The sequence below is a fragment of the Azospirillum sp. TSO35-2 genome, from assembly GCF_003116095.1.
Taxonomy (GTDB): domain Bacteria; phylum Pseudomonadota; class Alphaproteobacteria; order Azospirillales; family Azospirillaceae; genus Azospirillum.
Genome location: NZ_LGRA01000021.1, coordinates 1,555,986 through 1,670,148 on the forward strand (window position 1 = coordinate 1,555,986; position 114,163 = coordinate 1,670,148).

Annotated in this window: 97 protein-coding genes, 1 tRNA gene and 4 pseudogenes (1 of these 102 running past the window's edge); 43 read left to right on the forward strand and 59 right to left on the reverse strand. The window is 68.8% G+C overall.

The features are described 5' to 3' along the window. Positions 1–64: 64 nt before the first annotated feature. Positions 65–1,942 carry a right-handed parallel beta-helix repeat-containing protein gene (locus TSO352_RS23170; RefSeq protein WP_109109540.1) on the reverse strand — a complete coding sequence of 626 codons (1,878 nt, stop codon included), beginning with the start codon at positions 1,940–1,942 and terminating at the stop codon, positions 65–67. Positions 1,943–2,363: 421 nt separating this feature from the next. Here TSO352_RS23170 and TSO352_RS23175 point away from each other — a divergent pair, with 421 nt between their 5' ends. Then, positions 2,364–2,987, forward strand: a complete 624-nt coding sequence (locus TSO352_RS23175) for a cold shock domain-containing protein (protein ID WP_247872334.1) — start codon at positions 2,364–2,366, stop codon at positions 2,985–2,987. A gap of 356 nt (positions 2,988–3,343) precedes the next feature. Here the strand turns inward: TSO352_RS23175 and TSO352_RS23185 are convergent, their stop codons facing one another. Then, positions 3,344–5,491 carry an adenylate/guanylate cyclase domain-containing protein gene (locus TSO352_RS23185; RefSeq protein ID WP_109109541.1) on the reverse strand — a complete coding sequence of 716 codons (2,148 nt, stop codon included), beginning with the start codon at positions 5,489–5,491 and terminating at the stop codon, positions 3,344–3,346. 35 nt (positions 5,492–5,526) lie between these two features. Further along, complete coding sequence (locus TSO352_RS23190; protein WP_109110823.1) at positions 5,527–6,231, reverse strand: hypothetical protein; 705 nt, start codon at positions 6,229–6,231, stop codon at positions 5,527–5,529. Positions 6,232–6,543: 312 nt separating this feature from the next. On the opposite strand from TSO352_RS23190, the gene phoU reads away from it, so the two are divergent. Further along, positions 6,544–7,335 (forward strand): phosphate signaling complex protein PhoU, encoded by a 792-nt coding sequence (gene phoU, locus TSO352_RS23195; RefSeq protein ID WP_109109542.1) that lies wholly within the window; start codon positions 6,544–6,546, stop codon positions 7,333–7,335. A gap of 22 nt (positions 7,336–7,357) precedes the next feature. Here phoU and TSO352_RS23200 read toward each other — a convergent pair whose 3' ends face one another. Further along, positions 7,358–9,067 (reverse strand): hypothetical protein, encoded by a 1,710-nt coding sequence (locus tag TSO352_RS23200; protein ID WP_146210788.1) that lies wholly within the window; start codon positions 9,065–9,067, stop codon positions 7,358–7,360. A gap of 274 nt (positions 9,068–9,341) precedes the next feature. Between TSO352_RS23200 and TSO352_RS23210 the strand changes: the two genes are divergently transcribed. Together TSO352_RS23210 and TSO352_RS23215 are read left to right on the forward strand one after the other, a co-directional pair. After that, complete coding sequence (locus tag TSO352_RS23210; RefSeq protein WP_109109545.1) at positions 9,342–10,520, forward strand: ATP phosphoribosyltransferase regulatory subunit; 1,179 nt, start codon at positions 9,342–9,344, stop codon at positions 10,518–10,520. An 84-nt stretch (positions 10,521–10,604) separates the two neighbouring features. Beyond that, the gene (locus tag TSO352_RS23215; protein WP_109109546.1) at positions 10,605–11,897 is read left to right on the forward strand and encodes an adenylosuccinate synthase; all 1,293 of its coding nucleotides are present in this window, start codon (positions 10,605–10,607) and stop codon (positions 11,895–11,897) included. A 205-nt stretch (positions 11,898–12,102) separates the two neighbouring features. Here the strand turns inward: TSO352_RS23215 and TSO352_RS23220 are convergent, their stop codons facing one another. Next, a complete protein-coding gene (locus TSO352_RS23220; RefSeq protein ID WP_109109547.1) occupies positions 12,103–12,555 on the reverse strand; it encodes an Rrf2 family transcriptional regulator in 453 nt (150 codons plus the stop codon). 244 nt (positions 12,556–12,799) lie between these two features. Here TSO352_RS23220 and TSO352_RS23225 point away from each other — a divergent pair, with 244 nt between their 5' ends. Continuing rightward, entirely contained in the window at positions 12,800–13,432 is a 633-nt protein-coding gene (locus TSO352_RS23225) for an MBL fold metallo-hydrolase (protein ID WP_109109548.1), read from the forward strand. A 40-nt stretch (positions 13,433–13,472) separates the two neighbouring features. On the opposite strand, the gene TSO352_RS23230 is transcribed toward TSO352_RS23225, so the two are convergent. Next, the gene (locus tag TSO352_RS23230; RefSeq protein WP_109109549.1) at positions 13,473–14,297 is read right to left on the reverse strand and encodes a ParB/RepB/Spo0J family partition protein; all 825 of its coding nucleotides are present in this window, start codon (positions 14,295–14,297) and stop codon (positions 13,473–13,475) included. Positions 14,298–14,710: 413 nt separating this feature from the next. Here TSO352_RS23230 and TSO352_RS23235 point away from each other — a divergent pair, with 413 nt between their 5' ends. Together TSO352_RS23235 and TSO352_RS23240 are read left to right on the forward strand one after the other, a co-directional pair. Further along, positions 14,711–15,187, forward strand: a complete 477-nt coding sequence (locus TSO352_RS23235) for a ribose ABC transporter permease (RefSeq protein ID WP_109109550.1) — start codon at positions 14,711–14,713, stop codon at positions 15,185–15,187. A 27-nt stretch (positions 15,188–15,214) separates the two neighbouring features. Continuing rightward, entirely contained in the window at positions 15,215–16,564 is a 1,350-nt protein-coding gene (locus tag TSO352_RS23240; RefSeq protein ID WP_109109551.1) for a class I SAM-dependent methyltransferase, read from the forward strand. Between the two features lie 91 nt (positions 16,565–16,655). On the opposite strand, the gene TSO352_RS23245 is transcribed toward TSO352_RS23240, so the two are convergent. Beyond that, positions 16,656–18,821, reverse strand: a complete 2,166-nt coding sequence (locus TSO352_RS23245) for a malate synthase G (protein ID WP_109109552.1) — start codon at positions 18,819–18,821, stop codon at positions 16,656–16,658. A gap of 146 nt (positions 18,822–18,967) precedes the next feature. Continuing rightward, the gene (locus TSO352_RS33625) at positions 18,968–20,146 is read right to left on the reverse strand and encodes a hypothetical protein (RefSeq protein ID WP_247872335.1); all 1,179 of its coding nucleotides are present in this window, start codon (positions 20,144–20,146) and stop codon (positions 18,968–18,970) included. A 207-nt stretch (positions 20,147–20,353) separates the two neighbouring features. Here TSO352_RS33625 and TSO352_RS23255 point away from each other — a divergent pair, with 207 nt between their 5' ends. From TSO352_RS23255 to TSO352_RS23305, 11 genes are all read left to right on the forward strand, one after another. After that, positions 20,354–21,406, forward strand: a complete 1,053-nt coding sequence (locus TSO352_RS23255; RefSeq protein ID WP_109109553.1) for a hypothetical protein — start codon at positions 20,354–20,356, stop codon at positions 21,404–21,406. Next, complete coding sequence (locus tag TSO352_RS23260) at positions 21,403–21,828, forward strand: phage holin family protein (RefSeq protein WP_109109554.1); 426 nt, start codon at positions 21,403–21,405, stop codon at positions 21,826–21,828. The genes TSO352_RS23255 and TSO352_RS23260 overlap by 4 nt, the downstream gene beginning before the upstream one ends. 9 nt (positions 21,829–21,837) lie before the next feature. Next, complete coding sequence (locus TSO352_RS23265) at positions 21,838–22,839, forward strand: hypothetical protein (protein ID WP_109109555.1); 1,002 nt, start codon at positions 21,838–21,840, stop codon at positions 22,837–22,839. A gap of 347 nt (positions 22,840–23,186) precedes the next feature. Then, positions 23,187–23,666 carry an SUF system Fe-S cluster assembly regulator gene (locus TSO352_RS23270; RefSeq protein WP_109109556.1) on the forward strand — a complete coding sequence of 160 codons (480 nt, stop codon included), beginning with the start codon at positions 23,187–23,189 and terminating at the stop codon, positions 23,664–23,666. Between the two features lie 31 nt (positions 23,667–23,697). Beyond that, positions 23,698–25,182: a Fe-S cluster assembly protein SufB gene (sufB, locus tag TSO352_RS23275; RefSeq protein ID WP_109109557.1), complete on the forward strand. Its 1,485-nt coding sequence runs from the start codon at positions 23,698–23,700 to the stop codon at positions 25,180–25,182. A gap of 69 nt (positions 25,183–25,251) precedes the next feature. After that, complete coding sequence (gene sufC, locus TSO352_RS23280) at positions 25,252–26,004, forward strand: Fe-S cluster assembly ATPase SufC (RefSeq protein ID WP_109109558.1); 753 nt, start codon at positions 25,252–25,254, stop codon at positions 26,002–26,004. Beyond that, positions 26,004–27,359, forward strand: a complete 1,356-nt coding sequence (gene sufD / locus TSO352_RS23285) for a Fe-S cluster assembly protein SufD (RefSeq protein ID WP_247872336.1) — start codon at positions 26,004–26,006, stop codon at positions 27,357–27,359. Before sufC ends, sufD begins: the two co-directional genes overlap by 1 nt. A gap of 1 nt (position 27,360) precedes the next feature. Then, complete coding sequence (locus tag TSO352_RS23290) at positions 27,361–28,623, forward strand: cysteine desulfurase (RefSeq protein ID WP_109109560.1); 1,263 nt, start codon at positions 27,361–27,363, stop codon at positions 28,621–28,623. Then, positions 28,620–29,087, forward strand: a complete 468-nt coding sequence (gene sufU, locus TSO352_RS23295; protein ID WP_109109561.1) for a Fe-S cluster assembly sulfur transfer protein SufU — start codon at positions 28,620–28,622, stop codon at positions 29,085–29,087. The genes TSO352_RS23290 and sufU overlap by 4 nt, the downstream gene beginning before the upstream one ends. Before the next feature lie 15 nt (positions 29,088–29,102). Continuing rightward, positions 29,103–29,531, forward strand: coding sequence for an iron-sulfur cluster assembly protein (locus TSO352_RS23300; protein ID WP_247872337.1), 429 nt, complete (start codon positions 29,103–29,105; stop codon positions 29,529–29,531). A gap of 20 nt (positions 29,532–29,551) precedes the next feature. After that, on the forward strand, positions 29,552–29,896 hold the full coding sequence (locus TSO352_RS23305; RefSeq protein ID WP_109109562.1) for an iron-sulfur cluster assembly accessory protein: 345 nt from the start codon (positions 29,552–29,554) through the stop codon (positions 29,894–29,896). Between the two features lie 101 nt (positions 29,897–29,997). Here the strand turns inward: TSO352_RS23305 and TSO352_RS23310 are convergent, their stop codons facing one another. Continuing rightward, the gene (locus TSO352_RS23310) at positions 29,998–30,321 is read right to left on the reverse strand and encodes an antibiotic biosynthesis monooxygenase (protein WP_109109563.1); all 324 of its coding nucleotides are present in this window, start codon (positions 30,319–30,321) and stop codon (positions 29,998–30,000) included. Between the two features lie 240 nt (positions 30,322–30,561). On the opposite strand from TSO352_RS23310, the gene TSO352_RS23315 reads away from it, so the two are divergent. Then, complete coding sequence (locus TSO352_RS23315; protein ID WP_109109564.1) at positions 30,562–33,564, forward strand: MASE3 domain-containing protein; 3,003 nt, start codon at positions 30,562–30,564, stop codon at positions 33,562–33,564. A 43-nt stretch (positions 33,565–33,607) separates the two neighbouring features. Here the strand turns inward: TSO352_RS23315 and TSO352_RS23320 are convergent, their stop codons facing one another. The 7 genes from TSO352_RS23320 to TSO352_RS23350 form a co-directional block, all read right to left on the reverse strand. Next, the gene (locus TSO352_RS23320; RefSeq protein ID WP_109109565.1) at positions 33,608–34,717 is read right to left on the reverse strand and encodes an ABC transporter substrate-binding protein; all 1,110 of its coding nucleotides are present in this window, start codon (positions 34,715–34,717) and stop codon (positions 33,608–33,610) included. A gap of 169 nt (positions 34,718–34,886) precedes the next feature. After that, positions 34,887–36,008 carry a serine hydrolase domain-containing protein gene (locus TSO352_RS23325; protein ID WP_247872338.1) on the reverse strand — a complete coding sequence of 374 codons (1,122 nt, stop codon included), beginning with the start codon at positions 36,006–36,008 and terminating at the stop codon, positions 34,887–34,889. Positions 36,009–36,099: 91 nt separating this feature from the next. Next, positions 36,100–37,248, reverse strand: a complete 1,149-nt coding sequence (locus tag TSO352_RS23330) for a glycosyltransferase 87 family protein (protein ID WP_247872340.1) — start codon at positions 37,246–37,248, stop codon at positions 36,100–36,102. Between the two features lie 208 nt (positions 37,249–37,456). Then, positions 37,457–38,029: a hypothetical protein gene (locus tag TSO352_RS23335; RefSeq protein WP_109109567.1), complete on the reverse strand. Its 573-nt coding sequence runs from the start codon at positions 38,027–38,029 to the stop codon at positions 37,457–37,459. 308 nt (positions 38,030–38,337) lie between these two features. After that, positions 38,338–41,241, reverse strand: a complete 2,904-nt coding sequence (gene polA, locus TSO352_RS23340) for a DNA polymerase I (protein ID WP_109109568.1) — start codon at positions 41,239–41,241, stop codon at positions 38,338–38,340. A gap of 111 nt (positions 41,242–41,352) precedes the next feature. Further along, positions 41,353–42,108: a response regulator transcription factor gene (locus tag TSO352_RS23345; RefSeq protein ID WP_109109569.1), complete on the reverse strand. Its 756-nt coding sequence runs from the start codon at positions 42,106–42,108 to the stop codon at positions 41,353–41,355. A 122-nt stretch (positions 42,109–42,230) separates the two neighbouring features. Next, entirely contained in the window at positions 42,231–43,085 is an 855-nt protein-coding gene (locus tag TSO352_RS23350) for a transporter substrate-binding domain-containing protein (RefSeq protein ID WP_109109570.1), read from the reverse strand. 453 nt (positions 43,086–43,538) lie between these two features. Here TSO352_RS23350 and TSO352_RS23355 point away from each other — a divergent pair, with 453 nt between their 5' ends. The 5 genes from TSO352_RS23355 to TSO352_RS23375 are packed head-to-tail and all read left to right on the forward strand — an operon-like array spanning position 43,539 to position 47,829. Then, positions 43,539–45,209 carry a SpoIIE family protein phosphatase gene (locus TSO352_RS23355; RefSeq protein WP_109109571.1) on the forward strand — a complete coding sequence of 557 codons (1,671 nt, stop codon included), beginning with the start codon at positions 43,539–43,541 and terminating at the stop codon, positions 45,207–45,209. A gap of 14 nt (positions 45,210–45,223) precedes the next feature. Continuing rightward, complete coding sequence (locus TSO352_RS23360) at positions 45,224–45,769, forward strand: SiaB family protein kinase (RefSeq protein ID WP_109109572.1); 546 nt, start codon at positions 45,224–45,226, stop codon at positions 45,767–45,769. A gap of 19 nt (positions 45,770–45,788) precedes the next feature. Further along, the gene (gene siaC, locus TSO352_RS23365; protein ID WP_109109573.1) at positions 45,789–46,163 is read left to right on the forward strand and encodes a biofilm regulation phosphoprotein SiaC; all 375 of its coding nucleotides are present in this window, start codon (positions 45,789–45,791) and stop codon (positions 46,161–46,163) included. A 14-nt stretch (positions 46,164–46,177) separates the two neighbouring features. Further along, positions 46,178–47,089: a HAMP domain-containing sensor histidine kinase gene (locus TSO352_RS23370; protein WP_109109574.1), complete on the forward strand. Its 912-nt coding sequence runs from the start codon at positions 46,178–46,180 to the stop codon at positions 47,087–47,089. Then, positions 47,086–47,829 carry a diguanylate cyclase gene (locus TSO352_RS23375; protein WP_109109575.1) on the forward strand — a complete coding sequence of 248 codons (744 nt, stop codon included), beginning with the start codon at positions 47,086–47,088 and terminating at the stop codon, positions 47,827–47,829. The genes TSO352_RS23370 and TSO352_RS23375 overlap by 4 nt, the downstream gene beginning before the upstream one ends. A gap of 37 nt (positions 47,830–47,866) precedes the next feature. Here TSO352_RS23375 and TSO352_RS23380 read toward each other — a convergent pair whose 3' ends face one another. Then, on the reverse strand, positions 47,867–48,466 hold the full coding sequence (locus tag TSO352_RS23380) for an Hsp20/alpha crystallin family protein (RefSeq protein WP_199231700.1): 600 nt from the start codon (positions 48,464–48,466) through the stop codon (positions 47,867–47,869). Positions 48,467–49,053: 587 nt separating this feature from the next. On the opposite strand from TSO352_RS23380, the gene TSO352_RS23385 reads away from it, so the two are divergent. Further along, positions 49,054–49,875 (forward strand): formate/nitrite transporter family protein, encoded by an 822-nt coding sequence (locus TSO352_RS23385; protein ID WP_109109576.1) that lies wholly within the window; start codon positions 49,054–49,056, stop codon positions 49,873–49,875. Positions 49,876–50,024: 149 nt separating this feature from the next. Further along, positions 50,025–50,727, forward strand: a pseudogene (locus TSO352_RS23390) (integrase core domain-containing protein); the annotation flags it as partial. A gap of 47 nt (positions 50,728–50,774) precedes the next feature. Here TSO352_RS23390 and TSO352_RS23395 read toward each other — a convergent pair. Genes TSO352_RS23395 through TSO352_RS23410 form a run of 4 tightly spaced genes read right to left on the reverse strand, consistent with a single transcriptional unit; the run spans position 50,775 to position 57,749 of the window. Further along, positions 50,775–52,040 carry an MFS transporter gene (locus TSO352_RS23395; protein ID WP_109110827.1) on the reverse strand — a complete coding sequence of 422 codons (1,266 nt, stop codon included), beginning with the start codon at positions 52,038–52,040 and terminating at the stop codon, positions 50,775–50,777. A gap of 28 nt (positions 52,041–52,068) precedes the next feature. Beyond that, positions 52,069–53,466, reverse strand: a complete 1,398-nt coding sequence (locus TSO352_RS23400; RefSeq protein ID WP_109109577.1) for an efflux transporter outer membrane subunit — start codon at positions 53,464–53,466, stop codon at positions 52,069–52,071. 2 nt (positions 53,467–53,468) lie between these two features. After that, positions 53,469–56,594, reverse strand: a complete 3,126-nt coding sequence (locus TSO352_RS23405; RefSeq protein ID WP_109109578.1) for a multidrug efflux RND transporter permease subunit — start codon at positions 56,592–56,594, stop codon at positions 53,469–53,471. 15 nt (positions 56,595–56,609) lie between these two features. Beyond that, entirely contained in the window at positions 56,610–57,749 is a 1,140-nt protein-coding gene (locus TSO352_RS23410; RefSeq protein WP_109109579.1) for an efflux RND transporter periplasmic adaptor subunit, read from the reverse strand. Positions 57,750–57,898: 149 nt separating this feature from the next. Here TSO352_RS23410 and TSO352_RS23415 point away from each other — a divergent pair, with 149 nt between their 5' ends. Together TSO352_RS23415 and TSO352_RS23420 are read left to right on the forward strand one after the other, a co-directional pair. Next, positions 57,899–58,591 (forward strand): response regulator, encoded by a 693-nt coding sequence (locus TSO352_RS23415; protein WP_109109580.1) that lies wholly within the window; start codon positions 57,899–57,901, stop codon positions 58,589–58,591. After that, positions 58,588–59,676 (forward strand): ATP-binding protein, encoded by a 1,089-nt coding sequence (locus TSO352_RS23420; protein ID WP_109109581.1) that lies wholly within the window; start codon positions 58,588–58,590, stop codon positions 59,674–59,676. Before TSO352_RS23415 ends, TSO352_RS23420 begins: the two co-directional genes overlap by 4 nt. Before the next feature lie 75 nt (positions 59,677–59,751). On the opposite strand, the gene TSO352_RS23425 is transcribed toward TSO352_RS23420, so the two are convergent. The 6 genes from TSO352_RS23425 to TSO352_RS23450 all read right to left on the reverse strand — a co-directional run bounded on the left by TSO352_RS23425 (position 59,752) and on the right by TSO352_RS23450 (position 65,962). After that, complete coding sequence (locus TSO352_RS23425) at positions 59,752–60,837, reverse strand: ATP-binding protein (protein WP_109109582.1); 1,086 nt, start codon at positions 60,835–60,837, stop codon at positions 59,752–59,754. Then, positions 60,834–61,523, reverse strand: coding sequence for a response regulator (locus TSO352_RS23430; RefSeq protein ID WP_109109583.1), 690 nt, complete (start codon positions 61,521–61,523; stop codon positions 60,834–60,836). The genes TSO352_RS23425 and TSO352_RS23430 overlap by 4 nt, the downstream gene beginning before the upstream one ends. 92 nt (positions 61,524–61,615) lie before the next feature. Next, positions 61,616–63,085 carry an efflux transporter outer membrane subunit gene (locus TSO352_RS23435; RefSeq protein WP_109109584.1) on the reverse strand — a complete coding sequence of 490 codons (1,470 nt, stop codon included), beginning with the start codon at positions 63,083–63,085 and terminating at the stop codon, positions 61,616–61,618. Beyond that, on the reverse strand, positions 63,082–64,053 hold the full coding sequence (locus TSO352_RS23440; RefSeq protein WP_247872522.1) for an HlyD family efflux transporter periplasmic adaptor subunit: 972 nt from the start codon (positions 64,051–64,053) through the stop codon (positions 63,082–63,084). The genes TSO352_RS23435 and TSO352_RS23440 overlap by 4 nt, the downstream gene beginning before the upstream one ends. A 22-nt stretch (positions 64,054–64,075) precedes the next feature. Continuing rightward, the gene (locus TSO352_RS23445) at positions 64,076–64,747 is read right to left on the reverse strand and encodes an ABC transporter ATP-binding protein (RefSeq protein ID WP_247872341.1); all 672 of its coding nucleotides are present in this window, start codon (positions 64,745–64,747) and stop codon (positions 64,076–64,078) included. 87 nt (positions 64,748–64,834) lie between these two features. Continuing rightward, on the reverse strand, positions 64,835–65,962 hold the full coding sequence (locus TSO352_RS23450) for an ABC transporter permease (protein ID WP_109109586.1): 1,128 nt from the start codon (positions 65,960–65,962) through the stop codon (positions 64,835–64,837). Positions 65,963–66,212: 250 nt separating this feature from the next. On the opposite strand from TSO352_RS23450, the gene TSO352_RS23455 reads away from it, so the two are divergent. The 3 genes and pseudogenes from TSO352_RS23455 to TSO352_RS34090 all read left to right on the forward strand — a co-directional run. Beyond that, entirely contained in the window at positions 66,213–67,367 is a 1,155-nt protein-coding gene (locus TSO352_RS23455; RefSeq protein ID WP_109109587.1) for an SDR family oxidoreductase, read from the forward strand. Continuing rightward, positions 67,364–67,705: a multidrug efflux SMR transporter gene (locus TSO352_RS23460; protein WP_109109588.1), complete on the forward strand. Its 342-nt coding sequence runs from the start codon at positions 67,364–67,366 to the stop codon at positions 67,703–67,705. Before TSO352_RS23455 ends, TSO352_RS23460 begins: the two co-directional genes overlap by 4 nt. A gap of 120 nt (positions 67,706–67,825) precedes the next feature. Next, positions 67,826–68,719, forward strand: a pseudogene (locus TSO352_RS34090) (glycosyltransferase family 87 protein); the annotation flags it as partial. A gap of 369 nt (positions 68,720–69,088) precedes the next feature. Here TSO352_RS34090 and TSO352_RS23470 read toward each other — a convergent pair. From TSO352_RS23470 to TSO352_RS23485, 4 genes and pseudogenes are all read right to left on the reverse strand, one after another. Then, a pseudogene (locus tag TSO352_RS23470) lies at positions 69,089–69,891 on the reverse strand (IS3 family transposase); the annotation flags it as partial. 83 nt (positions 69,892–69,974) lie between these two features. Beyond that, on the reverse strand, positions 69,975–71,294 hold the full coding sequence (locus TSO352_RS23475; protein WP_247872342.1) for a lactonase family protein: 1,320 nt from the start codon (positions 71,292–71,294) through the stop codon (positions 69,975–69,977). A 268-nt stretch (positions 71,295–71,562) separates the two neighbouring features. Then, positions 71,563–74,184: an aconitate hydratase AcnA gene (gene acnA, locus TSO352_RS23480; protein WP_109109590.1), complete on the reverse strand. Its 2,622-nt coding sequence runs from the start codon at positions 74,182–74,184 to the stop codon at positions 71,563–71,565. A gap of 62 nt (positions 74,185–74,246) precedes the next feature. Continuing rightward, positions 74,247–75,497, reverse strand: coding sequence for an MFS transporter (locus TSO352_RS23485; RefSeq protein WP_211100392.1), 1,251 nt, complete (start codon positions 75,495–75,497; stop codon positions 74,247–74,249). A 390-nt stretch (positions 75,498–75,887) separates the two neighbouring features. On the opposite strand from TSO352_RS23485, the gene TSO352_RS23490 reads away from it, so the two are divergent. Next, entirely contained in the window at positions 75,888–76,787 is a 900-nt protein-coding gene (locus TSO352_RS23490; RefSeq protein ID WP_109109591.1) for a LysR substrate-binding domain-containing protein, read from the forward strand. Between the two features lie 143 nt (positions 76,788–76,930). Further along, positions 76,931–77,244: pseudogene (locus TSO352_RS34095) on the forward strand (DDE-type integrase/transposase/recombinase); the annotation flags it as partial. A gap of 321 nt (positions 77,245–77,565) precedes the next feature. Here TSO352_RS34095 and TSO352_RS23500 read toward each other — a convergent pair. The 4 genes from TSO352_RS23500 to pgl all read right to left on the reverse strand — a co-directional run bounded on the left by TSO352_RS23500 (position 77,566) and on the right by pgl (position 80,557). Further along, a tRNA-Arg gene (locus TSO352_RS23500) sits at positions 77,566–77,642 on the reverse strand. A 151-nt stretch (positions 77,643–77,793) separates the two neighbouring features. Then, entirely contained in the window at positions 77,794–78,813 is a 1,020-nt protein-coding gene (locus tag TSO352_RS23505) for an oxidoreductase (protein ID WP_109109593.1), read from the reverse strand. 19 nt (positions 78,814–78,832) lie between these two features. Continuing rightward, complete coding sequence (gene glk, locus TSO352_RS23510) at positions 78,833–79,837, reverse strand: glucokinase (protein WP_109109594.1); 1,005 nt, start codon at positions 79,835–79,837, stop codon at positions 78,833–78,835. Positions 79,838–79,867: 30 nt separating this feature from the next. Beyond that, a complete protein-coding gene (gene pgl / locus TSO352_RS23515; RefSeq protein ID WP_109109595.1) occupies positions 79,868–80,557 on the reverse strand; it encodes a 6-phosphogluconolactonase in 690 nt (229 codons plus the stop codon). 313 nt (positions 80,558–80,870) lie between these two features. Between pgl and TSO352_RS23520 the strand changes: the two genes are divergently transcribed. The 3 genes from TSO352_RS23520 to ugpC are packed head-to-tail and all read left to right on the forward strand — an operon-like array spanning position 80,871 to position 83,928. After that, positions 80,871–81,920: a sugar ABC transporter permease gene (locus TSO352_RS23520; RefSeq protein ID WP_247872344.1), complete on the forward strand. Its 1,050-nt coding sequence runs from the start codon at positions 80,871–80,873 to the stop codon at positions 81,918–81,920. 1 nt (position 81,921) lies between these two features. After that, the gene (locus TSO352_RS23525) at positions 81,922–82,803 is read left to right on the forward strand and encodes a carbohydrate ABC transporter permease (RefSeq protein WP_247872523.1); all 882 of its coding nucleotides are present in this window, start codon (positions 81,922–81,924) and stop codon (positions 82,801–82,803) included. Positions 82,804–82,809: 6 nt separating this feature from the next. Then, positions 82,810–83,928, forward strand: coding sequence for a sn-glycerol-3-phosphate ABC transporter ATP-binding protein UgpC (gene ugpC, locus TSO352_RS23530; RefSeq protein ID WP_109109597.1), 1,119 nt, complete (start codon positions 82,810–82,812; stop codon positions 83,926–83,928). A gap of 80 nt (positions 83,929–84,008) precedes the next feature. On the opposite strand, the gene TSO352_RS23535 is transcribed toward ugpC, so the two are convergent. Beyond that, positions 84,009–85,469: an ATP-binding protein gene (locus tag TSO352_RS23535; RefSeq protein ID WP_247872346.1), complete on the reverse strand. Its 1,461-nt coding sequence runs from the start codon at positions 85,467–85,469 to the stop codon at positions 84,009–84,011. 15 nt (positions 85,470–85,484) lie between these two features. After that, complete coding sequence (locus tag TSO352_RS23540; protein WP_109110833.1) at positions 85,485–86,234, reverse strand: response regulator; 750 nt, start codon at positions 86,232–86,234, stop codon at positions 85,485–85,487. Between the two features lie 274 nt (positions 86,235–86,508). Here TSO352_RS23540 and TSO352_RS23545 point away from each other — a divergent pair, with 274 nt between their 5' ends. Then, positions 86,509–87,792 (forward strand): ABC transporter substrate-binding protein, encoded by a 1,284-nt coding sequence (locus tag TSO352_RS23545; protein WP_109109598.1) that lies wholly within the window; start codon positions 86,509–86,511, stop codon positions 87,790–87,792. Between the two features lie 67 nt (positions 87,793–87,859). On the opposite strand, the gene TSO352_RS23550 is transcribed toward TSO352_RS23545, so the two are convergent. The 8 genes from TSO352_RS23550 to mdcA all read right to left on the reverse strand — a co-directional run bounded on the left by TSO352_RS23550 (position 87,860) and on the right by mdcA (position 95,098). After that, the gene (locus TSO352_RS23550; protein WP_109109599.1) at positions 87,860–88,936 is read right to left on the reverse strand and encodes an NAD(P)-dependent alcohol dehydrogenase; all 1,077 of its coding nucleotides are present in this window, start codon (positions 88,934–88,936) and stop codon (positions 87,860–87,862) included. 138 nt (positions 88,937–89,074) lie between these two features. After that, positions 89,075–89,992, reverse strand: a complete 918-nt coding sequence (locus TSO352_RS23555; protein ID WP_109109600.1) for an acyltransferase domain-containing protein — start codon at positions 89,990–89,992, stop codon at positions 89,075–89,077. A gap of 25 nt (positions 89,993–90,017) precedes the next feature. After that, positions 90,018–90,872: a triphosphoribosyl-dephospho-CoA synthase MdcB gene (gene mdcB, locus TSO352_RS23560; protein WP_109109601.1), complete on the reverse strand. Its 855-nt coding sequence runs from the start codon at positions 90,870–90,872 to the stop codon at positions 90,018–90,020. Between the two features lie 5 nt (positions 90,873–90,877). Beyond that, complete coding sequence (mdcG, locus tag TSO352_RS23565; RefSeq protein WP_109109602.1) at positions 90,878–91,534, reverse strand: malonate decarboxylase holo-[acyl-carrier-protein] synthase; 657 nt, start codon at positions 91,532–91,534, stop codon at positions 90,878–90,880. Beyond that, the gene (gene mdcE / locus TSO352_RS23570; protein WP_109109603.1) at positions 91,521–92,228 is read right to left on the reverse strand and encodes a biotin-independent malonate decarboxylase subunit gamma; all 708 of its coding nucleotides are present in this window, start codon (positions 92,226–92,228) and stop codon (positions 91,521–91,523) included. Before mdcE ends, mdcG begins: the two co-directional genes overlap by 14 nt. A 3-nt stretch (positions 92,229–92,231) precedes the next feature. Beyond that, positions 92,232–93,122, reverse strand: a complete 891-nt coding sequence (locus TSO352_RS23575) for a biotin-independent malonate decarboxylase subunit beta (protein WP_109109604.1) — start codon at positions 93,120–93,122, stop codon at positions 92,232–92,234. Then, complete coding sequence (gene mdcC / locus TSO352_RS23580; RefSeq protein WP_109109605.1) at positions 93,119–93,436, reverse strand: malonate decarboxylase acyl carrier protein; 318 nt, start codon at positions 93,434–93,436, stop codon at positions 93,119–93,121. Before mdcC ends, TSO352_RS23575 begins: the two co-directional genes overlap by 4 nt. Positions 93,437–93,454: 18 nt before the next feature. Next, positions 93,455–95,098 (reverse strand): malonate decarboxylase subunit alpha, encoded by a 1,644-nt coding sequence (gene mdcA / locus TSO352_RS23585; protein ID WP_109109606.1) that lies wholly within the window; start codon positions 95,096–95,098, stop codon positions 93,455–93,457. A gap of 377 nt (positions 95,099–95,475) precedes the next feature. Between mdcA and madL the strand changes: the two genes are divergently transcribed. The 3 genes from madL to TSO352_RS23600 all read left to right on the forward strand — a co-directional run bounded on the left by madL (position 95,476) and on the right by TSO352_RS23600 (position 97,456). Beyond that, complete coding sequence (madL, locus tag TSO352_RS23590) at positions 95,476–95,898, forward strand: malonate transporter subunit MadL (protein WP_109109607.1); 423 nt, start codon at positions 95,476–95,478, stop codon at positions 95,896–95,898. Continuing rightward, on the forward strand, positions 95,895–96,668 hold the full coding sequence (gene madM, locus TSO352_RS23595) for a malonate transporter subunit MadM (RefSeq protein ID WP_199231702.1): 774 nt from the start codon (positions 95,895–95,897) through the stop codon (positions 96,666–96,668). The genes madL and madM overlap by 4 nt, the downstream gene beginning before the upstream one ends. A gap of 83 nt (positions 96,669–96,751) precedes the next feature. Continuing rightward, positions 96,752–97,456: a GntR family transcriptional regulator gene (locus TSO352_RS23600; protein WP_109109608.1), complete on the forward strand. Its 705-nt coding sequence runs from the start codon at positions 96,752–96,754 to the stop codon at positions 97,454–97,456. A gap of 12 nt (positions 97,457–97,468) precedes the next feature. On the opposite strand, the gene TSO352_RS23605 is transcribed toward TSO352_RS23600, so the two are convergent. From TSO352_RS23605 to TSO352_RS23655, 11 genes are all read right to left on the reverse strand, one after another. Continuing rightward, on the reverse strand, positions 97,469–98,308 hold the full coding sequence (locus tag TSO352_RS23605) for an alpha/beta hydrolase (RefSeq protein ID WP_109109609.1): 840 nt from the start codon (positions 98,306–98,308) through the stop codon (positions 97,469–97,471). Between the two features lie 29 nt (positions 98,309–98,337). Beyond that, positions 98,338–98,880 (reverse strand): MarR family transcriptional regulator, encoded by a 543-nt coding sequence (locus tag TSO352_RS23610; protein ID WP_247872348.1) that lies wholly within the window; start codon positions 98,878–98,880, stop codon positions 98,338–98,340. 70 nt (positions 98,881–98,950) lie between these two features. Next, on the reverse strand, positions 98,951–99,802 hold the full coding sequence (gene kynA, locus TSO352_RS23615; protein WP_109109610.1) for a tryptophan 2,3-dioxygenase: 852 nt from the start codon (positions 99,800–99,802) through the stop codon (positions 98,951–98,953). Then, the gene (gene kynU, locus TSO352_RS23620; protein WP_109109611.1) at positions 99,799–100,992 is read right to left on the reverse strand and encodes a kynureninase; all 1,194 of its coding nucleotides are present in this window, start codon (positions 100,990–100,992) and stop codon (positions 99,799–99,801) included. The genes kynA and kynU overlap by 4 nt, the downstream gene beginning before the upstream one ends. 3 nt (positions 100,993–100,995) lie before the next feature. Next, entirely contained in the window at positions 100,996–102,615 is a 1,620-nt protein-coding gene (locus TSO352_RS23625) for a benzoate-CoA ligase family protein (RefSeq protein WP_109109612.1), read from the reverse strand. A gap of 116 nt (positions 102,616–102,731) precedes the next feature. After that, on the reverse strand, positions 102,732–103,127 hold the full coding sequence (locus TSO352_RS23630; protein ID WP_109109613.1) for a RidA family protein: 396 nt from the start codon (positions 103,125–103,127) through the stop codon (positions 102,732–102,734). Next, positions 103,105–103,554, reverse strand: coding sequence for a thioesterase family protein (locus tag TSO352_RS23635; RefSeq protein ID WP_109109614.1), 450 nt, complete (start codon positions 103,552–103,554; stop codon positions 103,105–103,107). Before TSO352_RS23635 ends, TSO352_RS23630 begins: the two co-directional genes overlap by 23 nt. Next, a complete protein-coding gene (locus TSO352_RS23640; RefSeq protein ID WP_247872350.1) occupies positions 103,554–104,756 on the reverse strand; it encodes an acyl-CoA dehydrogenase family protein in 1,203 nt (400 codons plus the stop codon). Before TSO352_RS23640 ends, TSO352_RS23635 begins: the two co-directional genes overlap by 1 nt. Before the next feature lie 4 nt (positions 104,757–104,760). After that, the gene (locus tag TSO352_RS23645) at positions 104,761–105,585 is read right to left on the reverse strand and encodes an enoyl-CoA hydratase family protein (protein WP_109109615.1); all 825 of its coding nucleotides are present in this window, start codon (positions 105,583–105,585) and stop codon (positions 104,761–104,763) included. Positions 105,586–105,618: 33 nt separating this feature from the next. Beyond that, a complete protein-coding gene (locus TSO352_RS23650) occupies positions 105,619–106,425 on the reverse strand; it encodes an SDR family NAD(P)-dependent oxidoreductase (protein WP_109109616.1) in 807 nt (268 codons plus the stop codon). Positions 106,426–106,427: 2 nt separating this feature from the next. After that, positions 106,428–108,764, reverse strand: coding sequence for a bifunctional salicylyl-CoA 5-hydroxylase/oxidoreductase (locus TSO352_RS23655; RefSeq protein ID WP_109109617.1), 2,337 nt, complete (start codon positions 108,762–108,764; stop codon positions 106,428–106,430). Between the two features lie 234 nt (positions 108,765–108,998). On the opposite strand from TSO352_RS23655, the gene TSO352_RS23660 reads away from it, so the two are divergent. Continuing rightward, on the forward strand, positions 108,999–110,171 hold the full coding sequence (locus tag TSO352_RS23660) for an amino acid aminotransferase (RefSeq protein ID WP_109109618.1): 1,173 nt from the start codon (positions 108,999–109,001) through the stop codon (positions 110,169–110,171). A 15-nt stretch (positions 110,172–110,186) separates the two neighbouring features. Further along, the gene (locus tag TSO352_RS23665) at positions 110,187–110,846 is read left to right on the forward strand and encodes a YitT family protein (RefSeq protein WP_109109619.1); all 660 of its coding nucleotides are present in this window, start codon (positions 110,187–110,189) and stop codon (positions 110,844–110,846) included. A gap of 16 nt (positions 110,847–110,862) precedes the next feature. Here TSO352_RS23665 and TSO352_RS23670 read toward each other — a convergent pair whose 3' ends face one another. Further along, positions 110,863–111,789 (reverse strand): NAD-dependent epimerase/dehydratase family protein, encoded by a 927-nt coding sequence (locus TSO352_RS23670; RefSeq protein WP_109109620.1) that lies wholly within the window; start codon positions 111,787–111,789, stop codon positions 110,863–110,865. 40 nt (positions 111,790–111,829) lie between these two features. After that, positions 111,830–112,123 carry a response regulator gene (locus tag TSO352_RS23675; RefSeq protein ID WP_109109621.1) on the reverse strand — a complete coding sequence of 98 codons (294 nt, stop codon included), beginning with the start codon at positions 112,121–112,123 and terminating at the stop codon, positions 111,830–111,832. 309 nt (positions 112,124–112,432) lie between these two features. Here TSO352_RS23675 and TSO352_RS23680 point away from each other — a divergent pair, with 309 nt between their 5' ends. After that, the gene (locus tag TSO352_RS23680; protein WP_109109622.1) at positions 112,433–113,056 is read left to right on the forward strand and encodes a glutathione S-transferase family protein; all 624 of its coding nucleotides are present in this window, start codon (positions 112,433–112,435) and stop codon (positions 113,054–113,056) included. 119 nt (positions 113,057–113,175) lie between these two features. Here TSO352_RS23680 and TSO352_RS23685 read toward each other — a convergent pair whose 3' ends face one another. Then, positions 113,176–114,163, reverse strand: partial view of an AMP-binding protein gene (locus tag TSO352_RS23685; protein ID WP_109109623.1) — the 3' portion only. It continues 242 nt past the right edge of the window; the window shows 988 of its 1,230 coding nt (coding positions 243–1,230); its start codon lies beyond the right edge, outside the window — the gene reads right to left on this strand; the stop codon is at positions 113,176–113,178.

Consider the following 114,163-nt stretch of genomic DNA (forward strand, 5'->3'; position numbering starts at 1 on the left):
CACCCCGTGTGAACTTTTTTCGGAGGGGCCATCCCGCAGGACGGCCCCCCTGCCCTACGGGCGGTCAGGCGGCGTGGTCCCAGAACTCCGGCAGGCTGGCGACGGAATGGTAGCCGCTCACCCCCATCGACGACCAGCTGAGGTCATGGATGCCGACCGACAACGCTGCAGCGTGGTCCTTCAGCGAATAGTCGCCGTGGGCGGAATCGGTGAAGCCCGGATTGAACACCGCGTCGTGGGCACCGTAGCCGCGACCGTTGGCGGCGAGATTGCCGTCCATCGTCAGCGCGCCGGGGCTGAGCAGCTTCCAATACTGGCTGATCGTCGTTTCGCCGGCGGCCAGATTGTGGATGACGGTGTTGTCCTGTGGCCGCGCCTCGGCACCGGCCTTCGGCACCCATTCGAGGCGGATGAAGGCATCGCTGGCATTGCTGGCCACGCCGAAGTTGTTTTCCAGCAGATTATCGTCGCCGCCGTGGACGTAGATGCCACCCCAGGAGAAACCCTTCACGAAGTTGTCGCGCACGACCACGCCGCTGGTGAGGTCGTCGAGCGAGATGCCCCAGCCCTTGTGATCGCTCAGCCAAGCCCCCTTGCCATCGGTGGCGAGGCCGCCGGTGTCGATCACCTCGTTGCCCCGGATGACCGAGCCCATGGCCTTGCCGGATCGGCCGAGCATCTCGATGCCGCCGCCATCGGCGGTTTCCTGCCCGACATGATGGATGCGGTTGAACTCGACGATGTTGTTGCGGTTCAACTGGCCGTCGTCCCACTCCTTCATCGACACGCCGTAGCGGGGGGCGTCGGTGATGTCGTTGTGGCTGATGACGGTGTTGCTGCTGCCGATGCCGCCGATCCCGGCGCCGCCCTTGGAGATCTCGCCGATGTGCGTCATGGAGTTGGCGTAGATGCGGTTGCCGTCGGCGGCGTGGATCATCGACACGCCGTTGGCGCCGAGATGCTCCATACGGTTGCCAGCGATCCGGCTGTCGTCGGTGCCGTCGAGCGACACCGCGGTGCCGACATTGACGAAATGGTTGCCGCCGATCGCGTTGCCGTGCCCGCCCTGCATCGACAGTGCCGACCCGTCGTAGCGCGCGTCGCTGAAGGTCAGGCCCTCGAACGTCAGGTTGCTGGCGTTGGTCGTCTTGATCAGCGTGCCGAGCCGGGCGACCACGACGCCGTCGGACTGGAAGCTGTCGGCGTGCACCGGCTTCACCACCAGCTTGCCGTCGCTGGCGCGCCAGCCGAACTCTCCGGCGTCGCGGATCAGCGAGGCGTCGTTCATCACCCGGTAGGTGCCGCCGGACCGCAGGGCGTAGGAGGCCGCGTCGTCGAGCGTGACGGTGTGATGATACTGGTCGATCGTCTTGACCGACGAGATGTCGTCCTTCAGCCGTTCGGTGTCGAAGGTCTGGACGACCAGCGCGTCGTGCGCCTTCAGCGTCGACGGGATGTCGCCCGACGAGAAGTTGAAGCTGGTCTTGCTGGCCCCGCTGGTGCCGGCCTTCAGGGCGTGCCAGCCGCTGGTCGCCGGGTCGGCCGGGTTGAAGTCGCCGGTCTGCGCCGCGTGCTGGCGGACGCCGCCGATCGACAGGTCCAGGCCGTTGGCCGAGGACAGCTTGGCGGAATAGAGGCCGTTGGCTTCCTTGGTGAAGCCCTGCACCCGCTCGCCGCCGCTCAGCACCGGCGTCTCGCTCTTGTAAGCGGCGAAGCTGTGCCCGTTGTCGCGGGAGTCGAGGGTCAGCGTGTGGTCCAGGCGATAGGTGCCGCCGCGGACGTAGGTGGTATCGATGTCGCTCGCGCGCATCGCGTCCCGCGCCTTGTCGAGGCTGGCGAAGGGTCCGTCGGTGCCGTCGGCGTTGGGAGCGGCGAGCCGCCCGGACCAGCTGTCCTTGCCCTTGGTGGACACGTAGAAGGCGGTCTGGTCGGTGGTCGTCATCAGTAAATCCTCCGTTCTGATGGAGGGATAAGTCCAATTTTAAGGTTAATTTTTCCTTTCCGCGCTAAGTACCTCTGATGGACAGGTCACCTTCGTCCGTGCGGCATCATTTATCCTGATACCGCACCCAAAGTGAGGCGGTTTCAGAAACAATCTCGATTGAACGCTTTCTGTGGCGGTCGGATCGATTGCTGCAACAGCCAAGCCCGCGTCCTGCCTTCGCCCCATTCCCCCGACACGGATACGGAAGCGACGCGCATTCTGGTCTTGCGGGGCGCCCGCCACGACCCATCTGGTCATTTTCTGGAATTTTATGATAAGCTTCCGACCGCCGGGGTCTTTTCGTGTTCGAACAGCGGTGCCGCGCCCAATTCGGGAAGAGCCGCCGCCCCCGGTCTACAGGACGTGAAAGGGACCTGTCTTGAGCGAAGAGTTGAAGAACGTCACCGCGACGAACGTCACCGCGACCGTCAAGTGGTTCAAGCCGGAAAAGGGTTTTGGGTTCGTCCGCCTCGCCGACGGTTCGGGCGAGGCCTTCTTGCACGCTTCGGTCCTCGCCGCCGCCTCCCTCCCCAACCCGGTCGAAGGCACGACGGTCGTCTGCGATCTGGCCCAGGGGGCCAAGGGACCGCAGGTGGTCGCCATTCACTCCGCCACCCCGCCGGAAACCCCGCCGGCGCCGCGTGCCCGCAACCAGCGCCCGCCGCGGCCCACCGCGTCGGTGTCGCAACCGGGTGCGGCCCAGCCGCATCTGGATGACGGCGAAGGCTTCGCGCCCCGCGCGCCCAAGCCGCCGCGCGAACGGCGGGAACGGCCGGCGGAACCGGCTGGCCCGGCCACCATGGCCTACGGCACCGTGCGCTGGTACAATCTCGACAGCCAGTCCGGCCTGATCGAACCGTGGGAAGACGGCGCCACCGTCTATTTCGACCGCGCCACCCTGCGCCAGTCCGGGCTGGAGATCGTCGCCGATGGCGAGGACGTCCGCTATCTGGCCGTCGGGTCGGACGACGCGCCGGTCGCCCAGCGGGTCGAGTTGATCTGACGTTTCATCGCTGACGGACGGGCTTTGTCGCGCGGAGAGGCCGGGTCGCCTCTCCGCGTGACGAGGTTCAGCCGGTCCGTGGCGGTCTCCTGAATCACGACATTGCCGACATACCCCTCCACCACCTGGAGGCGGGCGACGCCGTTGCGGATGCGCCGGGTCGGGACGATGGCCTGGGGCAGCCCATAGCCGTCGTTGCGGTGGCGCGCGGTGATGGTGCCACAGAGCGGACAGGCTGTCGGTGTCGTAGACGGTGTTGCCGTCGATCCGCACCGCGTTCAGCGTCAGGGTGATGCGCTCGGCGTCCTTCGGCGGCGCCGCGCAGACGCGGGAAGGAACGGCGCATGGCGGGGCGGCTACTTCTCGGTGAGGGCGGTCACACCGGCCCAGCCCGGTTCGAGTTCGGTGCCGACGCGCGTTTCCGCCTTGCGCAGCAGGACCAGCGCGGCGCTGTCCACCGCGGCGAGCGCGCGGAAGCCGGCGGCGGCCTCGGCAAAGCGCCCGGCGCGCCAGTGGTCGAGCGCCGCGGCGTAGGCGGCGCGCCGGGCGCGGTCCTCCGGATCGGTGCGGCGGAAGGCTGACAGCGGCTCGAACACCGCGACCGGTTCGCTGCGGCCGACCACCTGGACGGTGTCGAGCGGGCGGAAGGCCGCCGGGTCGCCATGATGGGCCACCGTCTCGCCGCTGACCATCAGGGCGGTGCTGTAATATTTGTTGGCACCTTCCAGGCGCGAGGCCAGATTCACCGTGTCGCCCATCACCGTGTAGTTGAAGCGGCGTGGCGAGCCGATGTTGCCGATCAGCGCCGGGCCGGTGGCGATGCCGGTGCGGTTCGATCCGCGCCCGCTGGCCGTCGCCAGCAGCGTCGGGTCGTCCTCCATCGCCTGGGCCATCGCCAGCGCCGCCGCCACCGCGGCGCGGGCGTGGTTGTCGGTGGCGTAGGGCGCGCCGAACACCGCCAGCACGGCATCGCCGATGTATTTGTCGACGAAGCCGCCATGCGCCTCGATGATGTCGGTCATCACGGTGAAGTAGCGGTTCAGCACCAGGACCAGCGCCTCCGGCTCCATGCCCTCCGACATCCGGGTGAAGCCGGCGATGTCGCAGAACAGGATCGACAGGTCGCGCTCCTCGCCGCCCAGGCTGGGCGACTGGCCCGACGCGATCATGTCGTCGATCAGCGATCCCGGCAGGTAGAGCTTGAAGGCGTTGCGGATGCGCCGCTGGTCGCGGTCCAGCACGGCGAAGCGGAAGCCCAGCGCCAGCGGGAAGACCAGCACGGCGGCCAGGGCCGCCTGCAGGTAGGGCAGCACCAGCCCGCCCTGGAAGACCTCGACCGCCACGCCGCTCCAGGCGGCCAGCAGGACCAGCAGGCCGGCCGCCGCCACCGGTGGGCGGGTCGCCAGCGTCACCACCGCCGCCAGCCCGGCGAGCAGCAGCACCAACGCCACCGCGGCCGGGTGGCCGACCTCGGCCAGCGCGTCGCGGTTCATCAGGTTGGAAATGGCGGCGGCGTGGATGTAGACGCCGGGGACGCTGTCGCGGGTTCGGCCGGCGACATACAGCTCGCCCATCACCGGCAGGGCGCAGCGGTCGGGTTGGTTCAGTCCCTCCGGCTTGGTCACCCAGCGGTTGGAGGACAGCTTGCGGTCCTCCACGTCCAGCACGGTGCCGACCATCACCGCCTTGCCCTGGAAATGCTTGGCGAAATAGTCGGTCCGGCCCGCCTCGGCGCAGGCGAACAGGTCGGCCAGCGAGTAGGTCGGGATCGCCCCGGCCGCCGTCGCGTGGTTGACCAGCAGCGGGGCGCCGCCGCCCGGCAGCCGGTAGCCGGCGAGCGCGGCCGATCCGTCGGGCGCCAGTTCCAGCGGCGCCTTCAGCGCGCGCGACGCCACCTCCACCGCCATGCCGGGTTCCGGGTGCGGCGTGCCGTTGGCATCGCCGACCGGCCCGGCCACGGTCAGCGTCACCGGCACGCGGCGCAGCACACCGTCGGGATCCTCCACCAGATTGACCGAACGGACGTTGTTCACCCCGGCGGCAATCATGTAGCCGCGATAGGGCATCAGCGGATCGCTCTGGTGCTGCACCTTGGCCAGCACCAGCCGCCCCTCCTTGCCACCGCGCCGCAGCGTCAGCAGATAGTCGCGCTCGAAACCGGGGATCAGCGCCTCGACGGAGGTCGGGTGAACAAGGTCGAGCCCGATGGCCGCCACCCCGCCGTCCAGCAGCGCCGCCAGCACCTTGCTCAGCCGCGGCCCCCACAACGCCTGCGGCGTGCCGGCGAAGGGCGGACGGCGGTAGGTTTCCTCGTCGATGCCGACCACCACGACCGGCGACGGCTCGGGCGCCGGCCGGGGTCCGTGCAGCGCCTCGCGCAGGCGGTAGAGGCTGTCGATCGACGGGCCCTGCAACGACGGCGAGGCCGCCAGCGTCAGGGCCGCCGCGACGGCCGGCGCCAGCGCGCCGAGCAGGATCAGCCGGACGCGCCGGGGCAGCCTCATGACCGCGACCTCACCACGCTCCCCCGGCCGGCGGCTCAGAAGCGGATCAGCCGGCCCAGCGCCGGGCCGCCGTCGCCGGTGGCCTTGGGATCGACCTTGACGACGAAGGACCTCTTGCCGTCGGTGACCTTGTACAGGCCGCCCGGCTCCAGCGCCGGTCCCTGCCTGGCGGTGTCCAGCGTGGTGCCGGGCACGTTGATGGTGTTCAGCGCGATGCCCGACACGTCCAGCCGGTCGATGGTGACCGGGCCGGGCGCGGTCAGCACCAGCACCGGGTGGGTCTTGAACAGGGTCAGGTCCGGCTTCGGCTGCGGGGCGGGCGTTCCCGGCAGGGCGATCGGCGCGCTGCGGAACACCGTCACCCCGGCCTTGCCGGCCTCGTTGGCGGCCAGCAGCAGTTGGCCGCCGTCGCAGGGCAGCGTGTGGCGGGCGGTCTGGCCACCCTCCACCGTCGATTCACGGGCGCCCACCGTGACGGTGCCGCCGGTGATCGTCTCGTTCACGCAGGATTCCAGATAGCTCAGCGTCAGGGTCTGGCCCGCTTTCAGCACCACGCTGCGGCCGGCCGACAGGTAGTCCATCGGCTGCACGCCGCCGACGCCATCCGACACGTCCTCGACCAGCGCGGTCGGGGCCGAAGCGGGGGTGGGATCGGCCGCCCGCGCGGCAGGCGCGGCGGCGAGCAGAAGCAGGGCGCTGACGGCGAGAGCGCGCGCGGGCGTCTGGAACGCGACGGACATGGAATCGGCCTCCCGGTCGGTGCGGCGGCGACCCACCCGTACGGACGGATGCAACACCGCATTGCTCCCTTTACCGAAGTTACCGAGCCACTTCAAATCCAATGCGTCGGTTGTGGTTTCTTGTCGCCAACGGCAACCGGCCAGCAATCGGACCGGCCGCCGGTCCGGCAATCCGGCCGCGATTGTCAAAAATCCGCAATAAACCCGCAACGTCGACGTCATCGCCATCGACTAATGTACGCGTCCCGCGCGCAGGCGGCCCACCGGGCTTGCGGCGCCATGGCTGACTCATTCGAGGCGTCGCGACGGATCATGGGTACCGAACACATCGTCCGCTCCTTCGCGCAGGAACTGCAACGCCTGTCGAACCTCGTCACCCAGATGGGCGGCGTCGCCGAAGCGCAGGTCGAGGCCGCGGTGAAGGCGGTGACGCGCCGCGACGTCGGTCTGGCGGCGCAGGTGATGCAGGCCGACGCCCGGCTCGACGCCTACGAACGCGACATCGACGCCGAGGCGGTGCGGCTGCTGGCCCTGCGCCAGCCGATGGCCCAGGACCTGCGCGAGATCGTGTCGGCGCTGAAGGTCTCCGCCGACCTGGAGCGCATCGGCGACTACGCCGCCAACATCGCCAAGCGGTCGCTGGCGCTTGCCCAGGTGCCGGTGGTGCGCCCGGCGGCCGGCATCCCACGGATGGGCCGGCTGGTCGAGGCGATCATGAAGGACGTGCTCGACGCCTACATCGAGCGCGACGTCGACAAGGCCATCGCCGCCTGGGAACGCGACGAGGAGTTGGACGACCTCTACACCAGCCTGTTCCGCGAGGTCCTGACCTATATGATGGAGGATCCGCGCAACATCACGCCCTGCACCCACCTGCTGTTCATGGCGAAGAACCTGGAACGCATCGGCGATCACGCCACCAACATCGCCGAGATCATCCATTTCCTGGTCGTCGGCTCGCCGCTGACCGTGCTGCGCCCCAAGAACGACGGCAGCAGCTTCGCCGTGGTGAGCCCGGCGGACGACCCGGCCGCAACCAACCTCCGCGAGGCGCCGGTTGTCGACATGCCGGATGACGAGAACGGCCCCTCCGACGCCGGCTGACCGCTCTCGGCACGTCGCTTCCTCACACCAGCCCGGCCTGCCCCAGCAGCCGGTGGAACTCACGCAGCGCCGACTGGCGCAGCGCCGGGTCGGTCAGGTCGGCGACGTATTTCTCCTCGAACTGCGGCTGGCGCAGATGGCCGATCACCCGCTGGCGCACCACCGACAGCGCCTTGCCGCTGCGCAGCGTGCCGGGGGCGCAGAGCTGCATCAGCCGGTTGGCACGGTGGCGCAGCGGGTCGGCCGGGTTGTCCAGCCGCTCCACCACGTGGCTTTCGTGGATGTAGGCGACCAGCAGGGTGTCGATGTTGTCAGCCAGCCGCGCCTTGACCAGTTCCGGCGCCGCCGAGTCGACGACCTGCTGGTACAGCGTCGTCAACCGTTCCAGGTTGCTCTTGATCGGGTCGGTCCGCCTGATGAAGCGCGGGAAGTCCCGCGCGTCGCCGGTGGCGCGGTCGAGCAGCCGGACCACGTCGTCGGCCTGCTGCCGCCCCAGCTCCGACTGGGCCAGCGCCAGCAGGAAACGCACGCCGTCGCCGGCGTCGGCGATCAGCCCGACGACTTCCTCCATCGCCTTGCGCCGCCCGGTCGCCCCGCCCGCCTCCAGGAAGCGGAGGTAGCGCAGCACCAGCGCCTCCGCCATCCCCGGCCCGCCGACCAGCCCGACCCCCGCGGCCATCGAGCGCGCCAGCACCTCGGCGAAGGCGTCGCGCTCGCGCGTCGGATCGGGCCGGTAGAGCGGCTGGTTGCCCTTCAACTGCCGCTGCACCAGATCGAGCACGACGCGGCGCGCGTCGGTCAGGTCGTGGAAGGCGAACAGCTCGTTCATCTGGACAGCGCGGTCGTCCTCTGGCCTCCGGGCGACGTCCAGCCGGCCGCGCGACAGGTCGATCAGGTTGCACAGCGCCTCCGCCATGCTGCCCTGCGGCCCCAGCAGTTCCTGCGCCACCGATGGCGCCCCCATCACGTCGGCGATCACCCCGTCGACCAGCGCCAGCGGCGCCGCGGGCAACCCGCCGCCCTGCCGCACCAGCTCGCCCAGGAAATCCAGCTTGGCCAGCCAGTTGCGCATCGCGACCAGTTCCCGCGACAACAGGACGCGGCCGAGGAAGCCGCACTCCTCCGGCGCCTCGCAGGCGGCCAGCGCGTCGATGGCGTGGGCGAAACCGGCCGGGCCCAGCGGCGGCAACGCCTTGCCCGCCGCCGCCCGCGCCCGCTCGGTGACGCCGCTCAGCAGGCCGTACAGCTCGTCCCGCCGGGCGCGGCCGTCGATCTTCGCCCGCTCGGCCTGCAGCGCCGCCACCCGGCCGACCGCGGAGGCGAACAGATTGTCCTTGTCCTGCAGGCGCTTCAGTTCGGCGTGGTTGTGCAGCAGCTCGGTCGGCGTCACCACCACGCGGTCGACGTAGTTGCGCAGCAGCCGGTTGATGACCATCCGCCCTTCCACCGCGAAGACGTCCTCCGCCCGGTGGCACAGCGGCGGCGGCTCGTCGATCGGGGCGATCAGGATGGCGTTGGACTGGCTGCGGAATTCCTGGTGCAGTTCGGTTTCGACATGGCGGCCGTCGGGCCGGGCCCAGTCGCGCACCACCCGGATCCCCTCGATCCGGCCGCCGGCCAGGATGCGCTTGCCATAGGCGCGCGCCTCCGCCTCGCTCTCGAAGCAGCGGTCGAGGACCCAATGGTCCGCTTGGTAGACCTGGACTTCGTAGCTGTTGCCCGGCAGAGCCATCAGCCGCACACCCCCTGTTTCGAGTGCGAGCAGTTCAGGATTCGAACATCTTTGCAACGAATTCAATGAAATTTTGCACGCCGATTCCGCCGATTGCTTGCGCGGACAATGGTGACGCGTCAAAGCCCCGCCGGCCCGCGCAGAGGAGATACCGGCGGCTTGCGGGGCTTTTCCGTTTGCATGCGGCGCGGGGGTCGGGTATTAGCCCGCCCCGTGTGCCCGACATCCGCCGCGGCACCACCCTGGTCCTTGCCTGAACGAGACGACGCTGGTCATGCCCGCCGACGCCCTGAGTTCCGCCCTGCTTCCCGCCGGACTGCACGACGTGCTGCCGTCCGAAGCGGCGCATGAAGCGGCCGCCGTCGAACGCCTGCTGGCGGAATTCGCCGCGCAAGGCTACCGCCGTGTCGACCCGCCGCTGGTCGAATTCGAAGAGAATCTGCTCTCCGGCCCCGGCGCGGCGATGGCCAAGCAGACCTTCCGGCTGATGGACCCGCATTCGCAGCGGATGATGGCGGTCCGCGCCGACATCACCCCGCAGATCGCCCGCATCGCCACCACCCGCCTGAAGAACGAGGCACGGCCGCTGCGCCTGTGCTACGCCGGGCAGGTGCTGCGGGTGAAGGGGTCGCAACTGCGCCCCGAGCGTCAGTTCACCCAGGTTGGTGTCGAGCTGATCGGCCCGCTGGAGGCCGAGGCCGACGCCGAGGTGGTGCTGCTCGCCGTGCAGGCGCTCACCGCCATCGGCGTGCCGCACCTGTCGGTCGACCTCTGCGTGCCGACCATGGTGTCGCGCATCTGCGCCGGGCTCGGCCTGGGCGAGGATGAGATCCGCCGGCTGCGCGCCGCGCTCGACCGCAAGGACGCCGCCGGCGTGGCGGCTGTGGGCGGCCCGGCCGCGGCGCTGCTCGAATCGCTGATGAGCGCGTCCGGTCCGGCCGACCGCGCCATGCAGGCTCTGGCGACGCTGCCGCTGCCCGAAGGGGCGGAGAAGGACCGCCGCCGGCTGACCGACACGCTGGCGCTGCTGCGCGCGGCGATGCCCGGCCTGACGGTCACCGTTGATCTGGTCGAGCACCGCGGCTTCGAATACCAGACCGGGCTCAGCTTCACGCTGTTCTCGCGCGAGGCCGGCGAACTCGGCCAGGGCGGGCGCTACCGCGCTGGCGCCCAGGGCGAGGCCCAGGGCTCGGCCAAGGGCGACCATCCGGGTGAGCCGGCGACCGGCTTCACGCTCTACATGGACACGCTGCTGCGCGCGGTGCCGGCGGCCAAGGCCCCGGGCCGCGTGTATGTGCCGCATGGCACCGGGTGGGACACGGCGCGCAAGCTGCGGGCCGAGGGTTGGGTGACGGTGGCCGGGCTCGCCCCGGTGCCCGATGCGGCCGCGGAAGCCAGACGGCTCCAGTGCGGCCATGTGCTGGCGGACACGGGCGTCCAGCCGGTCGGTTGATCGGACGCCCGTCCCCCACGGGCGGTTCCGTGGGGTGGAGCGGGCGGCTTAGCGGTTCCTTTTGCAGTTTTGCGGAGACGAGAGATGGCCAACGTGGCGGTGGTCGGCGCCCAGTGGGGCGACGAAGGCAAGGGCAAGATCGTCGACTGGCTGTCCAGCCGGGCCGATGTCGTGGTGCGCTTCCAGGGCGGTCACAACGCCGGCCACACGCTGGTGATCAACGGCGTCGAATACAAGCTGAGCCTGCTGCCGTCCGGCGTGGTGCGCCAGAACAAGCTGTCGGTCATCGGCAACGGCGTCGTCTTCGACCCGTGGGCCTTCATCCGCGAAGTCAACGCGATCAAGGACAAGGGCGTCTCCGTCACGCCGGAAAACCTGATCGTCGCCGAGAATGTGCCGCTGATCCTGCCGGTGCACAGCGCGCTGGACAAGGCGCGGGAAGAGGCCAAGGGCGCCGGCAAGATCGGCACCACCGGCCGCGGCATCGGCCCGGCCTATGAGGACAAGGTCGCCCGCCGCGCCATCCGCCTGTGCGACCTGACCGACGACGCCGTGCTGGTCGAGAAGGTCGACGCCCTGCTGGCCCACCACAACGCCCTGTTCCGCGCGCTCGGCGCGCCGGAGATGACCCCGGCCGAGATCCTGGAGCCGCTGCGCCAGATCGCGCCGCAGGTGCTGCCCTTCGCCGCCGTCGTCTGGAAGCAGCTCGACGAGCTGCGCCGCGCCGGCAAGCGCATCCTGTTCGAAGGCGCCCAGGGCACGATGCTGGACATCGACCACGGCACCTACCCCTACGTCACCTCGTCCAACACCGTCGCCGGCAACGCCGCCGCCGGCTGCGGCATGGGCCCGCGCTCCATCGGCTACGTGCTGGGCATCTGCAAGGCCTACACCACCCGCGTCGGCTCCGGCCCGTTCCCGACCGAGCTGACGGACGAGATCGGCGAGCTGATCGGCCAGAAGGGCAAGGAGTTCGGCGTCGTCACCGGGCGCAAGCGCCGCTGCGGCTGGTTCGACGCCGTCATGGTCCGCCAGGCGGTCAAGACCGGCGGCATCGACGGCATCGCGCTGACCAAGCTGGACGTGCTGGACGGCTTCGACGAGATCAAGGTCTGCGTCGGCTACAAGCTGGACGGCAAGGAGATCGACTACTACCCGTCCAACGCCGGCGCCCAGGCCCGCGTCGAGCCAATCTACGAGACCTTCGAAGGCTGGAAGGACACCACCCGCGGCGCCCGTTCGTGGGCGGAGCTGCCGGCCCAGGCGGTCAAGTATGTCCGCCACATCGAGGAGCTGATCCAGGCCCCCGTCGCCCTGCTCTCCACCAGCCCGGAGCGCGACGACACCATCCTGATGACCGACCCGTTCGCCGACTGAGCGGCGGGGATCGCGAAACGACGAAGGGCCGGCGTTTGCCGGCCCTTTTTCGTTTGGCATCTCGACGGCGTTCGGGGGAACTCATACCAGCGACGGCGGCCCCGCGGGCCCATGCCCGCGAAGCCAAGGCCCGCGGACGCGGGCCACCCGGCGTTTGAGGGGCCGGAAAGTGCCGACCGCAGGTCGGAACTTTCCGGAAAAGGCATCAAATATCGAAGTTGGCCGCCAGCCCGCCCATCGACTGGCGGTGGCGCAGGGCGTCGGCCAGGGTGCGGTTGTCCAGCACGTTGGCGGTCGCGTCGCGCACCTGCACCATCAGCCAGCGGACCGAACAGGTTTCCGTATCGATGCAGTCCTCGCACGGCTTGAAGGACGCCTTGCTGGCGCAGGGGATCGGCGCCAGGTGGCCGTCGATCAGGCGGATGATCTCGCCGAAGGAAATCTGCGCCGCCGGACGGGCCAGCCGGTAACCGCCGCTCTTGCCGCGCTTGGCGAACAGCAGGCCCTCCTTGCGCAGTTCCACCAGGATGGCTTCCAGGAACTTGCGCGGGATGTTTTCGCGCTCGGCGATGTCGGCGATCAGGATCAGTTCGCCGTCATCCTTCTCCGCCAGCATGATCAGGGCGCGCAGCGCGTATTTGGCTTTTTGCGACAGCATTCCGGCGGAATCCGTTTCTTTGCGGCGGCGGTCGATGGGACCACCCCGGTCTAATGCTTCGGTGGTTAACATTTCGTACCGGCCCAACCGTTTCACCCAAAGGTGGGAGCCGGGCCGAACGTTCGGACAGTAACCAGTTTCCGCGCGGGTTGCGAGGGCGGAAGCGGCGGCTTGCCCAGCCTTCCGCCGCCGCGCTAAGGTCGCCCATCTCCTCCATGTTTCCCGCAACCGCGAAGGACAGGACATGCAGTACGCCATCGTGCCGGTCACCCCGTTCCAGCAGAACTGCACGGTGCTCTGGTGCCCTGAGACGATGAAGGGGGCGGCCGTCGATCCCGGCGGCGATCTCGACCTTATCCTGGCCGCGGCCAAGGCGAAGGGCGTGACCCTGGAGAAGATCCTGGTCACCCACGGCCACATCGACCACGCCGGGGCGGTCGCCGACCTGGCCGACAAACTGTCGCTGCCGATCGAGGGGCCGCACCGCGACGACCAGTTCTGGATCGACGGCATGCCGATGCAGAGCCAGATGTTCGGCTTTCCGCCGGTGCGTTCCTTCACCCCCGACCGCTGGCTGGAGGAGGGCGACACCGTCACGGTCGGCAACGCGACGCTGGAGGTCCGCCATACCCCCGGCCACACCCCCGGCCACGTCGTCTTCGTGCACCGCCCAAGCAAGCTCGCCATCGTCGGCGACGTGCTGTTCCAGGGCTCGATTGGCCGGACCGATTTCCCCAAGGGCAATTACGCCGACCTGATCGCCTCGATCCGCGACAAGCTGTTCCCCTACGGCGACGACGTCGCCTTCATCCCCGGCCACGGCCCGATGTCCACCTTCGGCGACGAGCGGCTGTACAACCCGTTCCTGACCGACTGACGGCGGGTTGGAGAGGGGGACCGACGGCGTCCCCTTCCCCTCAATCCACCATCGGGTCCTCGCCCAGCAGCAGGTCGATGCGCCGGCGCAGGCTGATCAGTTCGCGGCGCTGGATGTCGTCGACATAGGCGCGGTGTTCGCGCGGGTCGCCCAGCTTGGCGGTCGCCCGGCGCAGCACCTCCAGGAAACGGCCGACCGCCGACTGGGTGCGCAGCGCCGGTTCCTTGGCGGCGTCCTTGCGGTCGCGCGCCGCCTGGACGGTGCCGTCGCCGGTCTTCACCTGCTCCCACAGGGCCATCTGCTCCGCCAGATCCTTCATCCAGGCGATCTCGATCAGGGTGGAGCGCGACACGTCGTCGCGGTGGGCGGCGGCGTACTCCAACTTGATCGCCTCGGGCAGGCTGTTCAGGCGCAGGGTGTGGCTGATGTTGCTCTGGCTCTTGCCGATGATGCGGCCGAGCTGCTCCTGGGTGTAGCCGTAGCGCTCGATCAGGCGGGCCAGCGCCTCCGCCAGTTCCAGGGCGTCGAGGTCGACGCGCTGCACATTTTCCACCAGCGCCAGCTCGTCCGGGTTGCCCGAGGTGACCAGCGCGTAGATGGTCGCCAGCCCCAGCATCTCGTGGGCCCGCAGCCGCCGTTCGCCGGCGACCAGCCGATGGCCGCCGACCGTCTCCTGCACCAGGATCGGCTGCTTCAGCCCGTAATGCGCGATCGAATCCGCCAGCCCCTGCATCTCCTCCACGTCAAAACGGCGGCGCGGCTGGTGCGGGTTGCGGATGATCCGGGCGACGTCGAGTTCCAGCAGCCGGGGCGGCTTGCCCGCATCGTCGAACAGGTCCGAATGATCGGGTGCGAGCGTCGGCATGGCGTGTCCTGGTCCCCTGTTCACCATTCCTTCCGGTTCCGCAACCGTGCCCCGCCACTCACGGCCATGTCAACGGTGCAGTGGGAAGAAAAGGAGAACAGCGCCGCCGGACCCATCCTGGACCGGGTGGATCGGTCCGACGCCGCACAATGGGCCGCACAATGGAGCGCAAGACATGCACCACCTCACTGGCGTTGCGCTTTTGTTAAACGATCGTTCAAAATCCATTCGGCTGGCGCAATGAAACACAACTGGGTAGAAATGGTTGAAGCAGAGCCGAGGGGTTGATCCGGCATCTGGTGGGAGGTCGGTCGATGTCACTTGCTGAACGCAAGCTTTTTGTCGAGCGTTGGATTCGCTCACCCTTGAAAGTCGCCTCGGTAACTCCGAGCGGTCCTGAATTGTGCCGGGCGATGGCCAAGGCGGCGCAGTGCGGTCCCGACCGGCGCGTGGTGGAGTTGGGGCCGGGCACCGGCCCGGTGACCGCAGCGCTGTGCGCGCACGGCGTCACCCCCGACAACCTGCTGATGATCGAACTCGACCCGGCCTTCGCCGACCATCTGGCGGTGCTGCATCCCGACGCGACGGTGGTGCGCGGCGACGCCACCCGCATGCACCGGATCGTCCAGGCGCACGGCTGGCCGACCTGCGACGCCGTGGTGTCGGGCCTGCCGCTGATCGCCATGCCGCTGTCGGTCCAGGCGCGAATCGTCCGCGGCGCCTTTTCGGTGCTGGCGCCCGACGGGGTTTTCGTGCAATTCACCTACGGTCCCTTCGCCCCGGTCAACCCGGAACTGATTCGGCGGCTGCGGCTGAAGCCGCGGCGCCACGCCTGGATCGCCCGGAACCTGCCGCCGGCGTCGGTCTGGACCTTCCGCCGGCTGCCATGACGGCAGCGCTTGCCCCAACGAGCGATTTTGACCGCCACCACCGCTTGTAGCCACACCGCCTACGCCGAGGCGCGCGCCCTGATCGACGCGCGCCGTTACCGCGCCGCCCTGCGCCTGCTGCGCGATGGCGCCGGCATGCCGGACGGGGTCGAGCGTCATCGGCTGCTCGGGCTGGCCCATCTCGGCCACCGCGACGCCCCGGCCGCCATCGCCCATCTGCGCCGCGTGCTGGCCGACCGGCCGGACGACGCCGACCGGCTGGCCGCGCTGGCCAGGGCCCATCAGGCCGACAACGCCCCCTTCCCCGCCACCCGCTGGTTCGAGCGCGCCACCCGCGTGGCGCCGGATCGGCCCGCGCTGACCGCAGCGCTGGCCGGCGCGTGGCGCCGCGACGCCCGCTACGGCGACGCCCTGGCGCTGGCGCGCGCCGCGCTGGCCGCCGGCCACGGGTCTGCCGGGCTGCACGCCGACCTGCGCTACGAGGCGGCGATGGCCGCCGCCTATCTCGGCCGCGACGACGAGGCGCTGGCCCATTTCGACGCGCTGCTCGCCGACGACCCGGAGCACGCCGCCGCCTGGTTCGGCAGCCATGCCCAGGCGCTGCACCGGCACGGCCCCGACAAGGCGCTGCGCCGCCTGCGCCGCGCGACGCGTTGCGGCGGGGCCAACGGCAAATACTGGGGCTACCTCGCCGCCACCCTGCGTCTGCTCGGCCGCACTGCGGAGGCGGACGCCGTCGAGGCGACGGAGGTCGGCGACAACCCGAAGCGCCGCCCCCTGCCGGACGGCGCCCGGGCGCTGCTGCCGCGTCTGGCGGCGGATTTCCGGCTGTTCGGCAGCAGCGGCCGCCTGCTGCGCCACGCGCTGGCCTGCGCCACGACGCCCGGTCTGGTGCTGGAGTTCGGCGTGCGCCGCGGCACCTCGCTGGACCACCTCGCCGACGCCGCCGGACAGGAGGTCCACGGCTTCGATTCGTTCGAGGGGCTGCCGGAGGGCTGGGTCAACTCCCCGCGCGGCGTACTGACCACCGGCCGGCAACTACCAGCGGTGCGCGCCAACGCCCGGCTGCATGTGGGCTGGTTCGACGACAGCCTGCCGCCCTTCCTCGCCGCTCACGCCGGGCCGGTGCGCTTCGTCAACGTCGACAGCGACATCTACGCCTCGGCCCGCACGGTGCTGACCGCCCTGGCGGATCGGGTGCGCCCGGGCAGCGTCATCGTGTTCGACGAGTATATCGGCAACCGGAGCTGGAAGGACGACGAATACCGGGCCTTCCAGGAATTCGCCGCGGAGAACGCGGTGGAGTACGAGTATTTCGCGGCGAGCCCCTACACCAAGCAGGTGGCGGTGCGGGTTTTGAGGGTTGGTGGGGAGTAGTTAAGGGGCGAAGTCAGACCCCCACCTTAATCCTCCCCCGCCCAGCGGGGGAGGATTAAGGTGGGGGTCTAACGCCGCCTACACCGCCGCCTTACACGCCAGCTGCCGCCTTCACCTGACGCCGCCGCGCGTGCAGCACCGGTTCGGTGTAGCCGTTCGGCTGGACCCGGCCCTTGAACACCAGATCGCAGGCGGCCTGGAAGGCGATGCTGCCGTCGAAGTTGCCGGCCATCGGCCGGTACAGCGGGTCGCCGGCGTTCTGCTTGTCGACGACGGCGGCCATCCGCTTCATGACCTCCATCACCTGGGCCTCGGTGCAGACGCCGTGGTGCAGCCAGTTGGCGATGTGCTGGCTGGAGATGCGCAGGGTGGCGCGGTCTTCCATCAGCCCGACGTCGTGGATGTCCGGCACCTTGGAGCAGCCGACGCCCTGGTCGACCCAGCGCACGACGTAGCCCAGGATGCCCTGGGCGTTGTTCTCCAGCTCCTGCCGGACCTCGTCCTCCGACCAGTTGGGGCGGTCGGCGAGCGGGATGGTCAGGATGTCGGACAGGGCGGCGGCCTGACGCTTGGCCAGCTGGTCCTGCACCGCGGCCACGTTGACGGCGTGGTAGTGGGTGGCGTGCAGCGTGGCGGCGGTCGGCGACGGCACCCAGGCGGTGTTGGCGCCGGCCTTCGGGTGGCCGATCTTGGCGACCAGCATGTCGGCCATCAGGTCGGGCATCGCCCACATGCCCTTGCCGATCTGGGCGCGGCCCTTCAGCCCGGCGCGCAGGCCGACGTCGACGTTGTTGTCCTCATAGGCCGAGATCCACTTGGTGGCCTTCATCGCCGCCTTGCGGACGACCGGGCCGGCCTCCATCGAGGTGTGGATCTCGTCGCCGGTGCGGTCGAGGAAGCCGGTGTTGATGAACACCACGCGGTCCTTGGCGGCCCGGATGCATTCCTTGAGGTTGACGCTGGTCCGCCGCTCCTCGTCCATGATGCCGACCTTGAGGGTGTTGCGGGCCATGCCCAGCAGATCCTCGACGCGGCCGAACAGCTCGTCGGTGAAGGCGACCTCTTCGGGACCGTGCATCTTCGGCTTCACGATGTAGACCGAGCCGGCGCGGCTGTTGCGCAAGGCACCGGTGCCCTTCAGGTCGTGCAGCGCGATCAGCGAGGTGAAGACGCCGTCCAGGATGCCTTCCGGCGCCTCGCTGCCGTCGGACAGCTTGACCATGTCGATGGTCATCAGGTGGCCGACGTTGCGGACCAGCAGCAGGCTGCGGCCGTGCAGGGTCAGCGTGCCGGCCGGCGTGGTGTAGGTGCGGTCGGGGTTCAGCTTGCGGACGACGGTCTTGCTGCCCTTGGGGAAGCTGGCCTCCAGCGTGCCGTTCATCAGGCCCAGCCAGTTGCGGTAGGCGCCGACCTTGTCCTCGGCATCCACGGCGGCGACGGAATCCTCGCAGTCCTGGATGGTCGACAGCGCCGCTTCCAGCACGACGTCGGCGACGCCGGCCGGGTCGTCCTTGCCGATCACGCTGCTGCGGTCGATGCGGATTTCGATGTGGGTGCCGTTCTGGACCAGCAGGACCGCCGTCGGCACCGCCGCGTCGCCCTGCCAGCCGGCAAAGGCGCCCGCGTCCTTCAGGCCGACCTTGCGGCCGTCCTTCAGCGTCACCGCCAGCGCGTCGCCTTCGACCGCGTAGGCGGTGGCATCGCCGTGGCTGCCCTCGGCCAGCGGGACGCTGTCGTCGAGGAACTTGCGGGCCCAGGCGATCACCTGCGCGCCGCGGGCGGCGTCGTAGCCGCCGGTCGCCGGGGTGCCGGGGATGGCGTCGGTGCCGTACAGCGCGTCGTACAGGCTGCCCCAGCGCGCGTTGGCGGCGTTCAGCGCGTAGCGCGCGTTGGTGATCGGCACCACGAGCTGCGGACCGGCGAGATAGGCGATCTCCGGATCGACGTTCTGCGTGCCGATGGCGAAATCGCCACCCGCGGGCACCAGATAGCCGATCTCGCGCAGGAAGGACTCATACTCGGCCTGATCGAAGATCGTGCCGCGGCGCGCGGTGTGCCAGGCATCGATCTGCGCCTGCAGCTGGTCGCGCTTGTCGAGCAGCGCCTTGTTGCGCGGCGCCAGCTCGTGCAGCAGCGTGTCGAGCCCGGTCCAGAGACGGTCGGCGTCGACACCGGTCCCGGGCAGCGCTTCGTCGTTGATGAAGTCGTAGAGGGGTTTGGCGATCTCGAGGCCGCCGCGGCGGATCCAGTTGCTCATCTCGTTGCGTGTCCCATTCTCTTGCGCTCGGTTCGCAGACTCCTCTTTGGGAGTCTTGATCATGGGTTATCGCGTCATCCGATTGAGCCGGTCAACACAATGTCGCAGCGCAGCGTGTGGAGAATTGGTAGCAGGCGGCCAGCCGGTCAGGCCAGCATGTTCACCACCGGCGCGGCCTGAAGCGAAGCCTGGGCCGCCGGCGGTGCCGAGACCGTCGTGTCCACCGCGTCGCCGGCGGTCGTCAGCCCGCCCGCTCCCTCGCCGGTCGCGCCATCCGCCCCGTCCAGCAGCCCCGCGGCGCCAAGCTCCGCGCTGGAGCCGAAGGCGGCGCTGCGCAACGCGTTGACCTCCTTCTGCGCGGCATCAACCATCTTGTCGTCGGCCTTGAAGCCCTCGCGCCGTTCGCGCCGCCGCTTTTCCGACGAGTCCAGCATGTTGGCGGCTTTCGCTTCGCCGATGATGCTCTTGGAGGTGGCCAGGACGCCCTCCACCCGCTGGCCGAAGCTGTCGGCCTCGCGGTAGCGCGACATCTTCAGGCCGTTGTCGGCCATGATCCGCTGGATCATCGTCGGACCGCCCGACGACGCGGTGCCGTGCTCGGCCCCGCCGCCGGTCAGCCCACCGCGACCCAAGCCGGCCAGAACGCCATCGACCAGCTTGGCGATCTCCGGCGGCAGGTCGCCGTCCATCGCGTCGTCCCCGCCGGCCGGCGCGTCCGCCTCCGCCCCGGCGGTCGCCGCCATCCGGTCGGCGGAGGCGGAGGCGGATTCCGCCGAAGCGCCCTCCCCCGTCGTAATGCCGATGGTCAGCGTCACCTCGGTCTGCTGCAGGGTCAGGCTGGTGGTGGTCCGGGTGATCGTCGTCTCGCTCGACCCGACAGCGCCCGTCGCGGCGCTGCTGTCGCCGGGCAGGCCCAGTTCCGCCGCGGCGGTCATGCCGGCACCGTATTCCTTGGCGGCCCGGCCCGCCTCGCGCGCCAGCAGCGCCGCCTCCCGCGCCAGGGACGCCAGCTTCTGCGCATCGCCGTGGGCGAAGCGCATCGCCAGCTTCAACTCTTCGATCCGGCGTTCGACCTGCTCCAGCCGGGCGGCGGCCGCAGCCTTCGGGCCGCTGACCCGGCGCGCCTCCTCCAGCGCCGCGCGGGCGGAGGCGTGGTCGCTCTGCCATTTGGCCGAGGGCTGCGTCAGGGCCTGCGCGCGCTCCGCCTTCTGGGCGAGCTGGCCCTGGGCGTCCTTCGCCTCCAGCTCCTTCTCCCAGGGCTTTTTCGCCTGCTGCATCCGGAACAGCCCCGACTGGGCGTCGGACACCACGCTGAAGACGCTCATGCCGTCACCCTCCGGTTCGGCCCGACCGAGACTTTCGCGGCAAAGTTTAGCACATCCGCGCCGCCTGTCCATTTCGCGCAGGACCGGCCGTGGAACCCCCAGGCTTGGCTGGTGTTTCCCTGTCCGACACCCGATTCCGCACTGGGCGGTTTGATGCCGCAGACGCGGAGCCGCGGAATACCGGAATCCCCGAGGAGGAAAGAAACAATGCCGAACCGCGACATGACCGGCACCGGCGGACCGAACCCGACCAGCACCACCAACAAGGGTCCTTCGGAATCGCAGACCCGCAACCAGAGCAGCAGCCCCGCCGGCGGCATGTCCGGCCAGTCCGGTGGCCAATCCGTTGGGCGCGACAGCGTCGACGACGTGAAGAAGACCGTGAACCGCGCCGCCGGCGACGCCATGAGCGCCGGGCGCGACACGTTGGACAGCGCCCAGGGCCGCATCCGTTCCCTGCTGGAACAGCAGACCGACCGCGCGGCCGACCAGCTGGGCGGCGTCGCCAACGCCCTGCACAAGGCCGCCGAGCAGTTGAACGCCGAGAACAACGGCGTCGTCGCCGACTACGCGGTGCAGGCCGCCGACCGGGTGGAGCGTGTCGCCGACATGCTGCGCGACGCCAGCCTCGACGACATCGTCGGTGAGGTCGAGGGCTTCGCCCGCCGCCAGCCGGAGGTGTTCATCGGCGCCGCCTTCGCCGTCGGCTTCCTGGCCGCCCGCTTCATCAAAAGCTCGGGCGAGCGTCGGATGCACCGGAGCACCACCGCGCTCCGCTCGTCCCGCGCCACCGGCGGCTACGGCGCGCGCGGCGGTCAGGCGACCCGTCACGACACGGGCCGGGACGACATGAACCGGGGTCCGAGCCGCGGCATGGCCGGCGGCATCGGCGAGTCGGTCGGTCGTGCATCCGTCCAACCCGCCGACCTGCCGACCAGCACCGGCGACCGCATGGGTGAGCCGAAGCCGGCCGCCGCCCGCATCGGCATGCCGCTGTCCTCGGCCCCGGCGTCCACGGTCACCGGCCGCACGACGCCGTCGTCCGCCGACACCGCGCTCGGCACCAGCACCGTCGGGACCGGCACCATCGGCGCCTCCCCCGGCAACGCCGGCAGCACCATGAACGCCGGCACCACCGGCGTCAGCGGAGCGGGCATCGGCGGTGCGGGCTCCAGCGGAAGCGCCGGCGGCACCAGCGGGACGCAGGGCGCCGCGGCCGGCACCACCTCCACCTCCAAGCCGCAGGGGCAACGTCCATGAGCGCAGCCGAGAACCGCTACGACGATCCGCGGGATCCGCGTCAGGACCGGCCGCTGGCCGGCCTGTTCGCCGATCTGGCGCGTGAATCCGCCAACCTCGCCCGATCCGAGATCGCGTTGGCGAAGGCCGAACTCACCGACAAGGCCGTCGAGGCCGCGGGCGGTGCGGCTTTCATCGCCGTCGGCGGCCTGGTCGCCTTTGCCGGCGTCCTGGTGTTGCTGGCGGCGGCGGTTCTCGGCCTGTCCAACGTGGTGGCCCCCTGGCTGGCCGCGGTGATCGTCGGCGTCGTGGTGCTGGCGGTCGGAGGCATCCTGGCGTACGTCGGCAAGAACCGGCTGACGCCCGCCAACCTCCGCCCGCGCCGCACCATGAACACGCTGGACGAGGACAAGCGCTGGGCGCGATCCCAGCTCGCCCGCTAGGGAACGCCAATGACGGACGACGACCGCCAGCCGCAGACCCTCGACGCCCTCGAGGGGGACATCCGCGCCAGCCGCGCGCGCATCGACGGCACCGTCGAGGCGCTGCGCGACCGCACCGCGCAGTTGCGCGACCGTCTGGCGCGATGGACCCCCAAATCCCTGATGGAGCACACGATGAAGCACACCTACACGCCGGCGACGCCGGACACCCCGGCCCAGCGCGCCGCCCAGAACCAGGGGACCCACAACCAGGGGCCGGACCGCTACGACAGCGGCCAGACCATGCGCCACGGCGGCGGGCGGTCCCGGTCGTCCGGCTCGATGATGGACAACATCACCAGCAGCCCGATCCCGCTCGCCATGGTCGGCATCGGCCTGGGCTGGCTGGCCCTGTCCAGCACCGGCTACGACCGCCGCATCGTCCGCTCGCGCGCCATGACCTCCGCCCGCCATCGGCTGGGCGACGCCGCCGAGTATGCCCGCGAGTCGCTCAGCGGCGCCGGCGAGAGCGTGCGGAATGCCGCCAGCTCCGCCTATGACAGCGCGTCCGGCACCGTCAGCGGCGCCTATGACAGCGTCAGCGGCATGATGGGCAGCGGTCACGACGACGAGACCCACCGTACGGCCGGCCGCAACACCGGCCACAGCACCGGCGGTACCTCGCGCATGGCGTCGATGGTGCCATCGCGCGACGACATGCGCCACCGGATGCACAGCGTGTCGAGCGGCTTCTGGGACATGGTGGAAGACCACCCGATCGTTGCCGGCGCCATGGGCGTCGCGCTGGGGGCCGCCATCGGCGCCGCCCTGCCCGGCACCCGCTATGAGAACCAGTGGGTCGGCGACTACGCCGACGAGGCGACCGAGCGCGCCAAGGGTCTGGCGAAGGAAGCGCTGGATCGTGGCACCCGCGCCGCCCAGGCCGCTGTCGAGTCGGCCCGGGACGAGGTCCGCGACGCCGTGACCGCGGCCACCGACGCCGCGCGCGAGGAGGCGAAGAAGCCGAGCTGACCGCTCTGCCTTCCGCTTCCCGGACGCAAGCCGGGGAGCAGCGGACCGACCCCGCGCCCGACCGGCGCGGGGTTTTCCGTGTCCGGATAACGGTTTGAAAGCTTGCGGCGGATCGTCGCACCCGGCTGAGCGGCGGGCGTCCGACCGGCAGCGGGACAGCCTTGGCCACCGTCATAACCAAGCCGATTCAACGGTTATTCGCTTCCGGCATGCCAGCCCCTCATCCGGACACGCCTCCGATGGCACGCCAACGCCATGGTTCCGCTTGACAAAGGGTGGAAGGACGCCACCTAATCAGGACTAATTTGGTCCTGTATTCAGGGCCCGGGGCGAAACGGGGTACGGTCATGATCCGGCTGAGCAAGCTCACCGACTACGCCATCGTCGTGTTGAGCGAGATGGCGCGCCATGCGGGCACGGTCCACACCGTCGCCCTGCTGGCCGACCGCACCGGCGTGCCTGCCCCGACCGTCGCCAAGCTGATGAAGGCGATGACCCCGGCGGGGCTCACCACCTCGCAACGCGGCGCGTCTGGTGGTTATGCGCTCAGCCGGCCCGCCGATGCAATCTCGATCGCAGAGATCATCACGGCGCTGGACGGTCCGATCGCGCTGACCGCCTGCGTCGACGGTGCCGACAGCCAATGCGGGGTGGAGCAACTTTGCCCCATGCGCGGCGGTTGGGAAAAGGTCAACCGCGCGATCCGCGGCGCGTTGGAGCAGGTGACGCTGGCCGACATGATGGCCCCCATCACCTTCCCGGCGGCACCGCCGAGATCGGTCGCCGCGGCTTCCGCCGCCACGCCGCCGGCCCGCCCGGCGTACTGAACAGAATTTTCGAGAAGGACGAGGCAAAGCCATGGCCGCCCAACCGGAAACCGTCGAGCAGGTCCGCGCCGTCACGGAGCAGAAGTACAAGTACGGCTTCACGACCGACATCGAATCCGACGTCGCGCCAAAGGGCCTCAACGAGGACATCGTCCGCTTCATCTCCGCCAAGAAGAACGAGCCGGAATGGCTGTTGGACTGGCGCCTGAAGGCCTTCCGCGTCTGGCAGACGATGGAGGAGCCGCAATGGGCCGCCGTCAGCTTCCCGCCGATCGACTATCAGGACGCGCATTACTACGCCGCGCCGAAGAAGAAGGACGGCCCGAAGTCGCTGGACGAGGTCGATCCGGAGCTGCTGGCGACCTACGCCAAGCTGGGCATCCCGCTGCGTGAGCAGGAGATCCTGGCCGGCGTCGAAGGGTCGGAGGGCAAGAGCCCGGCGATCGCCGTCGACGCCGTGTTCGACAGCGTGTCGGTCGCCACCACCTTCAAGGCGAAGCTGGAGGAGATGGGCATCATCTTCTGCGCGATCTCCGAGGCGGTGCAGAAGCATCCGGATCTGGTGAAGAAGTATCTCGGCTCGGTCGTGCCCTACACCGACAACTTCTACGCCACGCTGAACTGCGCGGTCTTCACCGACGGCAGCTTCGTCTACATCCCCAAGGGCGTCCGCTGCCCGATGGAGCTGTCGACCTATTTCCGCATCAACCAGGCCAACACCGGCCAGTTCGAGCGCACGCTGATCATCGCCGACGCCGGCTCCTACGTCAGCTATCTGGAAGGCTGCACGGCGCCCCAGCGCGACGAGAACCAGCTCCACGCCGCGGTGGTCGAGCTGGTGGCGATGGACGACGCGACGATCAAGTATTCCACCGTCCAGAACTGGTACCCCGGCAACGCCGAGGGTGTCGGCGGCATCTACAACTTCGTGACCAAGCGCGGCGCCTGCCGCGGCCGGAATTCCAAGATTTCCTGGACGCAGGTGGAGACCGGCTCCGCCATCACCTGGAAGTACCCGAGCTGCATCCTGCAGGGCGACAACTCGGTGGGCGAGTTCTATTCGGTCGCCATCACCAACAACTTCCAGCAGGCCGACACCGGCACCAAGATGATCCACATCGGCAAGAACACCCGCTCGACCATCGTGTCGAAGGGCATCTCGGCCGGCAAGGCGCAGCAGACCTACCGCGGCTTGGTCAAGATCCTGCCCAAGGCCGAAGGCGCGCGCAACCACACCCAGTGCGACAGCCTGCTGATCGGCGACCAGTGCGGCGCCCACACCGTGCCCTACATCGAGAGCCGCAACCGCTCTGCCCGCGTCGAGCACGAGGCGACCACCGCCAAGATCAGCGAGGACCAGCTGTTCTACTGCCGCCAGCGCGGCATCGCGGAAGAGGACGCGGTGTCCCTGATCGTCAACGGCTTCTGCAAGGAGGTCCTGAAGGAGCTCCCCATGGAATTCGCCGTGGAGGCGCAGAAGCTGGTCGGCATCAGCCTGGAAGGCAGCGTGGGCTAAGGCGCCCCTGAGGAACGTGAAGACCGGACGGCGTGCCGGCGGCCTGAAGACGACAACGAGGCGAAGACGATGATCGAGATCAAGAACCTGCACGCCACCGTGGACGGCAAGGAAATCCTCAAGGGCGTCGACCTGACGATCCGCCCCGGCGAGGTCCACGCCATCATGGGGCCGAACGGCGCCGGCAAGAGCACCATGTCCTACGTGCTGGCCGGCCGCGACGGCTATGAGGTCACCGAGGGCTCGGTCACCTACTACGGCAAGGACCTGCTGGCGCTTGAGCCGGAAGAGCGCGCCGCCGAGGGTGTGTTCCTGGCCTTCCAGTACCCGGTGGAAATCCCCGGCGTCGCCAACACCACCTTCCTCAAGACCGCGGCCAACGCCATCCGCAAGCATCGCGGCGAGAAGGAGCTGGACGCGATGCAGTTCCTGAAGCTGCTTCGCGAGAAGACCAAGGCGCTGAACATGACCGACGACATGCTGAAGCGCGCCGTCAATGTCGGCTTCTCCGGTGGCGAGAAGAAGCGGAACGAGACGCTGCAGATGGCGGTGCTGGAGCCGAAATTCGCCATCCTCGACGAGACGGACAGCGGCCTCGACATCGACGCGCTGAAAATCGTCGCGGAGGGCGTCAACGCGCTGCGCTCGCCGGAGCGGTCGATGCTGGTCATCACCCATTACCAGCGCCTGCTCGACTACATCGTCCCCGACTACGTCCATGTGCTGTCGGCCGGCCGCATCGTGAAGTCGGGCGGCAAGGAACTGGCGCTGGAGCTGGAAAAGAACGGCTACCGCGACTTCGGCGCGAGCGAGGCGGCGTGATGACAGCCCTGCACCCGATGACCTATTCGACCCGCGGCGCCGACCCGACGACCGCGCCGGCCCTGCTGGCGCCGCTCGACCGGGTGGCGGGCGACCTGCCGGGCGCCGGCCTGTCCTGGCTGCGCGACCTGCGCGCCCAGGGCCGCGAGCGCTTCGCCGCCGTCGGCTTGCCGACCATCAAGAACGAGAGCTGGCGCTACACCAACCTGCGCGATCTGGCCAAGCTGTCCTTCCAGCCGGCCGGCGCCGCCCAATCCTCCTTCGACCTGCTGCCGACGGTGCGGCCGGAGGGTGAGGACGGGCCGCGGCTGGTGTTCGTCGACGGCCGCTTCCGCGCCGACCTGTCCTCCACCGACGGGCTGCCGCCGGGGGTGGAACTGCTGAGCCTCGCCGCCGCCCTCACCAGCCACGGCGACCTGCTGGCCGAGCATCTCGGCCGCCTCGCCGCCGCCGACGACCGGCCGCTGGTCGCGCTGAACAGCGCCTACCTCGCCGACGGTCCGTTCCTGCGCGTGCCGGCCGGTGTGCAGGTCGAGCGGCCGGTCGAGCTGGTCTTCGCCTCGGTCGGCAGCGACGCCGCCGCGACCGCCTTCCACCCGCGCACGCTGATCCTCGTGGAGGCCGGGGCGAAGGCGGTGGTGGTCGAACACCATGTCGGCCGCGGCGCCGGCACCACGCTCGCCAACCACGTCGCCGAGATCGTCGTCGGCGAGGGCGCCACGCTGCACCATTACAAGTCGCAGCGCGAGGCGCGCGGCGCCATCCACCTGTCGCACATCGCGGCGACGGTGGCGACCGGCGGCCACTACGACAACTTCATCCTGACGACCGGCGCCCGGCTGTCGCGCAACGAGGTGGTCAGCCGGCTGGACGGGACCGAGGCGCGGACCCACGTCAGCGGCGGCTATCTGGCGCGTGGCAACCAGCACGCCGACACCACCACGCTGATCGTCCACGCCCAGCCCAACGGCACCAGCCGCGAGGTCTACAAGGGCGTCATCGACGACACGGCGCGCGCGGTGTTCCAGGGCAAGATCACCGTCTGCCCCGGCGCGCAGAAGACCGACGGCTACCAGTTGAACCGCGCCCTGCTGCTGTCCGACAGCGCCGAGATCGACAGCAAGCCGGAGCTGGAAATCCACGCCGACGACGTCAAGTGCAGCCACGGCTGCACCGCCGGCGAGTTGGACGACAACGCCCTGTTCTACCTCCGCGCCCGCGGCATCGACCTGGAGACGGCGCGCGGCCTGCTGATCGGCGCCTTCCTGGCTGAATCGCTGGAGGAGATCGCCGAGCCTTCCATCCGCGACGCCTTCCAGGGGATCGTCGCCGGCTGGCTTGAGGAGCAACGCTGACATGCCCGACGCCATCCTGAACCAAGCCTACGACGTGCAGCGGGTGCGGGACGACTTCCCGATCCTGGCCCGCAGCGTCCACGCCAGGAAGGGAAAGCCCGGCAAGCCTCTGGTCTATCTGGACAGCGGCGCCTCCGCGCAGAAGCCGCGTCAGGTCATCCAGGCGATGACGCGCTTCCTGGAGGAGGACTACTCCAACATCCACCGCGGCGTTCATTTCCTGTCGCAGACCGCCACCGACCAGTTCGAGGCGGTGCGGACCAAGGTCGCGCGCTTCCTGAACGCGCCGAACGACCGCTGCATCGTCTTCACCCGCAGCTCGACCGAAGCGATCAACCTCGTGGCGGCCAGCTATGGCCGGACCTTCCTGCGGGAAGGCGACGAGGTCATCCTGTCGATCATGGAGCACCACGCCAACATCGTGCCGTGGCAGTTGCTCCAGGCCGAGAAGAAGATCGTCATCAAGGTCGTGCCCTGCGACGACGACGGCGTCTTCGACCTCAACGCCTACAAGGATCTGCTGTCCGACCGCACGAAGCTGGTGGCGGTGACCCACTGCTCCAACGTGCTGGGCACCGTCACCCCCGCCAAGGCGATCGCCACGCTGGCGCACGAGCGCGGCATTCCGGTGCTGTTCGACGGCAGCCAGGCGGTGGTGCACGGCACGGTCGACGTGCAGGACATCGACGCCGACTTCTACGTCTTCACCGCGCACAAGCTCTACGGCCCGACCGGTCTCGGCGTGCTGTACGGCAAGTACGACCTCCTGAAGCGCATGCCGCCCTACCAGGGCGGCGGCGACATGATCGAGAGCGTCAGCTTCGACGGCACCACCTTCAAGGCGCCGCCGTCGCGTTTCGAGGCCGGCACGCCGCCGATCACGGAGGTGATCGGGCTGGGCGCCGCCATCGACTATGTCGAGGCGCTGGGCCGCGACGCCATCGCCGCGCACGAACACGACCTGCTGCACTACGCGACGCAGCAGCTGTCGCAGGTCGACGGCCTGCGCATCATCGGCACGGCGCCGGGCAAGGGGCCGATCATCTCCTTCGCGCTGGAGGGCGTGCACCCGCACGACGTCGGCACCATCGTCGACCAGTATGGCGTCGCCGTGCGCGTCGGCCGCCATTGCGCCGAGCCGCTGGCCGAGCGGTTCGACGTCGGACCGACCGTCCGCGCCTCCTTCGGCCTCTACAACACCCGCGAGGAAGCCGACGCGCTCGTCGCTTCCGTCCAGGCGGTCAAGGAGTTCTTCGGAGCATGATGGACGATCTGCGCGAGCTGTATCAGGAAGTGATCCTGGACCACGGCAAGCACCCCCGCAACTTCCGCCATCCCGACGATTCCAACCGCGAGGCGAAGGGCGAGAACCCGATGTGCGGCGACCGCTTCATGGTCTATCTGACCCTGAAGGACGGGGTGGTGGAGGATGTGGCCTTCCAGGGCCGCGGCTGCGCCATCTCCACCGCCAGCGCGTCGATGATGACCGAGCTGGTGCGCGGCCGGACGGCGGAAGAGGCGGAAAAGCTGTTCCACGTCTTCCACGAGCTGTGCACCAAGGACGACCCGGAACCCCACGGCGACATCGACGACGAGACGATGGAAAAGCTGATGGTGATGTCCGGCGTCCGCCAGTTCCCGGTGCGGGTGAAGTGCGCGACGCTGGCGTGGCACGCCATGGACGCCGCGCTGCATGGCGAGGCCACGGCCTCCAGCGACCAGTTTTGACCGAGGGGGATCGAGATGCCCGATGAAGCCCTGACCTCGTCCGAGACGACGACGCCGACGAACGGCCCGACGGACATCCAGGTGACGGACAGCAAGCCGCAAGGCACGATGCCCGGCCCGCCGGAAGGCTACGACCCGCGCGAAGAGCTGATGGACCGTGTCGTTGCGGCGATCAAGACCTGCTACGACCCGGAAATCCCGGTCGACATCTGGGAACTGGGCCTGGTCTACCGCGTGGACATGGATGCCAACCGGAATGTCGAGATTGATATGACGCTGACCAGCCCCATGTGTCCGGTGGCCGGCGAACTGCCGGAGCAGGTGCGCCAGGCCGTGCTGGGCGTCGAGGACGTCAACGACGTCAAGCTCGAACTGGTGTGGGAGCCGCCCTGGCACCAGGGGATGATGTCCGAGGTCGCCCGCCTGCAACTGGATATGTTCTGAGCCGTTAGGAGACGATCACCATGGCCCGCGCCCTTCCCAAGGCGATCACCATCACCGACGCCGCCGCGGAGCGCGTCAAGGCGCTGATGTCCAAGGCGACCGACGAGATCGTCGGCCTGCGCATCGGCGTGAAGGCGCGCGGCTGCTCCGGCCTCAGCTACGACGTGCAGTACGCCAAGGAAAAGCTGAAGTTCGACGAGGTGGTGGAGGACAAGGGCGTCACCGTCCTGATCGACCCCGCCGCCGTGATGTTCCTGATCGGCAGCGAGATGGACTATGTCGACGACAAATTCCAGACCGGCTTCGTCTTCAAGAACCCGAACGAAAAGGGCCGCTGCGGCTGCGGCGAGAGCTTCCACGTCTGATCGTCTCTTCGCCTGATCCCCGGGCCGGAGGGCATCCGCCGCCTTGCCCTTGTTGGCGAGCGCCGACCTCCCCGTCGTCGGCGCCGCCGGCGGTCCCGACCTCAGCCTTCCTTGCGGGGGACGGTCTGGATCACTTCGAAGCCTTCGAACTCCGGCGGGCCGACATACAGCGGCTTGCGCGCGCCGGCGTTGCCGTGGGCGGCGCGGAACACCTCCGACCGGGTCCAGCCGACGAACGCCTCCTCCGACTCCCAGACGGTGTGGGAGGCGTAGAGCCGGTGCTCCTCGCGGTCGGGGCCGCGCAGCATGTGGAACTCGACGAAACCCGGCACCGTGTGGAGATGAACCTCGCGGTTCAGCCAGACCTCCTCGAAATCCCCCTCCGATCCGTGGCGGACCTTGAAGCGGTTCATCGCGATGTACATGCGCCCTGTCTCCCCGGCGTGGTCACGGATTAACGAGCGGTGAGGATAACGGCAACGGCGGCCGGTGCACAACCGGCCCGCCCGACACCACGCCTGCGGACCACCGCCGGGAAGGCCCCCGGACGTCTCCATTCCGTCGGGGTGGTTACTTCGCGTTAACTCAAGCCTGCTCTAATACGCGCAAAAGACGTGACATGCCGCGTGCCGGATTTCGGCGGAAGGCCGACCGGGGAGGAGACGATGACCGAGACACCCGTGCCGCCGCCGGCACCGGATGACCAGAAATCGCAGCCGCTCGGGGTCTTCAGATCCCTGGTCGCGCTGACGGTTCCGTTCCTGCTCGTCCTGTACGCGTCCGGCCTGCCGGGTTCGGTCGAACTGGCGCAATATCTGCCGCTCCACACCTTTTTCGAAACCTTCGCCATCGCGGTCGCCGCGCTGATCTTCGCGATCGGCTGGAACGCCTACGCGGAGGAAAACACACCGGCGCTGCTGGCGCTGTCCACCGGCTTCCTCGGCGTGGCGCTGCTCGATTTCGGCCATCTCCTCTCCTACGCCGGGATGCCGGCCTTCGTGACGCCGTCCGGTCCGGAAAAGGCCATCGTCTTCTGGCTGGCGGCGCGGCTTATGGCCGCACTGGCCCTGCTGGCGGCGGCCCTGCTGCCCTGGGACGCGGGGTCGTCCCGCTTGCGACGTCCGCTGCTCGGCATCGTCCTGCTGACGACCGCGGCGGTCTACTGGGCGGCGCTGTGGCACCCCGACCACCTGCCGCGCACCTTCATCGAGGGGCAGGGCCTGACGACCACGAAGCTGGTCGCCGAATACATCCTGGTGCTGCTCTACGCCGCCGCCGCGCTGACCCTGCACCGGCGCAGCCGGCGCCCGACCACGCTCGACGTCGGCCGGCTGATCGTCGCCGCCGTGGCCATCGCCATCGGCGAACTGTGCTTCACCCTGTATTTCAGCGTCTACGACCTGTCGAACGTCGCCGGCCACGTCTACAAGGTGATCGGCTACTGGTACCTGTACCGCGCCGTGTTCGTGACCTCGGTGCATCGCCCCTACGACGCGCTGCACCGCTCGCAACGCGATCTGTGGCGGGAGAAGGAACGGGCACGGGTGACGCTGCTGTCGATCGGCGACGGGCTGATCGCCACCGACACCGCCGGCCGGGTGACGCTGATGAACCCGGTCGCCGAACGGCTGACCGGCTGGAATTCCGCCGAGGCGGCCGGCCGGCCGGTCGCCGACGTCTTCCTGATCGAGAACGCCGAAAGCGGGGAGCGGGTGGAGGTGCCGGTCCGCCAGGTGCTGCTGCATGGCGAACTGGTCGGGCTGGCGAACCACACCGTGCTGGTGGCGCGCGACGGCCGCCGCAGCCACATCGCCGACATGGCCACCCCGATCCGCGACCACGACGGCCGGCTGCATGGCGTCGTGCTGGTCTTCCAGGACGTGACGGAAACCTACAACAGCCGCGAGGCGCTGAAGGAAAGCCTGTCGCTCAACAAGGGCATCCTGGAAAGCGCCGCCTGCGGCATCATCGCCACCACGCTGGACGGCGCGTTGCGCGTGTTCAACCGCGAGGCCGAGCGGATCTTCGGTTACAGCGCGGCGGAAACGCTGGGCCGGCCCATCCTGCCGCAGCTCCACGACGCCGACGAACTCCGCGTCCATGCCGGCCGTCTGACGGTCGAACTGGGCCGCCCGGTCCAGTCCGGCTTCGACGCCCTGGTCGCCCGTACCCGCGACAGCGGCGAGCCCGATCACCGCGAATGGACCGGGATCCGCAAGGACGGAACCCGCATCGCCGTGTCGATGGTGATCAGCGTGCTGCGCGACAGCGGCGGCGCGGTGCGCGGCTATCTGGCCGTCGTGATGGACATCACCGAGCGCAAGCGCGCCGAACGGCAGATCGAGACGCTCGCCTATTATGACCCGCTGACCAACCTGCCCAACCGCCGCCTGCTGCTGGAAACGCTGGGCCGCCATCTGCGCGAGGCGCAGCGGGCCGGGTGCTGGGGGGCGCTGATGTGCCTCGGGCTCGACGACTTCAAGCGGCTGAACGACGCCCGCGGCCACGCCGCCGGCGACATCCTGCTGCGCGAACTGGCCGACCGGCTGACCGGCACCCTGCGACCGGGCGACATGGCCGGCCGGTTGAGCGGCGACCAGTTCGTGATCCTGCTGCCCGACCTCGGCACCGACCGGGCGGAGGCCCAGGCGACCGCCCGGCGGACGGCGGAGACGATCCGGCGGGCGGTCGCCCAGCCCTTCCACCTCGACCGCTGGGAGCACAGCATCTTCGCCAGCATCGGCGTGACCGTCTTCCCCAAGACGGCGACCGAGACGGTGGAGGATCTGCTGAAGCAGGCGGACACCGCCATGTACGCGGCCAAGGACGCCGGCCGGAACACGATCTGCCCCTACGACCCCGCCATGCTGGTCGACGCCGAATCCCGCCTGCGCCTGCAACAGGATTTGCGCAAGGCGGTGCAGGCCGGGGAATTCACGCTGTTCCTCCAGCCGCAGACCCGCGCCGACGGCACCCTGGTCGCGGCCGAGGCGCTGGTGCGCTGGATGCACCCGCAGCGCGGACTGGTGGCGCCGGGCGCCTTCATCGCGGTGGCGGAGGAGTCGGGGCTGATCCTGCCGCTGGGCGACTGGGTCCTGACGGAGGCCTGCCATGTGCTGCGGCGGCTGGCCGACAGCGGCATCGGCTGCAAACTGTCGGTCAACATCAGCCCGCGCCAGTTCCGGCAGCCGGGCTTCTGCGCCGACGTGATCGCCGCGGTGGAGGCGACGGGGATCGACCCCCGGCGCCTGACGCTGGAGATCACCGAAGGCATCGCGATCGAGGACTGCGCCACCACCGTCGCCAAGATGGCCACGCTGTCGGCGTTCGGGATCTCCTTCTCGCTCGACGATTTCGGCACCGGGTTCTCGTCGCTGTCCTACCTGCAGCAGCTTCCGGTCACGGAGATCAAGATCGACCGTTCCTTCGTCCAGGACGTCGCCGGCAACAGCCACAACGCGGCGCTGGTCGAGATGATCTTGTCGATCGCCGGCCGGCTGGGCCTCGAAACCGTGGCGGAGGGGGTGGAGACGGCGGCGGAGCGCGACTTCCTGCACGATCGCGGCTGCGCGATCTTCCAGGGCTATTACTTCGACCGGCCGATGCCCGTCGACGACTTCGTCGGCAAATACGTGGCCCCGGCGGACCGCCTGCCGACCTCGGTATGATGGAGGGGCCGGCGACGGCCCCTCCGCAGCGCCTGACCGATGCCTACTTCTGGGCAACCGTCTCCGGCTGGCCGTTGTGCCAGGTGTACATGACGTAGTTGGGCTTGGTGATGTCGCCCTTCTTGTCGAACTCCACCGCGCCGACAACGGTGTCGAAGCTGTTGGCGTGCAGGGCGGTGCTCAGCTTCCTGGTGTCGGTGCCGCCGGCCTTCTGCAGGCCCTGGGCGATCACCTGGACCGCGGCGTAGCTGTAGAAGGCGAAGTTGCCCGGCTCGGGCAGGCCGGCCTTCTTGAAGGAGGCGATCAGCTCCTTGGCGTTGGGGTCGCTGGCGGCCGACGGGCTGTCGGTGTAGAGCGTGCCCTCGCCGGCCGGGCCGGTGATCGCCCAGTATTCCTGGTTGTTCAGGCCGTCGCCGGCAATGAACTGCGGCTTCAGCCCCTGTTCGTGCGACTGGCGGACGAGCAGGCCGAGTTCGGGGTGGTAGCCGCCGTAATAGACCGCATCGATCCGCTTGTCCTTCAGGCTGGTGACCAGGGACGAGAAGTCGCGCTCGCCCGCGGTGACCGACCCGCGGTAGGCGACCTTGCCCCCCGCCTTCTCCAGCGTCTCGACGACGACGTCGGCCAAGCCCTTGCCGTAGGCCTGCTTGTCGTCCAGAACGGCGATGTTCTTGCCCTGGAACGCCTTGGCGAGGTAGTTGCCCGCCACCACGCCCTGCTGGTCGTCGCGACCGCAGACGCGGAAGATGGTGGGATAGCCCTTGGCCGTCAGCAGCGGGTTGGTGGCGGTCGGGGTGACCATCACCACGCCTTCCTCCTGGTAGACGTCTGAGGCCGGGATCGAGGCGCCGGAGCAGAGATGGCCGACGACCGCCGTGACCTTGTCGCGCACGAACTGGTTGGCGACCGCCACCGCCTGACGCGGATCGCAGGCGTCGTCGCCCACCTTCAGGACCAGCTTCTGACCCAGCACGCCGCCCTTGGCGTTGATGTCCTCGATCGCCTGCTTGGCGCCGTACACCGACTGCTCGCCCAGCGCGGCCACCGGGCCGGTGGTCGCGGTGCCGAGACCGATGACGATGTCGGCCTGCGCCGACCCGATGCCGGCGAGCAGCGCGACCACGCTGACGAGGGGAATTGCGGTGACACGCATGGTGCTTCTCCCAGGATTATCCGTGGCGCCGGGCCATTCCGACCGGCCACGGCGCGTCCCCTTTTTTGACCGAACCGGCAAGTTTTTGAAAGGGCGATCCCGTATATCCGCGTCCATATGTCCCGCTTCCAGCCGATCGGGTCATTATCCGCCCCGCCGCGACGCCCCGCTACTCCCGGAACAGCTCCGCCGCGACGGCGTCGAGGACGCTGTCGTCGCTCCGCTGGTTGCCGTTGGTCAGGACGATCAGGGCGGTGCGGCGGCCGGGGTAATAGCGGACGTCGGCCTCGAACCCGTCATAGCGGCCGTCATGGCCGACGCTGCGGCCCCAACGGTCCTTGGCCAGCGCCAGCCCGAGCCCCTGCCCGGCCTCCTGCTCCGATGGCACCTGCATGCGCGCCACCAGCGACGGGCCGAGCAGGCGGCCGTCGCGGAACAGCGCGAAGATGAAGCGTTCCAGATCGCCCGCGGTGGTGACCAGCGGCCCGTCGCCGGTGGTGGCGGCCCAGGACCGGCGGCTGACGTCGCCCTCGTCGGTGTAGCCATGGGCCAGCCGGCGGTCGCGCGGGTCGGCACCGACCGTGGTCGCGCCCATACCGGCGCGCGCCAGCACCCGGCGCTCCAGCACCCGCGGGAAGGGGGCGCCGTCGCGCACCGCGGCGATGTGGCCGAGCAGGACATAGTTGCTGTTGGAATACTCGTACTGGCCGCCGACCGGGCCGGCCGCCGGCTCGCCATGGGCGTAGGCCAGCAGCGAGGCGCCGCGCGGCAGGTCGGGCCTCGCCTGCTCGTCCGCCTCATAGGCGTCGGTGACGTAATCGGGAATGCCCGAGCTGTGGTCGAGCAGATGGACCAGCCGCGCCCGGTTGGCGTTGGCCAGCCGCCCCAGCGGCAGATCCCCGACCAGTTCGCGCACCGGCTGGTCGAGCGCGATCAACCCCTCCTCCACCTGCTGGAGCACGGCAACCGCCGTCGCCATCTTGCCGACCGAGGCGACGTAGAACCGCGTGTCCTCGGTCACCGGCGTCCCGCCCCGCCGGTCGGCGACCCCGGACACGACGACCCGCCGCCCCGTCGGCCCCGACACCAGCAGCACGCCACCGTCCAGCTCCTCCGCCTCGAGGAAGCGGTCGAGCATCCGTTGCAGGCGGTCGCCCCCGGCGGCGGCTGGGTTGGGTATGACCAGAGCCACCATCGCCAGCAGGGCCGTCGCGGCGAGCGCCCGACCGACGATGGTTCCGAATTGCCGGGGAAGAGCGCGGTTCCGCCCGCCCGGTCCGTGGTCCTGCATGCCATCCCCCTGCGCTGGCCCGGATGCCGCCGATCCCGGCCCTCCCCCGAAAGGGTAGGTCGAGCAACCGGGAAAGGGCAAGGACAGCCGGTCAGCCGGCCGGGGTCGCCTGCGGATGGTCGGCGTGGGGCCGGTCGGCCGCGCCGGTCACACGGAGAGGCAGCAGGCTGCGGCGGGTGGCGACGAGCCAGACCGGGTAGCCCAGCAGGGCGAGGGTCAAGGCCTGCTTCAGCCACATCTGCGTCGGCCGGTAGAACCAGCCGCCATAGACATGCAATCCCAACCCGACCACGGCGAGCCCCAGCAGCATCGGCAACGCCCCGGCGCGCGGCCGGCGATGCTCCACCACCGCGGCCAGCGTGGTGAGAACCGCGATGCTGAGGTAGGAGCCCTCCTCCGTCCGCGGGTTGAACAGCACCAGATACCAGGCGCCGAGCATCAGCGTGACCATCACCCCAGTCGCATGGTCCAGCCGCCGCACCCCGGCCCAGGCGATCCCGGCCACCAGCAGCGCCCCGGCGATCCTGAGCCCGGTCATGGTGGCGTAGGCGGGCTGCACCCCGGCCTCCGCCAGCAGGCGGGTCAGGTCGAACCAGCGGCCGCTGTCGGGGGCGGCGGCGATGGCGAGCTTGCCGATCATCGCCGCATACTGTCCGGCGACATAGCCGGGGTCCGGGTGCAGGAAGGGCGCCAGCAGCGCCACCAGCAGCCCGAGCGCCAGCGGCCGCCGCACCCCCGGCCGCACCCCCGCGAACAGCAGCGCCGGCACCAGCGCCAGTGGCTTCAACGCCACCGCGAGCGCCAGCATCCGCCCGCCCCGCCGGTCATGCCCGCGCGCCAGATCGACCGCGGCGTGCAGGACGACCGACATCATGATCAGCTCGCACTGGCCGCGCAGGATGTTGATCGACGCGGTGGGGATCGCCGCCACCAGCACCCAGGCGGCGAGCGTCCGCCCCATGTTCGGGTGCAGCAACGCCGCCACCCGGTACACCGCTCCGGAGAAGACCGCCACCATCACCAGCCGCCACAGCTGGTCCCCAACCTCCAACGGCAACGCCGCCAGCGGCCCGAGCAGCACGGCGCTGGATGGGAAATAGAGAAAGCCGTGAATGCCCTCGGTGTAGACCGGCACCGACGACCACCAGTCCAGCACCGCATCCCGATAGATGTGCGTGATCGGCCGCCCCGGCCGGACGATGGCCATCACCGCCATCGCCACCACGAACAGGCACCACACCCCAACCGCCCACGCACTGGCGCCGACACGGCGCGCGTTTCCGCCGCGCGAAACGCGCGACAGAACAGTTCCATTCGAGTTCATGAAATTACCGGACCCCAAGCCCACGCCCGGAGCGGTTCAATAATGGAGATCGGAACGGTCAGGTAATTAAATGATTTTCATTATAGAGACTGAACTGTTCCGCTTTCGAGTTCCGCCATAACCTTCAGGTGAAGTTGTCGGAGAGCCCGAGATTTTTCAGATCGAAGCCAGCGTCCTTGCAGGTCTGCCGGATCTGACGGACGGCAACCAGCAGTTCCTTGCTCTGGCTGAGCGTCGGCGGCGTCCGCAGGATCTGCGCGAAGAGTTCCTGGTTCATTTCGAAGGCCATCGGGTTCGAAGGATCGCCCTGGAGATACAGGGTGAGCATGTCGTCAAAGATGTTGCTGTCGACGGTACGTGACTTCGACGTCTTCACCCGCTTGAACCAGCTCATGCTTTTCGCCAGCTTGGAGTTCTGTTCGACCGTCTTCATCTCTCGGGCGAGCTTGGCGTAGGCTTTGCTGTCGTCGTCCTTGTCGCGCAGGAACATCTTGAAGATGCACAGAGCCTTGGTCTTGGTTGGCTCACCCCGGAAGTCCAGCACCATCCATGGGAACAGCACACGCTTGAGTCGGTCGGTCGAGGCTTGAACAGAATCTCCCACGCTGCTCGACGCGATGCGCGACAAGGCGGCGTAAACAAGCGCCCGGCGAACGTCCAGCGGGGCAAAGGCGATGGTGTGGGCAACCGTCTTCACGCCAACCCCTCCTCGATTAAGGATATTTTCGTTCCGTCCGGGTTAGCACACATAATGATGCAGGCTCAATATATTGCGGACCGGTCCGGGCTGGCCGATCCGCCTAGCCGGTGGGAGGTTGGATGCCCGCTTCCAATCCTGCCGGCGTCATCCCCGCGGACGCGGGAATCCTGGTTTTTCCGCAGGAAGATCAATGGGAAAGCTGGATTCCCGCCTCCGCACGGATGACGGGAATCCATTGATTGGGATCGTCTCGTTCCGAAGCGGCGGCCCTGCAGTTCCAGCGGGGCCGCTCCGCTCGCGGCGCCTCAATGCGCCTCTTCCCAATTGTCGCCGATCCCCGCCTCGGCCACCAGCGGCACGCCCAGGTGGGCCGCGCCCTCCATCACCCCACGCACGATCTTCGCAGCCTCTTCCGCCTCCGCTTCCGGCACCTCGAACAGCAGTTCGTCGTGCACTTGCAGCAGCATGCGGGCGTTGCTGCCGGCGGCGGCCAGGGCGGCGGGCATGCGGTTCATCGCGCGCTTCATGATGTCGGCCGCCGTCCCCTGGATCGGGGCGTTGATGGCCTGACGCTCGGCGAAGGCGCGGCGGGCGGCGTTCTTGTCCTGGATGCCGGGCATGTAGCAGCGGCGGCCGAACAGGGTCACGACATGGCCGTGCTGCCGGGCGAAGGCCTTGGTCGCCTCCATCCACACCTTCAGCTCGTGGAAGCGCTCCAGATAGGCCTTGATGAAGGTGTTGGCCTCGCCGGGGGTGATGCCGAGCTGGCGGCTGAGGCCGAAGCCGGAGATGCCGTAGATGATGCCGAAGTTGATCGCCTTGGCCTTGCGGCGGATGTCGGACGTCATCTGGTCGAGCGGGATGCCGAACACCTGGGCGGCGGTGGCGGCGTGAATGTCCAGACCGTCGCGGAAGGCATCCTTCAGCGCCTGGATGTTCGCCATCTCCGCCACCAGACGCAGCTCGATCTGTGAATAGTCGACGCTCAGCAGCTTGCAGCCGGGGGAGGCGACGAAGGCGCGGCGGATCTTCTTGCCCTCCTCCGTCCGCACCGGGATGTTCTGCAGGTTGGGGTCGGTCGAGGACAGGCGGCCGGTGTTGGTCGCCGCCAGGGCGAAGGCGGTGTGGACGCGGCCGGTGACCGGGGAGATCTTCTCCTGCAGGGCGTCGGTGTAGGTGCTCTTCAGCTTGGCAAGCTGGCGCCAGTCCAGCACGCGCTGGGCGATGGTGTGGCCCTGCTCCGCCAACTCCTCCAGCACGCTGCTGTCGGTGGAATAGGCGCCGGTCTTGCCCTTCTTGCCGGTGCCGAGCTTCAGCCCGTCGAACAGGATCTCGCCGAGCTGCTTGGGCGAGCCGATGTTGAAGCTCTGGCCGGCCAGCGCGTGGACATCCTTCTCGATCTCGACGAGGCGGACCGAGAGATCCTGCGACAGGCGGGCCAGCGCGCCCTGGTCGATGCGCACGCCGGCGCGCTCCATGTCGGCCACCACCGGGACCAGCGGGCGGTCGAGCGTCTCATAGACGGTGACCATGCGCTCGTCGACCAGCCGGGGCTTCAGCAGGGTCCACAGCCGCAGGGTGATGTCGGCGTCCTCCGCCGCGTAGGCCAGCGCCTTGTCCAGTGGCACGCGGTCGAAGGTGATCTGGTTCTTGCCGGTGCCGCAGACCTCCTTGAAGGGGATCGGGGTGTAGGCGAGGTGCAGTTCGGCCAGCTCGTCCATGCCGTGGCCGTGCGCCCCGCCCTCCAGCACGTAGGAAATCAGCATGCTGTCGTCGATCGGCGCCACCTGGACGCCGTTGCGGGCGAAGAGCTGGTGGTCGAACTTGAAGTTGTGGCCGATCTTCAGGACCGCCGGGTCCTCCAGCACGTCCTTCAGGATCGCCATCGCCTCGGCGGTCGGGATCTGCACCGGCGGCGGCGGGGCGTCGAAGTCGAGCTGGCCGGCGGCGGTGGCGGCCGTGCCATGGGCGAGCGGGATGTAGCAGGCCAGCCCCGGCGCGGTCGACAGCGACACGCCGACCAGCGTCGCGGTGGCCGGGGTCAGGCTGTCGGTCTCGGTGTCCACCGCCAGCACGCCGGTCTCGCGGGCGCGGTCGACCCAGGCGCGCAGCGCATCGGCGTCCTGCACCAGTTCGTAACGGACCTCCGGCACGTTCAGCACCGCCTTGCGGGCTGGGCGCGCCTCCGCCGGGGCCTCGGCCGTCGCCGGGGTGGCGGACGCCGTGGGAGTCGCGGTGGCGGCCCCGGAAACGGAGGATGCGGCGGCGCCATCGGCGATGCGACCGTCCTTCTGCATCTCCATCTCGACGCGCGAGACGATGGTGCGGAAGCCCTGCGCCTTCAGGAAGTCGATCAGCTTCTGGTGGTCGGGCTCGCGGACCCGCAGTTCCTCCAGCGGCTTGGGCGGCGGGGCGTGGTCATCGAGCAGGACGAGGCGGCGGGAAACGCGGGCCTGGTCGGCGAACTCGATCAGCTTCTGGCGGCGGGCCGGCTGCTTGATCTTCTCCGCGTTGGCCAGGAGCGATTCCAGGTCGCCGTACTCGGTGATCAACTGGGCGGCGGTCTTGATGCCGATGCCCGGCACGCCCGGCACATTGTCGACGCTGTCGCCGGCCAGCGCCTGGACGTCGACCACCTTGTCCGGCGCGACGCCGAACTTCTCGAACACCTCGTCGGGGCCGATGGTCTTGTTCTTCATCGGGTCGAACATGCCGATGCCGGGGCCGACCAGCTGCATCAGATCCTTGTCCGACGACACGATGGTGACGGGCCGGCCGGCGTCGCGGGCCAGACGGGCGTAGGTGGCGATCAGGTCGTCGGCCTCGTAGCCCTCCAGTTCCAGGCAGGGCAGGCAGAACGCCTCCGTCGCCTCGCGGATCAGGGCGAACTGCGGCTTCAGCTCCTCCGGCGGCTCGGGGCGGTGGGCCTTGTAATCGGGGTAGAACTCGTTGCGGAAGTTCAGGCGCTTGCTGTCGAACACCACCGCGACCGCCTCCGCCTTGATGTCGGCCAGCAGCTTCAGCAGCATGTTGGAAAAGCCGAGCACCGCGTTGACCGGCGTGCCGTCCGGCCGCGTCAGCATCGGCAGCGCGTGGAAGGCGCGGAAGATGAAGCCGGAGCCGTCGACCAGATACAGGCCGCTGCGGTCGCCGGTGGGATCGACCGTGGCGGATTGGGCCGTGGTGAGGTCAGCGCTGGCGTCGGTCATGGTGCTCTCGTGTCCCTTCCTTGCGGGCGCTACCATCGCCGAAGGAGGGCCGGGAGTCGAGAGGGCAGACCCGCCATCATGGCCCGGAACCGCAGCCCCGGCCGGGGTGCCTCAACCGGCGGCGCCATCCTCCACCGCGCTGCTGACGACGGTGCCGACGAAGGCGTAGCCGACGCCGTGCACCGCCTGCACCGGCAGGGCGCAGCCGCTGCGCTCCTCCACCTTGATGCGCAGGCGGCGGACCAGCGAATCGATGGAGCGGCTGTAGGGGTCCCAATCGCGGCCGGTCAGGGCCACCGAGATGTCCTGGCGGCTGACCGGCTCGCCGGGGGCGGTGACCAGCAGCGACAGGAACTTGTACTCGGTCGCGGTCAGCGGCACGGCGGACCCGGTCGGCGGCTGGATGCGCCATTCGATGTCGTCGAACACCCAGGACTTGCGCGACTCCGCGCCCCCGGGCGCCGCGCCGGACGCGGTCTCCGCCGGGGCCGGGGTGGCGGCCGCCTTCTGCATCCGGCGCAGCAGCGCCTTGATCTGCGCCTCCACCTCGCGGAAATCGACCGGCTTGACCAGATAGACGTCGGCGCCCAGCTCCAGCCCGATCACCCGGTCGATCAGCCCCGACCGCGCCGTCAGCATGATGATCGCGGCGGACGACGAGGCGCGGATCCGCCGGGCGACGGAGAACCCGTCCTCATCCGGCAAGTTGATGTCCAGCACGATCACATCGGCCGGGCCATCCTCCAGCAGCCGATCCAATTCCGAACCGCGCGAGGCCCCCCGGACATCGAAGGCGCAACGGTCCAGATATTCGACGAGATCATCGCGCAGGTCGGTTTCGTCTTCGACCACTATGATGCTGGCCACGACGCCTTACGCCCCCCGTTCACAGTCGTACAGGTTCAGACTCATACACCGGTATACTAAACGCCCCAACGGGTTACGCCAACCGAATCCAGCCGGCCTGTCGCAATCCGCATCCCGACCGGCTACCGGTTCGACAGGTACCGGTCACCGACCGTTGCGGCGTAGCGCGCCACCGCGGCGCGGTCGATCGCGTCGACCCGGCCGCTGGCCTTCAGTTCGGCGAAGCAGCGGTCGAACTCGGCGCGCAGGCCATGGTCGCGGAACACCATGCTGTAGGGGGTCGGCGGGAAGATGGCGGTGAACACCACCTCCTGCCCGGCGTCGAAGGGCAGCCCGGCACCGGCCTTGCCCTTCTCCATCAATTGACGGTTGTACTCGGCGAAGATCAGGCCGTCGGCCAGCACCGCGTCCACCCGGCCGGCGAACAGCAGGTTGGAATGGACCATCTGGTCGGCCCGCTCGCGGAAATCGCCGAAGCTGGGGATCGCGGCGCGCAGGCCGGGCAGCACGTCGGGGGCGCCGGCGAAGGTGATCACCCGCTTGCCGGCCAGATCGGCCAGCGATCCGACGCGCAGGCCGCTGCTCTTCAGCACCGAGGCGCCGTTCTGATACAGGATGTAGGGGACGGAGCGCTCGCCCGGCAGGTCCACCCCAGCGGGAACGGTGCTCACCGCGTCGGCCGGCGCCCCGTCGCGGAAGTCGGCCCAATGGCGGCCGAACGGCACGACCTTGAACCGCACCTGATGGCCGCAGGCGGCGAAGGCCTCACCGATGATCGACGCCTCGCGCCCGGTGCCGTCGGACGCCACCATCGGCGGCAGTTCCGGCGCCAGCACCGTCACCGTGCGGGCCGCCGACGGCGCACCGGCGGCGCAGAGAGCCGCCAGCGCGGCCGCCAGACCGCCGAACACGCGACCGGCGCGCTTTCCCGTCGCCCGCTTCGTCCCGATCCGCTCTGCCCCGATCTGCTCTGCCATCGTCCACCCTCGCCTGCGCCGCAAGACCGGCCCGCCGCACCGCCCCCTGCCGCGGTACGCCGGAAGGGTAGCATGGGGGACGCAGACCCCGTCCACGGAAAAGCGGCCGTCCCGAAGCAACTCCCGAAGTCCCGGCAGCCCTGGACTGTTACAGTTCGTCGCATTTTGCCGTCGTTTGTTGCAGCCGGTTGCCGGTTGCGGCCATTTTGTTGGCGTTCCTACAATCAAGACGTCCTTTGCCGCATGTTCTTTCAGGACTGATTAACACCATCGTGCTAAGAATGAGTCCGCCCGCCTCCGGCATCGCGCCACGATGACTGACGGTGCGCCGCACGCCAGAGTGGCTTTACTGATGAGCTTGGGCATACCGGGGATCATGCCGACCGGATCGGCGACGTCATGAGCGGACAGGCGCCGGCCGACCGGGCCAGCAGCCGGGTCAGGAGACTGTGGATGACCGTCACGGGATGGGACGACGCCGAATCCTACACGCTTCGCGGCGCGGGCCCCCAGGGCTCGGGCGGCGCCGACCGTCAGGCCGGCGGCACCTCGCTGCTGACCCGCGTCATCCTGATGATCGTCGGCTGCACGCTGCTGGTCGGCGTCGTCGCGATGGGCGTGTCCTCCATGCTGGTCGGCCGGCAGCAGCGCGAGGCGCTGACCCACCGCGCCACGCTGGTCGGCACGCTGCAGGCCGCGGCCATGGGGCAGGCGGTGTGGGAATACGACACCCGCGCGGTGGAGGGGATGTTCCGCGCCCTGCTGGCCGAGGATCCGGCGGTGCGCAGCGTCAAGGTGTGGGCCGCCACCGGTGGCCGCGCCCCGCAGAGCGAGCCGCTGGCCGCGCTGGAACGTCCGGCCGGCCGGGCGGAGGTGACGGTCGTCGAGCGTCCGGTCAGCATTTCCGACGCCGAGGGGGAGCGCACGGTGGTCGGCGTGCTGCGCCTGACCTATTCGCTGGAGGAGGCGGAGAGCGCCACCCTGACGGCGCTGGCGCCGATGGCCGGGCTGGTGTTCTTCTCGCTGCTGGCGGTCATCGGCATGATCAGCATCCTGCTGAACCGGCTGGTGCTGGCGCCGCTGGCGCGGCTGACCCGCTCCGCCCGCGCGATCGCCGCCGGCGACTACCGGGTCCGTCTGCGCAACAGCCGCGCCGACGAGATCGGCCAGTTGACCGTCGCCTTCAACCACATGGCCGAAACCGTCCACGACTACACCGAACGGCTGGAACAGCGCGTCGCCGAACGGACGGAGGCGTTGCACCACTCCAACGAACAGCTGGCGGTGGTGAACCGGCAGGTGATGGACAGCATCCAGTACGCCAGCCTGCTGCAATCGGCCATCCTGCCCGACGAACGGGCAATGGCCCGGCGGCTGGCCGGGCTGTGCGTGCTGTGGCGTCCGCGCGACGTGGTGGGCGGCGACGTCCACATCTTCCGCGAGCTTGATGACGGCTGTTTCCTGATCGGTGTCGCCGACTGCTCCGGCCACGGCGTGCCGGGCGCCTTCATGACGATGATGGTCAACGCCGTGCTCGACCATGTGCTGTCGCACACGCCCGACGGCGACCCGGCGGCGATCCTGGGCGGGCTGAACCGCATGGTGCGGACGACCCTGGCGCGCGGCCGGGAGAATGCGCGCTTCGACAACGGGCTGGACATCGGGCTGTGCCTGGTGCGGCCGGACCGGGGCGACCTGCTGTTCGCCGGCGGGCGCATCGCGCTGCATCATGTGGACCCCGGCACCGGCGCCGTCGCCGAGGTGAAGGGCGACCCGCAGAGCCTGGGCTACCGCCGGTCCGACACCGGCCATCGCTTCACCACCCATCGGGTGGAGCTGGCGCCGGGCCGCAGCTTCTACCTGACCACCGACGGCTTCCTCGATCAGGCCGGCGGCCCGCGCGGCTTCGGCTTCGGCAACCGGCGCTTCCACGCACTGCTGCTGGAGCATGACGGCCTGCCGATGGCGGAGCGCAAGGCCGCCTTCGCCCGCGCGCTGGCCGATCACCAGGGCGACCGGCCGCAGCGCGACGACATCACGCTGGTCGGTTTTGTTCCGATTTCCGCGGCGGCTCCGCCCGAGTCCGCCGTATCATCCATGCATCCCACCCACTCGCAAGGCTAGGTCCCAAGGGCACGATGAAAGGCAACGAACTCTTCAACCTGCAAGAACTGCTGTCACGGCAGAAGCTGCTGATCTGCTTCAGCGGCCCGTTCAGCCACAGCGTCATCGAGGAGCTGGGCAAGGCGGTCCGCAACCATCTGGAAAGCGAACAGATCGAGAAGTCGGCGATCATGGACGTCTTCTCCGTCTATGTGGAGCAGGCGCAGAACGTCCGCAACTACACCGCGTCGCGCGAGGCGGCGGGCCGCCCGATCCCGTCCAACAGTGGTATTGTCGTGATCGGCAAGGAGGACGACCATTACGTCGTCAGCTCCGGCAATCTGGTGGAGGCGGACGACGTGCCGGGGCTGTCGGCGATGCTGGAGCGGCTGCGCGGCCTGGACAAGGCCGGGCTGAAGGCGGCCTACAAGGAGCAGTCGCGCAAGCCGCGCGACGCGGGCGCCGGCGGCGCCGGCCTTGGCCTGATCGACATGGCGCGCAAGGCCACCCGGCCGCTGGAGTATTCGGTGCGCGCGGTGGACGACCGCTATTTCTTCTTCAGCCTTGAAGTCCAGCTGTAAAAAATACGGAACCTGCATAATGGACAGTTTGCGGATCGAGGGAACCTCCTGCTCGCCCCTGATCGACTTCGATCCGGCGACCGGCATCCTGCGGATCGAGGGGGAATCCTATCCCGAGAACTCCTTCGACTTCTACGCCCCGGTGTTCACCTGGCTTGAGGATTACCTGAAGGAACCGGCGGCGGCCGTGGTGCTGGACATCGGGCTCAGCTACCTCAACACCAGCAGCATCAAATGCATGATCGACGTGCTGGAAATGCTGGACGGCGCCCATCAGAACGGGCAAGCCGTGTCGGTGCGCTGGCATTACGACCGCGACAACGACCGCGCGCTCGACATGGCGGAGGAGTTCGCGGAGGACGTGTCGCTGCCCTTCGAAATCCTGGCGCATTAGGGACACCCCAACCGATGCGGTCGCAGGAACAGGAGCTTCGCGAGTGGATGCAGCGGCTGGCCGAAGACCCGGCCAACGCCGACAACCCGCTGCTGCCCGAACTCCAGAAGCTGGCGGACCGGCACGGCAAGCTGCTGCGCCAGTTCCGCAAGATCGCCAAGATCAGCGACCGTCTGCAGACCGAGACCAAGGAGATGGCGCGGCAGCAGCGCCAGTTCGTCCTGATGGTCAGCCACGAGTTCCGCACGCCGCTGGCGATCATCGACAGCGCCTCGCAGATGCTGGAGATCGAGCCGAAGCTGCCGGTGTCCGCCATCGGGCGCGTCGCCAAGATCCGCAACGCGGTGCAGCGGATGCTGCACCTGATCGAACGCTGCCTGACCGACGACCGGCTGGGCACCGTCGCCGCCAAGCCGACCTCCTTCGACCTTGCCGCGATGCTGGGCGATCTGGTGTCGGGCCTGCGCGCCGGCACCATGACCCATCGGCTCGACGTCCACGGCTTCGACCGTCCGATTCCCATCCCGGGCGACCGCGACCTTCTGGCCGTTGTCTTTTCCAACCTTCTGGAAAACGCTGTCAAATACTCGCCGAACGGGGGAACGATCCGCCTCGACCTCTCCACCGGCGAGGGGCAGGTCGTGGTGCGGGTGACCGACGACGGGATCGGCGTGAACGCCGCCGACGCCGCGCGGTTGTTCGACAAGTATTACCGCGCCTCGAACGCGGCGGGGACGACCGGGGCCGGGCTTGGGCTGCATCTTGCCCGCTGCATCGTGCAGTCGCACGGCGGCGGGATCACGGTGACGAGCGAGCCGGACCGCGGCTCGACCTTCACCGTCCGGCTGCCGGCGGTCCTGCAGCCGCCATCCGTGGCGGTGGCGTCACCGCAGACGGCGGACGTGCCGGAGGAGCTGCCGTCATGACGGACGGCCTGAACAGGCGTTTGATGGTGCGGCGGGGAACGGTGGGAATGATGCTGCAAGAGCAGAAGCTTCAGGACTGGCTCCGCCGCCTGTCGGAAAACGAGGACTACGCCGGCCATCCGCTGATGGCGGAATTCCGCGCGCTGGCGGGCGAGCACCTGAAGCTGATGCGGCAGTTGACCAAGATCGCCAAGATCAGCGACCGCATGCAGACCGACACCCGCCAGATGGCGCAGACGCTGCACGCCGCCTCGCAGACCGACCCGCTGACCGATCTGCCCAACCGCCGCCACATGATCGAACGGCTGGAGGCGGAGCTGGGCCGCATCGCCCAGCAGGGCGGCGGCTTCGCGCTGATCATGCTCGACATCGACCATTTCAAGGCGATCAACGACGCCTTCGGCCACACCGCCGGCGATCTGGTGCTGGTGGAGTTGGCCGGCCTGCTGCGCCGGAACCTGCGCAGCCACGACCTGTGCGCCCGCTGGGGCGGCGAGGAGTTCCTGATCCTGCTGGCCGGCGCCGACCAGTTCCAGGCCGAGGCGGTGGCGGAAAAGCTGCGCGACCTGGTCGCCCAGCATCCCGTCACCCATCAGGGCCGCAGCATCGGCGTGACCCTCAGCCTCGGCGTGGCGAGCCACCGGCCGGGCGGGACGGCGGACGCCTGCATCCAGGCGGCGGACGACGCGCTGTACATCGCCAAGCGCGCCGGCCGCAACCGCTGGGCCGCGGCGGCCTGAACCACCGCCACGGCCCGGATCGACCGTAACGGCGCCGTCAGCCCTGGGTGATGGCGATCTTGCGCGCCGCCGGCTGGGTGGGACCGGTCTTCGGCAGCGTGACGGTCAGCACGCCGTTCTTCAGGCCGGCGGTGATGCCCTCCGGATCGACGTTGGCCGGAAGCTGGAACGACCGCACGCACACGCCGTAACGCCGTTCCGAGACGCTGCGGTTCTTGTCCTTCTCCTCCTTTTCCTCCTTCTTCTCGGCCCGGACGGTCAGGATGTCGTCCTGCAGGCCGACCTCGATGTCCTTGTCCTCCAGGCCCGGCATTTCCAGTGTCAGGCGATAGTCGGCCTCGCGCTCGTCGACGTCGACCGCCGGGATGATCGCGTCCATCGGCTCATCGACGCGCAGCAGCGGCTCCATCCCGAAGCCGGGCCGGCGGCCCCACAGCGCCATGGGCGAGCGGAACATCGACGACGCCTCGTCGAACAGGCGGTCGAACTCGTTGCGCAGGGCAAGGAAGGGATGGCGATTGCGCTCGGCCATCGTCCTGGCCGCGGTCTGGGTGGTCGGTGTGGTCGTCGCCCCGGTGGCCGCGCCGGTGGTCTGGACGTCCTGCTTTTTCTGATCGGTCATGATCGTGTCAGCCATGATGTCCTCCTGGATGCCGCTCGTGCCGGAAACGAGCCCCGGCCGGCGTTGAAATCCCGTGCCTGGAAGACTGGCCCGACCGCGGTTGCAACGCATTAATCTGGATTAATGCCGGGACTATGCCGAAAGGCGATCGCCCCTCCGTGGCGTTGCGGTTCGCCGGTCGGGTGCAAAGCTTGCGTAGGGCTGGCGTGCTTTCCCACCAAGTCCGGAGGAAGAGGGGGGAGCCCGACGGAGAAAGCGGAACCGGACCGCGACCGCCGCGCTTGAGCTGAACAGCACGCGCTGTTCCGGCCCCCGGACTGGCCGCCCCCACCGGACGCGACACCCCACCGGGCAGCCGTGAGCGGCAGGAGATGGCAGCGTGCCAGGGAACAGGTGGTGCCACACGCAAGTTGGCCGTTCGGCTGCCCCGAAAGACCGATGGCAACGGCGATGCGACGCCATCATCTTGAGATCATGGCGGAGGCGACAACGACCCGGTGGCCCTCCGGATTGCCGCAGCCGCTGGTTCGTCCATTGCGAACGGTGGGTTCGATCGCCGTCCGCCGCCGCCATGTTCCCCCGACGTTTCCCGGAGACCGCCCGTGCCCGACGTCAGCGATCCCCGTCTCGACCAAGCGGAGCGGGACGAAGTCAAGGAACGCTCCAACCCGCCGGCCCTGATCCTGCACGAGGCCATCCGCCTGGAGGGCGAGGAGGAGTTGAAGCGGCCGACCGCGTCCCTGCTGTGGTCGGGTCTGGCCGCCGGGCTGTCGATGGGCTTCTCCATGGTGGGCGAGGCGCTGCTGATGGCGCATCTGCCCGACGAGCCGTGGCGGCCGCTGGTCGCCAGCTTCGGCTATTGCTTCGGCTTCCTGATCGTCATCCTCGGCCGCCAGCAACTGTTCACCGAGAACACGCTGACCGTCATCCTGCCGCTGCTCCACCGCTGGTCGGCCGGGAACCTGATGAAGGTGGCGCGGCTGTGGACGCTGGTGTTCGTGGCGAACATCGTCGGCACGCTGCTGTTCTCCGCCTTCGCCGCCGGAACACCCACCTTCACGCCCGCATTGACCGCGAACTTCGCCGAGTTGGGGCGGAACGCCGCCGATTCCGGCTTCTGGACCACCACCCTGCACGGCGTGCTGGCCGGCTGGCTGATCGCGCTGCTGGTGTGGATCACGCCATCGGTCGGGCAGGCGCGCTTCTTCGTCATCGTCGCCCTGACCTACCTGATCGCGCTCGGCAAGTTCGCCCACGTCGTCGCCGGATCGGTCGAAGTGTCCTTCGCCGCCATGACCGGCGAGGTGAGCTGGAGCGGCTACGCCTTCAGCTTCCTGCTGCCGTCGCTGATCGGCAATGTGCTGGGCGGTGTCGGGCTGGTGGCGCTGATCAACCATGCCCAGGTCCGACAGGACCACACGTAGGGTCCGACAGGACCACACGTAGCGTCCGACAGGACCACATTTCCGCCGCGGCCGGTCAGCCAGCCGATGACCCCCGACCTGAAAACCCCTCCAGGCAAGCTGCGAGTTTTCCGGCAAGATTGCTAACCTGAAGCGGGGAGCTCTTGTCGATGAGGACATCGAAGTTCACCGAGGAGCAGATCGCGTTCGCTCTTCGGCAGGCCGAGCTGGGAACACCCGTGGCGGAGCTCTGCCGGAAGATGGGGGTGAGCGAGGCAACCTATTTCCACTGGAAACAGAAGTACGGCGGGCTTGGGCCCTCCGAGCTGCGCAAGATGCGTCAACTCGAGGAGGGGAACCTCAAGCTCAAGCGTCTGGTCGCCGACCTGAGCCTGGACAAGGCAATGCTCCAGGAGGTGCTGGCAAAAAAGCCTGACGCCTGGTCGGCGGCATGTGATGGCGGCTCGCCGCCGGGAGCCCAGCACGATCACCGCCCCCAATGAGGTGCGGGCCATGGACTTTGTTTCGGATGCGCTGTTCAACGGAAAGCGCTTCCGGGCGCTGACCCTCGTCGATGTCTTCACCCGGGAGTGTCTCGCCATCGAAGTCGATCGAGGCCTGCGGGGTGAAGACGTGGTGGCGGTGTTGGACCACTGGGCCTACTGCAATCAGGTCACCCTGGATTTTTCTCGGCCGGGCAAGCCGACCGACAACGCGGTCATCGAATCCTTCAACGGGCGCTTTCGGGATGAGTGCCTGAACACGCGTTGGTTCTTGAGCCTGGAGGACGCCCGAGCCAAGGTTGAGGCCTGGAGGCGGCACTATAACGAGGACCGCCCTCACACATCCCTGGGGAGCCTGACGCCGGCCGATGAAGCGCCGGACCTCTCGCTCTGCATGGAGGGGTTTCGGGTCGAGGGTCATCTCAGATCCAGACGCATCAAAGCGGGAGACAACAGCCCGAGCAGGGTGATGGCAGCGCCCAGGAAGCCGGCGGCGGCAAAAAGCCAGTTTACGCCGACCAGATCTCCGATGGGCATTGCCAGTGCCAGTCCGGCGGGAGCCGCAAGGCCCATCAGCATGTTCATGATCGACAGAACGCGACCTTGCATGTGGTTGGGAACGATCTGTTGCAGACGCGCCATAAGAGGAACATTGCCCAAGACGAAGCTGATGTCGCTCAAGACGAAGATGACGATCGCGGTTCCAAACATCGTGCCAGGCAGCAACCCCAGCACTCCCAGAAGGACGCATGAGATCGCCAAGCCCCAGATGATCCACCGCATCGCGCGCTTGGGGGCCAGCATTGCGACAAAGATACCGCCTGCGATCATCCCGAACCCCGCCAGCCCTTCAAGCAGCGCGACGTCCGAAGCTCCACCGCCGAAGTGGTTGCGTACCAACAATGGAACCAAGGCGTAGGATGGCATGACGATAAGGACGGTGACCGTCAGTAGGCCGAAAAGGGTCCGCAGGCCCCGATCCTGCCACACGAGAGCGACGCCGTCCTTGAATTCCCGCCACAGGCTTGCCTTTCGCATCCGCGAGGGCAGTTCTTGCGCGATGGCGAAAATGCACAGCGGCACGATGCCGAGAAATGCGGTCAGCACGTCGAGGCTCAGCGCCCAGCCGATCGGCATCAGGCTGATGGCAAGGGCGCCGAGCGGTGCGGCCGCCACCGCCACGATGCCGGCCATGGTCTGGTTGAGGCCGGCGGCACGCGGCAGGAAGCCGTGCGGCACGAGCATGGCGGTGCTCGCGGTGGCCGCGGGCTGCTGAAACGCCTGCATGGCGCCGCGGACGGCCAGCATCGCATGGACGTGCCAAAGGGCGATCTGGTGTGACAGGAACAGCCAGATCAGAATGGCCATGCACAGGGCACTGACCGCATCGGCACCAATCATCAGGAGGCGGCGGCTGTAGCGGTCGGCCAATGTTCCGCCGAGCGGGGCAAGCACGGCTTGCGGCAGCAGCGCAAAGATGCTGGCCATCGCGAGCGCCGAGACGCTGCCCGTCGTGTCGGTGATCCACCACATCAGAACGAATTGCGTCAGCGCGGAACCGATCAGTGACAGTGACTGGCCGATGAAGATCGACCAGTAGCGGAGCTGCCAGCCTGTTCCGGGGCCGCGCTGCTCCAGGGTGGCAGAGGAAACCGCACCTGGCGCGGGAGGCGGATTCACCATGATCAAGGCCAACCTCGGCGTTCGGAACTCAGGGCTTGGCGTCGCCGCCAAGCGCGCGGTAGAGACCGACCGTGCTCGCCAATTCCTGCCGGCGGACCTCCAGCAGCGCCTGCCGGGCGGCGTAGACGCCCCGCTGCGCGTCGAGCAGGTCGAGCCGGCTGTCCAGCCCGGCCCTGTAGCGCATGTCGGCGAGCGATTGCCGACGCTCGGCGACCGTCGCCGCTTCGGCTTGCGCCGCCCGCTGCCTGGAATAGGTCGCGCGTGCCGCAAGCCCATCGGCCACCTCGCGGAATGCGGACTGGATCGCCTGCTCGTACCGGGCGACGGCCGTGTCCTTGCGCACCTTCGATGCGTCGAGGTTTCCCTGGAGAGCGCCCGCCTGGAAGATCGGCGCGGTGATCTGCGGAGCGAAGGACCAGGCCTGATTGGCACCGGCGAACAGGCTGCCCAGGGCCTGACTTTCGAAACCATACTGTGCGGTCAGCGAAAGACGCGGGAAGAACGCGGCGCGCGCGGCGCCAACGTCGGCATTGGCGGCCTTCAGCTCATGCTCGGCCTGAAGAATGTCCGGTCGGCGCAGCAGCAGATCGGACGGGAGCCCGGCGGTCAACTGCGCCTCGATCGGCTGCCCCATCAGCGGAATGGAAGGCGGCAGATTGGAAGGAAGCGGCGCGCCGACCGCGAGAACCAGCGCATTGGTCGCCTGATCGCGCTCGCGCCGCCGTTGCTCCAGGTCGGCCTCCGCCTGCCGCACCAAGCCTTCCGCCTGTGCCACCTCGGTCCCGCCGGTCTGGCTGGCTCCGCGCAGACGCCGCGTGATGTCCAGCGAGCTGCGCCAGTCCTTGAGGGTCGCCTCGACGAGGGCCAACTGCTCGTCACCCAGCCGTTCGGCGAGATAAGCCTCGGCAACCGTCCCGATAACCGCAAGCCGGGCGGCGCGTGCCCCCTCCTCCGACGAGAGATAGCGTTGGAACGCCGCCTCGCTCAGCGACGCCAGGCGGCCGAAAAGGTCGATCTCGAAGCTGGCGAGTCCGGCTTGGACGGTGAACTGGTTGGACACCGTTCCGCCGGTGCCCTCCTGTCCGGATCCAACCGCCGAGACGGACGTCCGCTGCCGGTTGTAGCCGCCCTCCACCGCGACCGAGGGAAGCTGGGCGCTGCGCGCGATGCGGAGTTGGGACCGCGCTTCCGCCGCCTGCAGCAGCGCGATGCGAAGGGATCGATTGTCCGTGAGCGCCAGCTCGATCAGCTTTTGCAGGCGGGGATCGGGGTACACCCGCCGCCATTCGATCTTCGTCACGCCTGCCGCATTGGCCATCGTGGCGCCGGGGTAGCTCGCCGCGACAGGAGCGGCCGGCAGGGTCAGCTCCGGCGTCATCGAACAGCCGGCGAGCATCAGGAGCGAGGCTAGAAGGATCGCGCGCATCGTCATGCCTCCCGCGGCTGTGTGGCACCACCCGGTCGGACACGCTTAAGTCTTCGCGCCACCCCCAGCACCACCACAAAGAAGACCGGGACCAGAAACACCGCCAGCGCCGTACCCGTGATCATTCCGCCGAGCACGCCGGTGCCGATCGCGCTCTGTGTTTCCGCGCTCGCACCGGTCGCCAGCGCCAGCGGCACCACGCCCAGCGTGAAGGCAAAGCTGGTCATCAGGATCGCCCGCAGGCGTACCTTGGCCGCCGCCACCGCCGCGCGGGCGATGCCGATGCCGCTGTCATGGTACTGCTTGGCGAATTCCACGATCAGGATCGCGTTCTTGGCCGACAGGCCGATGATGGTGATCAGGCCGACGGTGAAGAACACGTCGTTCGGCATCATCCGCAGGATCACGGCCGCGAACGCGCCGATCATCCCCAGCGGCACCACCATCAGGACCGACAGCGGGATCGACCAGCTTTCGTACAGCGCGGCGAGAACCAGGAACACGACGACCATGGAAAGCGCCATCAGCATCGGGGTCTGCGCGCCGGCCTGCTTCTCCTGAAGCGACTGGCCCGTCCACTCGATGGCGAATCCCTTGGGCAGCTGCCCGGCCAGCCGCTCCATCTCGGCCAGTGCCGCGCCGCTCGACACGCCCAGGTTCGGATAGCCGGCGATCCGCATGGCGGGGTAGCCGTTGTAGCGGACCATCTGGAGCGCGCCGTGCTCCCACACCGGCCGGATCACTTCGGAGAGTGGCAACATCTGGCCGTTCGCGTTGCGCACATTGAGCTTCAGCATGTCGCCAAGCTGCATGCGCGCCGGCGCGTCGGCCTGGACGATCACCTGCTGCATCCGTCCGTTGTTGGGGAAGTCGTTGACATAGGCCGATCCCATCGCAGCCGACAGCGCGTCGCTGATGGCGGCGAATGGCACACCCATGGCCTCGGCCTTATCCCGATCGATGTCCAGGCGCAGGTGGCTGCCGGCGGGCAGGCCATCGGAGTAGACGAAGGTCACCACCTCGCTCTTGGCGGCAAGCGCCAGCAGTTGATCGCGCGCGGCGGCCAATGCCTCATAGCCCTGGCCAGCGCGATCCTCGAGCCGCAGGGTGAATCCCGAGGCGGTCCCCAACTCGTCGATCGCCGGTGGGGCAAGGCTCATCACCGTGCCTTCGTGGATCGCCTTGTTGGCCTCCGTCGCGCGGGCGATCTCGCCCTGCACGGTGGCGCCGTCACGGTCGGACCAGTCCTTGAGCACGGTGAAGGCCGTTGCCGTGTTCGGACCGGAGCCGGCGAAGCCGAACCCGTTGATGGTGACGTTGGTCTTGATTGCGGACCGGGTGGCGACATGCCGTTCGAAATTCTGAATTGCCTCGTCCGTCCTCTCGACCGTTGCGTCGGCCGGAAGCTGGACGTTGGTCAGGAAATAGCCCTGATCCTCCTCGGGAAGGAACGATGTCGGCCAGTAAAGGAAGGCCGCGACGACCATAGCGGCGACGGCGACGAACACCAGCATCGCGCGGCCCGCCCGCCGGAGCGTGGCCACCACCCAATGCGTGTAACCCACCGTCATCCGGTCGAACGTCCGGTCGAACCAGGCGAAGAACCGGTTTTTCTTCGCGTGCCCGGTGACCGGCTTGAGCAAGGTCGCGGCCAGTGCCGGCGTCAGCGACAGCGCGAGGAAGGCGGAGAACAGGATCGAGACGGCCATCGACAGCGTGAACTGGCGGTAGATCGCGCCGACCGCCCCGCTCGACAGAGCCATCGGGATGAACACGGCCGTCAGGACGGCGGTGATGCCGATCACCGCGCCGGTGATCTCCCTCATCGCCTTGCGCGTGGCCTCCTTGGGCGGCAGGCCCTCCTCATGCATGATGCGTTCGACGTTCTCGACCACGACGATGGCGTCGTCGACGATGATGCCGATCGCCAGCACCATGCCGAACATGGTCAGGACGTTGATCGAGAAGCCGGCGAGCAGCATGACCGCCAGCGTGCCGAGCAGGGCGATCGGTGCGACGATCGCCGGGATCAGCGTGTAGCGGATGTTCTGCAGGAACAGGTACATCACGAGGAAGACGAGAACCATCGCCTCGACCAGGGTCTCCAGAACCTTCTCGATCGAGATGACCACGAACGGAGCGGTGTTGAACGGAATGGCCCAGGTCATCCCCGCCGGCATGGCGCGGCCGAGGTCGGCCATCCGCTCCTCGACCGCCTTCGCCGTCGCGACGGCGTTGGCGCCGGGCGCGAGTTGCACCGCCGCCGTCGCCACCACCTTCCTATCGGCGCGGGTCGACATCATGTAGCTCTGCGGCCCGAGCTCGACCCGCGCGACATCGCCGACCGTGACCTTCGACCCATCGGGATTGGCCCTCAGAATGAGGCGGGCGAACTGTTCGGGCGTGCGGAGCTGTCCGTCGGCCGTCAGCGGCACGAGCACGCGCTGCCCTTTGACGGTGGGCGCACCGCCCAGGCTGCCGGGAGCGAGCTGGACATTCTGCTGCGCGATGGCCGTGGTGATGTCGCCGATCGACAGGCTGTAGGCAACGACCTTCGCCGGATCGACCCAGATGCGCATGGCGCGTTCGGGCGAGAAGTTCTGAACCCGCCCGACGCCGCGGATGCGCTTCAATTCCTCGGCAATGTTGCGGCTGAGATAATCGCCCAGTCCGACCTCGTCGAGGCGGCCATCCTCGGAAGCCAGGGTCACCATCAGCAGGAAGCCTGACGAGGCGGACTCGACGTTCACGCCGAGCTGGCGGACGGTTTGCGGCAAGCGCGGCTCGACCGTCTTGAGCCGGTTCTGGACATCCACCTGGGCCAGCTCGGGATCGGTCCCCGGCTGGAAGGTGACGGTGATCGTCGCCACTCCCGAGGTGTCCGTGGTCGATTCGAAATAGAGCAGGTTTTTGACGCTCGACAGCTCGCGCTCGATCAGCGCCACCACGCCGTCGTTCATCGCCTGCGGCGTGGCGCCGGGATAGGTCGCGGTGACGGTGACGGATGGCGGTGCGACGGTCGGGAAACGCGCGACGGGAAGCTGGGGAATGGCGATCAGCCCGATAAGGATGATGCCGAGCGCGATCACCCAGGCGAAGATCGGACGGTCGATGAAAAACTGAGGCATGGGTCCAACTTTCCGTTAGCGCTGCGCGGCCTGCCAGGGCAGCGCTTTCACCGGTGCGCCCGGCTGAATGCGGTCACGGCCGGTGACGACGATCGTTTCCCCCTCGCGGACACCGGACAGGACCACGTAGCGCCCGTCCACCACGTCGCCGACGGTGACCGGACGGTCGTGGACCTCCCCCGCCCCTTCCACGACGCCAAGGGTCGCAACACCCGCCCCGTCGCGCTTCACCGCTTCCTGCGGCACCAGAATCGCCGCAGGCATCGTCACGCGGGGCAACCTCGCCCGCACGAACATGCCGGGAAGCAGATGCTGTCGCGGGTTGTCCACCTCGACCCGGACCACGACATTGCCGGTGCCCGCATCGACCGTGACGTCCGAGAACAGGACCCGTCCCTTCACCGGATAGGGTGTTCCGGATGGGGACAGGATTTGCACGCCGCTGCCGTCCGCCGAATTGCCGGACTCCTGCGCCTGCCGTAGCGCCTCGAAGCGCTCGACCGGCTGGCGCACATCGACATAGACCTTGTCGATCTGCTGAACGACCGCGAGCGGCTTCGTGTCTTGGGCTGTGACAAGCGCGCCTTCCGTGGCCATCGTCGCGCCGATCCGGCCGGAGATCGGCGCGGTGATCCGTGCGAAGTCGAGGTCGAGCTGACGGCGGTTCAGTTCGGCACGGGCCTGCGCCAGCTCGGCCGCGGCCTGATCGCGCTGCGCCAGGGCGTTGTCATAGCTTTGGCGGCTGATCGCGTCAGCGCTGACGAGAGGTTTGAGGCGCTGGGACTGCACCCGCGCGTGCTCGTAGGCAGTCTGCGCGCGCAGCACCGCCGCCGCGGCGCTGTTGACGTCCGCCTGGAACGGGGCGGGATTGATCTGGAAAAGCGGCTGCCCGGCCTGCACCGCGGCGCCTTGCTCGAACAGGCGTTGCTGGATGATCCCCCCCACTTGGGGTCGGATCTCCGCCACCCGCCAGGGAGCGACACGGCCCGGCAATTCGTCCGTCACCTCCAGGGCGGTGGACGTAAGCTGCGTGACCAGCACCTCCACGGCGGCGGCCTGTTCGGTTGGGGCGGTTTCCTCTGAGCAGGACGACAGCCCGAGCGCGAGAACACCCGCGAGAACGCGCGCTCCCACTCCGCGTGCAAGCCGAAACATCGTCCACTCTCCTTCCAGAAGTTCGCAGCATGGTATCTGCTCGCGCTCGTTGGAGGTTTGTTGGAGGAATTGTGGAGGCTCAGTGGAGGTGGGTGGCGCGAAGCCAATGCAGTCCGGTATCCTCTGTCCAGTCGACGAGGTTGGGTGACATGAACGCTCTCATTCTGATCGCAGAGGACGAGGACGAGATCGCGGACATCATCCGGGCCTATCTTGAAAGAGAAGGGTTTCGGACGGTCCATGCCGCGAATGGCGAAGTGGCGCTCAGCCTGCACCGCGCGCTGAAGCCTGATCTGGTGCTGCTTGACGTCTCGATGCCGCGTTTGGACGGCTGGCAGGTGTTGTCGGCGATCCGGCACCACGACATGACGCCCGTCATCATGGTGACGGCACTCGACCAGGATATCGACAAGTTGCAGGCACTGCGGATCGGCGCGGACGATTACGTGGTGAAGCCTTTCAATCCGGTGGAAGTCGTCGCGCGCACGAAAGCGGTTCTGAGGCGCACGGCCGGCGACCGTGCAGGCGGCATGCTGCGGGTGGGGCCGGTCGAGATCGATCAAGAGGGGCATGACGCCCGGGTGACGCAGCCGGGCGCCGAAATGCGGCATCTGCCGCTGACGCTTACCGAGTTCCGCATTCTCGTCCATATGGCACGCAGTCCGGGCCGTGTCTTCTCCCGTGGCGAGCTGGTCGATGCCTGCCTGCCCGGTGCTGACGCGCTCGACCGGACTGTGGACAGCCATGTCAGCAAACTTCGGCGTAAGTTGGAGGAGGCGGGGGTGCCCGGTATGCCTGAAAGCGTGCGCGGCGTCGGCTATCGCCTGGTGTCGGTACGATGAGACGCCCGCAGGATCTCGAGCGCCAGATCAGCGTCGCGATGATCGGTGTAGCGATGGCTGGACTGCTTTCATCCCTGGTCAGCTTTTACATCGTTTACGGCTTGATCCACGTCTTTGCGCCGCATTATTTCCCCGATGCTGACGTTCTGGTGCCGACCGTCTTCGACCTCGCCAGCCTCCTGCTGGCAGGGGTGCTCGGGCTGGCGGTTGCCGCATTCGTGTCGGTCGTGCTCGCCCGCCGCCTCGCCCGGCCCTTGAGAACGGTGGCCCAGGCGGCGAAGCAGATCGCCCAAGGCAATCTTGCCGCCCGCGCCACTCCCGATGCGTACGCGCCCGAGGAAGCGGCCACCCTCATCACCGACTTCAACGACATGGCCGGACGGTTGGAGGCGACGGCGCAGCGCATGGTGACCTGGAACGCGCAGGTCGCGCACGAATTGCGCACACCGATCACCATTCTGACCGGACGGCTGCAAGGGGTGGTGGACGGCGTCTTCGCCGCGGACGAAAAGCTCATTCAAGGGCTGCTCACCCAGGTCACCGTCCTGCGGCGACTGGTCGAGGATCTCCGCGTCGTCAGCCTTGCCGACAGCGGACGGCTCGTTCTTCAACTCGGCGAGGTGTCGCTGGCGGACGAGGTGAGCGCGCTGGTCGAGTTCGTAGCACCCGATCTCGAAGCCGCGGGTTTCACGCCGCGGCTGTCGCTGGAGGCGGGCACGGCGACGGTGGACATCGTGCGGATCCGGCAGGCGCTGCTGGCGTTGATCGAGAACGCGCGCCGCCATGCCGACCCGGGCAGCTTGTCGATCGGCCTTCGATTTTCCGGTGAAGCCATCGCCATCGAGGTCATTGATTGCGGGCCGGGTCTGCCGCCGGAGTTCGCGTCGCAGGCCTTCAACGAGTTTGCCCGCGCCGGGGCGACGCAGCGTTCGGGACGCCCTGGTTCCGGGCTGGGGCTGTCCGTCGTGCGGGCGGTGGCGCGGGCGCATGGCGGCGAGGCCCGCTATCACCGGGAAGACGGTGGCTCGGCCTTCACGCTGGTGCTGCCACGCCACGCTCGCCGTGCCGGCTCGCCAAGCCCTTGACGCACAAGGTCGAAGGACCTTGCGCCACCTGTTGCAAGGAGCGACGGGCGTGAGCTTCCAGCGTCCGGTTGGATGTCATCGCCACTTCATTGGCAGGTGCATCTCGAATGTTGCGCCATGCGATTCGGATGCCGTCGCCCGAACGCTGCCGCCATGGGCCTGTGCGATCGCTTTCACCACCGCCAATCCCAGACCACTGCCACCGGTCCTGCGCGACCGCGACTGGTCAGCTCGCCAGAAGGGCGTGAAGATGCCGGTGGCGGCTCCCTCCGGCAGTCCCGGACCATTGTCGCAGACACGCAGGATCGCATGGTCGCGCGTCAGGCGGGTTTCGATAACCACCTCGCCGGGAGCCGCATGGCGCCGGACATTGTCAAGCAGCGCGACGAGCGCCTGACGGATGCGGGCACCATCGGCATCGATCACCACGACCCCCAGGTCGAGCCGCACCGAGACCTCTGCGAGTTGCAGCATGGGGCCGATGGCCGCGACCACCGAATTGACCTCCCGGGCTAGATCGATGGTTTCGAGCCGCAGTTCCAAGCGGCCGTTCTGCGCCAACGTCAGGATCTTCAGGTCGTCGACGATCCGGCCCAACCCCTCGACCTGGGCCAGCAGCGTCTGGAGAGAGGGGGTATCGGGGACAAAAACGCCATCGACATAGCCCTGAAGCTGGCCGCGCAAAATGGTCAACGGTGTACGCAGCTCATGGGCGACCGCCGCATGCCAAGCCCCCATTTCCGCCTCGGCCCGGCTCAGCTGACCCGCCATATGGTTGAAGTCCTCGATCAACTGGCGCGTTTCGGCGAAGGATGTCTTGGTCGGCACGGCCCGCGCGCTCAGATCTCCGGTGGCGATCCGCCGTGCCGCCGTCGCAACCGCCTCCACGGGCTGGATGAGCTGGTTGGCAAAACGCATCGCCACCAGGATGGCACCCGCCAGCCCGACAGCCCACAAGTTGAGGAACGCGATCCACTCGACGGCCGACGGCCAGTAACTCTCGGACTCAAGAGTGTCCACGACGGCTTCCGGTACGAAAAAGCGGAAATAGATAAAGGTGTAGAACAGGAACATGCCGGCGCACATTATGACGAGCGCAACGCCGGTCACGCCTGCCATGGCCAGGATTAGCTGTCGGTTCAGAGGTTTGTTCGGCTTCATGACGTGGTGGTCAGTCGATAGCCGATGCCGCGGACGCCTTCAAAGAGCGCGGTGAGTCCCGTGGCATGCAGCTTGCGCCGGATGTTGCTGGCATGTGTATCGATGGTTCGTTCCAACGTATCGCTTTCCGGCAGACACGCGTCGATCAGTTCGGCGCGGCTGAACACACGGGTGGGCTGCCGCGCCATATGTGACAGAATGCGAAATTCCGTCGCCGTCAGGTCGACGCGGACCCGTGTATCGCCGGCGAGGACGGCGACGGTGTAGGCAACCGGGTCAATTTCGATCGGGCCAACCCGGATCACGACGCTGTCGCTGCGGCCGGTTGCCCGGCGCAGCACGGCCTTGACCCTGGCCACCACTTCCAGCGGATTGAACGGCTTGACGATATAGTCGTCGGCTCCTATCCGCAGGGCCTGAAGTTTGTCCAGGTCCTCGTCGAGTGCAGTGACCATGATCACCGGGGTATCTCCTCGCCGCCGCACGTCGGCCAGAACTTCGAAGCCGTCAAGCTTTGGCATCTTCACGTCGAGGATGATGAGATCGGGCCTCAATTGCTGGTGGAGATCCAGAGCGATCTGTCCGTTCTCCGCCCGGACCGTACGTAGTCCTTCGCGATCAAGATACCCCGTGATGATCCGCGCGACGTCCGGGTCATCCTCGGCGACCAAAACCAATGCGTTCATTCCGTCCTACGCCTCCCGGACCAACCCTACCGGCATACAGGCCGGCACGGCTCAATGAGTGTCAAACCGACACCGGCATTCCGACTGATACATCAACACATCACTGTGCCGTTTCCGGCACAAGAACCGGTTTTACCTGCAGCGAGCTGGCAGACGCCAGAGGCACCTCCCAGGACCCGATAGAGCGTGATCTCGTTCTCCAACCGGTTCCTTTGGGCGTCCAGCAGTGTTTCATCGGCGGCGAGCAGGCTCCGTTCCGCGTCCAGAACCTCGAGATAGCCGATCGCCCCGGCCCGATAGCGTTTCATGGTCAGGGTGTGACGCTCCTCCTCCGTGTCGCGCAACGCCTTGCGGGCGGAGACCTCGCGGTCCAGCATGGCCTGACCGGCCAATGCATCGGACACCTCCCGGAATGCGGTCTGGATCGTCCGCTCATACTCGACCACCGCGATGGTCTCCCGCGCCCTGGCCAGGTCCAGGTTGGACTGGTTCTGCCCGCCATCGAACAGCGGCAGGCTCAATTGGGGGACGAACTGCCAGGCACCGCTGGCTGCCGTGAACAACGAACCCAGTTCCTTCGAAGCGACGCCTCCCGTCGCCGTCAGGCGGATCGATGGGAAGAAGGCTGCCCTTGCGGCGCCGATCTGAGCGTTGGCGGCCATCAGCCGCTGTTCCGCCGCCATGATGTCCGGGCGCGCCATCAGCAGGTCCGACGGCAGGCCCGGCTCCACCGGCCCCCAGCCGGCGGCGAAAGCGTCGGACCCGAAAGCCGGTCCCGACGGCAGATCCTTCCCGGTGCCTTCGCCATCGCTGTAACCCGTCAGCAGGGACAACTGGTTCATGGCACGTTCATGGATCAGCGTCTGTTCGATCAGGTCCGCCTCGGCCGAAGCGGTCAGGGTTCTTGCCTGCTGCAGTTCCAGCGGCGAGGAGGCGCCGACCACAAGCCGCCGGGCCATCAGGTCGGCTCCGGCTTTCCGCGATGCGACGGCGCGTTGGGCGACGGCGGCGCGGGCGGCGGCGGCACGTTCGATCACATAGGCGCGCGCCACCTCGGCCATCAGGCTGACGCGGGCCGTCCGCTGCGCTTGCTCCGTCGCCAGATAGTCGTGCAGGGCCACATCGGAGAGGCTCTTCGCCTTGCCGAAGAAATCCAATTCATAGGACGATATCGCCAGCCCGGCCGTGTAGACGGCCCGCTTGCGCGGCACGGGGTTTATACCCGGCGCCTCGAGGGAGACGGTGGGAAGACGGGCCGCGGACTGGATGCCGTTCAAAGCCCGCGCCTCCTCGACCCGCGCGACAGCCATCTTCAGGTCAAGGTTGTGGTCCAGCGCGGCCGCAAGAAGACGCTCCAGCCGCGGATCCGGATGCTGAGCGCACCGAGGAGACGAGGCCGCCGCCGTCGCTTTCGGCTTCGTCTCCGACGTCCCGTAGCGTGCTGGGATCGGTGCGATCGGGCGCTCATAATGCTGCGCCAAAGAACAGCCGGTCAGAAACGTAGCCCCGCAGAGAATCGCGAGGAGAGCCGGACAGCGGAGCGCGTTGCGGCGGGCGGTCACGGCCGCATCTCCTGCCCGCTCGGGGGCACGACCTTGCCCGTCCCCGCTCCGGCCAAGTGCAGCGGCGCCAGGAACTTCGCCAGACCACGCTGGCCGATCAGATAGTGCCGGTCGGCGCGCGACGGCAGCGAAACGATGACCTCCACCACGCGCTCGTCGACACGCTGCTGGGCATCGCTCGGGTCGAGCTTGCGCTGTCCAAGGATTTGGCCGACCCGCAGAACCTCACCGGATAGCGGCTCAGAACTGCTGTCGAACTGAATGATCACGGGTTGCCCGGAAGCGACCTGCCCCATCAGGCGTTCCTCGACGTCGACACGAAAGATGAAGCGTTCGTTGGGCACCAGCGTGAACAAGGTCGAGACATTGAGGGTGGAGGCGCCACTGCCGGGACGGGCCTGCAGCCGGACGATGCGTCCATCGACGGGTGCCCGGATTTGCCGTTGCGCGATCTCCATCTCCGCAGATGCGACCCGCGCACGGGCAAGACGAACGGCTGCGTCATGCGCGGTCAGGTCGGCCTCGGCCTCTTCAAGGCGGCTTTGCGCCTCATCGACCAGCTTCGCAGCTTCGGCACCGTCACGGCGCAGGCGGTCGAGGCGATTGCGCTCCCGTCGGGCCGCGGCGGCGCGGACCCGCAGGGCAGCTCCGCGCGCCACGGTCTCGGCGAGAGCAGCCTTGACCTCTTCCAGAGTGGCACGGGCCGCCCGGACGTCCTGGCGGGCCAGCAAGTCGCCGGATCGCACGTCTGCACCTTCCGCCACCAAGACGTCGGTGATCACACCGTCCCGCTGGGCGGCAATCTGGATCATTCCGCCTTCGACATCGACGCGCCCGCGCCCGGCGGCCACCACCGGCATGCCGACGGACAGAATTTCGCCGTTGCCGGACGTTTCGGGTTGCGACTGGTCCGTCATCCCCCCCGCGGAGTACACCACCCCCATGGTCGAACCGATGACCGTCAACACCACTCCAGCCAGAATGACTTTCCTAAAGGGCGGCATGGTCGGAAACCTGTGAAAATGGGTCGTCGCCGTGCGGCCGCTCGTCAGCCTGGATGCGACCGTCATCAATGGTGATGATGCGATCGGCATGGGGAATCAGACGGGCGTCATGGGTGACGCACAACACCATGGCCCGGTGGCGATGGGCGTAGCGGCGCAGGATGATGGTGACCAAGTCGCCGTTGTACCGGTCGAGCGCCGATGTCGGCTCGTCGGCGAACAGCACGGTGGGACGCTTCACCAGCGCCCGGGCGATGGCGACCCGCTGCTTTTCACCACCCGACAGCGCCGCCGGTTTCAGATGGGCACGGTCGTCCAGCCCGACATCCTTCAGCGCCTGCCACGCCCGTGCATCCAAGTCCACCGCCTGGGTTCCAGTCATCTGCAGGACGAGACGAACCTGATCAAGCGCACTGAGGGCAGCGAAAAGATTGGGGCTTTGAAAGATGAAGCCGCAATGGCGCAGGCGGATGTCGGTCAGATCGCTTTCGCCAAGGCCGCTAATGGGGAAGCCGAGAAGGCTGACCGAGCCCCGATCAGGACGCGACAGCCCGGCCAATATCGCCATCAACGTTGATTTGCCGGAACCGGACGGCCCCATCAGCAGGGTCAACTCGCCGCACCGTGCCGTCAGGTCGATCCCCTTGAGAATGTCCATCCATCTGGCACCATTGCGGTAGGATTTGTACAGTCCCCGAGCGCAAAGCACCGGTGTGTCTATAGAAGCAAGCATCATATGGTGTCCTTATCGCAGCAGGTCGGCCGGCTCGCTGCGGTACAGAACCGACAGCGCGAGCAGTCCTGAGACGCTGGCGATCACCGTGACGAGCAGGCTGGTGACTGTGCAGAGCCACATGCTCATCACCAGGGGAATGCTCAGGAACCAGGCCACGCCATAGAGGGCGGCGGCCATGGCAAACATCGCGGCATTGCCCGCCAGAGCCACCCACAGGGATTGCTCCAGCACGATCCCTCGCAGTTGGCCGACCCGAACACCCAGGGCTCGCAGGGCGGCATATTCCTTTATCGAGGCGATCACCGCCCCGCGCAGGGTCTGGCCGGTCACTCCGGCTCCGACCAGCAGAGCCAGCAGCATCGAGAAGCCGAAGGAGGTGCCGGCTCCGGAATCCTCCAGCCAAAACAGTGCGGATATCCACCTCAACTGCTCGGGTGTGGCGACGCTGTAGCTCTTGGAAGGTGCGGCAGCTTCAAGCTCCTCGCGAACGGTGCCGACATCGAAATGTGGGTCCAGCTTCAACAGGAAATAGGGCGGCCCGCTGATGCCCGGGTCCATGGTGATCTGCCGCAATGACGAGGGCGAGGCGAAGACCAGCGGCATCAGGTTGCTGCGAAAGCCATGGACGAGTCCACCGATCGTCACACGCTTTCCAGCGATCTCCGCCGTGCCACCGACCTGCGCGCCCAGCTTTGCCGCGTCGGCTTCGTCCACCAGCACGGTGTCGGGATTAGACAGGAGCGCCAGCGCCTCCGCCGAGAAGCCTTCAAGTCCGCCGAGCGCGCCCTGCTGGAGCGGAACTCCGACGACCATGACGCTCTGACGGGCCCCGTCCCCCGTCTTCCAGTCGACGTAGCTCATTCCCATCTCGCGCACGTCGAGGACGGCCGGGTGCGACCAGAACAATCCCTCGCTGCGGGCTGGAACGCTGGTCGACTGGTCCCAACTGCGGATATTCGCGGCTGTGACCCACAGATCCGCTTTCGAGCGGGTCACCGGCAGGGTGAAGGCGTCGAGCTGCCCCAGCAGCAGTCCGACCTGTATCAGGATCAGCAGGCCGGAGAAGGCCAGGGTAAGGATCGCCGCGGCGAAACGTTTCCATTCATGTACGAGCGTTTGTCGGGCGAGCGAAACCATCGAAGAGCCTTTCCACGCGATGCGCGGAAAGGACGTGGCAGCGCGCTGTCAAGAGGCGGTTGGGCAATTGTGGAGATTGTACAGAGACGCAAGGCTGCCCCCGCCGACAGGCTGGTGAAATCCGGACACCGACCCGGCATCAACGGACGCTCCATGCAATCTGCACAAAGCAGTGAGACATCGTCGGCCGGCCGCCGTCGCTCGAATACGACGCCGCGCCAACCTCTCACTGCCGAAGGTTCATTCGGATATGACGACTGTTCTTCTGACCGGCGCCACCGGCTTCATCGGCGGTGCGGTGCTCGCTCACGGCCTCGACAGCCATCCAGATATTCGATGGGTCTGCCTTGTCCGGGGAAGCGGTGCGGCCCAGGCGCATGACCGGTTGCTGGAAAACCTGTCCCGCTTCATGGAGGCCGATGCGGCCCGTCGGGCGATCCAGCGCGTCGAGATCGTCGTCGGCGACATCACCGCCCCGCCGAGCCTGGAGGACCGCCGCCTGGATGCGGTGACCCACATTCTGCATCTTGCCGCCGACACCTCCTTCCGGGCGGAGGAGCACTGCCGTCGTGTCAATGTCGAGGGGACCCGCGCTCTGGCGGAGCGGGCCCGACGCATGCCGCATCTCAGCCGCTTCCTTTACGGTGGCACCGCCATGATCTGCGGTGGAAACCCGCCGCCGCTGGTTCGGGAATCCGATCCGCCCGCCCCGGCAGCCGAGCACATCGTCCCGTACACCCGGACCAAGGCAACGACCGAGGCGATGCTGCGGCATGAATTCGCCGATCTTCCCGTCATCATGGTGCGCCCGTCGATCGTCACCGGTCACCGGACGCTCGGCTGCATCCCCAGCAGCAGTATTTTCTGGATGTTCCGTGCCGGCGACCGGCTGCGTCTGGTGGCGGGCGAACTGTCCGGGGGCATCGACGTTGTTCCGGTCGACTGGACGGCGGAAGTGCTGGTCGGGCTGCTGGTGAAGCCGGAGCTGGCATACGACAGCTATCACCTGTCCGCCGGAATGAGAAAGCGCACGACCTGGGGCGACCTCGCGGCTGCCTTCGAGCGGTGCGATCCGCAGGGTGGTTCCCGCAATTACAGCAACTTCAGTGCCGGTGACTGGAGACTGCTCCGCGCGCGCTTCCAAATGGCTTTTGGCCTCAACGGTCCGTTGCAGATCGCCATGCTGCGGGCGATGCGCTCCTATTATCAGTTCAGCACGCTCGGCGTCGCCTTCGACAACGACCGTCTGGTCACTGAAGGCTTCGCGCTGCCACCCACGCTGGCGGACTATCTGCCTGCCTGCCTGTCGGCCCCGAGCGGACTGTCGATCATCGACCAATTCGCCGACGACCTCGGCATGTTCGACGGGGTGTCTGAAAGCTTGAGCAACCCGGTGGCGGCATGACGGCGGCGCTCGGTTACGGCCTGCTCGCCCTGGCGATCCTTGCGGAGATCAGCGCCACGATCTCGCTGAAGGCTTCGGATGGCATGACCAGGGTCGGCCCGATGATGGTCGTGGTGATCGGCTACGCCCTGTCCTTCTGGCTGCTGTCGGTTTCACTCCAGCGTTTTCCGGTCTCGTTCGTCTATTCGGTCTGGGCGGGATTCGGCATGGCTGGCGCCGCCGTGGGCGGTTGGTGGCTGTTCGGCGAGGCGTTGGCCATGCCTGCCCTTGTCGGAATGGGCCTTATCGCTCTTGGCGTGCTCATCCTTGCGAGCGCAATGGGGTCGCCCGCAGCCTGACCGCAACCGCCCCACGTCCATCACTCCCGATCCGCCGCCGCCCATCCAGCAGGCCCTGCCGCTGACCTGACCCACGTGACGGGGGGCGATGCGGATGAGGGCAAACAGGCCCCCATCACCATGTTCGAAACCATCGCCTCTCCATTGCCGCCAAAGCCGGCGGACACCCTTGATTCACCGGCGCAAGCCCGGTCATCCGGATGGAGGCCAGGATGGGGGATCCTGCTGTGGGGCCTCTTGACGGTCGTCATTTCGATCATCGGTGTGTTTCAACCGCACCGATGCATCTCCTGGATCTATCGTCAGGCTCTTGACGCTTGGGTGACCGCCTCCCCACTCTATGCACCGGGCTTGCATGGATTTCTCTATCTGCCGACCGGTGCACTGATTTACGGGCCGTTCGCCCTCATTCCGCAGCCGCTGGACAGCTACATCTGGCGGCTTTTCCTGTCGGTCGCCCTTGTGGCCGCGGTACGCCGCTATACGGCGATGCTGATCCCGGGGACCGGGCTTGCCGCTGCCGGCACGGTTCTAGCCCTTGCCATCCCGGCGGCCGCGATCGACCTGCTGCGAGGGCAGATGACCTTGCTGATGATCGCCGTCCTGCTTGTGGCAACCGTCGAGGCCGCAGCCGGCCGGAACCGGCGTGCCGGTCTCTTGCTGGCGCTGTCGGTTGTCGTGAAGCCGTTGGCCCTGATACCCGCCATGCTGATCCTCGTTGCCGTTCCGCATGCGGGATTGGGGTTTGTCGCCGGCCTTGCCCTCGGCATTCTGGTCGGCCTGCTCCATCCAGACCCGAACTATGCGATCACCCAATGGGTGGCCGTGGTGGAAAAGCTGCGCACCGCCTCCGCTCCTGACACCGGGACTTGGTTCGACGTCGGTGCAGTGTTCAAACGGCTGGGATGGATCGGACCGTCGGAACAGCTTTTTGCACTGCGCAGTGTCGCGGCCCTTGCGACGCTGATGTTGGCGATGTTGGCGTCCCATCGCTTCGCGACGAGGATCGCCGTCATCCTCTGCCTTCATCTCGGCGTCTGCTATCTCCTCCTTTGGAACCCGCGTGTCGAGGAAGGATCCTACGTCATGCTTGCGCTGCTTGCCGGCGGCCAATTCCTCATCGCGTCCCAGACACCGGGCGGGAAGATGCCGGCGGGATTCACCCTGGTCCTGTGTCTGGCATTGGGCACCCACATGTATGGAGATTGGGTCTATCGACCAACGGCGACCTGGATCAAACAGTTGATGGCGATGGCCTGGATGCTGACGCTGGCGGGGGCAATTGCCTTCCCGAAAGCTCTCCTGTCGCGGCTGTCAGCTTTTGGTTGGGCCGCAGTCTATCCATTCCAGGCTTCAGAAAACGGCTCCAGCGCAGGATTGCCATGCTGTCAACTCGGTCCCGTTGTCGCTGACCACCAGCCGCGGCTTGCCGCGTCGGGCGATCAGGGCGCCGAGTTCACGGGCAACGCGGGCGCCGGACAGCGAGGTGTCGGCCACCAGCGCCAGACACTCGCGTGTGAAGTCATCCACCACCGCTAAAATCCGGAAGCGCCGACCGTCGCTGAAGCTGTCAGCGACGAAGTCCAGCGACCAGCGCTGGTTTGGCTCTTGCGCCAGCGCCAGCGGCGCCCGCGTGCCCAAGGCGCGTTTGCGCCCGCCGCGCCGACGCACCTGGAGTTTCTCCTCGGTGTAGAGCCGGCGCAGCTTCTTCTGGTTCATGGAATGACCCTCGCGGGCCAGCAGCAGATGCAGCCGGCGATAGCCGAAGCGCAGCCGCTCCCGAATGACGGCATAATCCGGGCGACGGGAGCGGTAGCGCACCGTCGAGCGATCCGCTCCCAGCACAAGGCACGCCCGCCGCTCGCTCACACCGTGGCTGGCACGGACATGGGCAACGGCACTCCGCACAGCCGCGGGCGTCACCATTTTTTTGCGGCGACGTCCTTCAGGATGGCGTTGTCCAGCATGGCTTCGGCCAGCAGCTTCTTCAGCCGCATGTTCTCCTCCTCGAGCGCCTTCAGCCGCCGGGCTTCGGAAACCTCCAGCCCGCCGTACTTGGCCTTCCAGCTGCAGAAGGTCGCCTCGCTGATCCCATGCCGGCGGCACACATCCGCCGTCTTCTGGCCGGCCTCCTGAGCCTTTAGGATGCCGATAATCTGCTCTTCGCTAAACAGGCTGCGTCTCATCCGTCCGTCTCCTCTCGATGACGGACTCTACCCATTCCTGGAGGAACTTTCCGGTCTCAGGTCACCCACCCGAGAAGTTGAGCTTACAGCCGAGGTTGCCCGTTGCCCGCGGGATTGAAGAGGATGCAGACCGGGCTGCCGGTGCGGGCCACGGTTGTCGGGAACGCCAGGGCTCCGGTGCGGGGATCGACGCGGAACCCGACTATGCTGTCACTGTCCTCATTAGCGACGAACAGGACGTCGTCTTCCGGGCTGAGCGCGAAGAACCGCGGCGTCCGCCCCTCGGCGGCTTGCCAGCCGGCGGGTGTCAGGCGGCCGGTGGCCTCGTCCACTGCGAAGGCGGCGATGCTCTCGTGACCGCGGTTGGAGGCGTAGACGAAGCGACCGTTCGTGGACATCGCGATCTCCGCCGCACGGCTGTTGCCGACGAAGCTGTCGGGTAGCGCGCTCAGCACCTGGATGGGGGCGAGCCTTCCGGTTTCCGCATCGAAGCGGCAGGCGGTGACGGTGGAGTCGAGTTCGTTGACGACGTAGGCGAAGCGGTTGGTTGGGTGGAACACGATGTGGCGGGGGCCGGCGCCCTCCCGCGCTTCGGCCGCAGCACCTTCGACGGCGGACAGCTTGCCAGTGGCGGCGTCGAGACGGAAGGCAAAGGTCCGGTCCAGCCCCTTGTCGGGTACCACGACGAAGCGGTCGGCCCGGTCGAACTGGACCTGATGCGGCTTGGGGAACGGCTGCTCGACCCGGTGCGGGCCGATCTTGCCGGTCAAGGTCACGAGGTCGCACAGCGTGCCGAGAGACCCATCCTCCGCGATCGCCAAAACGGCCAACGACGAGGTGATGTGGTTGGCGACGACGACGAAGCGGTTGGTCGGGTCGACGCAGAGGTGGACCGGGTTCTTGCCCCCCGTCGAGACCTGATTGAGGAAGTTGAGTTCACCCGAGGCCGGATCGATGCGGAAGGCGCTGATCTCGCTGCGGTCACCATGCACGACATAGAGGAAGCGGCGCTGCCGGTCGAAGCAGAGGAAGGACGGGTTGATGAGGTCGCGCAGAACCTGGACCGGGGTCCAGTCGGCCGCGGCCGGATCAACCCGGTAGACGCTGAGCCCGTCCCCCCGCGCATTCCGTTCCCGGGTGGTGCGCGAACCGACATAGGCGAAGTACGGCGTGTTGGACTGCGGCATGGCCTTCGGCGCCTCCTGACGCCCGTTGCGGTTGGTGTCGGCCGGTTGCGCCAGGGCCTCCGACGCCGGCAGCACTCCGGCACAGGCGGAGCCAGCAACCAGACCGGCTAGGCTTTGGCAAAATCGGCGCCGTGCCATTGCCGAGCCCAGATCGGAGCCCAAAGCACCGGGTCTTTGTTCTTCGTCCGTCGGAACGGAGGGCGGCATAAGCTGCATTGAACTCCTCCTTTGGAAACGAAAAAGTGTCAGCGCCGATCACCGTGAGAAGAGCGCGAATCAAAACCTCCTTCCGGCATGCTGAAGTCGTTGGAGGGCTTCAGGCTGGGCTGAGACTTGATTAGCGCTCTAGAGCCCTCACTGAGGACGCAGGCTTCAACGTCTCATTGGCGGGGTAGAACCTTATCGGTGTGGAGTTTCGCTGGCATGGCGATGGTTCGGATTACAGCGTCGTTCGACTGCGACATCTCGGTGGCTCTCCTTTCGCTCACTTCGACGCCATCAGCGCGCGCCGCAGGATCATTGGAATCACCCCGCCGGCCTGGATGAGCGCCACGTCAAGCTCCGTTTCCAGCAGGGCCGTCGCCTCGCACTCTTCGGTCGCTCCCGAGGTCCGGCGCAAAGCCACCCGGATCGAGGCGCGCGGCACCAGGGTCGCCGGATCGGCATGGACCTCCAGCCGGTCGCCCGGCGCGATCTTCAGAACCTCCGGCCGCCAGTCCGGCGGCAGCCGCAGGGGAAGGATGCCCATGCCGACGAGGTTGGAGCGGTGGATGCGCTCAAAGCTCAGCGCCAGCACGGCGCGGACGCCCAACAGATGGGTGCCCTTGGCCGCCCAGTCGCGCGACGACCCGGTGCCGTAGCGTTCCCCGGCGACCAGCACGGTGGACAGGCCGGCCTGGGCGTAACGCTCGGCGGCGACCCAGACGGGCAGCCGTTCGCCGGTCGGCACGAAGACGGTCTGGCCCGGCTTGGCCTCCGGACACAGCTGGTTGACGATCGTCTTGTTGGTGAACACCCCGCGCAGCATCACTTCCCAGTTGCCACGGCGGGACGCGTAGACGTTCAGATCCTGCGGGTCCGCCCCGCGGGCGATCAGGTGCCGGCCGGCGTCGCTCGCCACCGGAATGGCGCTGGCGGGGGAGATGTGGTCGGTCGTGATGTCATCGCCCAGCACCAGCAGCGGATGCGCGGTGAAGGACGGGGCCGGCGCCTGTTGCGGCCCGAAATTGACGAAGGGCGGACGGCGCAGATAGGTCGAGTCAGGGTCCCACGGGAAGCGCTGCGTCTCCGGCGCCGGCAGTTCGCGCCACAGGGGGGAGGCCTCGGCCTCCGCATAGGAGATCGCGACATCGTCTGGATCGATGGCCGCGGCCAGCGCCGCCTCGATCTCCTCCGACCCCGGCCACAGATCGGCGAGCCGGACCGCCCGTCCGTCGCTGCCGATGCCCAGCGGGTCGCGGGTGACGTCCAGCACCGCCCGTCCGCTGAGCGCCCAGGCGATCACCAACGGCGGCGAGGCCAGCAGGGCGGAGGTCAGCTGCGGATGCACCCGTCCGGGGAAGTTGCGGTTGCCCGACAGCACGACGACCGGCTTGATGCCGCGCCGCTCCATCGCGTCGGCCACCACCGGCAGCAGCGGGCCCGGATTGCCGATGCAGGTGGCGCAGCCATAGGCGGCGATGCCGAACCCCAGCGCCTCCAGATCCTCCAGCAGCCCGGCCCGCGCCAGACGACGCGCCGTCGCCGGTGATCCGGGCGTCAACGAGGTCTTCACCCAGGCCGGCGGACGCAGGCCCAGCCGCCGCGCCTTGCGTGCCAGCAGCCCGGCGGCGACCAACAGCCCAAGGTCCGTGGTGTTGGTGCAGGAGGTGATGGCGGCGATCGCCACCGCGTCTTCCGGCACCTCGTCACCCTCCCCGGCCGGTGCCGCCCCGGCGACCAGCGGCGCCATCACCGCCGGGACCTGCGCCGGCTCCAGCCGGTCATGCGGACGACGGGGGCCGGCCAGCGTCGGGCGCAGGGTGGACAGGTCGATGGCAATCGTCTCGGTGTAGCGGGGGGTGGCTTCCGGCTCGAACCACAGGCCGATCGCCTTGGCATAGGCTTCGATCAGCGCCAGCTGCGTCTCGTCGCGGCCGGTGTCGCGCAGATAGGCCAGCGTACGCTGGTCGATGGCGAAGAAGCCGGTGCTGGCGCCATATTCCGGCGCCATGTTGGCGAGGACCGAGCGCTCGCCCGCCGACAGGCTCGCCACGCCGGGGCCGAAGAACTCGACGAACTCGCCGGCGACGCCCAGCTTGCGCAGCCGCTCCGTCACCACCAAGGCCAGATCGGTGGCGAGTGCCCCCTCGCCCAGCCGTCCGTCCAGCCGCACGCCGATCACCTCAGGAACCCGCAGGGCCAGCGGTACGCCGAACATGACCGCCTCGGCCTCAATGCCGCCCACGCCCCAGCCCAGCACGCCCAGGCTGTTGATCATCGGTGTGTGGCTGTCGGTGCCGACCAGCGTGTCGGGCACCGCCCAGCGCTCGCCGTCCCGCTCCTCCACGGCCACGACGGTGGCGAGGCGCTCCATGTTGATGGTGTGCATGATGCCGGTGCCGGGCGGGAAGACGCGGAAGCCGCGCACGGTGTTGGCCGCCCATTTCATGAAGCGGTAGCGCTCGGCGTTCCGCTCCATTTCGCGTGTCATGTTGTGGCGCAGGGCGTCCGGCCGGGCCGACACGTCCACCGCCACCGAATGGTCGGTGGAGGTCGCCACCGGACAGGCCGGGTTCAGCCGGACCGGGTCGCCGCCCGCTTCGGCCAGGGCGTCGCGCATCGCCGCGATGTCAACCAGCGCCGGGCCGCAGGTGGTGTCGTGCATTAGGATACGGCTGGGCGCATATGGGATCTCCGCCTCGCTCCGCCCGCTGTCCAGCCAGCCGAGCAGCGCCTGTCGTCCGGCCTCCGCCACCGCAGCGTCGGGCTGGCGCAGCACATTCTCCAGCAGGACACGGTGGCACCAGGGCATCCGCTCCAGCGCGCCCTCGGCTGCCGCCCGTAGATCAACGTGCTGCAGCGTGCCGAAGGGGCCGTTCAAGGTGGAGGTGAAAGGCTGAACCATGGGGGATCCTTGGAAACGGGCGATGTGGAAAAAAGGTCACTCTCGAGGATCGCGGTGCTCTATCAGGCGCGCTCTTCGAAGCGCATCAGGGCGGTCATCAGGAAGGAGACGACCAGCAGGCCGCTGAGGAAGATCAGGCCGGCGGTGGCGCTGCCGGTGGAGCCCTTGACCAGACCGATCACATAGGGTCCGGCGAAGCCGCCGAGGTTGCCGATCGAATTGATGACGGCGATCGACATCGCCGCGGTCGAGCGGGATAGGAACAGCGACGGCAGCGCCCAGAATGGAGCCTTAAAGGCGTAGAGACCGGTCAGCGCAGCACTGATCAGCGCCATCGCGAGCCACGGCGCCTCCACCGCCCCCACCACGGCGAGGGCCGCACCGGCCAGCAGCAGCGGAAGCGCCGAATGCAGCCGGCGCTCGCCGGTCCGGTCCGAATTGCGTGACCAGGCGATCATCCCGACCGTCGCCAGCGCGTAGGGCACCATGGCGATCAGCCCGACCTCGGTGTTGGACAGGCTGCCGGAGAAGCCCTTGATGATCTGCGGCATCCAATAGCCGATCCCCAGGCTGCCGGTCTGATAGACGAAGTAGATCAGCGACAGGAACAGCACCTTCGGGTTCAGCATCGTGCGCAGCGTGCTGAGATGGCGGGCATTGGGCCGCGCCTTGCGGTCGGTTTCCAGTTCCTGGACCAGCCACGCTTTCTCGCGCGCGTCCAGCCATTCGGCCTGCTCTGGCCGGTCGACCAGGAAGAGGAAGGTTGCGATGCCGCCCAGGATGGCTGGACCGCCTTCCAGGATGATCATCCAGCGCCAGCCGCTGAGGCCCAGCCAGTTGATGTTGTCCATCATCCAGGTGCTGAGCGGCGCGCCCATCAGGTAGGATACCGGAATCGCCGCGGTGAACAGCGCTATGGTCGTTGCCTGTTCCTTGGCGCGGAACCAGTGGGTCAGATAGACGATGATGCCGGGGAAGAAGCCGGCCTCTGCCACGCCCAACAGGAAACGCAAGACATAGAGCTGCTCGGCCGTCTGCACGAAGGCGGTCAGCACCGACACGATGCCCCAGCTGATCAGGATGCGGGCAATCCACACCCGCGCGCCATAGCGGGCGAGCATGACGTTGCTCGGCACCTCGAACAGGAAATAGCCGATGAAGAAGATGCCGGAGGCAAAGCCGAAGGCTTCGGCGCCCAGCGCCAGTTCATGGTTCATCTGCAACGCGGCGTAACCGATGTTCGCCCGGTCCAGATACGAGATCACATAGAGCATGAACGTGAAGGGCACGATCCGCCATGTCACCTTGCGCACCACCTGCCGTCCAAAGGATTCAGGCGGCGACTCTTGTACACACTCCGCCATCATGGCGTTTCTCCCTCATTATTTTCGGCCCCGCGGTGCCGCGCGGGTGGGTCACGGCACAGGCATGGAGCGCCGGGCCGGTGAAGCTGCTTGTGGCGGCATTGCGTGCCGTTTTCGCTACGGCTTTGTTTCCAGAAGCTACGGAATGTGCGGCATACCGACAATTGGTGCTTCGCCAACTGAGCCTTCGTCAATCGCGAAGCCTGGGACCACGGGAGGGAGGAGGCCGTTGACAACGACGAAGCCGACCCTGATGCTCGGCAGTCATATCGGCACCTGAGAAAACCAGACTGACCATTTGGCCGAAACAAGCCGAAGCATTACGGACGGTGAAGGTTCATGCGCTTCGACCTGATCACGCTCAGGCTCTTCGTTGCCGTTGGAGAAGAAGCCAATCTGACGCGGGCGGCAGAGCGCGAGAACATCGTTCTGTCAGCGGCGAGCAAGAGAATCGCCGATCTGGAAACAAGCGTCGGCATCGCCCTGCTTCGCCGGCATGCCCGTGGCGTCACGCTGACTCCGGCTGGCCAGACCTTCCTGCACTATTCCCGGCAGGTGCTGCAGACGCTGGCCCGCATGGAAGGGGAACTGAGCGATTTCACCGTTGGAGTGAAAGGGCATGTGCGCATGCATGCCATCGCGTCGGCGATCTCGGAGTTTCTGCCCCACGAACTCAACAGCTTCCTGACGCGCTACCCCATGGTCAAGATCGACTTGGAGGAGCAGGTCGGCCCCGCGATCGTGCGGGCGGTGGCGGATCGGTCCGCCGACATCGGCATCATCACGGAGAACACCACGGCCGAAGGGCTGGAACGGCTGCCCTACCATGTGGACCATCTGGTCCTCGTCGTTCCCGACGGCCATCCACTGGCTGAACGCCCGTCCGTCCGGCTGATGGAGACGCTGGGCTATGACTTCATCGGCCCGCATCCAGACAGCTCGCTTCTGGCCGTCATCATGCGGGCGTCCATGGAGACGGGCTGTTCGATCAAGCTGCGCATCCAGGTCCGCAGCTTCGACGGGATGTGCCGGATGATCGAGGAAAATCTCGGCATTGGCATCCTGCCCCAGATGGCTATCGAGCATCAAATCACCGCGGGTCGCATCCGCGCGATTCCGCTGGCCGAAACCTGGGCAACGCGCCGGCTGTTCTTGTGCGTGCGCGATCTGACATCGCTGCCCGGCAGCGCTCGCCAACTAATCCAGCATCTTAAGGTTGCCGATCAATCGACAGCTTGATCTTAATCAGCTTAGAAGCAAATCCCTTAGCCAAGCCACCGCGCCGCAAGGCTCCGTTGCAAAGCTTGCCGGCGTGCGGAGATCGGGTAAAACGCAACCTGACCCTCCTCCGAATCCACATGCGCACGGAACTGCCGCTGGCTGCCCTGACCATGGCGATCCAGCGGCAAACGGCCCCAGCCCGGCCTCCTGCACCACTCGGATCGCGGCCGTCAATACGCCGCTGGGGATTACCGCAAAGTACTGATGAACAACGGTATCGTGCAATCGATGAGCCGCAAAGGCAACTGCTGGGAACCCGAAGGGACAGCGCAGCAACAACGCCCCGATAGAAAGCTTCTTCGGCAGTTTGAAAGCGGAACTCGTCTGTGGCGCCCGCTATCCAACGCGCGACGCCGCTCGCAGGGACCTGTTCGCCTACATCGAAAGGTATTACAATCGCCCGCGACGGCACTCGGCTACATCACCCCGGACCAGGCCGAGCTTCGAGCCGCTTAACCCAGTGTTCTTTCTGCCGGGGGAAGGTCAGGCGGCGCTTGCGTCGTGGGAGCCGACCGGAGACGAGCGGATGCGACTCGCGGCAGCCGTTGGCCTCATCTGAGCTCGAATTGGGTACACTGGCACGCGGTCGCGCAAGGCATTCTATGGGGAGTGAGAGCCGTGCGGAATCTCCGCGATGCGCTCACCGCAGGCAGCCGGCGGACGCTCCTCGGAGCGAGTTGCACGCAAGTTGCGCACAGCGCCTCAAGCCAAAATATTGCCAATCCATTGAAAAGATTGGCGGACCCGAATGGATTCGAACCATCGGCCTCTGCCTTCGGAGGGCAGCGCTCTATCCAGCTGAGCTACGGGTCCGTCGCTGTGGAGGCGGAACATAGCGTAAGGTTTCCAGCGACGCAAACACTAAAACCGCAATTTTGCCGCCCGCCGCGCAGGGGAGAATGTTCGGGGCACGGCGACCGCCGGCCGGGCTGCCGGATGGATGGCGCGCTCGGCCGGGATTGACTCAGCCGGCGACACCCGCGGCCTTGCGCACCGTTTCCAGCACGGTCAGCACGTCGCGGGCGGACTCCGGCGTCACCGGCAGCGGCGCGCCGTCGAGGATGGCCGCAGCCACCCCGCGGTAGAAGGCGGGGTAGTCGCCGGCCAGCGTCTCCACCCGGCGCTCGCCGCCATCGGCCTTGGCCAGAACGCCGTGTTGCGCCGGGTCGTCGAGGCCCCAGTCGGGACCACCCGGAATCTGGCCGGCGCGCAACGCCGCCTCCTGCCCGTCCATGCCGTGCTTCAGGAAACTGCCGCCGTCGCCGTGAAGCTGGAAACGCGGCCCCGGACGGCACACCACCGTGCCGCAGTGCAGGATCGCCCGCATCGGGCCATAGCCCAGCACGAGGTGGAACCAGTCGTCGACCAGCGCGCCGGGCCGCTGGGCACCGACGTCGGCGAGGATGCGGTCGGGCATGCCGAACAGGGTCAGCGCCTGGTCGATCAGATGAGCGCCCAGGTCGAACAGCACCCCCGACCCGGCAAGGCCCTGCTCGCGCCAGCCCGGCTTGATCTGCGGGCGGAAGCGGTCGAAATGCGCCTCGTAGTGATAGGGACGCCCAACCTCGCCGTTTTCCAGGCAGGCGCGCAGGGTCAGGAAGTCGTTGTCCCAGCGCCGGTTGTGAAAGACGCTCAGCAGCCGGCCCTGGCGCTTGGCAAGGTCGATCAGTTCGTCGGCTTCGGCCGCGGTGGTGGCCATCGGCTTGTCGATGACGACGTGCTTGCCAGCCAGCAGGGCGGCGCGCGCCAACGGGGCGTGGCTGGTGTTGGGCGTGGCGATCACCACCAGATCGATGGTCGGATCACCGATGATGGCGTCCGGCGAGGCCACCGCGGCGGCCTCCGGTGCGGCGCGGCGGATGTCGTCCACCCGCGAGCTCGCCACCGCCGACAGGCGCAGGCGCGGTTCGCAGCGGATCAGCGGGGCGTGGAACACCGACCCGGCGAGCCCGAAGCCCAGCAGACCGACCGACAGTGTCTTCATCGACAGAACTCCTCACGCGTCACGCCGACAAACGGCTTTCCAAATGTGCGGCGGCGCCGCTCAGCGCCGGATTGCCGGCCAGGATCAACCAGGTCGGCACCGGCTGCAAATAGGATGTCATCCGCCCCTTCGCTTCGAAACGGGCGCGAAAGGGGCTGGCGGCGAGGAATTCGGCGAAGCGCGGCGGGATGCCGCCACCGACGAACACGCCGCCGCAGGCCCCCAGCGTCAAGGCGAGGTTGCCGGCCGCCCCGCCCAGCAGACCGCAATAGACGGTCAGGCTGCGGGCGCACAGGCGGTCGAGCGGGTCGTCGCTGCCGCTCCCGTCATGACCGGCACGGACGGCACGGCGGGTGATCTCGGCCGCCGGCAACGGCGCGTCCCCATCACCGAACAAACCGACGACGGCGCGGTGCAGCCGCTCCAGCCCAGAGCCGCACAGCAGGCTTTCCACCGAAACCCGGCCGCGTTCGGCTCGCACCCGGCGCAGCAGCTCGATTTCCAGATCATCCACCGGGGCAAGGTCGGCGTGGCCGCCCTCCGTCGACAGCGCGACCCAGCCGCCGCCGGCCGGCAGCACCCCCGACATGCCGATCCCGGTCCCGGCGGCGATCAGCGCCAGCGGCCGTCCGGGCTCGCCCATCGCATCGCCGGCGCCCAGCCGCAACCGCTGGTCCGGGCGCAACCGCGGCAGCGACAGGGCCAGCGCCTCGCAATCGTTGATCAGCAGCAGCGGCGACAGGCCGAAGCGCTCCGCCACCGCGCGGACAGAGAAGTCCCAGCTGCGGTTGGACAGCAGGATGCGGTCGCCCACCGTCGGCCCGGCGACCGCGATGCAGGCCGACCGCGGCCGGGCGCCGGTGCGCTCCAGATAGGCGACGATGGCGTCCGGCAGGTTGGGGTGATCGGCGGCGGGCAGGCTGTGGATGGCGGACGGCTCCGCCCCCGGCCCGGCGACCAGGGCGAAGCGCGCGTTGGTGCCGCCGATGTCGGCGACCAGCGCCGGCCAGGCATTCTCGGTCATCGCAAATATCCTGAATCGGAGACGTATGGGTCACGGCGCCCAGCAGACGGCGGCATTCGCCCCGCCCCGGCGCAGCAGCGCCCGCACCGGCAGCGCCGAGTCCGGCCCGTCGGCGCGCGCCTGTTCCAGAACCGCGCGCTTGGCGCCGCCGGTGATCAGCACGACGATCCGCCGGCTGTCGAGCAGGCGCGGCAGGGTCAACGTCATGCGTGGATGCGGCGCGGTGGGGGAGCGGATGGCCCGGCAGGGCGCCGTCCCCTCCCACGCCGCGGCAAGGCCCGGCGCGTCGGGGAACAGCGAGGCGACGTGCCCGTCCTCCCCCATGCCGGTCACCATCAGGTCGAACGGCCCGTCCAGCGCGCGCAACGCCTCGGCGCAGGCGGCCTCCCCCTCCTCCGGGGTGGCGGCGCCGGTGTGGAGCGGAATGAAGCGGATGGCCGGTGCCGCCGCCAACAGCGTGGCGCGCAGGGTGTGGGCGTTGCTGTCCGGGTTGTCGGCCGGCAGCCAGCGGTCATCGACCAGCGTCGCCGTCACCTTGTCCCAGGCGACCTCGCGCCGGCCAAGCGCGTTCAGGAAGGGCGTCGGCGTCCGCCCACCCGGCAGGGCCATGGTGGCGCGCCCACGCGCCGCGATGGCGGCGGTCAGCAGCGCCGCCGCCTCGTCGGCCAGCGTTTCGGCAAGATCCTGGACATCGCGGAAGACACGAAGGCGCGCGGTCATGATGGGGGCTCCCTGAACGTTTCTTTCGGGCCGAACGGTGCTCGTCGCTTGGCACCGACCATAATCCGCCCGCCCCGCGGGACGAGCCGCATCTCGTGTAACGCTTGCGTAACAACGCGCCGGCCGCGAAAGCGCCGCGTTACCAAATTGTCCGCCCCGTCGATCATCGGTCGCGTACAGTGCCCGCCAAGCAAACGACCGCGGCCTTGCGACCGACGGTCCAACGGCAACCCGTCACGGGAGGGAACCGACATGCGCGACCCGCGTCTTCCTGTGGAGCCCATCCGGACGCATCGGACGGCGGAGCGTGCCCATGGCATCGCTCGATGACCGGCCGATTCCCGGCTCCGGCCCCCTCCTCCCTCCCGGCCCGATTCCCGGCCGCAACCCCGGGGAGGATCGCACCATGACCCTGGAGAACCCACCCTACCGGCCGGCGGCCGGGGAGGCGCCGGACCGCGACGCCGCCCCACCCGCCACCACCGGGCTGCGCGCCCTGGCGCAGCGCCACCTGTCCAAGCTGGTGGTCGCCCCGTCCTTCGCGGCGATCCTGCTGTTCGTCTACGGCTTCATCCTGTGGACGGCCTATATCAGCTTCACCAACTCCAGGATGCTGCCGTCCTACGAGCTGGTCGGAACCGACGCCTTTACCAAGCTGTGGCGGATCGAGCGCTGGTACGTCGCCATCGAGAATCTGCTGATCTTCGGCGGGCTGTTCATCGGCATCAGCCTCGTCGTCGGCATCGTGCTGGCGGTGCTGCTTGACCAGCGCATCCGCGGCGAAGGGGTGCTGCGCACCATCTACCTCTACCCGATGGCGCTCAGCTTCATCGTCACCGGCACCGCCTGGAAATGGATCCTGAACCCGACCATCGGCATCCAGGAATTCGTGCGCGGCCTCGGCTTCCCGACCTTCACCTTCGACTGGATCGTCCAGCAGGACACCGCCGTCTACACGCTGGTGATCGCCGCGGTGTGGCAAAGCTCCGGCTTCGTCATGGCGCTGTTCCTGGCGGCGCTGCGCGGGGTGGACCAGGAGATCATCAAGGCCGCCTATCTCGACGGCGCCAGCCTGCCGCGCATCTATTGGGGCATCGTCCTGCCGTCGGTCCGGCCGGTGTTCATGAGCGCCTTCGTCATCCTCGCCCATCTGGCGGTCAAGAGCTACGACCTGGTGGTGGCGCTGACCGGCGGCGGTCCCGGCTACGCCTCGGACCTGCCGGCGACCTTCATGTACGAGATGACCTTCCGCCGCAACCAGATCGCCATCGGATCGGCCAGCGCGCTGATGATGCTGGCCACCGTGGTCGCGATCATCGTGCCCTACCTCTATTCCGAACTGAAGGGAGGCAAGCGTGTCTAGCCTGACCTCCGCGCTGCCGCCCGCCGAAGGGCTGGGGCCGCGCATCGCCCGCTGGGGCCTGTACCTGATCCTTCTGCTGTTCGCGGCCTATTACCTGCTGCCGCTGCTGCTGATGGTCGCCACCTCCTTCAAGAGCCCGGAGGAGATCCGCACCGGATCGCTGCTGTCGCTGCCGCGCGACCTCAGCCTGGACGCCTGGAGCTACGCCTGGAACCGCGCCTGCATCGGTGCCGACTGCCGGGGGATGGCGCCCTATTTCCTGAACTCCGTCATCATCGTCGTGCCGGCCGTCGTCATCTCCACGCTGATGGGGGCGCTGAACGGCTACGCGCTGACCAAATGGCGCTTCCGCGGCGCCAACATCGTCTTCGCGATGATCCTGTTCGGCAGCTTCCTGCCGTCGCAGGTGATCCTGCTGCCGATGGCGCAGACGCTGGGCGTCCTCGGGCTGGCCGGCACGGCGGGCGGGCTGATCCTGGTCCACGCCGTCTATGGCCTGGCCTTCACCACGCTGTTCTTCCGCAATTACTACGTCAGCATCCCCGACGATCTGGTGAAGGCCGCGACCATCGACGGCGCCGGTTTCTTCCAGATCTTCACCAAGATCATGCTGCCGCTGTCGCTGCCGATCCTGGTGGTGACGATCATCTGGCAGTTCACCCAGATCTGGAACGACTTCCTCTTCGGGGCGTCCTTCGCGGCGGGCGGTGCCCAGCCGGTGACGGTCGCGCTGAACAACCTCGTCAACACCACCACCGGCGTGAAGCAGTACAACGTCGACATGGCGGCGGCGATGATCGCCGGCCTGCCCACCCTCGTCGTCTACATGCTCGCCGGGAAATACTTCATCCGCGGTTTGACCGCCGGCTCGGTCAAGGGGTGACATCCGATGGCAACGCTCAGCATCAACAACGTCCGCAAGCAGTATGGCAGCGTCGAGGTCCTGAAGGGCATCGACCTCAGCCTGTCGGACGGCGAATTCCTGGTCCTGCTCGGGCCGTCCGGCTGCGGGAAATCGACCCTGCTCAACATGATCGCCGGTCTTGAGACGATCAGCGCCGGCGAGATCCGCATCGACCAGCGCGTCATCAACGGGGTCCACCCCAAGGACCGCGACATCGCCATGGTGTTCCAGTCCTACGCGCTCTACCCCAACATGACGGTGGCGCGGAACATCGGCTTCTCGCTGGAGATGCGCGGCCAGTCCAAGCCCGACCGCGAGACCGCCATCCGCCGCGTCGCCAAGCTGCTGCAGATCGAGCATCTGCTGGACCGCAAGCCGGCGCAACTGTCGGGCGGCCAGCGCCAGCGCGTCGCGATGGGCCGCGCCCTGGTCCGCGACCCCAAGGTGTTCCTGTTCGACGAGCCGCTGTCCAACCTGGACGCCAAGCTGCGCGTCGACATGCGCACCGAGATCAAGAAGCTGCACCAGCGGCTGGGCACCACCGTGGTCTACGTCACCCACGACCAGATCGAGGCGATGACCCTGGCCAGCCGCATCGCCATCATGAAGGAGGGCGTCGTCCAGCAGTTCGCCCCGCCGCAGGAGGTCTACGAGCGGCCGGCCAACATGTATGTGGCGAGCTTCATCGGCTCCCCCACCATGAACTTCGTGCGCGGCACGCTGTCGGCCGAAGGCGACCGGCTGGGGATCGCCCTGCGCCGCGATGGCGGCGGGCCGGGCCGCTTCCTGCCGCTGCACGAGGCGCCGGCCGACGCCGGCCGCTGGCTCGGCCGCGACGTGATCCTCGGCATCCGGCCGGAAGCCATCACCTGCCACGACCCGAGCGTCGCCGCCGGCAACCCGGCGCTGGTCAAGGTCGACTGCCGCGTGAATGTCCTGGAGCCGACCGGCGCCGACACCATCACCTACATCGAGATGAGCGGCCAGGAGGTCGTCGCCCGCATCAAGCCGAGCGACATGCCGGTGGAGGGCCAGTCCGCCGACTTCATGATCGACATGGCCCGCGCCAACCTGTTCGACCCGCAGACCGAACAGCGGATTTGAACGGAGACTGACTTTGGCGGTTGAACCCCCCTCCTCCCCCAGGGAGAGAGGGGGTTTTTTCCGCAGGTGCCCCTCGTCTCTCACAGCATCCGCGGCAGGATCACCCGCACCCGCAGGCCACCGCTCGCCCGGTTGGTCAGCTCGATCCGGCCCTGGTGGGCCTCGATGATCGACTTGACGATCGACAGGCCGAGGCCGCTGCCGCCGGTCTTGCGGTTGCGGGAGCCTTCCAGCCGGACGAAGGGCTTGAAGACGTTCCCCAGTTCGGCCTCCGGGATGCCCGGCCCCTCGTCGCAGACGTCGACGATGATCTCGACCGCGTCGGCGTCGACCGAGACGGTGGCGCGCTGGCCGTATTTGATGGCGTTGTCGATCAGGTTGGCGAAGGCGCGGCGCAGGCTCGACGGCCGGCCGGCCAGCCGCAATTGGCGCGGCTGGTCGAAACGGTCGCTGCGCTCGCCGCCGCCGAAGATGGTGCGCACGGCGGCGAACTGCAGCGGCGGCGGTTCCTGGTAGACCACCGGGGCACCGGTGTCGGCATAGTCGTCGCACAGGCTCTGCAGCAGGCTGGCGAAGGCGACCAGCTCGACCTGCTCGACCTGCTCGCGCAGTACGTCGTCGCCCAGGAACTCCAGCGTCGCGGTCACCATCGCCGCCATCTCGTCGATGTCAGCCATCATCTTGCCGCGCAGCGTCTCGTCGTCGACATACTCGGCGCGCAGGCGCAGGCGGGTGGCCGGGGTGCGCAGGTCGTGGCTGATCGCCGCCAGCAGGTGGGTCCGCCCCTCCATCATGTCGCGGAGCGCGTTGCGGGTCTGGTTGAAGGCGCGGGCCAGCGCCGCGACCTCCTCCGGCCCGTCCTCCGGCAGCGGGCGGGGGTGGAGGCGGTCGTGCGGACGGGTCGCCTGCTCGGCCAGCGCCTCCAGCGGGCGGACCAGCCGGCCGGGCAGCCACAGCAGCAACGCCACCGCCAGTCCAAAGGCGGCCAGACCGGCCAGCACCATCTCGAACGGCGTGTTGCGCGCCCGCCAGAAGCGCGGGCTGGCGAACTCCAGCCAGTCGCCGTTGCCAAGCTGCACATAGACCCGCGCGTCGCGCAGCCGCCCGGCGACATCCTCCGCCACCAGCGACAGCGCCTGGGCCAGGGTGGCGGCCGGCGCTGCGTGGGGGTCCGGCATGCCGCGGCCGCCGGCGACGAAGACCGCGCGGGGCGTGTCGGGCACGCCGGCCAGCCCCCAGCCAGCCGGCGGCGTCGGGGTGCCGGGCGGCTGCCAGGACACCGTCAGGTCAGGCAGGTCGTTCAGCGCCAGCGCCGGGCCGGCGGCGACGCCGTCCTGCATCGCGCGCTCCGCCGCCTCCACCGCCGCGGCCATGGCCGGGCCCAGCCGGTGGGCGGTCAGCAGCTCCCGCGCGCGGTCGTCGAGCAGCCGCATGCCGACCAGCGCGCCGCCATGGGTCAGCGCCAGCAGCGCCACCATCGCCAGCAGGATGCGGTGGCGCAGCCGGGCGGTGCGCAGCCGCGCCGGGAGGTTAAATTCCACGCCTAGATTCCGCGTCTAGATGCCACGGCCACCCCCGGCGGCGACCGATTCCCCCAGATCCTCCACCGTCGCGGTGAACTGATAGCCGATGCCGCGCACGGTCTTGATCAGCGCGGTGCCGCCCGGCCCCTCCTCCAGCTTGCGGCGCAGGCGGCTGACCTGGATATCGATGCTGCGGTCGAAGGGGATGGAGGTGTCGCCGCGGTGTTTTTCCAGCAGCTCCGTCCGCTCCACCACCTGCGGCGCCCGGTCGAGCAGCGTGCCGAGCAGCGCGTATTCGCCCTGGCTCAGATGCACGACCACCTTGTCGGGGGTGCGCAGCTCGCGCCGGCCCTGGTCGAGCGACCAGCCGGCGAAACCCAGAACCCGCGGCCGTTCGCGCGGCGGCTCGGCGCCACCGCAGCGGCGCAGGATGGCGCGGATGCGGGCCAGCAGTTCCCGCGCGCTGAAGGGCTTGACCAGATAGTCGTCGGCGCCGACCTCCAGCCCGACGATGCGGTCGACCTCGCCGCCCATGGCGGTCAGCATGATGACCGGCGTTTCGGACCGGGCGCGCAACGACCGGCACAGGCTGGTGCCGTCCTCCCCCGGCAGCATGACGTCGAGGACGATCAGGTCGACCGGCCATTGCGCCAGCACCCGCGCCATCTCGCGCCCGTCCCCGGCGGTGGAAACCCGGAAGCCGCTCCGGACCAGGAAGTCGTGGAGCATGTCCCGGATCTCGGGGTCGTCGTCCACGATCAGAAGATGCCGCGCGCGCTCCATGCCGGTCCGTCCCACATCCGCCGTCTGGCCATCCGCCATTCCAGCGAGTGTAGCCGTCCGCACCGGGTCCGGTACAGCCCGGCGGGCCGCCGGTTTGTAACGCTTGTGTAACGGCGGCGCGGCGGTGAAAAGGCGTTGTTACCAAATATTCCGCGCGACGAATTGCGTGCACGATACAGTTCGCCGCAAGCCGCCGCCCGGCGTCTCACATCCGGATCACGGGCGGCGAACGAACAGGGTCACAACGAACATGGTCATGGGGGAAACGTCCAAAATGCCGAACCTGCGCAAACCCGCCGCCGCCTGCTCCGTCCTGTCGATGACCGCGCTCGCCACCGTGCTGGGCTGCGGCCTGACGGTCACGCCGGCCAAGGCCGAACCGACGGTCGAGGTGCTGCACTACTGGACCTCGGGCGGTGAATCGAAGGCCGCCGGCGCGCTGCGCCAGGATTTCGAGGCGGCGGGCGGCAAGTGGATCGACGCGCCGGTGGCCGGTGGCGGCGGCGACGCGGCCAGCACCGTGCTGCGCTCCCGCGTGCTGGCCGGCGACCCGCCGAACGCCGTGCAGTTGAAGGGCCCGAACATCAAGGAATGGGCGGCGCAGGGCAAGCTGGCGCCGCTGGACGAGGTCGCCAAGGCGGAGAACTGGGACGCCATCCTGCCGGCGATGATCCGTGACGTCGTCACCTACAAGGGCCATTACTACGCGGTTCCGGTGAACATCCACCGGGTGAACTGGCTGTGGGTCAACCCGCAGGTCATGCAGAAGGCCGGCGTCGCCATTCCCAAGACCTGGGACGAGTTCAACGCCGCGGCGGAGAAGCTGAAGGCCGCCGGCATCGTCCCGCTGGCCCATGGCGGCCAGCCCTGGCAGGAGGCCGGCCTGTTCGAGGGCATCGTTCTCGGCATGGGCGGCGCCGATTTCTACAAGAAGGCCCTGGTCGAGCTGGATCCCAAGGCGCTGACCAGCGACACCATGGTCAAGGTGTTCGACCAGCTGCGCAAGATGCGCGGCTATGTCGACGAGGGATTCGCCGGCCGCGAGTGGAACCGCGCCGCCGCCATGCTGATGAACGGCCAGGCCGCGATGCAGATCATGGGCGACTGGGAAAAGGGCGAGCTGACCGCCGCCGGCAAGGTGCCGGGCAAGGACTTTGTCTGCGCCAACCTGCCCGGCCAGTCCGGCTACACCGTCAACGCCGACAGCTTCGTCATGTTCACCTCGGCCAACGCCGACCGCGGCGCCGGCCAGAAGCTGCTGGCCAAGCTGATCCTGGGCAAGAAGTTCCAGGAGACCTTCAACGTGCTGAAGGGCTCGATCCCCGCCCGCCAGGACATGGCGCGCGACAGCTTCGACGAATGCGCCGTCAAGTCGATGGACGACCTGAAGGCGGCGGTGGACTCCAACAGCGTGGTCCCGTCGATGGCGCACGAGATGGCGGTGCCCGGCGCCGTGCGCGGCGCCTTCCTGGACGTCGTCACCGCCTACTTCAACTCCGGCATGACCTCGCAGGACGCGGTCAAGCGTCTGGCGGAAGCGGTCGATCTGGCCAAGTAACGGCCGGCAGGCGACAAATGGGACGAGAGCCCGGGGCGCCGCCATGGCGCCCCGGGTTTTTCGCTGGTCAGAACGGCGTGATCGCGACCTTCAGAACGCCGTCGCGCTGGTGCCCGAACAGCTCGTAGGCGGTCTCGATCTGGTCCAGCGTGAAGCGGTGGGTGACCAGCGGCTTCAGGTCGACACGGCTGGAGGCGACGACCGCCATCAGGCGCCGCATCCGCTCCTTGCCGCCCGGACACAGCGAGGTCACGATGCTGTGGTCGCCCAACCCGGCGGCGAAGGGGCCGAGCGGGATGCGCAGGTCGCCGGAATAGACGCCCAGGCTGGACAGCGTCCCGCCCGGTCGCAGCACCCGCAACGCCGCCTCGAAGGTCGCCTGGGTGCCCAGCGCCTCGATGGCGACATCGACACCGCGACCGCCGGTCAGCCGCATGATCTCCTCCACCGGGTCGACGCTGTGGAAGTCGACGACATGGTCGGCGCCCATCCGCCGCGCCATCTCCAGCCGCGCCGGCACGGTGTCGACGCCGATGATGGTGGTCGCTCCCTTCAGCTTCGCGCCTGCGGTGGCGCACAGGCCGATCGGTCCCTGGGCGAACACCGCGACGGTGTCGCCGATGCGGATGTTGCCGCGCTCCGCCCCGGCGAAGCCGGTCGACATGATGTCGGGGCACATCAGCACCTCCTCGTCCGACAGCCCGTCGGGGACCGGGGCGAGGTTGGCCATGGCGTCGGGCACCAGAAGGTATTCGGCTTGGCAGCCGTCGATGCTGTTGCCGAACTTCCAGCCGCCCATCGGCTTCCAGCCATGGGCGGTGCCGACGCCGTCCTGGGAATGGCAGCCGGCCAGACAGGCATGGCTGTGGCCGCTCGGGGTGATCGCGCCGGCGATGACGCGCTGGCCTTCCCGGTAGCCGGTGACGGCCGAACCCAGCTTCTCGATGATGCCGACCGGCTCATGCCCGATGGTCAGGCCGCGGCGCACCGGGTATTCGCCCTTCAGAATGTGGATGTCGGTGCCGCAGATCGTCGTCGTGGTGACCCGCAGCAGCGCGTCGAGCGGACCGACGTCGGGGATCGGCTTGTCGTCCAGCACGATGCGGCCGGGTTCGACGAAGACCGCCGCTTTCATCATGACCATTGGCGTCCTCCCAATCTTTGTGGTGGCCGCTGGCGACGATCGGGCATTTTTTGGCCGGGCACGCCGCGGCAAGTCCGGCAGCATGACGCCGACGCTGCCGGCATGCATTGATGCAGATTAAACCGGCACCGTCACCGCTCAGCCCGCGTTGCGCTCCACCCAGCCGGCCACGCCGTCCAGCGAGCGGAAATCGGCGACGGCGCGCACGGCCAGCTCGGGGTAACGGTCGCGGACCATGCGGGACAGCGCGTTGCCGGGGCCGAGTTCGAGCAGCAGCGTGCAGCCCATCTCCACCAGCCCGTCGACGCAGGCCGCCCACTCCACCGGTTCGGCGATCTGCCGGGCCAGCGTAGCGATGGCGCGGTCGCGGCTGCGCACCGGCGTGCCGTCGATCCCCGCCAGCACTGGCACCAGCGGCGCACGCAGGCCGCTGGCCGCCAGCACCCGCCCGAACGCCGCGGCGGCCGGCGCCATCAGCGGCGTGTGGGAGGCGACGGTCACCGGCAGCGGCGTCACCGCCGCCCCCACCGCGACGGCCGCGAGCTCGAACGCCGCCAGCGCGTCCCGCAACCCGCCGACGACGATGCGGTCGAGGTCGTTGACGATGGCGATGGCGACGCCATGGTCCCGGCACAGCGCCGCCAGCCGCGTCCGGTCGAGTCCGCGCACGGCGAGCAGGCCGCCCGGCACCGCGCCGGCCTCGTCCATCGCCGCGGCCCGCCGGCATGCCAGTTCCAGCAGCTCGTCGGTGTCGAGCGCGTCGGCGCAGCCATAGGCGGCCAGTTCACCCAGGCTGTAGCCGGCGACCGCGCGGACCGGCGGCAGGCGCGGCCGCAGCGCCGCCCAGGTCGCCGCCTGCACCGCGCACAGCAGGGGTTGGGCGACGGCGTTGCCCTGCATCGCCTCCAGTGGCCCGGCCGCCAGCGCCCGGGGGTCGGCGCCGAGCCGCGGCGCAGCGGCGTCCAGCACCGCCTGGGCCGCCGGCTCGCCGCGCAGGATGTCCAGCATGCCGGGCGCCTGCGCGCCCTGGCCGGGACAGAGAATGCCGAGCGCCATCAGTTCCTCCGGTCAGCCCCAACGGTCAGCGGCGGGAATGGACAAACCACGCCGCCGCCAGCAGGTCGGCGCTGCCGCCGGGTGACAGGCGGCGGGCGACGCAGGCGTGGTGGAGGTCCAGCGCCTCACCGCGCCAGCCCGGCCGGAAGACGCCGCCGCGATCGAGGAAGCGTTGCGCTTCGCCCTGCACGAAGGCAAGCCCGTCCGCCCCGCCGCGGTGCAGCAGGTTGGTGTCCTGCAGCCGGGCCATCGCGGCGAACAGCGTCTGCACCATCGCCCGCTCGGCGCAGCCCAGCCGGTCGAGCGTGCGCTCCAGCGTCGGCAGCGCGACGGAGAACAGCGTCGGAAAGCCCGCCGCCGCTTCCTGCCGGGCGCCGCGGACGCCATAGCTTCGGACGGCGCGGGCACCGTGGCTGTCGGCCGAGGGCGGCGCCGCGGCGAGGATGCCAGCCCCCCACCGCTCCGCCACCGTGTCGCCCAGCGCCCGGCCGGTCGCCGCCTTGCCGCTGCGCGCTCGCCAGCCAGCGGCGGCGGTGAGCAGGCCGAGCGCGAAGACCGCGCCGCGGTGGGTGTTGACGCCGCCGGTGGCCGCCAGCATCCGCCGCTCCGCCGTGATGCCCAGCGCCTGCAACGCGGCGAAATCGGCGCCGGCCGCACCGGCGGCGGCGATGTCGCGGAAATAGCCGCGCAGCGCGAACAGGCTGCGCATGAAGGTCGTCATGTCCATGTCGTCGTGGCTGCCACTGTCGAGCGGGCTGACCAGACCGGGCTTGGGATGCAGCGCCAGCTCGGCGTAGAGGGCCCGCACGGCGTCGCGGCCGATCGGGGCGGCGGCGGGAACGGGCGCATCGGCCCGAGCGCGGGCGAGGGAGCGGTTCATGGCGGTCACTCCGGCGGGAACAGGGCGATGACGGCGCGGGTGTCGCGCAGGGTGACGTCGGCGCAGCCCTTGACCAGCAGTTTGGCCGGACGCGCCGCCAGCTCCCGCCACGCGACGGCGCTGCCGTCCGGCAATTGGATCTCGCCGTCCAGCCGTGGGGCCTCCTCGCCGTCCAGCCCGATCAGCGCGTCGAGCAACCCCTCCACCACCGACCAACGGCGCGGGGCGAACAGCAGGTCGAGGTCGGAATCGGGGCGGACATAGGGCAGGCCGGTCCGATGCTGCCACGCCAGCGAGCCGAAGACCCCGGCCGTGACGCCGAGCGCGTCGGCCCGCCGCACCACCGCCTCCAGCCGCGAGCGCCAGGGCGCGGGCGCCGACGACAGCGCGTCGGCCAGCGCCAGCGGGCCGGATGGCTCACGGATGGCGGCGGTCGCGAGATGGACGCCGATCCGCCGCTTGTCCGGCGTGGCGAGGCCGAGCCTCTGCGTGCCCGGATCGTCCGCCGGCTGGCGGCGGGCGACGACCAGCGGACGGCCCTGTGTCCGCCAGTCCTCGATCATGCCGCGCTCCGCCTCGGCCAGGGGCGAGCGAAGGTGATCCGCCCAGCCTGGGCCGAGCCGGACCCAGCCATGCCTCGCCGCGACCTCAGGCGACGGCATCGCGCCGGACCCGGTCGGCCACTTGGCGAGCCAGCGTCCGGCCCCGGCGTTCCTCGCCCAGCGCCCGGCGCTCGTCACCGTCGAGCGGCGCGGCCAGCGCCTCGGCCAGCTGGCCGGCGAGGTCCCCGTCCCACAGCGCGGCGATGGCGCCCATCCGCAGGTAATTGTCCACCCCCGGCGCGAAGACCGGCGAGCTGGCGCTCAGTTCCGTCAGCCGTTCCAGCGGGATCTTGGTGACGCGCGCCATCGCCGGCAGGTTCATCACCCGGATTTCCGCGTCGGGCAGGGCGTAGCAGCGGTCGGCCAGCATGCTGCTGGCGAGGAAGCCGCCGCTGACCGCCTGCCCATAGACCAGCCCCAGCACCCGGTGCCCGTTGCGCCGGGCGAGGTCCAGGCATTTGGCGAGGTGCGCCATGTAGCCGTTGATGCCCAGCAGCTCGTCGCGGTGGCTCAGCCGCTGGCCCTGGGTGTCAACCAGCAGCAGGATCGGCCGGCCGGGATGGCGGCGCACCACATCCAGCACCGCGCCGGCCATTCGGTAGGCCAGCTCGATGCCGATCGGCGCGTTGTCGATGGTGCCGACCACCGCGACGTCGTTGCCGCAGCAGCGGCCGGTGCCGGAGAAACAGTCGCCGGCGAACGCGACGTCGTGACCGTCCGGGAACAGGCGCTTCAACAGGGTTTGGGCGTCCATGGCTCAGGCTCGCTTGTCAGTGACGGTGGCGAGGAAGGTGGGCGTGTCGAGGATCGGCAGCCGCTCCGGCTCGGCGATGCCCAGCCGCGCCCAGATGTCGAGCGCGTCGCGGCAGTCGCCGAACCGCTCAAGCCGCCCGCCCAGCGCCGCGTGCTCCGCCTCCAGCGCGGCGAGCGACAGGTCGGGGGCGTGGTCCAGCAGGGCCAGGGCGGCGGCGCGGAAGGCGGCGATGTCGTCCTCGACCAGGACCGCCGCCTCGCCCAGCAGATAGCGGTGCTTGCCGCCGACGGTGCGCCAGACCAGGGCACGGTCACGGCTGTCGAACTCCTCGACGCCCATGGTGGTCTCGATCACCTCGGGGCCGGACAGGCCGAGCCGGCCCTCCTCGCTCATCACCACGGCGTCGCACAGGCGGCTGACGATGCCCATGCCGCCGAAGCAGCCGAACTGGCCGCCGTCCAGCACGATCACCGGGATGCCGGCGGCGCGCACCGCCAGCACCGCGCGCATCACCTCCGACACCGCGATCAGGCCGGCGTTGGCCTCGTGCAGGCGGACGCCGCCGGATTCGACCAGCAGCAGCACGCCGGCCGGCCGCTCGTCCAGCGCGCGCTCCAGCAGGCCGGTCAGCTTGGCGCCATGCACCTCGCCGACCGCGCCGCCCATGAAGCCGCCCTCCTGCGCGGCGACCAGCACCGGCCGGCCGCCGAGCGTAGCCTTGCCGACGACGACGCCGTCGTCGAAGGCGGCCGGGGTGTCGAGCCGGCGCAGGTGCGGGCTGACCACCCGTTCGGACGGCGGCAGGATTTCGCGGAAGCTGCCGGGGTCGAGCAGGCCGAGCAGCCGTTCGCGGGCGCTGTCCTCGTAATAGCTGTGCGTGGCGGCGTCGGTCATGGCTGGCCTCCGGTGAAGGCGTCGAGCGCCTGGTCCAGGCGCAGGCTGACCACGGCCGGGGTGGCGCCGACGTCGTTGATGGAGATGCGGACGTCGGCGACCGGGTGGCGGGCGAAGACGTCGTCCATCACCGCCTGCCAGATCGGGCCGAAGCCGACCGCCGCGGTCAGCACCTCGATCCGGCAGACACCGCCGAGGTCGGCCGGCTCCACCATCACCTCCAGATTGCCGGAGCCGACGACGCCGACCAGCGTCACCGGCGGTGCGGAGGGCAGCGGACGGCCGCCGCGGTATTCGAAGCTCAGGGATTCCATGGGTCGGGCCTCACCGGTTCACCAGTTGCGGAAGCGCTTGGGCGGGTCGTAGAGCCCACCCGACGCGCGCACCAGATCCTTGATCGACCGCGCGGCCAGCAGATCGCGCGTCGCCAGCCGCTTGTCGATGCCCAGATCCTCCGGCCGGCGGATGACGCCGCGGTCGCGCAGGTTCTCCACCATCCGCCGGTCGCGCTTCAGCCCGACGGGGGTGTAGCCGGCGACGCCGCGGATCGCCTGTTCACGCTCCTCATCCGTGCGGCAGAGCAGCAGGTTGGCGATGCCCTCCTCCGTCAGGATGTGGCTGACGTCGTCGCCGTAGATCATCACCGGCGGCAGCTCCATCCCGGCGCTCTCCGCCAGTTCCCAGGCGTCCAGCCGCTCGACGAAGGCCGGCTGCATATGCTCGCGGAAGGTCTCGACCATCTGCACCACCAGCTTGCGGCCGCGCGGGATGGTGTTGCGCCCCTCCCCCGCCTCGCGGCCGGCCTTCAGCCAGCTAGGGCTGGCGTGGCGGCGGCCGCGGGCGTCCGCCCCCATGTTCGGCGCGCCGCCGAAGCCGGCGATGCGGCCCAGCGTGGCGGTGGAGCTGTTGCCGGCCAGATCGACCTGCAGGGTCGAGCCGATGAACAGGTCGCAGGCGTAATGCCCCGCCGCCTGGCACAGCGCCCGGTTGGACCGCAGGCTGCCGTCCGGCCCGGTGAAGAACACGTCGGGCCGGGCGCGGATGTAGTCCTCCATCCCCAACTCGGAGCCGAAGGAATGCACGCTCTCGACGAAGCCGGCCTCGATCGCCGGGATCAGCGCCGGGTGGGGGTTCAGCGCCCAGTGCCGTCCGATCTTCCCCTTCAGGCCGAGGCTGTCGGCGTAGGTCGGCAGCAGCAGCTCGATGGCGGCGGTGTCGAAGCCGATGCCGTGGTTCAGGCGGTTGACCTCGTACTCGGCGTAGATGCCCTTGATGGCCATCATCGCCATCAGCACCTGCACCTCGGAGATCTGGGCCGGGTCGCGGGTGAACAGCGGTTCGATGAAGTGGGGCCGCGGGCTCTGGATGACGAAATCGACCCAGCCGCCGGGGATGTCGACGCGCGGCACGTGGTCGACCAGCTCGTTCACCTGGGCGATGACGATGCCGCGCTTGAAGGCGGTCGCCTCGACGATGACCGGCGTGTCCTCGGTGTTGGGGCCGGTGTAGAGGTTGCCGTCGGCGTCGGCCGCCTGCGCCGCCACCAGGCTGACCTGCGGCGTCAGGTCGACGAAATAGCGGCCGAACAGCTCCAGATAGGTGTGGATGGCGCCGATGGAGATTTTCCCGTCGCCGACCAGCTTGGCCAGCCGTCCGCCCTGCGGGCCGGAGAAGGAGAAGTCCAGCTTCGTGGCAATCCCGCGTTCGAACAGGTCGAGATGCTCGGGCAGCGCCAGCACCGATTGCACCATGTGCAGGCCGTGGACCTTCGCCGGATCGACCGAGGCCAGCGCCGAGGCCAGGAAATCGGCCTGCTTCTGGTTGTTGCCCTCCAGGCAGACGCGGTCGCCCGGCTCCAGCACCGCTTCCAGCAAGGCGCGGGCGTCGGCCGCCGGCACCCGCTTGCCGCGGGCGAGGGACGCGGTGCGGGCAAGGCGGGCCTCGCGGTTCCGGCCCTGGCTGTTCCAGTCGCGCATCGCCGTCACGCCCCCCGGCTTCGGGAGAGCGGCGGACGACGGATCGCGGCGTGATGCCCCGTGGGCAAGCCGCAAGACGGTTCGAACATGCTGTTCCTCCCTGAAAGCGATGGCGGGCCGCGAAAGCGATGACAGGCGGTGCGTCGACAGGCGCACTGGGCGCCGCGTGGATGGGTGCGCCGCCCTCCGTACCGATCCGGCGCTTGCAACGCTGTTTTTGTATACGACACTGATTTTCAGCCCGCAACAAAATACATTATTGCCCATATTGCCGGGCACGCGTATACCGACACCAATTAAACATTCGGCGTGGCGAACAATATGGATCCGCGTCCCACGCCGCCCCTCGCGGGCTGACCATCACGGGAGAAGAGGCCATGGTCGTTTACGGAGTTGCTCTGCTGTCAGCCTGCATGCTGATCGGCGTGTTCGTCGGGGACCTGCTGGGAATGGCCATCGGCGTGAAGGCGAACGTCGGCGGCGTCGGCATCGCCATGCTGCTGCTGATCTTCGCCTCCGACCATCTGCGCAAGAGCGGCCGGCTGGATGTCTGGCTGCAGCAGGGCATCGGCTTCTGGAGCGCCATGTACATCCCCGTCGTCGTCGCCATGGCGGCGCAGCAGGACGTGGTCGCCGCCGTGAGGGGCGGGCCGGCCGCGGTGCTGGCCGGACTGCTGGCGGTGATCGCCAGCGTGGCCCTGGTCCCGGTGATCGCCCGCATCGGCCAGCCGCGCACGGCGACGTCCGACCACAACACCCAGACCTCGTCCGAGGCCCTGGCCGCCAAGATCGGGGAATGACCACGATGATCGACGCCCTCACCAAGGTTCTGAGCAGCAACGGTCTGGTGACCGCCTTCGCCGTCGTCGGCGCCACCATCTGGCTGTCCTACTGGCTGTCCAGGCGGCTGACCCGCGGCCGGCTGCACGGCTCCGCCATCGCCATCGTCATTGGACTGCTGCTGGCTTATCTCGGTGGCGTCGCCACCGGCGGCCACAAGGGGCTGGCCGACATCCAGCTGCTGTCCGGCATCGGCCTGATGGGCGGCGCCATGCTGCGCGACTTCGCCATCGTCTCGACCGCCTTCGGCGTCAGCTTCGGCGAGATCCGGCGAGCGGGGCTGAGCGGCGTCGTGGCGCTGTTCGCCGGCGTGCTGGTGTCCTTCGTCATCGGCGCCGCGGTGGCGTTCGCCTTCGGCTATTCCGACGCGGTCAGCATGACCACCATCGGAGCCGGCGCCGTCACCTACATCGTCGGGCCGGTCACCGGGGCGGCGCTGGGCGCCAGTTCCGACGTGATGGCGCTGAGCATCGCCGCAGGACTGATCAAGTCGGTGCTGGTGATGGTCGGCACGCCCTTCGTCGCCAAGTCGATCGGCCTGGACAACCCGCGCACCGCCATGGTCTTCGGCGGGCTGATGGGCACCACCAGCGGCGTGGCCGGCGGCCTTGCGGCGACCGATCCGAAGCTGGTGCCATACGGCGCAATGACGGCGACCTTCTACACCGGGCTCGGCTGCCTGATGGGCCCATCGGTGCTGTTCATCGCCACCCGCGCCGTGATGGGCTGAACGTCCAACCGCTTTTCTGCAAGTCTTTCGTCTTCCGCCGCGCGGCCCTATCCTGCGCGGCGTTGGACGCCGGAGGTTGGGTGATGGATCATATCGAGCCCCAGATCGCACAGATCGACGCCGATGCGCCGTCGGAAGAGAAAGGGCTGCTGTCCGATCAGATCCGGCTGGCGCTGTCCGACGAGATCACGACGGGACGGCTGAAGCCGGGAACGCCGCTGGACGAGCAGCAGATCGCCTCGCGCTTCGGCGCCTCGCGCACCCCGGTCCGCGAGGCGCTGCGCCAGCTCGGCACCACCGGCATGGTGGAGGTGCGGCCGCGGCGCGGCGTCGTCGTCGCGACGATGACGCCCGACCGCATCATGGACATGTTCGAAACCACCGCCGAGGTCGAGGCGATGTGCGTCCGGCTGGCGACCTACCGGATCACGCCGATCGAACGCAGCCGCTTGCAGGAAATGCAGGACGCCTCGGCCGAGATGGTGCGGGCCGGCGACATCGGCGCCTATGACGGCTTCAACCGCGCCTTCCACGAGGCGATCTACCGCGCGACCCACAACCAGTTCATGGCGGAGCAGGCGGTCGGCATCCGCGCCCGGCTCGCCGCCTTCCGCCGCACCCAGCTGCGCAAGGGCGACCGCCTGATCCAGTCCCACGCCGAGCATGGCCGCATCCTGGAGGCCATGGCCCGCGGCGACGGCGACGAGGCCGCCCGCTGCATGCGCGCCCACATGCTGAACGCCAGTTGCGCCCTGACCAGCTACATCCAGGAGATGCAGCAGGAGTGACGGGGGCCGCAGTCAGCCGGCGAGAAGCGCGGCGACGAGGTCCGACGCCGGGTCGGTCAGGTCGTCGATGACATTGAAATGGTGGCGGCCCGCCTCCTCCCGCACGGCGGTCGCCGCGCCCAGCCCGCGCCAGACGTTGGCGAGCAGGGCGTTCTGCCGGACGAATTCCGGCCGTTCCGCCGCACCGACCCAGCATGTGATCGACGCCCCCGGCAGCGGGCGCGACAGCGCCGGGCTTTCGGCGACCGCCTCCGCCTCGTCGAGGCGCAGCGTGTCGTTCATCCGGGTGTTCCGCAGCGGGCGCAGGTCGTGCAGGCCGCTGATCGACACGACATGGCCGATCCGCCCGCGCACCGCGGGCGCCAGCGGGCTGTCGGCGCACAGCATCCGGCTGACCAGATGGCCGCCGGCCGAATGGCCGGTCAGCCGCAGCGGACCGGGGGCCGCCTCGGCAATCGCGGTGACGGCCCGGCCGATCTGCCGGGTGATGCCGGCGATGCGGATGTCCGGGCACAGGGTGTAGCCGGGCATGGCGACGCGCCAGCCCCGCGCCAGCGCCCCGGCGGCCAGATGCGACCAGCGTGACGGCTCGAACGCCATCCAGTAACCGCCATGCACGAAGACGACCGTGCCCTTCGCCGGCCCCTCCGGCGTGAACAGGTCGAAGCGCTCGCGCGCGGCCTCGCCATAGGGCCGGTCCAGCTCGGCCCGCCCGGCGTCCGTCATCGCGGCGCGGAAGCCGGCGGCCTGCTCCGCCCATTTGGCCGGATAGCCGGCACCCCCGTCGATGTGGGCGGTGTTGGCATAGGCGTCATCCCAGTCGGTGATCGCCTGATTTGCGGTCGGTGGCATCGTGCTCTCTCTCGTCCTGCGGGGATCGGTCAGGCGGTCGCTTTTTCCAGATGCTGCTTCAATCGGCCCAGCCCGTCGAGCAGCGTCGCCTTGACCGTGTCGTCCAGCCCGTCCAGCAGGCCGGCGACCCAGCGTTCATGCTCCTGCGCCATGGCGAGGAAGCGCTCCCGGCCGTGGTGGGTCAGGCGGATGATGTTGGTGCGGCGATCCTGCGGATGCACCTCGCGCACGACGAAGCCATCATCGACCAGCCGGTCGACCAGACTGGTGATGGCGCCGTTCGACACCATCATCCGCTGCGACACCTCGGTCATGGTCAGCCCGCCATCGACCCGCTCCAGCTGCGCCAGCAGGTCGAAGCGCGACAGCGTGATGCCGAACTCGCCGGTGATCCGGCTCTGCAGCACCGATTCGATCCGGCCGGCGCAGAACAGCAGGCGCAGCCACAGCCGGATGTCGGCGTGCCCGCCGGCGCCGCGCTCCGTCGCCTGTTCCGTGACCGGCTCCGCAACCGGGGCCGGGGCGTCGTCGCTTTTCCGTTTGCGCGCGCCGGGGACCTTCGCTGCCATCATCCGCCCTTTCCCGTCCGCCTCATCCGGGGGACTGTCCCGCTTCCGCACGCCGATGTCGAGCGCGACCGGCTCACAACACCGTGCGGACGCGCCAGAGTTCGGGGAACAGCTCCACCGCCAGCATGTTGCGCAGGTAGGACACGCCGCCGGTGCCGCCGGTGCCGCGCTTGAAGCCGATCACCCGCTCCACCGTGGTGACGTGGTTGAAGCGCCAGCGGCGGAAGTAATCCTCGAAATCCACCAGCTTCTCGGCGAGCTCGTAGAGCGGCCAGTGCCGTTCCGGGTCCTGGTAGACCTGACGCCACGCCTCGGTCACGCCGTCCTGCGGCTGGTGGGTCTGCGACACGTCGCGGCTCAGCACCGCGTCGGGCACCGGGATGCCGTTGCGGGCGAGCAGGCGCAGCGCCTCGTCATACAGGCTGGGGCGGGTCAGCTCCGCCTCCAGCAGGGCGCGGATCTCCGGCCGGTGGGCGTGCGGGCGCAGCATCGCCGCGTTGCGGTTGCCCAGCAGATACTCGATCTCGCGGTACTGGTAGGACTGGAAGCCGGAGGACTGGCCGAGATCGCCGCGGAACTTGGTGTATTCGCTGGGCGTCATCGTGCGCAGCACATCCCAGGCGGAGTTCAACTGCTCGAAGATGCGGGCAACCCGGCTCAGCATCTTGAAGGCCGGTGACAGCCGGTCGTCGCGGATGGCGTCGCGGGCGGCGCGGATCTCGTAGATGGCCAGCCGCATCCACAGCTCCGACGTCTGGTGCTGGATGATGAACAGCATCTCGTCATGCGCGGTGGAGCGCGGCGCCTGCGCGCCGAGGATGCGGTCGAGCTGCAGGTAATCGCCGTAGGACATCCGCCCGTCGAAGGCCATCTGCGCGCCTTCGTCCGCCGGGTCGTAGGGCTTCTTCGGGTCGGGGCCGCTCATGTGACGATCGCCTTCCTGTGATAGTCGGGACGGTCCCACAGCCGGGCGTCCAGAACCTGTTGCAGCACCGCCACCGCGGCCCGCACCTCGTCGGCGCCGATGTAGAGCGGGGTGAAGCCGAAGCGCAGCACGTCGGGCGCCCGGAAGTCGCCGATGACGCCCCGGTCGATCAGCGCCTGCATCACGGCGTAGCCCTGCGGGTGGCGGAACGACACCTGGCTGCCGCGCCGCGTTCCGTCGCGGGGGGAGGCCAGTTCCAGCTCCGGGCAGGTCGCCTCGACCAGCCCGATGAACAGGTCGCACAGCGCGATGGACGTGCGGCGGATGTCGGCCATGTCGACCCCGTCCCAGACGTCCAGCGCGGCGTCGAGCGCGGCCAGCGCGATCACCGGCGGGGTGCCGACGCGCATCCGCTCGATCCCCTCGCCGGGGCGGTAGGAGCGGTCGAAGGCGAAGGGCGCCTCATGCCCCATCCAGCCGGACAGCGCCGGGCGCGCGGTGTCGGCATGGTCCGGCGCCACATAGATGAAGGCCGGCGCGCCGGGGCCGCCGTTCAGGTACTTGTAGGTGCAGCCGACGGCGAAATCGGCCCCGGCGCCCAGCAGATCGACCGGCAGCGCCCCGGCGGAATGGGCGAGGTCCCAGACGGTCAGTGCCCCGGCGGCGTGCGCCCTGGCGGTCAGCGCCGCCATGTCGTGCAGCCGCCCGGTCCGGTAATCGACCTCGGTCAGCATCAGCACGGCCAGATCGTCGCCGATGGCGGCCTCCACCGCCTCCGGCTCGACCACCCGCAGGACATGGCCCTGGCCAAGCGTGGCGATCAGCCCTTCGGCCATGTAGAGGTCGGTCGGGAAGTTGCCGCTGTCCGACAGGATCACCTTGCGGCCGGGCCGCAGCGCCAGCGCCGCCGCCAGCGCCTGGTAGACCTTGATCGACAGCGTGTCGCCCATCACCACGCTGCCCGGCGGGGCGCCGATCAGCCGGGCGACACGGTCGCCGATGGCGCGCGGCTGCGTCATCCAGCCGGCGCTGTTCCAGCCGCGGATCAGCTGCGTGCCCCATTCCTCGGTCAGGGTGCGGGCCACCCGCTGTTCGGCGGCGACCGGCAGCGGCCCCAGCGAGTTGCCGTCCAGGTAGATCACGCCGTCGGGAAGGCGGAACTGGGCGCGCGTCCGGTTGAAATCGGTCATGGATCAGGCCCGCTCCTTCAGGCGGAAACGTTGCAGCTTGCCGGTGGCGGTCTTGGGCAACGCATCGACGAACACCACCGAGCGCGGGTATTTGTACGGGGCGATCGTCGCCTTGACGTGGTCCTGCAGGCGCTTGGCGGTGGCGTCGTCCGGCACGACACCCGGCGCCAGCACGACATGGGCCTGGACGATCTGGCCGCGCTGGTCGTCGGCGACGCCGATCACCGCGCATTCACGAACCTCCGGGTGGGTCAGCAGCGCCGCCTCCACCTCCGGGCCGGCGATGTTGTAGCCGGACGAGATGATCATGTCGTCCGAGCGCGCCGCGAAGTGGAAGACGCCGTCCTCGTCCTGGATGAAGCTGTCGCCGGTCAGGTTCCAGCCGCCGCGCACATAGTCGGCCTGCCGCGGGTCGGCGAGGTAGCGGCAGCCGGTCGGTCCGCGCACCGCCAGCCGGCCGATGGTGCCGCGCGGCAGCTCGTTCATGTCCTCGTCGACGATCTTCGCCTCGTAACCGCCGACCGGCCGACCGGTGGCGCCGGGCTGCGCGCTGCCCAGCCGGTTGGAGATGAAGATGTGCAGCATCTCGGTGGCGCCGATGCCGTCCAGCATCGGCTTGCCGGTCTTCTCCATCCAGTTGCGGAAGACCGGGGCCGGCAGCGTCTCCCCGGCGGAGACGGCGACGCGCAGGCTCGACAGGTCGGCGCCGCCCTCCATCGCCGCCAGCATGGCGATGTAGGCGGTCGGCGCGGTGAAGCAGACCGTCGCCTTGTAGGTTTCGATGATGGCGATCATGTTGGCCGGCGAGGCGTGCTCCAGCAGCGTCGCCGTCGCGCCGAAGCGCAGCGGGAACACCGCCAGCCCGCCCAGCCCGAAGGTGAAGGCCAGCGGCGGCGAGCCGACGAAGACGTCGTCGGGGGTGACGCCCAGCACCTCGCGCGCATAACCGTCGGCGATGATCAGCAGGTCGCGGTGGAAATGCATCGTCGCCTTGGGCTGCCCCGTGGTGCCGGAGGTGAAGCCCAGCAGCGCCACGTCGTCGCGCCCGGTGTCGACCGCCTGGAAACGCACCGGCTTGTCCAGCGCCACCCGGTCCAGCTCCGCGTCATGGTTGGCGGTGCCGTCGAAGCCGACCACCCGCTTCAGGAAGCGGCTGCCGGCGGCGCACTCCATCAGGTCGTCCATCAGCCGGGTGTCGCACAGCGCGAAGCCGACCTCCGCCTTGTCGACGATCTTCGCCAGTTCGCCGGCGCGCAGCATCGGCATGGTGTTGACCACCACCGCCCCGGCCTTGGTCGCCGCCAGCCAGCAGGCGACCATCGCCGGGTTGTTGGCCGAGCGGATCAGCACGCGGTTGCCGGGCTCGATCCCGTAATCCTCGACCAGCGCGTGGGCGATGCGGTTGGTCCAGTCCGCCAGTTCCTTGTAGGTCCGCCGCCGGCCGTTGCCGATCAGCGCGACATGGTCGCCGAACCCCTTCTCCACCATGCGGTCGGTCAGCTCGACCGCGGCGTTGAGCCGTTCGGGATAGACGAAGCCGTCCAGCAGGAAGTCGGGCTGCAGGTCGGCGGGAGGCAGATGGTCCCGTGTGAAGCTGTCGGTGTGCGCTGTCGGTCCGAGCATTGTCAGTCCTCTCGACCAGTGCCGTTGCGGAACGATGATCCCGATACCCGGTGCTTTCAAGGTGGAATTTTTAATGTTCAAATGTTCGCGCAACGGTCCTTTCGCCGCGGCGCGTGTCAGTCCGGAACGACGGCGTGGGCCTGGATCTCGACCTTGGCGCGGTCTTCCATCAGGGCGGTGACCTGGACCACCGCCATCGCCGGGAAGTGCCGGCCCATCACCTCGCGGTAGGCGGCGCCGATGGCCTTGCGGCTGGCGAGGTAGTCGGCCTTGTCGGTCACGTACCAGGTCAGCGAGGTGACGTGCTGCGGCCCGGCCCCGGCTTCGGCCAGGACGGCGACGATGTTGGCCAGGGTCTGGCGCACCTGTTCCGCCAGATCGTCGGTCTCGAACGCGCATTGTGCGTTCCAGCCGATCTGGCCGCCGACGAAGATCATCCGGCCGCGGGCGGCGACGCCGTTGGCGTAGCCGATGGGCTTCGCCCAGCCGTCAGGCTGAAGGATGCTGTGCATGGTCAGTCTCCAGGAAACGGGTCATGGCGAGGCGGAGATCGTCGGGCCAGGGCTGCGCCTTGTGGGTCGTCAGGTCGGTGCACACCAGGGTCTGCTCGGCGCGGAAGCGCAGCCCGCCGTCGCCGGTCACCGCGTGGCGCAGTTCCAGCGAGGCGCCGCCGATCCGCGCCACCACCAGCGTGCAGACCAGCTCGTCGCCCAGCATCGACGGCGCGACGAAGGTCGCGGCCATGGCGACGGTGGGGATGCCGATCCGGCGCTCGGGAATGGTGACGCGCCAGGGGAAGCCCATCGCCGCCCACCAATCCTCGACCACGCCGTTCAGCATGTCGAAGCAGCGTGGGAAATAGACGATGCCGGCGGGATCGCAGTCGGCGAACCGCACGGTGCGGCGGGTGAGGAAGCCTGTCGTTGTCGGGTCGGCCATCAGCCCCCGCCTTTCAGCAGCTCGCGGGCGACGATCAGCGTCTGCACCTCGGTGGCGCCCTCGTAGATGCGGAGCGCGCGGATCTCGCGGTAGAGCCGCTCGACCAGCTCGCCGCTGCGCACGCCGCGCCCACCGAACATCTGCACCGCGCGGTCGATCACGCTCTGCGCGGTTTCGGTGGCGGTCATCTTCGCCATCGCCGCCTCGCGCGTGGTCGGCAGCCGCTGCACGTCGCGGCGCCACGCCGCGCGGTAGGTCAGCAGCGCCGCGGCGTCGATGCCGGTCGCCATGGTGCCGAGCGCCGCCTGGGTCAGTTGCAGGTCGGCCAGCGTGCCGCCGAACATCCGCCGCGTCCGGGCGTGGGCCAGCGCCTCGTCCAGCGCGCGCCGGGCGAAGCCGAGCGCCGCGGCGGCGACCGAGGCGCGGAAGATGTCGAGCGTCCGCATGGCGATCTTGAAGCCCTCCCCGGCGGCGCCGAGCCGGCGGTCGGCCGGGATGCGGCAATTCTCGAAGCGGATGCGGGCCAGCGGGTGCGGTGCCATCACCGCGATGCGCTCCACCACCGAGAAGCCGGGATCGTCGGCGAACACGACGAAGGCGGAGATGCCGCGGGTGCCCGGCGCCTCGCCGGTGCGGGCGAAGATGGTGTAGACGTCGGCGATGCCGCCGTTGGAAATCCAGGTCTTCTCGCCGTCCAGCACATAGGAATCGCCGTCGGCGCGGGCGGCGCAGGCCATCGCGGCGACGTCCGACCCGGCGTCCGGTTCCGACAGGGCGAAGGCGGCGAGCCACTCGCCCGACCGCACCCGCGGCAGCACGGCGGCCTTCAGCGCCGACGATCCCGCCAGCCCGATGGCGCCGGTGCCCAGCCCCTGCATGGCGAAGGCGAAGTCGGCCAGCCCGTCGTGCCACGCCAGCGTCTCGCGCGCCAGACAGACCCGCCGGGAGTCGATCGGCGGGCCGTCCGGCGCCTCCGACGCCACGCAGGCGTCGAGCAGCCCGGCCGCGCCCAGCCGCCGCACCAGCGTCCGGCAGGCGGCGTCGACGTCGTCATGGTCGATGTCGGTCAGCGCCGGCGAAACGGCGAAGCGGTCGAGCCGTTCGGCGAAGGCGCGGTGCTCCGGGTCGAAGAACGGCCAGTCGAGATGGTCGCGGGTCGGTCCGGCGAGCGGGGACGGGGCCACGGACGAATTGGCGGTCACGGTCTCAATCCCCCTTGAAGGCGGGTGTTTCCTTGGCGGCGAACGCCTCGAAGGCGCGGCGGAAGTCGTTGGTCGCCATGCAGATCGCCTGGGCCTGGGCCTCGGCCTCGATCAGCTCGTCCAGCCCCATCGCCCATTCCTGGTTCAGCATGGTCTTGGTCATGCCATGGGCGAACCACGGGCCGTCGGCCAGGGAGCGGGCCAGCACCGCCGCTTCCGCCTCCACGGCGTCCGGCGCGACGATCCGGTTGTGGAAGCCCCAGGCCAGCCCCTCCTCGGCGCTCATGGCGCGGCCGGTGAACAGCAGTTCGGCGGCGCGGCCCTGGCCGATGATGCGCGGCAGGATCCCGCAGGCGCCCATATCGGCGCCGGCCAGCCCGACGCGGGTGAACAGGAAGGCGGTCTTGGCCCGCGGCGTCGCCAGCCGCAGATCCGACGCCATCGCCAGGATCGCCCCGGCTCCGGCGCACACGCCGTCGACGGCGGCGACGATCGGCTGCGGGCATTTGCGCATCGCCTTGACGACGTCGCCGGTCATCCGGGTGAAGGCCAGCAGTTCCGGCATCGCCATCTTGGTCAGCGGCTCGATGATCTCGAACACGTCACCGCCGGAGGAGAAGTTGCCGCCCGCCCCGGTCAGCACCACCGCCCGCACGTCGGCGGCGTGGGCGAGGTCGCGGAACAGGTCGCGCAGCTCGGCGTAGCTGTCGAAGGTCAGCGGGTTCTTGCGCTCCGGCCGGTTCAGCCGGACGGTGGCGACGCGGCCGTCCTCGCTGGTCTCGAACAGGAAATTCTCGGCCTTGTGGTCCTTGAACGGGCGCTTCTTCACGACGTCGGTCCTCCCTGTGTGTCAAGCCGGGCGTCAGCCGGCCATCACTTCGCCGCCATCCACCGGGATCGCCTGCCCATTGACCGACGACGCCCCCGGCGAGGCGAGCCACAGCACGGCGTCGGCGACCTCCCGCGGCTGGACGAGGCGGCCTTGCGGGTTGGCGCGGGCCAGCGTCGCGGCGGCCTCCTCGGCGGTGCGGCCGGTCTTGCCGGTGATGGTGCGGATGGCGCCGTCCAGCAGCGGCGTGTCGGTGAAGCCGGGGCACACCGCGTTGACGGTGACGCCGCTGCGCGCGAGTTCCAGCGCCAGCGCCCGGGTCAGCCCGACGACGCCGTGCTTGGCGGCGCAATAGGCCGCGACATAGGGATAGCCGCTGAGCCCGGCGGTCGACGCCACGTTGACGATGCGGGCGCCCGGCGCCTGCGCCTTCAGGTCGGGCAGCACCGCCTGCGTCACCAGGAACACCCCGGTGAGGTCGACCGCCAGCACGCGGTTCCACAGCTCCAGCCCGGTCGCCTCGAAGGCGGCGCTCGGCGCCTCCCCGGCGTTGTTGACCAGGATGCCGACGGGACCGAAAGCGGCGCGCGCCGTCTCCAGCCCGCGGGCGACGGCGGTGGGATCGGTGACGTCGAAGCCCGGCAGCGCCAGCGCCCGTTCGGTGCCGATCTCGGCGGCCAAGTCCCGCAACGGCTCGGCCCGGCGGCCGGCGAGGCTGACGCGGGCGCCGGCCCCGGCGAGCGCGGTGGCGATGGCGCGGCCGATGCCCCCGCCGGCCCCGGTGACCAGGGCGTGGCGGCCGGCCAGCGGACCGGCGGTTGGTGTGTGGTCAGCCGCCATGCTCACCGGCCTTCCGTTGCCGCCGCGCGGGCGAGGTTGGTTTCGTACTGGGTCTTGCCCGACCGGTACTGCTTGGGCCAGGGGATGTCGGTCACCCCGATCCGCGCCGCCTCGTGCAGGGTCCAGGCCGGGTCGGCCAGATGCGGGCGGGCGATGGCGCACAGGTCGCCGCGCCCGGCGGCGATGATCGAGTTGGCGTGGTCGGCCTCGGAGATCGCGCCGACCGCGATGGTCGGGATGCCCAGCTCGTTGCGGATGCGGTCGGAGAAGGGCGTCTGGTACAGGCGGCCATAGACCGGCGCGTCGTCCTTCACCACCTGCCCGGACGAGCAGTCGATGATGTCGGCGCCGACCTGCTGGAACAGGCGGGCGAAGACCACCGCGTCGTCGGGCGTGTTGCCTCCCTCCGCCCAATCGTGGCAGGACAGCCGGACCGAGATCGGCTTGTCGGCCGGCCAGACCGCGCGGATGGCGCGGAACACCTCCAGCGGGAAGCGGGCGCGGTTCTCGTGGCTGCCGCCCCACTCGTCGGTGCGGCGGTTGGTCAGCGGCGACAGGAAGCTGGACAGCAGGTAGCCGTGGGCGGCGTGCAGTTCCAGCAGGTCGGCGCCCGTCGTGGCCGCCAGCGCCGTCGCCCGGCGGAACTCCTCCACCACCCGGTCCATGTCGGCGCGGTCCATCGCCCGCGGCACCCGGGAGTTCGGCAGGTACGGCAGGGCGGAGGCGGAGATCAGCGGCCACGCCTCTCCCTCGTCCAGCGGCTGGTCGATGCCCTCCCAGCCGCGCCGCGTCGCTCCCTTGCGCCCGGCATGGCCGAGCTGGATCGCGACCTTCGCGTCGGAATTGGCGTGGACGAAGTCGACGATGCGGCGCCAACCCGCCGCCTGCGCCTCGTTCCACAGGCCGAGGCAGCCGGGGGTGATGCGGGCATCGGCCGACACGCAGGTCATCTCGCCGAACACCAGCCCCGCCCCGCCCAGCGCGCGCGAGCCGAGATGGACCAGATGGAAGTCGCCCGGCACCCCATCCACCGCCGAATACATCGCCATCGGCGAGACGACGACGCGGTTCGCCAGCGTCAACTCGCGCAGGCGGAACGGCGTCAGCATCGGCGGCGGCGGGCGTCCGCTTCCCGTGGTGCCCTCTGGAGCCCTGGCCGGGGTGAGGCGGTCGGCGAACCAGCGCTCGTAGCCCTCCAGCCACGCCGGGTCGCGCAGTCGCAGATTCTCGTGGCTGATCCGCTGCGAGCGGGTCAGCATCGAATACATGAACTGCTCCGGCTCCAGCCGGTCGGCGTAGCGGGTGCCGACCACCTCGAACCACTCCATGGCGTTGCGCGCCGCGTTCTGGATGCGGGCGACATCGACCCGCCGCACCTCCTCATAGGCGGCCAACACCTCGGGAATGCGGTCGGCGCCGTGGCCGAAACGCTCGAACTGGCGGGTCAGCTCGATGGCGTCGTCGACCGCCAGCTTGGTGCCGGAGCCGATGGCGAAGTGCGCGGTGTGGGCGGCGTCGCCCATCAGCACGACGTGGCTGCGGCCGTTGAAATGGCTCCAGGCGCCGCAGACCAGCCGGTTGAAGTTCAGCCAGGCCGAGCCGCGCAGGTGCCGCGCGTTGGACAGCAGCGGCGCCCCCTCCAGCACCTCCGCGAACACGGTTTCGCAGAAGGCGATGGAGCCCGGCAGGTCGGCCTTGTCCAGCCCGTGGGCCTGGAACGTCTCCTCCGTCGTCTCGACGATGAAGGTCGAGGTGGTGTCGTCGAACTTGTAGATGTGGGCCTGGAACCAGCCGTGTTCGGTCTTGCGGAAATCGAAGGTGAAGGCGTCGAAGCGCTTCTTGGTGCCGAGCCAGATGTAGCGGTTGGGCCGCACCAGCATGTCGGGCCGGAACACGTCCTCATAGCGCTGGCGGATGCGCGAGTTCACCCCGTCGGCGGCGACGATCAGGTCGGCGTCGGGGAACTCCAGGTCGCTGTCCACCTCATGCTCGAACCGCAGCTCGACGCCCAGATCCTCGCAGCGCCGCTGCAGGATGTTCAGCAGCGTCTTGCGGCCGATGCCGACGAAGCCATGCCCGCTGGTCCGCATGCGGCGGCCCTTGATCAGGACCTCGATGTCGTCCCAATGGTTGAAGGCCTGCTCGATCGCCGTCGCGGTTTCGGGATCCCACTCCCGCATCGCCACCATCGTCGCGTCGGAGAACACCACCCCCCAACCGAAGGTGTCGTAGGGCCGGTTGCGCTCCACCACCGTCACCGCGTGGGCGGGATGCCGCTTCTTCATCAGCAGCCCGAAATAGAGCCCGGCCGGACCGCCGCCGATGCAGACGATGCGCATGCGTGTTCCTCCCAAATGGGGACAGGCGTGTCGGGACCAGACCGGGCGACCGGTGCCGCCCTCCGTTTGCTGGCCTGACAAATGTTTTAACATTCAAATATTGAAAGGTCAAACACCTGTTGGATCGCGCACAACGCCATTGTCTCCGCCGCCGCGAAGGTGGAGGATCGCACCGCCCGGTCCCCCGGCCGGCGCCACCGCGAACCACCCACTGCCAGGACCGGACCGACCGCCATGTTCAACGCGCTCTCCCGCCAGCCCGACGACGCCCTGCTCGCCCTGATCGGCCTCTACAAGCAGGATCCGCGGCCGGGCAAGGTCGATCTCGGCGTCGGCGTCTATCGGGACGAGGAGGGGCGCACCCCGATCTTCCGCGCGGTCAAGGCGGCGGAACGGCTGCTGCTCGACGGGCAGGACAGCAAGGCCTATCTCGGGCTGGAGGGCGACGCGCTGTATCTGGAGCGGCTGTGGTCGCTGATCGGCGGGACGGCGGGGACGCGGGTGTCGGCGGCCGGCGTGCAGACGCCGGGCGGGTCGGGCGCGCTGCGGCTGGCGGCCGATCTGGTGCTGCGCGGCGGGGCCAAACGCGTCCTGGTCGGCCAGCCGACCTGGCCGAACCATGTCGGCATCTTCGCCGCCGCCGGGCTTGAGGTCGTCGGCCATCCCTTCTTCGACCGCGCCAGCCAGACCGTGCTGTTCGACAGCATGATCGCGGCGATCGACGCCGCCGGGCCGGGCGACGTCGCCCTGCTGCACGGCAGTTGCCACAACCCGACCGGCGCGCCGCTGTCGCTCGACCAGTGGGCAACCCTGGCCGTGCTGATGGAAAAGCGCGGCGTGCTGCCGCTGGTCGATCTCGCCTACCAGGGCTTCGGCCGCGGGCTGGACGAGGACGCCGCCGGCCTGCGCCACCTGATCGGCGCGGTGCCGGAAACGCTGGTCGCCGTGTCGTCGTCGAAGTCCTTCGGCCTCTACCGCGAGCGCACCGGCGCCATCTTCGCCGTCGCCGCGACGCCCGGCCCGGCCGATCTCGCCAAGTCCAACCTGATGGGGCTGGCCCGCACCAGCTATTCGATGCCGCCCGACCATGGCGCCGCCGTGGTGCGCACCATCCTCGGCGACGCGGCGCTGACCGCCGACTGGACGGCGGAGCTGGACGCCATGCGCGCCCGCATCACCGGCATCCGCCGCAAGCTCGCCGCCGGCCTCGCCGGCACCTTCCCGGCGCTGGCCGCCGTGGCGGAGCAGGAGGGCATGTTCTCCCTGCTGCCGCTGACGGAGGCGGAGGTGCTGCGCCTGCGCGCCGACCACGCGATCTACATGCCGACTTCGGGCCGCATCAACATCGCCGGCCTGAAGACGGCCGAGGTGGACGACGTGGTGGCCAAGTTCGCCGCCCTGCGCTGACCGGAGCGGACGCGGATGACCAACACGGTTCCGGCGGTAGACGCCCAGGCCGACACGCAAGCCGACGCCCAGGGCGCGGCCGAACGCCACCAGCTCTACGAAGACGCGCTGGCGATGCTGTTCGGCACGCTGTTCATCGCGCTGGGCATGCTGCTCTACGCCAAGACGACGCTGCTGACCGGCAGCATGGCCGGCGTCGCCCTGCTGGTGAGCTACATCACCCATGTCCAGTTCGGCGTCATCTTCTTCGCGATCAACCTGCCCTTCTACGCCCTGGCGTGGAAGCGGCTGGGTTGGAAGTTCACGCTGCGGACCTTCATCGCCGTCGGGCTGGTGACGCTGTTCTCGCGCCTGACCGACCAATGGATCGGCTTCGACCATCTCGACCCGGTCTACGCCACGGTGATCGGCAGCGGCCTGTGCGGCACCGGCCTGTTGATGCTGTTCCGCCACCGCACCGGGCTGGGCGGCGTCAACATCCTGGCGATCTACCTGCAGGAGCGCTACGGCATCCGTGCCGGCTATTTCCAGCTCGGTGTCGACCTGACCATCCTGGCCGCCGCCTTCTTCGTGCTCGCCCCCGACCGGCTGCTGCTGTCGGTGGTCGGCGCCACCATCGTCAACATGCTGCTGGCGATCAACCACAAGCCGGGCCGCTACCTCGGCATCAGCTGACGCCGAGGGGCGGCGGTCACCCGAGCCACGCCAGCGTGGCGCGCAGCCCGTCTTCCAGCGGCGTGTCGCAGCTCATGCCGAAAGCGGCGACCAGACGGGCCGGGTCGCCGATCGACACCCGGATGTCACCGGGCCGCGCCGGGCCGGACCGGCGGTCGAGCGGCCGGCCCGACAGGTCGGCCAGTACCTGCGCCAGCCGGTTGACCGTGGTCGGGCGGCCGGTGCAGACGTTGAACACCGGGGCACCGGCGCGTGGGCTGTCCATCGCCGCGGTCAGGTAGCGCACCAGATCCCCGACATAGACGAAGTCGCGCACCTGTTCGCCGTCGCCGTTGATGGTGACCGGCTCCCCAGCCGCGATCCGGCCGGCGAAAATGGAAATCACGCCGGAATAGGGCGATTTCGGGTCCTGCCGCGGGCCATAGACGTTGAAGAAGCGGAAGCCGGTCGTCGGCACGCCGTGCACGCCGTCGGCGACGCGCGCGTGCAACTCGCAGCCCAGCTTGTCGGCGCCGTAGGCCGACAGCGGCCGGGTCGCCGCATCCTCCGTCAGCGGGGTGTCGGGGTTGTCGCCATACACCGCGGCGGACGAGGCGTAGACCACCGGCACCGGCCCGCGTGGGTTGGCCCGCCGCGCCGCGTCGAACACCGCGATGGTGCCGGACAGGTTGGCGTGGTGCGTCGCCAGCCACGCCTCGCGCGAGCGGTCGACCGAGGCCACCGCCGCCAGATGGAAGCAGCCGTCGATGCCGGCCATCGCCGCCTCGACCGCCGCGGCGTCGGCGACGTCGCCGACCGTCACCGCCACGCCGGCCGGCAGGTTTTCGCGCGTGCCGGTCGACAGGTCGTCGAGCACCCGCGCCTCGTGCCCGGCGGCCAGCAGCCGCTCGATCAGGTGCGAGCCGATGAAGCCGCAGCCGCCGGTAACCAGATAACGCGCCATGACCTTCGGCTCCCCTGCCTTAGTTCCTCGTGAAGCGCCCTCAGGCGGCCAGGAATCCGGCGACGACGGACTGGAATTCCCTGGGCTTGGTGGACAGCGCCCCGTCGGCGCGGATGCACTTGATCAGCTCCAGCCCCGACAACCCCGGCATGACGATGTCCATCGCTACCAGATCCGGCGTCCGGTCGCGCATCAGGTCCAGCACGGTGACGGGGTCGGCCGTCTCGACGACGCTGAAGCCGCCCTCCTCCAGGCAGCGGACGAACAGCTTACGCATCAGCGCATTGTCCTCGTCCACGAGGATCGTCCGCGTCTTCTCGGCCCTGTCCATCATCTCGCCATCCGGGTGGTGCGCAAACGCCGGAATCATCCGCAGCATGCGACGCCGCCGGGGCGACGGGCCGCAAGACGACGGCAACAACTGTTTGTAGCACCGTGTCTAACGATTTCGAACTTTTCGGTCAAGCCGGCCCGCCGGACAGAGTCATCGTCCTTCGGTGTTGCGTCCCGTCGCGGCGGCCGTCCATTCGGGATCCCGAATGCTCGCTTTCCACTGGCGCACACCACCCGATTGAGGTCATCCTCGCCGCAAATCGGGCCGCCCGGCGCGTCGGGCCCCGCGCATCAGGGAGACAGAGCCATCGTGACCGCCCCCTTCATCCTGCACGGCAACGTGAACTCGCAGCCGGCGACCCGCATCGCGCTGTTCTTCCGGCTGGCCGGCATTCCCTTCCAATACCGCCACGTCGACCTGCGCAGCGGGCAGCAGAAGACCCCGGAATACCAGGCGATCAACCGGTTCGGCCGGGTGCCGACGCTGGTGCACGGCGACCGCTCGGTGTCCGAATCGAGCGTGATCCTGACCTACCTTGCCCAGCAGACCGGCAAGTTCGGCGGCCGTGACGAGGATGAGACGATCCGCATCGCCGAATGGCTGAGCTGGCTCGCCGACGTTCTGCTGCCGGTCCAGCGCGCCCGCGCGGTGCGCAAGTTCAACGGTGACGCCAACGCCCTGCCCTGGATCGACGCCTCGGCGGTGAGCGGGATGCGGCTGTTCGACCAGCATCTGGCCGGCCGCCAATTCATCGAGGGCGACCGGCTGACCATCGCCGACATCTTCGCCTTCCCCTGGATCGACCTGATGAACGAATCGGCGATCGAGGCGGCCGACTACCCCAACGTCCAGGCCTGGGCCGACCGCATCCGCGCCCTGCCCGGCTACCAGCCACAATACGACCTGATGCCGTCGGCGGACGCGGCGTGCTGAGTTGAGGCGGTTCCCCCCACCCTAAACCCTCCCCCGCTGGGCGGGGGAGGGAACAAGTGCTGAAGCGGGAGAGAGGCGGCAGTCCCTCCCCCGCCCAGCGGGGGAGGTTAGGTGGGGGCCTAACCCCGGGTGTCGTCGATCACCTTGCCGTCGTTGGGCAGGGTTCCCGGCCCGGCGAACTCGACCACGCCCTTCAGCTTGGTTACCGACGCCAGCGTCTCGCGCACCGCGGCGGCCAGCGCCTCGCCCGTCTCCTCCGCCTCGCAGCGCAGGGTCATGGTGTCGCTGGCGTCCTGGCGGCCGACGACCAACCGGGCGCGGGCGATCTGCGGGTGGCGACGCAGCACCTCGGCGACCTGGGACGGGTGGACGAACATGCCCTTGACCTTGGTCGTCTGGTCGGCGCGGCCCATCCAGCCCTTCAGCCGCATGTTGGTGCGCCCGCAGGGGCTGACGCCCGGCAGCACCGCCGACAGGTCGCCGGTGGCGAAGCGCACCAGCGGGTAGGCCGGGTTGAAGATGGTCACCACCACCTCGCCGACCTCGCCGTCGGGCACCGGGTCGCCGGTGCCGGGGCGGACGATCTCGACGATGCAGCCCTCCTCCACCACCAGCCCGGCGCGGGCCGGCGTCTCGTAGGCGACGATGCCGAGGTCGGCGGTGCCGTAGCACTGGTAGACCGCCAGCCCGCGCGCCTCGTAGAAGGCGCGGGCGTCGGGCAGGTAGGGGCCGCCCGACACGCTGGCGATGCGGACCGACGAGACGTCGAGCCCCAGCGCGTCGCCCTTCTCCAGGATGATCTTCAGGAAGTCCGGCGTGCCGATGTAGCCGCGCGGCTTCAGGCTGGATATCACCTGGGCCTGCATCTCGGTGTTGCCGGTGCCGGCCGGGATCACGGCGCAGCCGATGGCGTGCGCCCCCGTCTCGAACATCGAGCCGGCGGGGGTGAGATGGTAGGCGAAGCAGTTGTGCGCGAGGTCGCCGGCGCGGAAGCCGGCGGCGAACAGCGCGCGGGCGCTGCGCCAGGGGTCCTTGCCGTGCGGCTCCGGGTCATGGATCGGCCCGGGCGAGGCGAAGACCCGCGCCAGCCGGCCGATCTCGACCGCC

Excerpts from the sequence above, each read along its gene's own strand:
- TSO352_RS23170 (WP_109109540.1), bottom strand. The coding sequence starts at position 1,942 with ATGACGACCACCGACCAGACCGCCTTCTACGTGTCCACCAAGGGCAAG.
- TSO352_RS23185 (WP_109109541.1), bottom strand. The coding sequence starts at position 5,491 with ATGAGGCTGCCCCGGCGCGTCCGGCTGATCCTGCTCGGCGCGCTGGCG.
- TSO352_RS23190 (WP_109110823.1), bottom strand. The coding sequence starts at position 6,231 with ATGTCCGTCGCGTTCCAGACGCCCGCGCGCGCTCTCGCCGTCAGCGCC.
- phoU (WP_109109542.1), top strand. The coding sequence starts at position 6,544 with ATGGGTACCGAACACATCGTCCGCTCCTTCGCGCAGGAACTGCAACGC.
- TSO352_RS23200 (WP_146210788.1), bottom strand. The coding sequence starts at position 9,067 with ATGGCTCTGCCGGGCAACAGCTACGAAGTCCAGGTCTACCAAGCGGAC.
- TSO352_RS23210 (WP_109109545.1), top strand. The coding sequence starts at position 9,342 with ATGCCCGCCGACGCCCTGAGTTCCGCCCTGCTTCCCGCCGGACTGCAC.
- TSO352_RS23215 (WP_109109546.1), top strand. The coding sequence starts at position 10,605 with ATGGCCAACGTGGCGGTGGTCGGCGCCCAGTGGGGCGACGAAGGCAAG.
- TSO352_RS23220 (WP_109109547.1), bottom strand. The coding sequence starts at position 12,555 with ATGCTGTCGCAAAAAGCCAAATACGCGCTGCGCGCCCTGATCATGCTG.
- TSO352_RS23225 (WP_109109548.1), top strand. The coding sequence starts at position 12,800 with ATGCAGTACGCCATCGTGCCGGTCACCCCGTTCCAGCAGAACTGCACG.
- TSO352_RS23230 (WP_109109549.1), bottom strand. The coding sequence starts at position 14,297 with ATGCCGACGCTCGCACCCGATCATTCGGACCTGTTCGACGATGCGGGC.
- TSO352_RS23235 (WP_109109550.1), top strand. The coding sequence starts at position 14,711 with ATGGCCAAGGCGGCGCAGTGCGGTCCCGACCGGCGCGTGGTGGAGTTG.
- TSO352_RS23245 (WP_109109552.1), bottom strand. The coding sequence starts at position 18,821 with ATGAGCAACTGGATCCGCCGCGGCGGCCTCGAGATCGCCAAACCCCTC.
- TSO352_RS33625 (WP_247872335.1), bottom strand. The coding sequence starts at position 20,146 with ATGAGCGTCTTCAGCGTGGTGTCCGACGCCCAGTCGGGGCTGTTCCGG.
- TSO352_RS23255 (WP_109109553.1), top strand. The coding sequence starts at position 20,354 with ATGCCGAACCGCGACATGACCGGCACCGGCGGACCGAACCCGACCAGC.
- TSO352_RS23260 (WP_109109554.1), top strand. The coding sequence starts at position 21,403 with ATGAGCGCAGCCGAGAACCGCTACGACGATCCGCGGGATCCGCGTCAG.
- TSO352_RS23265 (WP_109109555.1), top strand. The coding sequence starts at position 21,838 with ATGACGGACGACGACCGCCAGCCGCAGACCCTCGACGCCCTCGAGGGG.
- TSO352_RS23270 (WP_109109556.1), top strand. The coding sequence starts at position 23,187 with ATGATCCGGCTGAGCAAGCTCACCGACTACGCCATCGTCGTGTTGAGC.
- sufB (WP_109109557.1), top strand. The coding sequence starts at position 23,698 with ATGGCCGCCCAACCGGAAACCGTCGAGCAGGTCCGCGCCGTCACGGAG.
- sufC (WP_109109558.1), top strand. The coding sequence starts at position 25,252 with ATGATCGAGATCAAGAACCTGCACGCCACCGTGGACGGCAAGGAAATC.
- sufD (WP_247872336.1), top strand. The coding sequence starts at position 26,004 with ATGACAGCCCTGCACCCGATGACCTATTCGACCCGCGGCGCCGACCCG.
- TSO352_RS23290 (WP_109109560.1), top strand. The coding sequence starts at position 27,361 with ATGCCCGACGCCATCCTGAACCAAGCCTACGACGTGCAGCGGGTGCGG.
- sufU (WP_109109561.1), top strand. The coding sequence starts at position 28,620 with ATGATGGACGATCTGCGCGAGCTGTATCAGGAAGTGATCCTGGACCAC.
- TSO352_RS23300 (WP_247872337.1), top strand. The coding sequence starts at position 29,103 with ATGCCCGATGAAGCCCTGACCTCGTCCGAGACGACGACGCCGACGAAC.
- TSO352_RS23305 (WP_109109562.1), top strand. The coding sequence starts at position 29,552 with ATGGCCCGCGCCCTTCCCAAGGCGATCACCATCACCGACGCCGCCGCG.
- TSO352_RS23310 (WP_109109563.1), bottom strand. The coding sequence starts at position 30,321 with ATGTACATCGCGATGAACCGCTTCAAGGTCCGCCACGGATCGGAGGGG.
- TSO352_RS23315 (WP_109109564.1), top strand. The coding sequence starts at position 30,562 with ATGACCGAGACACCCGTGCCGCCGCCGGCACCGGATGACCAGAAATCG.
- TSO352_RS23320 (WP_109109565.1), bottom strand. The coding sequence starts at position 34,717 with ATGCGTGTCACCGCAATTCCCCTCGTCAGCGTGGTCGCGCTGCTCGCC.
- TSO352_RS23325 (WP_247872338.1), bottom strand. The coding sequence starts at position 36,008 with ATGCAGGACCACGGACCGGGCGGGCGGAACCGCGCTCTTCCCCGGCAA.
- polA (WP_109109568.1), bottom strand. The coding sequence starts at position 41,241 with ATGACCGACGCCAGCGCTGACCTCACCACGGCCCAATCCGCCACGGTC.
- TSO352_RS23350 (WP_109109570.1), bottom strand. The coding sequence starts at position 43,085 with ATGGCAGAGCAGATCGGGGCAGAGCGGATCGGGACGAAGCGGGCGACG.
- TSO352_RS23355 (WP_109109571.1), top strand. The coding sequence starts at position 43,539 with ATGACCGTCACGGGATGGGACGACGCCGAATCCTACACGCTTCGCGGC.
- TSO352_RS23360 (WP_109109572.1), top strand. The coding sequence starts at position 45,224 with ATGAAAGGCAACGAACTCTTCAACCTGCAAGAACTGCTGTCACGGCAG.
- siaC (WP_109109573.1), top strand. The coding sequence starts at position 45,789 with ATGGACAGTTTGCGGATCGAGGGAACCTCCTGCTCGCCCCTGATCGAC.
- TSO352_RS23370 (WP_109109574.1), top strand. The coding sequence starts at position 46,178 with ATGCGGTCGCAGGAACAGGAGCTTCGCGAGTGGATGCAGCGGCTGGCC.
- TSO352_RS23375 (WP_109109575.1), top strand. The coding sequence starts at position 47,086 with ATGACGGACGGCCTGAACAGGCGTTTGATGGTGCGGCGGGGAACGGTG.
- TSO352_RS23380 (WP_199231700.1), bottom strand. The coding sequence starts at position 48,466 with ATGGCTGACACGATCATGACCGATCAGAAAAAGCAGGACGTCCAGACC.
- TSO352_RS23395 (WP_109110827.1), bottom strand. The coding sequence starts at position 52,040 with ATGGTGAATCCGCCTCCCGCGCCAGGTGCGGTTTCCTCTGCCACCCTG.
- TSO352_RS23400 (WP_109109577.1), bottom strand. The coding sequence starts at position 53,466 with ATGCGCGCGATCCTTCTAGCCTCGCTCCTGATGCTCGCCGGCTGTTCG.
- TSO352_RS23405 (WP_109109578.1), bottom strand. The coding sequence starts at position 56,594 with ATGCCTCAGTTTTTCATCGACCGTCCGATCTTCGCCTGGGTGATCGCG.
- TSO352_RS23410 (WP_109109579.1), bottom strand. The coding sequence starts at position 57,749 with ATGTTTCGGCTTGCACGCGGAGTGGGAGCGCGCGTTCTCGCGGGTGTT.
- TSO352_RS23415 (WP_109109580.1), top strand. The coding sequence starts at position 57,899 with ATGAACGCTCTCATTCTGATCGCAGAGGACGAGGACGAGATCGCGGAC.
- TSO352_RS23420 (WP_109109581.1), top strand. The coding sequence starts at position 58,588 with ATGAGACGCCCGCAGGATCTCGAGCGCCAGATCAGCGTCGCGATGATC.
- TSO352_RS23425 (WP_109109582.1), bottom strand. The coding sequence starts at position 60,837 with ATGAAGCCGAACAAACCTCTGAACCGACAGCTAATCCTGGCCATGGCA.
- TSO352_RS23430 (WP_109109583.1), bottom strand. The coding sequence starts at position 61,523 with ATGAACGCATTGGTTTTGGTCGCCGAGGATGACCCGGACGTCGCGCGG.
- TSO352_RS23445 (WP_247872341.1), bottom strand. The coding sequence starts at position 64,747 with ATGGACATTCTCAAGGGGATCGACCTGACGGCACGGTGCGGCGAGTTG.
- TSO352_RS23450 (WP_109109586.1), bottom strand. The coding sequence starts at position 65,962 with ATGGTTTCGCTCGCCCGACAAACGCTCGTACATGAATGGAAACGTTTC.
- TSO352_RS23455 (WP_109109587.1), top strand. The coding sequence starts at position 66,213 with ATGACGACTGTTCTTCTGACCGGCGCCACCGGCTTCATCGGCGGTGCG.
- TSO352_RS23460 (WP_109109588.1), top strand. The coding sequence starts at position 67,364 with ATGACGGCGGCGCTCGGTTACGGCCTGCTCGCCCTGGCGATCCTTGCG.
- TSO352_RS23475 (WP_247872342.1), bottom strand. The coding sequence starts at position 71,294 with ATGCAGCTTATGCCGCCCTCCGTTCCGACGGACGAAGAACAAAGACCC.
- acnA (WP_109109590.1), bottom strand. The coding sequence starts at position 74,184 with ATGGTTCAGCCTTTCACCTCCACCTTGAACGGCCCCTTCGGCACGCTG.
- TSO352_RS23490 (WP_109109591.1), top strand. The coding sequence starts at position 75,888 with ATGCGCTTCGACCTGATCACGCTCAGGCTCTTCGTTGCCGTTGGAGAA.
- TSO352_RS23505 (WP_109109593.1), bottom strand. The coding sequence starts at position 78,813 with ATGAAGACACTGTCGGTCGGTCTGCTGGGCTTCGGGCTCGCCGGGTCG.
- glk (WP_109109594.1), bottom strand. The coding sequence starts at position 79,837 with ATGACCGAGAATGCCTGGCCGGCGCTGGTCGCCGACATCGGCGGCACC.
- pgl (WP_109109595.1), bottom strand. The coding sequence starts at position 80,557 with ATGACCGCGCGCCTTCGTGTCTTCCGCGATGTCCAGGATCTTGCCGAA.
- TSO352_RS23520 (WP_247872344.1), top strand. The coding sequence starts at position 80,871 with ATGGCATCGCTCGATGACCGGCCGATTCCCGGCTCCGGCCCCCTCCTC.
- ugpC (WP_109109597.1), top strand. The coding sequence starts at position 82,810 with ATGGCAACGCTCAGCATCAACAACGTCCGCAAGCAGTATGGCAGCGTC.
- TSO352_RS23540 (WP_109110833.1), bottom strand. The coding sequence starts at position 86,234 with ATGGAGCGCGCGCGGCATCTTCTGATCGTGGACGACGACCCCGAGATC.
- TSO352_RS23545 (WP_109109598.1), top strand. The coding sequence starts at position 86,509 with ATGCCGAACCTGCGCAAACCCGCCGCCGCCTGCTCCGTCCTGTCGATG.
- TSO352_RS23550 (WP_109109599.1), bottom strand. The coding sequence starts at position 88,936 with ATGGTCATGATGAAAGCGGCGGTCTTCGTCGAACCCGGCCGCATCGTG.
- TSO352_RS23555 (WP_109109600.1), bottom strand. The coding sequence starts at position 89,992 with ATGGCGCTCGGCATTCTCTGTCCCGGCCAGGGCGCGCAGGCGCCCGGC.
- mdcB (WP_109109601.1), bottom strand. The coding sequence starts at position 90,872 with ATGAACCGCTCCCTCGCCCGCGCTCGGGCCGATGCGCCCGTTCCCGCC.
- mdcG (WP_109109602.1), bottom strand. The coding sequence starts at position 91,534 with ATGCCGTCGCCTGAGGTCGCGGCGAGGCATGGCTGGGTCCGGCTCGGC.
- mdcE (WP_109109603.1), bottom strand. The coding sequence starts at position 92,228 with ATGGACGCCCAAACCCTGTTGAAGCGCCTGTTCCCGGACGGTCACGAC.
- TSO352_RS23575 (WP_109109604.1), bottom strand. The coding sequence starts at position 93,122 with ATGACCGACGCCGCCACGCACAGCTATTACGAGGACAGCGCCCGCGAA.
- mdcC (WP_109109605.1), bottom strand. The coding sequence starts at position 93,436 with ATGGAATCCCTGAGCTTCGAATACCGCGGCGGCCGTCCGCTGCCCTCC.
- mdcA (WP_109109606.1), bottom strand. The coding sequence starts at position 95,098 with ATGCGCGACTGGAACAGCCAGGGCCGGAACCGCGAGGCCCGCCTTGCC.
- madL (WP_109109607.1), top strand. The coding sequence starts at position 95,476 with ATGGTCGTTTACGGAGTTGCTCTGCTGTCAGCCTGCATGCTGATCGGC.
- madM (WP_199231702.1), top strand. The coding sequence starts at position 95,895 with ATGACCACGATGATCGACGCCCTCACCAAGGTTCTGAGCAGCAACGGT.
- TSO352_RS23600 (WP_109109608.1), top strand. The coding sequence starts at position 96,752 with ATGGATCATATCGAGCCCCAGATCGCACAGATCGACGCCGATGCGCCG.
- TSO352_RS23605 (WP_109109609.1), bottom strand. The coding sequence starts at position 98,308 with ATGCCACCGACCGCAAATCAGGCGATCACCGACTGGGATGACGCCTAT.
- TSO352_RS23610 (WP_247872348.1), bottom strand. The coding sequence starts at position 98,880 with ATGATGGCAGCGAAGGTCCCCGGCGCGCGCAAACGGAAAAGCGACGAC.
- kynA (WP_109109610.1), bottom strand. The coding sequence starts at position 99,802 with ATGAGCGGCCCCGACCCGAAGAAGCCCTACGACCCGGCGGACGAAGGC.
- kynU (WP_109109611.1), bottom strand. The coding sequence starts at position 100,992 with ATGACCGATTTCAACCGGACGCGCGCCCAGTTCCGCCTTCCCGACGGC.
- TSO352_RS23625 (WP_109109612.1), bottom strand. The coding sequence starts at position 102,615 with ATGCTCGGACCGACAGCGCACACCGACAGCTTCACACGGGACCATCTG.
- TSO352_RS23630 (WP_109109613.1), bottom strand. The coding sequence starts at position 103,127 with ATGCACAGCATCCTTCAGCCTGACGGCTGGGCGAAGCCCATCGGCTAC.
- TSO352_RS23635 (WP_109109614.1), bottom strand. The coding sequence starts at position 103,554 with ATGGCCGACCCGACAACGACAGGCTTCCTCACCCGCCGCACCGTGCGG.
- TSO352_RS23650 (WP_109109616.1), bottom strand. The coding sequence starts at position 106,425 with ATGGCGGCTGACCACACACCAACCGCCGGTCCGCTGGCCGGCCGCCAC.
- TSO352_RS23655 (WP_109109617.1), bottom strand. The coding sequence starts at position 108,764 with ATGCGCATCGTCTGCATCGGCGGCGGTCCGGCCGGGCTCTATTTCGGG.
- TSO352_RS23660 (WP_109109618.1), top strand. The coding sequence starts at position 108,999 with ATGTTCAACGCGCTCTCCCGCCAGCCCGACGACGCCCTGCTCGCCCTG.
- TSO352_RS23665 (WP_109109619.1), top strand. The coding sequence starts at position 110,187 with ATGACCAACACGGTTCCGGCGGTAGACGCCCAGGCCGACACGCAAGCC.
- TSO352_RS23670 (WP_109109620.1), bottom strand. The coding sequence starts at position 111,789 with ATGGCGCGTTATCTGGTTACCGGCGGCTGCGGCTTCATCGGCTCGCAC.
- TSO352_RS23675 (WP_109109621.1), bottom strand. The coding sequence starts at position 112,123 with ATGATGGACAGGGCCGAGAAGACGCGGACGATCCTCGTGGACGAGGAC.